The sequence below is a fragment of the Microcoleus sp. BROC3 genome (assembly GCF_036702515.1).
In the GTDB taxonomy this organism is placed as follows: domain Bacteria; phylum Cyanobacteriota; class Cyanobacteriia; order Cyanobacteriales; family Microcoleaceae; genus Microcoleus.
Genome location: NZ_JAUBTQ010000032.1, coordinates 1 through 89,474, shown reverse-complemented (window position 1 = coordinate 89,474; position 89,474 = coordinate 1). Strand labels below are relative to the sequence as shown.

The window sequence follows — 89,474 nt, the reverse complement described above, 5'->3', positions numbered from 1 at the left end:
TTACCCAAAAACTTCGGGGTGAAATAGAATGTAAAAGTGAGGTCGGAGTCGGCACCAAATTTATTATTAAGCTACCCGTCCAAATCGATTCACAACCGTAGTTTCCTAAATCTCAACATCAGTAACACAGAAAGGTGAGCAGCAATGGACAATAATATTTACGGTCTTTCAAAGGAAAAATCATCAGAAGAAGTGTTATTTGCGGAAGAAGTTAACTCAGATGAGGAGTTATTTTTTGCCGATGAAGTATCTGAAGATTCCCGGACTGAAAGCTGGAAAATTTTGATTGTCGATGATGAGGCTCAAGTTCATACAGCTACCGATATTGCCTTAAGAAAGTTTGTTTATGAAAATAAATCTTTAAAATTTTTTAGTGCTTATTCCGCTAAGGAAGCTAAACAGTTAATCCAAGAACATCCTGATGTGGCTATCATCCTGCTTGATGTAATCATGGAAACCGATGACGCTGGCTTGGAGTTTGTGAAATATGTCCGCGAAGTGTTAGGCAATCAGTTAGTGCGAATTATTTTACGCACGGGTCAACCCGGGCAAGTCCCCGAAAAAAGCGTTATTATCAATTACGATATTAATGACTATAAAACTAAAACTGAATTAACGACCTCAAAGCTATATACTACAGTGTTAACAGCTTTGAGAAGTTTTTGTCTAGGTCATAAATTGCAGTCAGAAATAGAGCGGCGCGAACAAGTAGAGAAAGCACTTCGTATCAGTGAAGAAAAAGAACACCAAAAAGCTCTTGCCTTAGAGCATTTTGTCAAAGAGCTGCAAGAAACACAACTCCAGCTAGTTCAAAGTGAAAAAATGTCTAGTCTCGGTCAATTAGTCGCAGGTGTCGCTCATGAAATTAACAATCCGGTTAACTTTATTTACGGCAATATCTCCTATGCGAAAGATTATATTAAAGAACTCATCTATATGTTGAATCTCTACCAACGCCATTACCCGCTACCAGAAGCAGAAATTCTCAATGCAATAGAAGATGGAGAGTTAGAATTTATCATGGACGATTTGCCAAAATTGCTGTCTTCCATGCAGTTAGGCATCGACCGCATTCGTCTGATTGTGCAGTCTCTACGCAATTTTTCGCGGTTGGATGAAACCGAAATCAAATCAGTAGATATCCACGAAGGGATTAATAGCAGTTTGATGATCTTACAGCACCGACTAAAAGCTAGGTCAGATCGCCCTGCTATTAATGTGATTAGAGAGTATGGTGAATTGCCGCTTGTAACCTGTTATGCAGGTCAGCTCAACCAGGTGTTTATGAACCTTTTAGCGAATGCTATAGATGCTTTGGAAGAGCGGGAAAGTAGAGAAAAGGGTACATCTTTTCAGCCCCAGATTTTGATTCGCAGTGAAGTCGTACCTGGCAATTCACATGACAACCGTAGCCAGGATTCAGGCATTCGGATAACAATTGCCGATAATGGCGCTGGCATGACTGAGAAAGTTCGTGCTAAACTTTTCACTCCCTTTTTTACTACTAAGCCAATAGGAAAAGGTACAGGCATGGGATTGTCAATCAGCCAAAAAATTATGCTAGAAAAACACTGCGGTCAATTGCAATGTATTTCTACGCCCGACCAGGGAACGCAGTTTATTATTGAGATGCCAACTATCTGTATATCAACCAATTTCGCGGTAGCTACGGTCTAGGAAACTCATCTGGCGGAATTCATCATGTAGCGGTTTTCAGTTACATCAGAACGGGGTAATTGCTAATTGCTAATTAATCTGAATTCTGACAGACTTTTTTCGCGCAGCAAGCCCACCCATTCAGGGGTTGGGATAGGCGCTGCGGATGCGGCCACATTCTTATAACTTAATTGTGTTGGTTTTCAATATATTTTTTAATTAACAATCTTTTCCGAGGCGTTACCCACTGTGCCGTAAAAATACGGCGTTGCATAATTGCGAGATGATTTTGATTGTTTTGTGAGATGGGCCCCTGAGCCTGAAGGCGTGTATTTTCACAGCAGGCGGGACACCCCACAAAAATCCTCCTCAAATTGTGCAACGCCAAAATAACACTCATTAAACGCATAGCTTATGCAATGTCCTGAATGTCAGTCAACTCATGTTAATAAAAATGCTAATAAAAAAGGTCAACAGAATTATATTTGTGTCGGTTGTTGCAAACAATTTATAGATTGCTATTAATAACCTCAGAAAGGTTACTCTGAATAGGTTAAATATGAATGTCTCAAAATCTATGTCAATGGTATGGGTTTTTGAGCAATTCAGCAAGTGAAAAATGTGCATCATACCACAATAATTAACTGGCTCAAAAAACTCGAAAAACTATGGCTAGATTTTGATAGCACAGAGACAAATCCACAAGTCTGTGAATTAGATGAGTTAAAAATAGTTGTCGAATAAAAAAAAAATGCCTCTGCTTATTGACAGCAGTAGACCACTTTAAAGCAGGTATTTTAGGATGGTATTAGGCGCTCATAGTGGCCAAACCTTTGAACCACTTTGGATTGTTTTTTATCAATGGAAGTGCTATTTTTATGTGACAGATGGCTGTAAATTTGACAGAAGTTTTATTGCTGATTCAGGTAAAATTCTTAGCAAAAACTAGAAGAAAAGACTTGACGGAAAAAATACAATATGAAGACATTATTTGGCTCAGTTGAAAGGAAAAACAATTGGCAATTCTAAATCTGAACAAAGGCTCAGACAATCCGTTGGATCGATTATTAATTCACCCTTCCCAAATTTGCCGATCTTCCAATTCCATATCAAAATCAAACAAATTATTTTGGTTTTATGCGATCGCCAGCGTTGCTTAGTGATACCCTAATTCAGCAACGCCTTTTTTGTAATATCATCAAGGCGCTCAACGATCTGCGTTTGGCGGCAATTTTCGCCCAATTTCCTGATGACATACGTGCCAAAAATACAGGGATAAATTCAGAAGAGCTAATAATTTAGTGCCATCTTCTAACATCGCGTGTACTCCTTGACTTGGCAAGTTTAACATATCCTCAAACCTGGAGATAGCGAACAAGAAAAATGCTGCGACTAATGGCAGGTAAGGAGTGGTTTTGATGTATCGCCAAAACTTTAATCCGTAAAGGAAAACAGCACTACCATAACACAAATAAATTAATTTCGTAGATATTCCCAACCGAGAAAGAATCAAAGTCATCCGAAACCTGTCATCCAGGAAAAATACTCCGAGTAGTAAAGCACTAAAAAATAAGAATATTCCCGATCGACTGCGTGGCTCTTTTTGGCGCAGCACTCCAAACGTAAATGCACAAATTGCGACTGGGATGCACCAGAGGACTTCGGAAACTCCGGTTAGAATGCCTTCGTAAGGGAACCAGAAATTAAAAGGATCGCTAAACAGGCGTTCAACTCCGTCTCCCTGGTTGTTGAGTTTGGCGTATACGCTCAGCCCGCCCAAAATCAGGACAGTCAGAGTGTTGAAAACAGCTAAAAACGGTACTGTAAAAAAATGTTTTTTGAGTCTTTGTAAAGAAATTGAAAACTTGGGAATTTTATCGAATAAAGGTAGATGCTTCATAAAAACTGTTTCCAAGCAATGGGGTTCGTTACTTATTCACCGGCAGCCAAACCACAAATGTAGTGCCGCGATCGGTTGGATATAAATGAGTTTCTGCCGATGGCAGCCATTCAGGATTGACTGGGGAAAATACTTCTATTTCTCCTTGCATTTGGCGGACTAAATCGCGGGCGATCGCCAAACCCAATCCTGTGCCGGGAATTTCTGTCTGCGCTTTTTCTCCCCGGTAGTGTCGCTCAAATAAATGCTCTAAATCCTGGGGAGGAATGCCGGAACCTGTGTCGCTAACTGCAACTGCTATGGCAGGCAATTGGCTGTATCCTGCCCGATCGCCATCCGCTGCTTTGTACCTGACTTTAATATAAATTTGGCGGCCGGCAGGAGTATATTTCAAAGCATTGTCAATTAAATTGCTCAAAACTTCGCGCAAAGCTCGATCGTTCGCTGAGACTGGCGGCAAATCAGCCGGAATGTCGGCTAGCAATTTCAGATGCCTTTCAGAAGCGATTGCCTCGGCGGAAATTAACAGCGGTTTTAAGACTTCTATAACAAAACAGGAGTCCTTCAAGTTTGTCGCAGGTGACAGCGACAGAGGAGAATGCCGGATTAATTCCAAAGATGTTGCTTTTTCTGAAGTGCCAGATGGCAGTCTCAGATTTGCTTCGCCAGTGTCAACAGTTCGATCGAACTGGCCCAGCAACTCTTGCAGCCGATCGCTCTCTCTGACAATACTAAAAGCCACATTGCGGTTTTTGTCTTCCGGTACCAGCCGCCGCGCTAACAACTTGCCAAAAGTTCGCAACGCTGTCAGCGGACTTTTGAACTGGTGCAGCAAATTGTGCATCGTGTCGTAAACCTGAGCCTGGATTTGCCGAGTTGCACCCAATTCCTGCTGCATCCACTGCGATCGCTGGTCTAAAATGCAGGCCAGGGCTAAGGTGCGAGCAATTTGTTGTATCTGAGCCTCCTCTGGCTCGTTCCAAGGCCTGTCTTGCCGACCGCTGACTAGGAGTCCCATTACAGCTCCCTCGTGTATCAGAGGCGTCACAATTTGCCTCCGTTGCTGCCACACATTCTCCGGGCCTTGGCACTGATTGGAACCGCGCTCATTACTCGGAAGCCGCTCGGGTGCGATCGCCCCTACGGTTGATTCTTCCACAGGAAGAACCGGCGGCGCTAGCAGTCGCGGCACTGGTTTCACTGTCGAGCTTTCGGAGGATGGCAACCTCAACCCCTGATTTTCTTCCGATTCGGCTGAGGTTTCTGGGTAAACCGCGATCGGCACCAACTTTGCTTGGCTGCCTTCTACCAGCTCTTGTGTCAGGTATACCGCGCTGAATTTAGCTCCCAAACTAACGGCGATCGCCACCTGCGATCGGCAAAGCTTGACAAATTCTGAACTGGCTGGCATTAACATGAGCGCCACATTAAGATATCTAACGGAATTCTAAGTAAATTACAAACGATCGGCCGCCGATTACAGATGAGAGACTTCTAGATTTCAGGTTTCTTGACTCCGATCGAAGGCAGCTATGTTGAAGGCATGGGACTTTCGTGAACCAAATTTGCCCCGCATCGCCGTCCGCGCAGCTTCCACAGCTCCCTAAGCTTGGCTGTGGCCGGAACTTGCGGCCCACCATACCACAACCACTACACTTTTGTCGATCGGCACGGATGTTAAGATTATGTCGATATATTAAAAACAGTTGAAGTTTTGAGCTAGAACGGATATACTGGCCTCGGATTTGGTAGCTATCATTACAACCTGTCTGCTCATACTGTCTGCTCACAGAGGAGGTAAAGAAATTGGCCAGGAGACGCAAACGCAAGAGTCGCCGCCGACAAGAAGGACGCAGAATTTTAGAGTGTGTGCCTCAATATAGCATCGAGAGCGGCGAAGATAAACCCGTAACAGCGGCTCGCAAGTTCATCCATGCCGAAGGCATTGCTCCCCCAGCTTTGCTGTTAGTCAAGCGTAACGAGCATACCACTGACAGATACTTCTGGGCTGAAAAAGGTTTATTTGGAGCCCAATACGTAGAAGAGAACCATTTCTTGTTTCCCAGCTTAAAGGTGATGTTGGAAGCTACCACAGAAAAAATTCCTGTGGTGTCAGCGGCCCGCGCATAGCTCAAAATGTTTAGCTCAAAACATTGACAGCAATGTTTTTCTAAGTCTTTTAACAAAAGCGCGAGAGTTCTCATTGTCTGGAGAGTGCCAACTGAAATTTATGCGAAAAGTCCTTAGGAATTAGGGTATAAGGAGCCATCGCAACAGGCTAGGTCGCTGCATGCAGCGAGCTATCGCCACAATTGGCACTTTCACGATAATGGTTTTTTTTTGACTGTTTTGTCGATCGAACCAGTGGATCAAAAAAACAGCCAACGAGAGAGCTGCTCTTGAGTCATCGGTTTGTCTGCTCGAAGTCTAACTACGGCATCTAGCATATCAAAAAACGTTCCGCACCAAACTTTTAATCGATCGGTTTCAAATCTAAAGCTTTTTGCATAGCTGCTAGTTCATCGCGGTGAGCTCTGACAGTAACAAAGCTCTTGGTTTGGCTTCCCGACTCAGCAACTGATTCGAGTTTGAGCGAGACTTGCTCAGAGCGTCCAGCTTTTTTCCAGTAAAATACCCCCGCCAGCGGCGACAGCAGTACCAAAGCTAGGAAAATTTGACCCTGCTGGGGAACTAGCATTCCCAAAACCAGTCCCAAGCACAGAGCGCCGCCTGCACTCAGCAGAGTTAAAAAAATAGCTAGAAACCAACTCGGCCTGACAAAACCCTCAAAGGTAACTTTATAGTTCGGGGCATCGACGGCTGCAACTCGGTAAGCTCTCTGGGCAAAATACTGTTGTAACTCGGTTAACAGTGACTCTTGAGCGCTCTCGGAAGCAAGCTTGACTTGTTCGATTCGATCTTTGACTGAAGCCTTGATGAAGAAAAACAAGCCAACAGCCAGCAGTAGCGTTAGCACAAATGTTGAAGGAAGAACAGCAGTATTCATCGGTAGAAGTTTGTGTAATTGAAATTATCTACTATTACTTTACAGAACTTGACATACGAAAGCGATCGAGGACTTACGCAGACACTTTTTTACCAAAATTCGCAGAAAGCTTCTTCTGCAAGGCGTTTTTCTCCCCATCACCAAATTCCCATATCTCCCCATCATCCCTAATTCTCAAGTGACCATGCGTAAGTCCTGACGTAGTGTAGCTGCTTTAATCGCTGTGCGGCGATCGAGCAAAGCGAAGGCAATCGGGCAAATCGCTTTGCAAGTAGCGCCAGCATCTCCAGGGTTTAGGCATCCGATTCAAACTCGGTTAACCCGTCTGACCAGTTTCTAAGGCGCGGGGCCGACGCCCTGACGCGCCGTTTCCCTGACCGATGTACTCGTGCCAGAGACGAGCGAGGTCTTGAGCTTGGTGCCGCCACTCAGGGAGGATTTGATACATCCGCCGGGGACGGCCGCGTCCTTCTACTTTTTTCCAGTAACCGGTGATTACGGCTTCATCTTCGAGGAATTTCAGAGCGCTGTAGAGTACGGTATCAGAAAGTCGGTAGATGGGGAATTCCCGTTCTAATTGTCCGATGAGTTCTGTACCGTAGGAATCTCCGCGCAATAACACCGAGAGAATGTAGCACACTGCTAGTTCCTTGTTTAGATAAACAGGAGGGGGGTCTTGAAAAAATTGATAGATATGTTCAAACTTCATCTTTCTTGTCCGCTGGAAACTCTCGTGATACCGTCAGGTTAACGGGAGAGGAAAGCGGGGCGGGGTGTGCCGCTTCCTAAGGATTAAGTGGGACACCGGGGAAACAGAGGTGCAGTATTTCCCCGGTATTTGTTGATGGCGGCAAAGCCTTGTCCTGCACTTCGGTAATGTTTGCCTGCGCCTTGGTTGAGCAGCGCTGACGTAACGCCGCTGACTAACTTCCTCTTCCAATCTATCGCAGCGACTATTGTCAAGTGTGCGATCGCCTGCAAGAGTTGGCAGTTAGTTCGGGAGTTGGTGTTTTAACTAAATTTGCCGTTGATGTTTGCGCTCTAGCGCAGGCTTTAAACCGAACTCAGGCCTAACATGGCGCGCAGTGTAAAAGTTAGAAAGACAAAAGTCGCTACAATCGAACTAATCAGGGCGATCGCAGTTGTCGGTCGATCGAGCAGGGGTTTGAGTCGCTCGAACAGGAAAAAGAAAATTCCCAGACATATCGTAATGAAAAAGCGGGGGTAGCGAGAGACGTTATTAATAAAATCTTGCATGAGCTTGGTGGGGTAAAGTGTCACAGCTCGATCTTTGACTGGTAACACTTGTGAGCGAGTTAGACAATTTTGGCACAGCCGGAGCTAAATCTGCCAATCGGGCGATCGGGCATTTTTCCCGGTTCGGCTGACATATATAAATTCTAACGAAAACTTTTCGCCGTTCGATCGGGGGATGTCTGTTTAGTGCCGGAATGCTAAGTCCGGTGACAACTTCTGAAGTATTTCTCTTGAGTTCTAGTTGTGATAAATATTATAGTGCCGTTATTTCTAGATAAATGTCTGCTTCCGCACCTTTTCAAGTCTTGCCGCGTCCCTTTCTGCAATGGCCTGGAGGCAAAACTAGGTTGAAGATATTAAAAACCCAGAGAATCACACTATGGGAATTTTAGTCGGGGATTTGGTTCCAAATCCAAGAAATCCAGCCTCGGACTGTAGAGTAACGCCTTTTTATAGTTGTATCATTAATATCGGGACGATTTTCTGAGATTATTTTACAGATTGCATCTTCTGGCGGAATTTCTCCATGTTTAAGGGTTAATTCAAATACTAAATAAAAAACTTTTTTTTCTAAGATTTTATTAATCAAATCTAGATATTTAAATTTATGTCTTTTATGTAAAATTGACCTTGCTTCACTTGTCAAGCGAAAGATGGGTTTTTTTCTGATAGAACTTTTATCTTTTTCTATCAGTCCAATATACAGACCAGCATTAGTATAATAGTCAGTTTGCCTGCGGTCAAATTTATAGTTTTCAGTAATATCATCGGTGGTTAAATCTCTTTCTAATAACAATGATAATAAATATACTATCCTCTCAAATTTATTAGCTTGTGGCAATGGAACCTTTTGCTCTTCAATTACTTTAATATTATTGAATACCCGATCGACATCACTCCGTTGTATTTCTTCGGGAGCGATCGTATAATTCTTTTGTGTTATCAGTTGGAGAGAGTTATAATCTTTATCATTGCTAAATTCATAAATAAAAAAGCTAAAAATGTCGTTAGAGTATGTCATCAATACGGGAATCACTTTTTTAGTTATTTTTTTTGACCACAATCTGTAAGGATAGTAAAGTTGTCGAATCAAAAAATCCTCAATCAAATATTTTTTAGATTCTATCAATACAAAATAATTTTCACTTTCAAATCCTGCATCTATTTCACACTGAGAATTTTCAACTTTGATTGAATATGGTTCGTTTGCGATGGAATTTATAATATTAAAATCAAAAGACTCTGTAGACATTTTCCCTGAAACAGTATAAGCGGTTTTTTCACCCACTAAATCATCTATAATACCGATATTAAATGCACAGTGCAATGCAGAACTCTCCGAATATAAATTTTTGTAATCTATACTCTCTATCTCTGCTGGAAATTCAAAAGGCGTCAATTCTGTTTCACTATCATATTCAACTTTCAAGTGTGTAGCAAACTTCCCAATAACGTATTTAGAACGAGAAATTGGCAATATGGATAGATGATTGTCTCGAAAGATATCTGGCAAATTAACCGAGTGATCGAACTTTGCCATCAGCCTGCTTTCTCTTTCTTGATTAATTTGACCAGATGCTATTTCAAAAAAACCATTTTTCTCTACCTCTTCTAATATCTTATGCCTTTCAAATAATATTTCCCAAGCTTTGTCATTGGCAGTTTTCTGGCTTTTAGTCATATTTATTTATCCTAAATTTCATAATTTAAAACTAATACTTCATCAACCATACCTCTTTTCAAGGCATTTGAGTTGATACTTCTCGTTGCCCTAACTTTTATGATTGTATCCTGATAATCCTTGTACAAATCCAGAATAAAATCCGTACAAGAATTACTCAGCATTACCTTGCAATCTTTTTTATGTAAAGCATCAAACTCTTCTTTTAGTCGTTCTTGTTCGTCTCTATTAAAGCCATTCACATCATAACCAGTAAAAGAAGCTGTTTCCGAAACGGGATCGTAAGGAGGATCTAAATAAACAAAATCTCCTCTCTTGGCATCTTTAACAGCCTCTGCAAAATCCTGATTTAACAGCGTGATATTATTGCTATTTAAGTATTTGTTCACAGCTCTTAAAACAGCGTCATCTAAAAAATTGGGATTTTTATATCTACCAAACGGAACATTAAACTGACCGTGGGAATTTACCCTAAATAAACCATTATAGCAGGTTTTATTTAGATAAATGATTCGTGCGGCTTTTTCCACTTCAGACAAAATTTCATATTTTTTCGTTGAACGATCTAAGTCTCTCATCTCATAATAAGACGTTTCGCTATTGCTATATTTATCCTTGCTTAATTCCTCCATCAGCTCATCTAATGAGTCTCTAATTACTTTATAGCAGTTAATCAGTTCTTTATTGGTATCATTGATAACAGCTTTTGGGGGTTGTAACTCAAACAAGAGTGCGCCTCCACCTATGAAAGGTTCATAGTATGTATGTTTGCTTATCCGCTTGGGAACATACTTAACAATTTCTGGCAATAACTGCCTTTTACCTCCTGCCCACTTTAAGAAAGGTCTTACTAACGGATTAAATTTCCCTCTTACTAACGTATCGCTTTTCACTCAGATGCCTCTAACGCTGAACAATTCATTGTAAGTTGAATTTTAGTTCAAGTCAAGAGGCAATGGTGATATCGATTCAAGGTGTAAGTCGCACTTAAATATAGCGACCAAAGCACCTTGACATAAATCTATTCATCTGATATGTCTGGGAAAACAATCTGAATTAAGCCGATCGCACTTCGATCGCTCCCCTGTCAAAAACCCGTTTGTCAGTACCGATTGAACTGACAAACATCCGGTCTTTATAGACATCAAACGTCGCAAAACTCAGGCGGCTAGCAGAATACTCCGTCCACTCAGAACGCCCAACCTCACGAGTGCCCCCGCCGGCACCGCAAATTAAATAAGTCGTACCGTTAATCGAGCGAGTGCGTTCGTAATTGTGCTCGTGTCCGTTGATATAAAGCTGCACGCCGTACTTTTGAAACAAAGGCGTCAAAGTCTTAATAAAAGATTGATTTAATCCGTACAGGCCAGAGGAATAAATCTGGTGGTGGCCGAACACAACTTTCCAAGGTGCGGTGCTCTGACTCAACTCTTTTTCCAGCCAAACAAGCTGATTTTTCCAATCCGCATTGTGATTTGTATCTAAAGCAAAAAACTGTACGATATCGCGCCGAAAAGTATAGTAGCGACCTTGCATATTAAAACCCGCATATTTAACTTGCGGATCGCCGTTAGCAGTGCGGATATCGTGATTTCCCAGACAAGCATAAAATTTTACGTTTTTCTGCAATAACGGCTGATAAGGCCGCTCGAAAACAGCATTAATTTTTTCAATTTCGCCGTTATTGTAGATATTGTCGCCGGCGAGAACAGCAACATTAAAAGGGTTTTCCCGGTGATATTGCGCCATCGCCTCAGCCACAGCATACTGACCTTCAGCGCCGGTACCGGTGTCGGCCACCGAAATAAAGCGTAAAATAGGCGGTGAGGCCGGCATTGGGACGATCGCCCTTTCTCCCTCAACGTTAGAAGGCAAAGCAGCGTTGGCGTCTGTACCCCAGGCAGTCCGAAGCTGAAACATTTTCCAGACTCCGGCAAAACCAAAGCTGCTGAGACTGCCTAAAATTAGAAAGTGACGGCGTTTGATGCTCATTTTGATTCGGTTACAACTAAGTTAAATGATAAATTAAGGTTGAGATGGCTCAACTAAAATTTATCTCGTTTAGATATATTTGCAACGCCCCAAGGCAGAGAAAATGTCAGAAGAAGAACTAAACCAGTCAACTCCAGAACCCTCTCAATCTCCGACACCGCAGGTTGATTCGGCTGCAAAGTCTGCCCCCACTGGCAGCAAAACTCAAAATGCCAGCAGCGCGGTTCCCAAAAATCAGAGAATCAAAGCTTTGATTGCCTCGATTGGGAATTTGGGAAAAAAAGGGAAAAAATTAGCAGCCGAACCCCCGTTGCAGCCCCAAAAGCCGATCGCGCCCACCGCTTCTGACTCAGCAACAGTAACTCCTCCCGCTGTTGCTGCGGAAGTTAACAGCGTGCCACCAAAAGTTGCTGTAAAAGTTGATAAAAAGCCTGTATCCCAACGCAAGGAAGGGAGTTTTTTAGAGAAAGTCGTTGTACTTTGGCAAAGTATTGTGCGGCTAGTGCGATCGCTGCTGCCACCATCTACGAACCAGAAGCTGTCCGATCCAATTTTAAACGCCGCCATAGCAGCAATTCTGATCGTTGCAGTCGGTTTAACTTTCAACAGTTTCTCGGCAAAACCGCCGGAAAAACTAGCAAAAGTGCCTCTCCCAGCAGCACAGCAGTCGCCGCCCACCTTTGGCGATTTTGTGGAACCGGGAACGCCGAAATCGCCAGAGGCGATCGCACCGTCAGCGCCAATCTCTACTAAATTCAAAAGCAAGTTGCCCGATTTAGTGGCTCCGGAAAAACCGCAACCAGTAGAAATGATCCCACCGCCGCCGCTGACGCCGGAACAGTCTCTGATTGCTGCGATTCAAAATCAAGTTACTGACATTAAGAATCGACTGGGCGGCAGTTTAGTTGAGTCTGTTCAAGCTAATTTTTCCAGCAGCATTTTGACAGTAAAAGTCGCTGAAGATTGGTACAAACTCAGCGAAATCGAGCAAAATCAACTAGCAACGAAGATGTGGAAGGAGGCTAACTCCCTCGATTTCAGCAAGTTAGAAATTGCTAATAAGGAAGGAATTTTAATAGCTAGAAGTCCAGTTGTTGGTTCCGAAATGATTATTTTGGATAGAGGGATTAATTAGTAGAATTTAAATTGTCTGTATCTGTCAATCATCAGACCAGGCTTACAGTCCAGGAAGCAAAACTTAATTATGCAGTGAGGTGCGGAATGCGCACCTTACTGCTATTGATTTTTTTAGGATATCGAACTTTTCCCAAATCCGACAGAATGCTACCATTAAATTAATTAACTTTGAGGAAAATTGAAAAATGACAATTTTAACTCAAGTCGAACAAGTAGAAATTGAATATCCCAGCAGCGACGGAGAGCCGATGGCTGAAAGCGACATCACGCGCGATTACATGACTTACAGCGTTGAAGCTGTCAACCTTTACTTTCAAGAGCGTTCTGATGTTTACGTGTCAGCTAATTCTTTCATTTATTATGAACAAGGGAACAACCAGGCAGTTGTTGCTCCGGATATTTATGTGGTGTTTGGAGTAGCCAAACGCAAAAGGGATAATTATAAAGTTTGGGAAGAAGGGGGAATTACTCCCGATTTTGTGTTAGAAATTACTTCGGAAACAACTCAGACCAAAGACCAAGAAACCAAACCGGAAATTTATCGGGCTTTGGGAGTTAGGGAATATTTTCAGTACGATCCGTCGGGAGATTATCTGAATCCGATTTTACAGGGAGTACGTTTGATAAACAATCAGTACGAGCCGATTGCAGCCAACAATATCGCTTTCGATACGCTGTGGTTGTTCAGTGAAGTGCTCGGACTGGAATTGCATCTAATTTCAGGAGAATTGAGGTTTAGAGTTCCTGAAACGGGTGAGTTTTTGAAGACTCACCAGGAAGAAAACCTGGGACGACTGGCCGAGCAACAAGCACGACTGGCAGCGGAGTCAACATTGCGATCGCTCGTAACTCAACTTTTAAATTCTGGGATGAGTCTGGAACAGGTGGCGCAAATGATGAATTTATCGACCGTGGAAGTGAGACGATTGGTAGGGGAAAACTTTTGATCGATCGCACTTTTCCCAGATATCAAGGATAGTGCGATCGAAGTATGGGACAAAATGTGAACAGTCAACAGTCAACAGTTAACAATTAACTAATTACTAGAGAGGCTTATTAGTAGGTTTAAAACCCTGCTTTTGAAAATAGGTTCTAAATACCTCTTGAGCAATTGGTGCCGCCGATACAGCACCATATCCTCCGCCTTCAACTATAACTGCGATCGCAACTTCCGGTTTGTCAGCCGGAGCAAAACCCACATACATAGAATTGTCAGGATGACCGGGCATTTCCACAGTCCCAGTTTTGCCAGCACTTAAAGGAATAGTACCGTCATTCATGGCGCGGCCTGTACCTTTTTTCACCACGTCAATCAATCCTTGTTTAACGACATTTAAAGTGGCAGGCTTAATACCTGTTTGAATTTTTTGAGTTATAGGAGTATTGGTTTGAGAAGCCAACAAATGCGGCTGCACTCGCCAACCGCCGTTGGCAATAGTTGACACCATCACAGCCAATTCTAGGGGAGTACAAAGTACCAAACCCTGACCGATCGCCATTGTTACCGTATCCCCAACGTACCAATCTTCACCATACATTTTATTTTTCTCTGCTGGTATCGGAACTTGACCGTGATTGGCGGATTCCAACCCCAAAAGATCTAAATTAATAGTACCGCCAATGCCCATTTTCTTAGCCCATTTCGCCATTTCTTCCGGCCCTGCTGCCATACCTACTTGATAGAAAAACGTATTGCTGCTGTAGGCTAAAGCATCGCGGAAACCGATCGTGCCGTAACCTGCGCCGTGTTCGTTAAAGGAAATTCCGCCGATGTTAATTGAAGCAGAACTTACCAAAGTCGAGTCAGGAGAAAACTTGCCAGACTCCATCCCAGCTACAGAAGTTACAATTTTAAAAGTGCTACCGACTGGATAACCTTGAACGGCTCGATTTAAAAACGGTTTTTCTGGCCCTTGCAGCCGATCCCATTCTTTTTGAGTTACCTTGCGAGTGAAAATATTGGGATCAAATGTCGGCCAACTAGCCATTGTTAAAAGAGCTCCGGTTTTCACGTCGATCGCCACAACGGCACCCAGGCGATCGCCCAAAGCTTTTTCCGCAGTTTTCTGCATATCTAAATCTAAAGTTAGCTGCACCGGTTTGCCGGGAATAGGGTCTTTTACACCTAAATCTTGGATTTCTTCGCCCTTAGCATTTACCTCGATTAAACGGTTTCCCCAAACGCCCTCTAAAGTTGAATTGGCTAATTTTTCCACTCCCATTTGACCGACGATCATCCCCATCGGATATGCCGGATTAGCTTTTAATTGCTCTAAACTAGCTTCGCCGACGTATCCCAAAAGGTGAGCTGCTAATTGCTGGTGGGGATTGTCTCGGCTCGATTCTACGCGAATTTCAACTCCCCGCAAAGCATTACTTTGTTCTCCCAAAGCGACGAAAGTACCGACATCAATATCCTTACTAATTCGCACTGGCAGGGCCGATCTGTAGCCTGCTCCATCGATTTTTTTGATAATTTCGGCTGCGGGAAGTTTGACGATCGGGCCCAGTGTAGCGGCGATCTCTTGCCACTCCTTGGCCGATCGCTCTTTTGGCCACACATAGACCGATCGAGATACGCGGCTGGCCACAAAAATTTTGCCGTTGCGGTCTAAAATTTGACCCCGAGTCGCTGGGACTGAAACAGGGCGAATGCGGTTATTTTCCGCCCGCTGTCGGTTGTAGGCTCCCTGTACCAGTTGCAGTTCGGCTAGACGAAATATCGGCAGCGTCACCAAGGTAGTGACTAGCAGCATAAACATCATAACTTGGAGCGATCGGCTGCGTTGCCGTGAAGCATTGTCCATGCCATTTTTGTCTAATCGGACTTGAGAGTTAAAAGAAAAATCGCCAGCCATATTAATTAATCTGCTATTTTTATTCAACTAACAGCTTGATCGGGTTGCCATCCGGATTATTTGGCGGAGGATACAGCCATGATAACTTCTAACTCTTTAGTGACAGACATAAATTCTGTCGATTGGTAGACGAATCAGCGGTTTTTTTTGATTAAGGTAGAGGTTAAATATCAGGTTTTATTGACAATTCAACTGTTAAGGAGGTAGGGGCGCTGTGGAACCGATCGATTTTTTGATTGCTTGGCTGGTGACGGGCAGCAGCTTGCTGCTAATTTCTCAACTGCCGATCGGCGTAGAAATTGACAGCACACCGAAAGCAGTAATTTCCGCTGCGGTTTTGGGAATGTTGAATGTTTTAATTTTGCCAATTCTGAAAGCAGTTTTTTTCGTGCCGAACCTACTGACGCTGGGATTGCTTTCCGGCGCGTTTGCTTTTGTCATGAATGTGATTGTTTTTGCCTCGGCTGCGAAGTTAGTTGAAGGATTTAGCTTGCGGATGGGCCTTTGGAGCGCGGTACTGGGGGCGATCGCCTTGGCTGTAGTTAGCAGCTTTATCAACGGCGCACTGATTTAGCAACTCCCCCAGAAAAAGGGCGATAGAAATCGCCCGATATTTCCACACCTTACCTTGCGCGTTTCGTTTGCCTAAAAGCGATTTCTATCGCCGAATATTTATGCTCCCTTCTTCCTTCTATCCGTTACATCCGTTACATCCGTTAAACAATCCGTTGCCGAACTTCCTTCTTACTTCCCCATCGCCGACTTATAGGCTGTCACCTTAATATCAATCCCAGTAATATCTGTGCCGACAACAACAGCCGTCGCTCCTAAATCCCAGGCTTTTTTAGCCATTTCCGGTCCCGCGATCCCGCCTTCGCAGATAACGGGAACCTTAAGCTTTTCTACCATTTCCGCAAGCAAATCAAATCCGGGCGGCGAGAAACTTTCCGTCTGGGCAGTGTAGCCAAAAAGAGTAGTTGCTACAGTATCTGCACCAGCTTGGGCCGCCGCGATCGCAGCTTCTATGGTATCTACATCCGCCATCACTAATTTGCCCAATTCGCTATGAATTTGTGCGATTAATGTCTTTAAATCTTCGCCGCCAGCAGGACGGTTTCTCTCAGTAGCGTCAACGGCGATAATATCGGCTCCAGAAGTGGCTATCGCCCGCGCGTCTTCAAACCGAGGAGTAATGTAAATCTCGCATCCCGGCAATTGCTGCTTCCAAATCCCAATTATGGGAGCGGATACCTGTTTTCGCACCGCTGCAATGTGAGCCGGAGTGTCAATCCGCACGCCCGAGGCACCTCGATTGATGGCGGTTCGAGCCATTGCCGCAATTACGATCGGATCGTGCAGCGGCGAATCAGCAGGTGCTTGACAAGAAACAATTAATCCTGTAGGAATTTGACAATTAATCATGGCGAATTGGGGATGGGGAATTGGTAATTGGGAATTACAAATTATACCAGTTCAAAAAAAAGAATGTAACTGTAGACCAGATCCCAACCCATATCCAATGAGTCATTCCAAAATCTAAAATCTAAAATCTAAAATCTAAAATTATATTACCCATTACCAATCCCCGCCATTAAAGAAATAATTTTGTCGAGCAAGTGTTCAGGGTGAATCGGTTTAGCCAAACAATCGTTAGCTCCGGCCGTCACGAAATATATCTGCTCTGCGGGAATTTCATTAGCGCTTAAAGCGATAATTTTGATATTTTCAGTAGCGGGTCTTTGGCGCAGTTGGTGAATTATTTCGCAGCCATTCATACCGGGCAAACGCATATCGACAATCACAGCATTCGGCTGCAAAAGTTCAATTTGTTCCACCGCCGCCGAACCTTCAATCATCCACACCACTTGCAGTCCTGCTGCGGTCAGGATATCGCAAATCAGCATGGCAGTTTCTTCATCTTCTTCGACGAGTACGAGGCTGCCCCACGAGGAAGAATGCAGCGGTAAAGATGAATTCGATTTTTCATATTTGAATTTTGTGGATTCATCTTTGCTTTGAGTTTGGATGGGTATAAAAACGGTAAAAGTAGACCCGACATCAACTGTAGAGCTGACTTCGATCGCGCCGCCGTGAAGCTCTACTAACTGTTTAGTTAAAGCCAATCCCAGGCCGGTGCCACCGTATTCGCGGCGGTAGGGGGAATCCAACTGCTGGAATTTTTGAAACAAAAGCGATCGCTGATTTTCGGGAATTCCAATGCCGGTATCTTTGATTTGAAAAACAGCGGTGCTGCCAGCAGGTGCAATACCGGGATGTCGCACTGCAGGCGTTAGATTTTTATCTTCTGTCACCCAGACTCGCAGGATGACTTGCCCGCCTTCGGGAGTGAATTTAATCGCATTTCCTAAAAGATTGAAGAGAATTTGTCTCAAGCGGCGCGGGTCAGCGGTGAAGCGATCGCACTCTTGTTTTATCCGCTGTTCTTGCACCAGTTTCACGCCTTTAGCCACAGCTTTTTCTTTCAGGGCGTGCAGGCTCTGAGAAGCTAATTTAGAAATAGAAAATTCACTAATTTTTAATACTGTTTTTCCCGCTTCTACTTGCGATAAATCTAAAATATCGTTAATTAATTCTAATAAGTGGTCGCCGCTATCCCGGATAGTTTGCAGGTACTGCCGTTGCTTTTGCAGCGGCACTTCTTTGCAGCCAACTTTGCCGTAAGACCATCGCAACAGCGTGTCGGAAATGCCGATGACACAGGTGAGGGGAGTCCGCAATTCGTGGCTCATAGCTGCCAAAAATTCGCTCTTGGCGAGGCTGGCAGACTGGGCAGCGACCAGTGCATCGCGCAGTTCTTGCGTGCGCTCTATTACGCGCTGTTCTGAGGTGCGCTTTTGTTGCTGGACTTCTGCATAAAGTTCGGCTTGGTAAATGGCGATCGCCAAATGTTCTGCTATGTGTCGCAAAAATGTTTTTTTGCTTTCTTCCCACTCCCGAAAAGTACACTGGTGGGCAATTAGCAGCCCCCACAATTCGTCTTGAACTACGATCGGCACTAGCAACTTCGCCCGCACCTTCGCCCGCCGCATCAACTCTAAAAAACAAGGATGCGAAGAGTAAGTTGTTTCCACATCCGCGACGCACAAAGCCAAACCTTTGCGATATTTCTCTCTGTCAATGACTCCATTGGTAAAACACTGCGCGCCTTCACTAAAATTCAGTACAGACGAGATAGCGTCGCTGGCTAAAGCTTCGTAGGTGACGCGACCTAAATAGAAGTAAGAGCCGGAATTTTTTGGGATTTCGCCAGACCCAGAAACCGCCGCAGGTATTTCTTTAGCTAACTCACCATTGTGCGGCGCTGGGACTTTTTCAAATTGATAAATTAACAGGCGATCTACTTCCAAAAACTCTCGCACTCGTTCGACTGCTTTTGACAAAATTACAGGCAATTCCAAACTCTGGCGGATTTGAGTTGTCACCTGATTCAAAAGTCGCTCTTGTTCGAGCTGCTGCTGCAAAGCATCTTCCACCGGCTGACAAAATGAAATGCAGGGACTGGCAATTTGTAAGTGATTGACGGCTTGGGAAATCTGGCGCTTTAGCGTTTCGGAATCTATCAGTTTGGGCGCGGATTTTCCCTGTATTTCTGTTTGGGTGTGTAGGGGCGGGCGACTGTTTTGGGTGTCATTGTCTGCGAGAATCTCCAACAAATTCAGGGTGAATTCGCTTTGAAGAACGGCCGAGTTTGGCTGTATATTTTTAATTGCTTGTTTCAGGGCGCGAAGGTCAATTTGCCGCGAGGGTGCGGGTGTTATTTCTGCGAGTTTGTCTGCGAGGGGAGAGAGGAAATTGGCGATCGCCCCGGGATCGAAAGTCAACTGCACATTCAATTGCGAATTGAGGTTTTTTTCGCTGTGCTTGTGTCCGTTTGTTGCGAACTCATCTAATAGATTGCCCCGCAGCAGCGCGCTAAACCGATCGGATACCACTGCTCCAAATCTTTCCGACGAGTTTTCCCGATTTTGAGAATCAGCGAGCGCATCGTCTGCCAGCCAAATCGCCCCGGAGATTTCAGCCATTTGCTGTAACAACTGGTAAGCAGCCTCAAACGTTGCTAGCGGCAAAGTCCGACTTAAGGTTTTTAGTTTCAATCTAGATATTTTCCCGGTTGTTTTAAAGAACAAAATATGAAGGCCCCTGTTTTGGGGAAGGAACCCGGGGCGCAGGAGGGGCGGCCGCTCCAACAGAGTTGAGCAGACTGGAGATAAAAGTAGTCAGAAGCCAGGGTCTCGTCAGGCCCAGGAGCCAGAAAGCTTATTTCTCCCTATAGTTGTCATTACTTTAAACAATCTTATTCCAGTATAATATTAATATATAATTTGTTAACTTCTACTTAACACTATCCGGGTAAATGAGCAATCCAACTCAACTCACCCCCGATTTCACGATCGGACATCTGCCGTGTCACCACTTCCAAGTGAGTGCTGCAACTCCAGGACAGGTAGTGGCTGAAAAATTCGAGCAAGAACCAGACCTGCCGGGAGTCATTATTACTCATGAATCACAGGTATTGGGCATGATTTCTCGCGTCAAATTTCGAGAGCAAATGAGTCTTCCCGAGCGCGTAGAACTTTACGGGACGCAGCCTATTCGAGCATTGTTAGATTTTATTAGAATTCCGCCTTTGCTGCTTTCGGAAAAGTGGAAAGTTGACGATGCCGTGCAAGCGTCTCTCAACAGGCACAAAGACTTGATCTATGAACCGATTATTGTGGTAATGGAAAACCGGACTTACCGCATTTTGGACGTTCATACTCTGGTGATTGCTCAGTCAAAAATTTTAGCGCAAGCTAACAAAATTATTCAAAAATACCGAGTAGAAAGACATAAATATCAGGCGATAATTCAACAAGAACAGGCAAAAGTTCAGGAATGCAATGAACTTTTAAAAGCCCAACAACGTCAAACAGAAAAATCGCAGAGTAATCCCAGTAACCAAGTAGCCCTGGTAAAACAAGCTGAAGAAATTGCTCACATGAATCAGCGATTTGTGAGGATTGCGAAACTGATTTCTTCAGAAGGTCGCCAAGCATTTCAAGCTACTTTTCAAGGTGCTAATTCTATTTGCAACAATACAGATAAAATTTTGGGCGTTGGCAAAGCAATAGCTAATGATTTAGAAACGGTTAACCGCACTTCCCGAACCATCCGGGAGGCGATCGAACAAGTCAGGCATTTAGCAGTACAGGTGGCTGTAGTTACCAATCAAATGGGAAGTCAGCCCAGCGGTCTGAGCCAAGTGAGTCTGGAAATTGGCAGACTGGCAAGTAAAACTTTTGAATTGGGAACTCAAATGGAGCAAATTGCCAGCCGGTTTAAACTTCGCGTTCACGAACTCACGGAGGCAGCAAGAGCGGGTGCGAATGTGGCTAAATCCGTGACCATCAAGATCGATCGCGCGGAAATGGCTCTGTTAGAGTTGGAGGAATTAATAGCGGAAAAAGATTTCAATTCACAGACCGCTATCAAACAACCTTTGGGAGTCAGGAAAAGTGTGACCGCTGATTCTTTAGTTAAAGAGATAAAAAACGCCGAAGTGGCGGTTTCGGAGTTGGAAAACTTAGTTAAGCATCAAGATTCATCGCAATATCTGATTCAAAAAATTCAGCAGGCGCTGAAGTCAAAAAAGCCATAAATTCCCCTGGAGAATTCGATGAAACATTGGGATAGGTAAAAAAAATCCAATAATAATTTACCATTACACTATATTCAAGAATACTATTTGTTAGACTGAGGGTGGGAAAAATTCAAATAAACCATGAAAAAGGTTATTTAAGTATCCCAATAATTCGACAACAAGTCAGTCACCAAAATAGATTAAACAACAGGTTACGCTTATGAAAATTCTGCTGGTAGAAGATGACACAATTACAGTCAGTTTGCTTACCCAAGCGCTGAACTCTCACAATTACAATGTGAATGCGGCAGCAGACGGTGAAACAGCCTTGCAGTTGGTGCAGGCATACGATTACGACCTGATTGTTTTGGATGTGCTGATTCCTAAACTCGACGGCATTAGTTTGTGTCGGAAACTGCGATCGTCCGGCTGCCAAATGCCGATTTTACTGCTAACAGCGCTAGATAGCAGCAACGATCGAGTCCAAGGTTTAGAAGCGGGTGCAGACGATTATGTGGTCAAACCCTTTAATCTTGAAGAATTAATCGCTAGAATTCGGGCTTTGCTGCGCCGGGGCAAGGCAACTTTGTCGAGTACAAATTTGACCTGGGAAAAACTGCAAGTCAACCCGGACACTACGGAAGTAACTTATGGGGAAAAAGTGCTGCACTTGACTCCCAAAGAGTACAATTTGCTAGAACTTTTCCTGAGAAATCCCCGGCGCATTTTCAGCCGCAGCGCCATCCTCGATCGCATTTGGTCTGCCGGCGAATTTCCTCAGGAAGAAGCCGTTACCGCTCACATCAAGGGGCTGCGGCAGAAGCTGAAAGCAGCCGGGATGACTGTAGATTTAGTGGAAACCGTGTATGGATTGGGCTATCGGCTCAAAAGTCTGCCGGAGGATATTGAGAACCAAAAAGTTGTGCAGGAAACGGCAAAAACTGCTAAAACTCCAGAGACTTTATCTGCTGAATCTAGCGGGTCTAGCGGGGAATCAAACAATGACGAACGCCGCCTCAAAGTCATGACTGTGGTTGCCCAAATGCGGGGGAATTTAAAAGCTAATTTTATAGAGAAAGTGGCGATATTCGACCGCGCGATCGCTCAACTGAAAAGCGGAACCTTGGAGGGCGAACTGCGCCAGGAAGCCCAGGCTCAAGCTCACAAATTAGTCGGTTCTTTGGGAACTTTAGGGCTGCCCAAAGGTTCGGAAGTTGCGCGCAAAATAGAACATTTGTTCAAGGCTGAAAACATCTTAAAACCGGAGACGGCTCAGCAAATTGAGGGATTTCTGGATAAGCTCAAACAAATATTCGATCGCCCGTCGCCCGAACCAGAAGGCGATTGGGTTCCTGCGGTTTCCCAAAAGCGCCGAATGCTGATTGTTGATGATGATACTTTGGGCAGCGATCGACTGAAAATAGTAGCATCCGGTTCCGACTTTCAGATAGAAGTCGCCAACTCTCCGCAAGCGGCAAGAAATGCGATTTCTCAACAGCCTCCCGACGCGATTTTACTGGATTTGACATTTTCCAGAACTCAGGAAAACGGACTTTCTCTCCTAGCCGAACTCCGCAGTGAAAAGCCCGAAATTCCGGTGATGGTTTTTAGCGGGCACAATCAATTGAGCGATCGAATAGAAGTTGCTCGTTTGGGAGCTTCGGGCTTTTTACACAAATCTATGCCCCCAGCAGATATACTCAAAGCAGTCGCCCAACTACTAGACCAGACGGGTCCTGCTGAAGCTAAAGTTATGGTGGTAGACGATGACGTGCATCTATTGGCTGCACTGCAAGTGATTCTAAAACCTTGGGGATTTCAAGTAACAACATTGGACGATCCCGAAAAGTTCTGGGAGGTACTCGAAATGACTTGTCCGGATTTGCTAATTTTAGATGTGGAGATGCCCGGTTACAGCGGTATCGAGCTGTGTTTGGCAGTGCGCAACGATTTGCGCTGGAGCAAGCTCCCCGTGCTATTTTTGACGGCTCATTCCGAGTCGGAAACAGTCCGCCAAATGTTTGTCGCAGGTGCTGACGACTACGTGAACAAGCCGATCGTCAAACCGGAATTAATTGCTCGCCTCCTGAATCGTTTGGAGCGAACTCAACTGAGAAATAGACTGGCTCAGGCACAGCGTTAATCCCATTTTACATTTAACAAATTAAATAATTAACAAATTGAAGCATTGGGAATGACTGATGAGATCTGGGTTTCGAGCACTGACTTACAGTTGTATTCTTGTTTTAAACTGGTATAACTAGGAGGAAATATGCAGTGCGTGTCCGAAATAGATCGGGAAGCCTTAGCCAAGACTTGGGATGGTTTGATTGTGTAATTCGGACTCGGTGGCGTTGATTGATGTTTGCCCGTCATCAAGAATATAGACTAATTTAGAGAAGTATTAATCAGATGAAAGCAATGGTATTGCCCTCAGACACAGGCACTCTCAATAACAGCGACTGCGAAATAATTTACGATCCGGCTTCGATTCAACCTCACGGCATGCTTTTGGTTCTGGAATCTCCTGTGTGGAAAATTTTGCAAGTTAGCAACAATACTTTTGAGGAACTCGGCATTTACCCCGAAGAACTTTTGGGCAAATTTTTACATGAATTTGTCGAGGCTGAGGAAATTGAGGCTATAGAAAAAGCTTTATTTGAAAACAGTCATCACTCTAACGATCTCAGATTATCCTTCAAAAGTCAAAACCGCCAGTCTTTTTTTCATGGAACGCTGCATCAATCTAGTTCAGCATTAATTGTTGAATTAGAGTCGGTTGTTTCCCCAACAGCTAGCGATAGTTTTAATTGCTATCATTTAGTCCAAGAGCCGATCGACAAAATCCACAAAACACCCAACCTGCAAGTGCTGTGTCAGACAGCAGTTGAAGAAGTGCGGAGGATGATCGGTTTCGATCGAGCGATCGTCTATCAATTTGATACCACCGGTGCGGGGGAAGTTGTCGCCGAAGACAAAGTAGAAAGTTTGGCTCCTTTATTGGGACTGCACTATCCGGCTACCGATATTCCTCCCCAGGCAAGAAAGCTGTTCAACATGAATTTAATTCGGTTTATTCCCGATATTAACTGTCAGCCGATAGAACTAATTCCTCACTGCAATCCGCTGACAGGTCGCCCCCTGAATCTGGGCTTCTCTTTGTTGAGAGCCGTTTCCCCTTGCCATGTTCAATATCTCAAGAACATGAACATTGGTGCTAGCATGACCCTGACATTAATCAAAGATCGAAAACTCTGGGGATTGATCGCCTGTCACCACCCAACACGAAAGTATGTCAACTACGAAACAAGAAAGGCTTGCGAACTGCTAGCAAAGTTTGTGAATCTAGAACTTAGCTACAAACAAGATAGCGAAAATTGGGAATATGCAATTTATTTAAAAGAAAATTGCCATAACTTTATCACCAAAATTCCTCAATCACACTGGTTTGTAGAAGGTTTACTTAAATCCGGAGATGAATTGCTGACCTTAGTGGGCGCTACCGGTGGAGTTGTGTGTACCAATGAAAGTTTAACAACCATCGGTAAAACCCCGGAATTGCTAGAAATCAAAAACTTAATTGCTTGGATAAAAACTCAAATAAATAATGATATTTTTCATACAGATTCTCTCTCAAAACTGTATCCGCCCTCCCAGAATTTTAAAGAATTTGCTAGCGGTTTGCTGGTACTTGCCCTGTCCGAAATGCAAAATTATTACATTTTGTGGTTCCGTCCAGAAACAATTCAAACTGTCAACTGGGCCGGCAAACCAGACGGGGAAATTGAAGTTAAACCGGATGGCAGCCGGCCGCTGTCTCCTCGCAATTCCTTTGACTTGTGGCAAGAAACTGTGAGGTTAAAATCTTTGCCTTGGCAGCGGTGCGAAATCGAAATAGCCCGAGAACTCCGAGTTGCTATTACTAGCATGGAGTTGCGGAAAACAAATCAGCAGCTTAACTTAGCTTTGTCCGCTACCAAAATTGGATTTTGGGACTGGGACTTGCAGAAAAATCGCATTGTTTGGTCGAGGGAACACGAAGAGTTATTTGGGTTGGACCCGGGGACTTTTGCCGGAACTTATCAAATGTTTGTAGCTTGCGTTCACCCAGAAGATTTAAACAGTATTCAGAATGCTATAAATCAGGCGATCGCCCAGCGATCAGATTACTATCACGAATACCGCGTGGTTTGGCCCGACGGCAGCATTCACTGGATTGAGGGGAAAGGTAAGTTTTTTTACAATGAAGCAGGCGATGCAGTGCGGATGGTGGGGACAGTTACAGAAATTACCGATCGCAAAGCTAGAGAATTACAGTTGCGCCTGTTGGAATCAGCAGTCACCACCACTAACGACGCCGTGTTAATTACCGAAGCTGAACCGATTAACGAACCGGGCCCGCGAATTCTTTATGTCAACCCAGCTTTCACGCGGATGACCGGCTATACGCTAGAAGAAGTTGTGGGTAAAACGCCGCGAATCTTGCAAGGACAAAAAACAGACCGCGCCAGTCTCGATCGAATTCGGACAGCTTTGGAAACCTGGCAGCCGCTGCGAGTTGACACGATCAATTACCGCAAAGACGGGACTGAATTTTGGGTAGAAATGAGCATTGTGCCTATAGCGGACAAAAATGGTGAGTTTACCCACTGGGTATCAGTGCACCGGGATATTAGCGATCGCAAACTTGCTGAAGCCACCCTCCAACAGCTCAACGAACGGTTAGAAATGCGAGTTTTGCAGCGAACCAGAGAACTAGAAAGCTCTCAAGCAGAACTGCGGGAAAGCGAAGCTTTATTTCGCTCTCTGAGCGAGAGTTCCCCCGTCGGCATTTTCAAAATCGATGCTGAGGGGAAATGTACCTATACAAATCCCCGCTGTCAAGCAATTGGCGGCTTCACACCGGCAGCCGCTTTAGGAAACGGCTGGATGCGGTTTGTTCACCGCGAAGACATCAAACTAATTCTATCTAAGTGGTCCCAATCGCAATCGCTAGATGAGAAATTTTCTTGCGAATTCCGCCACATCCAGCGAGACGGAACAATCCGGTTTTGCCGGCTTAAAACAGCTCCGATTTTTTCCGACAGAACTCAACTAATCGGTCACGTCGGCACAGTCACAGATATCACAGAAAGTCGGGCAATTGAAAAAATGAAAAATGAGTTTATTTCCATTGTCAGCCACGAACTGCGAACGCCGCTTGCCTCAATTCGCGGTTCTTTAGGTTTGCTGGCGGCTGGGGTACTGAAAAATCGACCGGAAACTGCCAAACAGATGTTAGAAATTGCGTCTAGCGATACCGAACGGCTAGTGCGTTTGGTCAACGATATTCTCGACTTAGAGCGGCTCGATTCGAGCCAAGTTACCCTCGTCAAGCAGTGGTGCGATGTACAGATTTTGATCCGGAAGTCTGCGGAAGCTTTGCTGTCCATGGCTGCTGAGAATAACATTAATTTGTCGATTTTGCCCGAAACGGCAAAAATTTGGGCTGACCCCGACAGGATCGTTCAACTGCTGGTAAATTTGTTGAGCAATGCGATTAAATTCTCGGCTCCGGGAGGTACAGTAACTGTCAGGGCCCAAGATTTGGGCGATCGGATTTTATTTGAAGTCAAAGATCGAGGCCGGGGGATTCCTGCTGATAAACTAGAAACTATCTTTGGACGGTTTCAACAGGTCGATGCTTCGGACTCCCGCCAAAAAGGAGGTACGGGTTTGGGTTTGGCTATCTGTCGCAGCATCGTGCAGCAGCACGGCGGTCGAATTTGGGCCGAAAGTGTTGTCTCAGAAGGCAGCAGTTTCTATTTCACAGTGCCTGCACCGTTGGAAGGCGAAGGGGGCCAAAGTTTGGAGTTTTGAGATTGCTTTCATTAAGAGAATGCGAAAGTTAACCTTCCTCGCAACGCAAGCCGGGAGTATGAGTTTGGGAGGATGATATTTCGATTTTTGTGTTCTCGATTTAAGTAGGTGAGCGGCAAAATATAGCAACCGTTCCCGACGATTATGACGTTTTTAATTGCTGAAACTCTTAATTTTCTTGCTTTTTCCTGCTGCTATATCTGTGAATAAAGCGGGTTGATGAGCCAGGGTGCATAAGTCCTTTTTCAGTTGACCATTATTAATTTAAAATTTGAGTTTTAATTATGACAGCAAAGCGCATTTTGGTAATCGATGATGAAAAAAACCTCTGCAGCGTGATTCAGGCCTGTCTGGAACATTTAGGCGGCTGGACGGTACTGAGCGCACTCAGCAGTAGCGAAGGAAAGCTTTTAGCTGAAACTCAACTCCCTGACGCTATTCTGCTAGATGTGATGATGCCGGATATGGACGGAGTTGCTCTGTTTAGTTTGCTGCAAAACAATGCGCCTACTCGGGGGATTCCGGTGATTTTCCTGACGGCTAAGGTGCAGGCGATGGATTTGAGCGAATTTGCTGATTTGGGGGTAGCAGGGGTGATTGCAAAGCCTTTCGATCCTTTGAGTTTGGCACAGCAAGTGGCGGAAATTCTGGGTTGGGAACCGTTGCTTTAAACTGGGATAAAATGCGATCGGGTGATTTGTTATACCACTTCAAAAAAGTTTGGCTGCAATTATCTCTCTTATACCAATTATTAAAAGTCCCATATCTCTCTAATGACAAGACATTACCGTTTGCCTACAGATGCTCGGTTACAATATATATGTAGCTCTCTTTTACCGAAGTGGTATTGCTTTAAACCCTGATTCCTTAGAAGTTCCAGATCTCGCCTCATGGACTCGGGGTTTTTTGTTTCTCGCAAAGTCGATCGGCTACTAACATATTTACACGCAGAATAAATGCTGTATAAGTTACGCAGACTTGCCTCAAGAAATCGGGTTTTTTAACCCGAGATCGGAGATGCAGCGAAGTTTTTGGTCAACAACCCGATTTGTGCTAATCCAGCAGTTACCCGCGCTTGTCTCAGAAACCGGGTTTTTTAACCCGCACTCGCGAATGCAGCCAAGTTTTTTAGTAAAAACCCCGCTTTCTGCGTAAGAGTTGCAGTTTGTGCTTCGGCCAAAGTATATTCATCAAAAAAAATGATTTTCTTCATAATTTCCTCATATTTTTTAGATAATCTTTACTTCAAGCTCTTGAGTTGAAAGTCGATCGCACTCTCAGCAGCAGCCCGCTGGCAAACAACAAACTTGTTGTCAGAGAGGTTCCGGTCAGTAACTGTACTTTCTATTAAGTGGTGCGACAGCACAACCAACCTGAATAAGTCAGGAGTTACGCACTGTATACCAAACAAACCGGGTTTTTTCACCTGGAAAAACCTGGTTTCTGTGCAATTAATTTAAGTGTTGGCAGGAGAAATAAATGATAAAAAAATCAATAACTGAGGATGTGATTTGCGCTCTCGAACAACACCACAAAAATAAGTCGCTCATTTTGTCAAGAGCCAAACTCGCAATTATTGCTAACAAGCCAAACCAAGTCTGAGTAAGTTTTTGAAAGAGTGTGGAGATTTTTCAAATGTCAGATCAGCTATCTTCTAAAGGTAACAACAAAATTCTGTGCTATTACGCAAATGTTACCAGCCTAACTCAGGTAGTTCGGATTGAAAACATTCCTAATTGGTACTTTGAAAGAGTGATGTTTCCGGGACAGCGACTGATGTTTGAAGCTGCTGCTGAAGCAGTATTAGAAATTCACACTGGTGCGGTGGCAAGTGCTATTTTATCGGACAAAATTCCCTGCTACGTGCTGCGGGTTATAGAAGAGGTAAGTTCCGAGAGCGAGCTGGTGATTCCCGAAGAACGATTTGCGCTATTAGCGCGCTAAGATTCAGCAGAAATCACATGAGATCGAGATCGGCAACAAAAATATTAGTTAACGAGTGTTGAGGGACGGGGAAAATGCAGAAAAATCTTGTCAATATTACCTTAGCTGTAGTCACAGAGGAAGTAGAAATTATCTTGGAGTCTTATCCGACGCATCCCTACCAACAAGCTTTTTCGCCCTCGGGCTTGCGGCAGGATTTAATTGCTTACGTGCTGAGCCGAGTTCCTAATAGATATACTGCGATCGACTCCGGCGAGTCGGTGTCACACCAAACAGTCCAGGTTCGCTGTTCTTCAGAGCAGTTGCTGCACATAGAAAATTTGATTCATTCTGGCATTCGCGACCTGCTGCACAGCTATCAGAAGATAGATTACCGCCTTCCTGAACAAGTTAAATTCGGTTCGAGAGTTGCTACTTGGTTTTGATAGTTTGTCGTAATTGAGGGAGATGGTGATGGCAGCATCTCACTTTTGTAAAAAGCGTTTTTTAGGAGTTTTCGCTGTCAGAGCACAGCACAGCCAGACATATAGGCTGTGCCGTGCTCGCAGCGAACACTCCTGTGAAAGATCGTTCAAGACTTTTGGTAATCGCAGCAGCGATCGCACGGGCCATTGGGATTGACAGCACAGCGCAGAATTTCCGATCGAGCATTAAAGCGGCAGCTAGCATCTCCGATAACCCAGATGCCGCTTACAAAAGTTCTTTCCCTCGGCGGTGCGGCAGACTGCACGTACAGGGCAATTTTTTGCAATCGGTAGCGGCCGGATTTGAGTTGATAGCGGTGGTGGCGTTCCAAGACAGCGTAGGTTTCTCCCTCTAAATCTAGATAGTTCCCCGGTTGTGGCGTCCAATCCAGCCGAATGCTACCTAAGGATTGACGGGGGTAAGAGAGAATCACCTCTACGGGTAAAATATTTTGTTCCATGTGGCGGTGCCGCAAGCGAGTACACGCTGATGGTATCGCATTGCGGGACTTGGGGTGGGTTTGGAGTGAGGACTAAAGTCCTGTGATTTTTATGAGGACTGAAGTCCTAACTACAAACCAAACCGCATTGTCGGTCATCAAAATTCCCAAAAATATGCCATTCCTTCCATGATTCCCCAAGCGCAAGCGGAACCAGCTAAATAATGATTTTTAGTGCCACATTCGCGGTGCCATTCTAAGAGTTCGGACAGAGCATTAGCGACGATTACTCCCCGGACATCCTGTTCAAACATATTGATATCATTACCAGAATCCCCGCAAACTAATGTTGCTTCCGATGAAATTTGCAGGCGCTTTTGTAAATAAGTAAGGGCATTGCCTTTATTGCTAGTCTGCGGTAAAATATCTACATCGCGATTGCTGCTAAAAATGATTTGAGCTGCCAGTCCAGATTCAGTTAACTTTTGCTGCAAGGCATCGAGAGTCGAGCTGTTTTCGGCTGCTGGTTCCAGACAATAACTGATTTTCCAAGGATTTTGTTCTTTTACGGATTGGGGTTTAAGCTGGGAAAACTGCTGAGCTAAAGAGGCGATCGCCATTTTATCCCAGTCTTGAGAAAGATATTCCGCCCAATCTAAATCGAGGGTTCCGTCTTGGTAAATTTCGCTGCCTACACCTGCGATCAAATAGTCGGGTTCTAGCAGTTGCTTTTGGGCAATTAATTCGGAAGTTGAAGCATGAGAACGGCCGGTAGCGTAAACCAAACAAATTTGCGATCGCTTTAATTGCAAGCGCTGGTTTATAACTTGAGTTGCTTCGTCATCTCCGACTAGCGTGTTGTCTAAATCTGTAACTAATAAAAACTTCATTTTGGGAATTAGTCAGTAGTCAGTAGTCATTAGTGATTGGAAATCGATCGCTTCGTAAAATAATTTTAACTATTTATAAGAATTTGTTAAACACAACACATTTATAAGCAAGCTTATCGTTTAAGATTGGCCAAATTTAATTTTCAACAAGTGGTGTGAGTGTTGTGGTGAAGAATTTAACCTCCGTTAAAGCTTTTTGGCTGTCTTTCTTGATGTCTGGTGCGGCGGTGCCTTTGGGGCCGATCGCAGCAACAGCTCAAGTTCAGGATACCTCAACTCCAGAAGTTGCGCTAGAAGGTAGTGCCGTCCCTGCGGCTACCTCAGACGCAGCGCTGGCTGCAGGTAAGATTGAGATACCGCAGTTAGCGGCGATAACCGCAGAGACTCACTCAGCAGTCGATCGCCCTTTACCCGAAACAGATATAGCATGGGTGAATCGTGCTTTACCCGAAACAGATACAGCAACAGTCGATCGCCCTTTACCCGAAACAGATACAGCATGGGTGAATCGCGCTTTACCGCAAACAGATATAGCAACAGTCGATCGCCCTTTACCCGAAACAGATAAAGCAACAGAGGATCTCGCAACAACAGCCCCAGAAATAACGGGGGCAATTCGCGAATTGCCCCCCCAGGAGTTAGAAATTGCAAACTCTCCTCAGTCTCAAAACGTTGCTGAAGCCAGCAAAATTGCCGATATCAGCAGCGAGACTGGCACCGCTGATGACCTCAGCATACAAGAAGACGCAGCACAAGTCACCTCTGTTTCTCAACTTTCCGACGTGCGGCCAACAGATTGGGCTTTTCAAGCACTACAATCTCTAGTAGAAAGATACGGCTGCATTGCGGGATATCCAGACGGCACATTCCGAGGCAATCGGGCAATGACTCGCTACGAATTTGCTGCCGGATTAAACGCTTGCTTGGATCAAATTACCAAACAACTTGGCGGTTCTACTGGTAATTTAGTCAGGCGAGAAGATCTACTTGCTTTGCAAAAGTTGCAAGAAGAATTTGCTGCCGAATTAGCTACATTGCGCGGTAGAGTAGACGCTTTAGAAGCTCGAACGGCTGAATTGGAAGCAAATCAATTTTCAACTACTACTAAACTAAACGCATTTGCTTGGTTTAACCTGACTGGAGCTTTTGCGGGCGATAAAGTCCGAGTTGAAGCTACAAGAAATGTGGCTCCGCTCGATCGGGTGGGCGGACGCGATCCGGTGACAAACAGACCAATTGTGCAGAGAGTGGACGACCCAGAAATCACTTTCAGCCAGTTAGTTTGGTTGACCCTCACTACTTCTTTTACAGGGAAAGACGAATTGATTACACAGCTAGCTGTAGGTAACGGCAATTCCCCAGCCAACCAGTTTACTTCGGCGGGTTTTTTCAATACATTCGGCACTCCTTTTCTCGACCAGACTGCGGGAGGAAATCCCAATGAAGTTACCCTGCGGGAACTTTCTTATCGGTTCCCGGTTAGTAACAGCTTGCAAGTAGTAATCGGCCCGAGAATTAATTTCTACCGCTACTTTGACAACAATAACTTTAACTTTTTCGTAGACGGTGCGAGCAGTTTTAATTCTAACAACAGCCCTTTGTTAAGCGCTACCAGACGCGGTGCCGGTGCTTTGGTTTTGTGGGATATCGGTCGCCGATTGAAACTGCGCTTTGGCTATTTGGGCGAGAGTACGGAATTTTTGCCCACTTCCGTGTTTAATTCCGCTTCCAATCCGTCTCAAGGCTTGTTTGGCGGCACAAATACGACTACAGCAGAATTAACATTCAGTCCGAGCGATCGGGCTAATTTGCGATTTCTGTACAGCCGTTCCAACATCCAGCAAATCGGCGGCTTAATTGGATCTCCTAACAGCAAGCCGTTGAACGGTGTGGCAGATGACGGTTTCGGCGGCCGCCTGGGAAATGCGACTGCGAATACTTATAGTTTCAATTTCGATTGGTCAGTCACTCGTCGCTTTGGTCTTTTCGGCCGCTACGGCTACGCCGAAACCAATATATTTCCCAAGACTAACCGACCTGACGGCACGATCAAAAATCAATCTTATCAGTTAGGAGTTGCATTTCCCGATTTGTTCAAACAAGGAGCTTTGCTTACGGTGTCATATTTAGTACCTTTTGACTTTACTGGCGGTCGGAGGTTTCTGGTTTCTGGCGGAGGGAATGGCGGCACGCAGTACGAAATTGAGGCAACTTATTATTTGCCTCTCACCGACCATATTTCGATCGTGCCGGCATTTTATGCGATCGGCAATGCCAATAATTTCGATAACAACCCGACAATTTTTGTGGGCAATTTGCGGACGCAGTTTAGTTTTTAATTCCACGCATGGGAACCCAGAAACCGGGTTTTTTGACGAAAAGATGCGTTAGAGCATCGCACCCAAGGTAAAAAACCCGGTTTCTAAGTATGGGCGGGGCCGGTTTATATAATTTGTCGATAATTCTCAAAAATATAGGCGAACCCGGCCCTACACAATTTAACATCATACAAGTCCGAATCAAACGGACATGACATGAATTGACACACACTCAATAGTTAATCCGTGTATTCGTGTTCATCCGTGTAGTGCCTTTCTGATTCCTTCTACTTAATTGGAATTTCGATGATAAATTCAGTGCCTTTACCTGGTTCCGAGTGACACTGCAATTTGCCGTTGTGTTTTTCAACGACAATTTGGTGCGAAATTGATAAACCTAAACCTGTGCCTTTACCTACGGGTTTGGTGGTAAAAAATGGGTCAAACAAACGCACGATCTGATCTTCGGGAATGCCCGGGCCGTTGTCTTTAATCCGAATACAAATGCTATTGCTATCCATCGTTTCAGTTTGAATCGTAATTGTAGGAAATAGAGGATCTGCTGTATCTTTTGCTTGGCTGCTGCTTTCTTCCAAGGCGTCGATCGCATTGGCCAATACATTCATAAAAACCTGATTTAACAGTCCGGGATGGCATTGTATTTGCGGCAGTTCTCCGTATTTTTTAATCACTTCAATGCCGTGCCAGTTTGCCTTGGCTTTCAGCCGACTGTTCAACATTAATAAGGTACTTTCTAAACCTTCGTGAATGTCGGCAGTCTTGATTTTCGCTTCGTCCGCCCGCGAAAAATTGCGCAGAGTTTGAATAATTTCTACAATTCGCTCGCATCCTATCTGCATCGAATTGAGTAATTTGGGCAGGTCTTCTGCGAGAAATTCTAAGTCTATATCCTCGGCTTGTTGCTGAATTCTGGCGGGGGGATTTGGGTACTCTTCTCGATACACTTGGACGATTTCTAACAAGTCGAGAACGTAGCCTCGGACGTGGCAGAGGTTGCCGGCGACAAAGCCAACAGGGTTGTTAATTTCGTGGGCAATTCCTGCTAGCACTTGTCCGAGGGAAGACATTTTTTCGGTTTGTACTAACTGCATTTGAGTTTGCTGCAATTCGCGCAAAGCTGTTTGCAATTCTTGGGATTTTTGGTGGTCGCGATCGGCAGCGGCGGCCCGTTCTTCCTCGACTCCGATCGCCCCGGCAATAATTCCGATCAGCTTGCAGTCGGCTTCTGTGGGCGCGATCGACTCAGTGTAGAGAACGCACATCGCACCCACGTAATTGTCGCCCAGCCGCACTGCTTGTCCCAGATAGCTGCGCAGTTGGTAGCGGATGACAGCGGGATCGGTTTGGCCGTAGATCGTGTTCTGCAAGTCAGGAATAGCCACAGCCCGATCGCTTCCTTTGCTGCATACGTCGGTGCAGATGTGCCCCTCGGCGCGATCGACCAGCGGGTAGTCGGGCGGCGCTTGCCAAGTCGCGATCGCGCGCAGCAGACCGCCACCGACGCGGCTGTAGATGGCGCAGCTTCCGCCCAAAAGCTCGCCGGCTAAAGATGCCAGCCGCTGGATGTTGTCAGCGGCGTCGGTGGTGAATCCCAAAAAGCACTCGTTAATTTTGCTGAGGCGGTACTCTGCTTGCCTGCGCGCCGTCATGTCGCGGGAGTTGATCACAATTCCGCTCACAGCGGGGTCTGCTAGCAAGTTGATGCCGACGGCTTCGAGAAAACACCAAGAACCGTCAGCGCGCCGGAACCGACCTTCTAGGGCGATCGGATCGCCTGGATTTGCGATCATTTTTTCGCCGTCGGACATCAGCGAGGGAAGGTCGTCAGGGTGGATGAAATCGACGGCAATTTGACGGGCGAGTTCCTCTGGTTCGTAGCCCAAAACTGTTTCTACAGAAGGGCTTGCGTAAACAATGCGACCGCTTTCGTCGAGAATAGTAATGATGTCGGAACTGTTGAGAATCAGCGATCGCCACTTAGCCTCATTTTGCAACAAAGCTGACTCGGCTTGTTTGCGATCGGTAATATCCTCTACCATTTGCAAAATAAACTGCGGCGTTCCCTGACTGCTGTCGATCGCAGAGGCGCTGAGGCGTCCCCACCGGATGCTGCCGTCTTGGCGGAGGTAGCGCTTTTCTATTTGGTAAGCTTCGCGCGACCCCGCGGCCAACTGTTGGCGCAACTCGCGCGAAGCTTGTACGTCTTCCGGGTGCGTGCATTCGTCGAGGCCGACACCCCGCAGTTGAGCTTCCGAGATCCCCAGCATAGCTTGAAATGCCGGATTAGTGGCGATCGCAACACCTTCGAGGGTAGCGACTACCATGCCGATCGCAGCGCGTTCAAAAATTGCCCGAAACCGCTGTTCGCTGTCTCGCAAAGCTGCATCCGCTGCCACTTCCTGGGTGATGTCCCGCCCCGCCACTGCCAAACCTTTGCGCGAACCGTCGGGGTTGAACAGCGGCACTTTCCGCACTTCAAACAAATTGCTGCCGCCTGTGGGCAAGGAGACAATTTGGCGGCTGGAGGTAAGAGTGCCTGCTTGCCAGGTGGTTTCGTCGGTTTCCTGCCAAGTTAGCAGGATTTCTCTGACTCTCGGATCGGCGGCGGCTGCGAGTTCGGCAGTAGTTTTGCCCTGGTAGTCTGCGGTTTCCCAGCCCAATAGTTGGAGGGCGCAGTCGTTGGCAATCAGCCAGCGCCCTTCGCTGTCTGTGAGGTTGATCGCGTCGGGCACGGCGTTAATCGCGGTTTTCAGCCAGTATTCTTGATTTCGCAGGGCTGCTTCGGCTTGTTTGCGATCGGCGATTTCGGCGACTGTTCCTTCGTAGTAAAGGATTTCGCCGCCTGCGCCGCGGACTTCGCGCACGTTTTCCGAGATCCAGGTAGTGCTGCCGTCCCGGCGGCGGACGCAGGACTCAAACTCTTTCAGGGAACCGTTTTTGCTGATTTCTGCCATGAAGGAAGCGCGGCGGGTGCGATCGGCGTAAAGGTTTTTTGCCGAACATTTGGCGATCAGTTCTGACGGGGAATCGTAGCCGTACATTCGGGCGAGTGCCTGGTTGGCGCTGAGGTAGCGCCCGTCTGGGGCGGTTTGAAATATGCCTTCGGTGGCGTTTTCAAAGATGCTGCGGTATTTTGCCTCGGCTTGTTTGAGGGCTTCTTCTGCTTGGAAGCGATCGGTGATATCAGCTTGCACGCCGATGAAGTGGGTGACGATCCCGCTGCTGTCGCGCACCGGCGAGATGGTGAGTTCGTTCCAGAAGGGGGTGCCGTCTTTGCGGTAGTTTTTCAGAACTACTTTGCAGTCATGCTGTTCTTTCAGGGCAGCGCGGATTCGATCGACGGCAGCGCGATCGGTATCCGGGCCTTGCAGGAAGCGGCAGTTCTTCCCGATTATTTCGGTGCGATCGTAGCCTGTAATCCGCTCGAAAGCCCGGTTGCAGTAGACTATGGGCTTGTCCGGCCGGGTAGCGTCCGCGATCGCGATGCCGTTGCTGGTAGCTGCCAGGGCGCGATCGTACAGCCGAAATACTTCTTCTATTAAATTCGGTGTGCCGCCAGTACGAGTCGGCGATAGCGTTTCAGAAGGAATGCTTATATCTATCTGCATGAGTTTCTATAAATTGAGTTTAGTTTATTGTCTATCCCGACTGGCAGCACACCCTAGAGTTTAATAGAATTGCCTATTTTCCGAATGCCCAAGTTAGAAGGCTATTATGCAGGATTTGGGCGGTAAATTCTACCTAAAAAAAATTGGCTTACCTCGTTTTTTTTCCTGCTTCCTTCTGCCTTCAAAGGAATCCTACTTGTTAATTTATAATAGCTTGTCCGGCGATAACTCTATCTTTGGTATGGTTTACTTGGCAGAGTTTATGCGGCTTGCAGGTTGGCAAATTTATTTTTTATAGTGAATAAAAAATCGAGCATCTGGCTAGAGTTAAATATTTTTTTAATTCTTTGTTATTTAAAAAATTTAACCTTTTATGAAAAAAGTCGAGGAAAACTTAATTGTGAACGAACACAGCAAGTTCCGAAATATCGTCGATCGCGAAAGTCGGTTCTAGGGCTAGACACTGAGCGCGATCGCCATATCCGTAAGCCGCCCAACAAACATCTATCCCAGCATTTTTAGCAAACAGCAAATCAATCGCTGTATCGCCAACCATTAAAATTTGACTGTTATCCAGCTCCGGAAACAGCGGTTTAATAATCGAGTGAAAAACAGCCGGGTTTGGTTTCATAATAATTTTTCCGTTGTCACCTACAATTAAATCAAAAAAACTGTAAACTTTCAATTTTTGCAGTAACAAATTCACAAAACTCACGTGTTTGTTGCTAAAAACTCCCATGCTCAATCCAGACTGGCGCGCCAACTGCAAGACTTGCTTAGTTCCGGGAAATAAATCTACCTGCTTTTCACCTTCTGTCCGATAATAAGAGCGGTAAGTTTCAACCCATTCGGGAATTTCGCTTTCCTCGATCGCCGGATGGAGGATTTTAAAACTATTTGGTAAATTGATGCCGATTGTACCTATAATAGTATCAGCAGTAGGCGGGCTAATATTGTTGTTTTCAAAAGTTTTGGTAAAGCAAAAGACAATAGCTTTGTGAGTGATTGCCAAAGTGCCGTCGAAGTCAAAAATAATTAAGTTGTACTGACTCATATTCCTTAAAATTTCTCTCTAGCAACCGCAGATTTCCCTAAAATAATAACATTATTAATCTGTAACTAACCAATTATAAGTATAATTTTTCAACATTCAAGAGGTCAACATGAGTGTCACCGACCAACCAGAAATTATAGCAACAGATTTCCCCGACCACACTCAATTACCAGACTCCGACGGTACTTTTGTGAAAAACTTCCTCAAAGCATACTGTTAACAAAATCAATTCGACCCATTTTAGACCAAATTTATCCCGACGGACAATACTGCATCGGTCAAGATTCCGGTATTTACTGGCGAGTGGCCCTGCCCCCGGAAGCGCCCGAAAGAGGAGCCGAAGCACCTGATTGGTTTTACGCGCCCGACGTGCCGCCAACTCTTGACGGAAATCTTCGCCGCTCCTATGTAATGTGGCAGGAATTAATGCCGCCTCTGATTGTACTTGAATTTGTTTCTGGCGATGGCAGTGAACAAAGAGATAAGACTCCTCGCCAGGGGAAATTCTGGATTTACGAGCGAATAATTCGACCTGCTTTTTACGGCATTTATGAAGTCACAAAAGCACAAGTTGAAGTGTATCATTTGGTAGAGGATCGCTTCGAGTTAGTCCCACAAAATCAGCGCGGACATTACCCGATCGCACAAATAGGAGTGGAATTAGGCATTTGGCAAGGGGTTGATCAGGGCGTAGAACTGCCTTGGCTCCGCTGGTGGGATGCTTCCGGGAATTTGCTGCCGGCCGCCGAGGAACGGGCAGAACAAGCCGAATTGGCTGCTGAAAGAGAACGACAAAGGCGCATAGAAGCTGAATTGCGAATTCAAGCTTTGGAAGCGCGTTTGCGAGAGTTAGAAGGACGGTAATTCGATTTGAGATTTGAGATTTGAGATTTGAGATGGGGGATCAGTGATGATTATCGGGATGGGGTTCTTCATAAGTTATTCCCAATTATTCAATCCTTCAATCAAAAATCTAAATTCCCATCAGTCGCCGATTTCGGTAGGGACACGGCATTGCCCTGTCCCTAGGAATATCATGTGTAAAAACCCGATCGCCTAGCAGCCTCCTCAGAAACGATATAAACATTCATCGGTTATTATCGAAAATTTGCGTATCATAAAACTTCATTAAGATTGTAAGCCTCAATAAACAATAGTAGTATAATAGAGTCAAGAAAGTTTAATAAAAAATTGTTGCGCTCGTTAAAAAATGGAGAGTCTGGATGCAACTAGCAGAGAGGCACATCATTAAATCTACGGAACACCGTTTCACTGAGATTGATGAATTAGCTTTTAAATCCAAGAATCTCTACAATGCCGCTAACTACGTCATTCGTCAGAGTTTTGTCTATGGATGGGGTTACATTAATTACAACGAGATGAACCGTTTAATGAAGTCTCATCAAGCCTACAAGGTTTTGCCAGCCAAGGTCAGTCAACAAATCTTGATGATATTGGACAAGAACTGGAAATCGTTTTTTGAAGCAGTCAAAGCTTACAAAGTTGATTCCTCTAATTTTACGGGTCGCCCGAAACTACCCAAGTACAAAGATAAAGTCAAGGGTAGAAATATTCTTGTCTATACGATTCAGGCGATTAGTAGCAAGCAATTGAAGAAAGGAATTATCAAGCTTTCTGGTACACAAATCTCAATAAGAACCAAAATAAAACCCGATCTAATTTGCCAAGTTAGGCTGGTTCCCAAATGTGATTCCTATGTAATTGAGGTGATTTATAATCAACCGGAGTCCACCGTCGAACAGATTCAAAAAGAAGCCGTAGCTAGTATCGATTTGGGACTAAATAATTTAGTGGCGTTAACTTCAAATCAGTCGGGTTTTACCCCTCTCCTGATTAACGGGCGCCCATTGAAATCGCTCAATCAGTTCTACAACAAGCGTAAGGCACAACTACAATCTGAATTGAAAGGAAGTAGCAAGACATCATCCCGTATTCAACGCCTAACTCGTTGTCGCAATCAAAAAGTCGATAATTACTTACACTCCTCCAGCCGGCTTATCATTAATCTTCTCGTCGCACGAAAGATTGGGACGCTAGTAATTGGAAAAAACATACAATGGAAGAGCGAGATTAGCTTAGGGAAGCAAACCAATCAGAACTTCGTAAGTGTTCCTCATGCCCGATTAATTGAAATGTTGGAATACAAAGCTGAATTGGTGGGAATAACGGTGATTGTGCAAGAAGAATCCTATACTTCTCAATCGAACTTTCTAGCTTTAGACCCAATCCCTGTTTATGAGAAGACTGGCGCTAATGATGTCGCATTTAGTGGCAAGCGAATTAAGAGAGGATTGTATAAAACATCAGTCGGTCAATTAATCAATGCGGATATTAACGGATATTACAATATTTTGAGAAAAGCAATCCCAAATGCGTTTAGCAATGGGATAGGGAGCTGCGTAGTTCAGCCAAGGCGGGTCAATCCGCTTAAAGTAGAAGTGAAAGGGGAGGGACTTAACGCCTCCCATGTCAATAAATGACTATACTTTTACCAGCTATTGCATCACTTTTTGTGTAAGTCCTATGGCACTAATTGTTCAGAAATATGGCGGAACCTCGGTTGGTACAGTCGATCGCATTTTGGAGGTAGCCAGACGAGTTGTAAAAACAGCACAGCTTGGCAACTCTCTGGTTGTCGTACTTTCAGCGATGGGCAAAACCACCGACGGTTTAGTTAAACTCGCCAAGGAAATTTCCGCAAATCCCAACAAGCGGGAAATGGATATGTTGCTTTCCACTGGGGAACAAGTCTCGATCGCACTTTTGAGCATGGCATTGCAGGAAATGGGACAGCCCGCAATTTCCCTCACCGGCGCCCAAGTCGGCATTGTCACCGAAGCCGCCCACACCCGCGCCCGGATTTTGCGAATTGACCCGAATCGGCTGGAGAGTCAGTTAAAAAGCGGTAAAGTCGTTGTGGTTGCCGGTTTTCAAGGCATAGCCGATGCCGGAGAATTGGAAATTACCACCTTGGGGCGCGGCGGTTCCGACACAACCGCAGTTGCCCTGGCGGCAGCGCTGCGGGCTGACAGGTGCGAAATTTATACTGACGTGCCCGGAATTCTGACTACTGATCCGCGCTTGGTTGCCGACGCGCAATTGATGGACGAAATCACCTGCGACGAAATGCTGGAATTGGCGAGTTTGGGCGCAAAAGTCCTCCACCCGCGCGCGGTAGAAATTGCCAAGAATTACGGCGTGCCGCTGGTAGTGCTTTCTAGCTGGAGTGACGCCCCCGGTACGCGGGTAGTGTCCCCGCCCGCGCAACCCCGGCCTTTGGAGGGCTTGGAACTCGCAAAAGCGGTGGATGCGGTGGAATTTGACTTAGATCAGGCGGGGGTGTCGCTGTTGCGTTTGCCCGATCGCCCCGGCGTAGCAGCGCGGTTGTTTGGTGCGATCGCGCAACAAAACCTCGATGTAGACTTAATTATCCAGTCAATTCACGAAGGAAATACTAACGATATTGCCTTTACAGTGAGGCGAAATTCCCTCAATCAAGCTGTCGCCGTTGCAGATGCGATCGTGCCCGCCCTCGGCAAGAATTCTCGCCCAGAATTGGGAGAACCGGAAGTGAAAGCAGAAGAAAAGCCGATCGCTAAAGTTAGCATTGCGGGTGCGGGAATGATCGGGCGTCCGAGGGTAGCGGCCCAGATGTTTAAGACTTTAGCGGATGCGGGAATTAACATTCAAATGATTTCCACTTCCGAGGTAAAAGTTAGTTGTGCGATCGATGCCGAAGATTGCGATCGGGCCGTTGCCGAACTCTGCAAAACATTTGATGTTGCCAACTCCCCTATTGGGCTGCGTTCATCCTCCCACAAACCGCCCGCAGTCCGCGCCGTTGCGTTGGATCTCAATCAAGCGCGTCTAGCAATTCGCCAATTGCCCGATCGACCCGGAGTAGCAGCAAAACTGTTCGGACTTTTAGCCGAGGAAAATATCAGCGTAGATACAATCATTCAGTCGCAGCGCTGTCACAATATTGACGGCATATTAACTCGCGACATTGCATTTACCGTAGCACAAATTGACGCCGAAGCTGCTAAAAACGCCCTCCAAAAAGCCGCCCCCGAATTTGGATGGGGCGAAGTAGCAGTCGATACACAAATAGCCAAAGTTAGCGTCGTCGGTTCCGGGATGGTAGCGCATCCGGGAGTAGCGGCAAAGATGTTTGAAGCGCTTTCCCGCCAGCAAATCAACATTCAAATGATTGCCACTTCCGAGATTAAAATTAGCTGCGTTGTGGATGAAGGACAAGGAGTAACTGCTTTGAAAGCAATTCACGCAGCCTTTGAACTTGCCGGCACCGAAAGAATCCAAGTTCCAGCTTAAGACAGGTTTGTAATCGGGAATTAAGATTGCGTCCGATCGGTGCTTGTATGGCGGTTTTCGGTAGGGACACGGCAGTGCCGTGTCCTTGCAAATATCGCGGACACAGCAGTGCTGTATCCCTACAAATATATTCGGATTTGGACACCGTACTGCCGTGTTCATACAGATATCGATCGACAGTCAACATCGGAGTTTTGAGTGCAATTTTCTCAGCATGAGGCTGTGTTAAAATGAAACTGGCGATCGAATTAAGGAATTTAATCTTACTCCTGTATTAGTAGAGTCCGTCAGAACCAAAATCCTCGATCGTCGCTCTCTACACCCGTCTGACGCACCTTACAAGTCGATGGGAGTGGCACACTTGCGTAAGTGCTGTTAGAAAAGAGCAACCTGTAAATATTCATTTATTTCTCTTGGCAATCCCTTCATTTCATCATACAATAAATTTTGACTTAATATTTCTTTCGCAATTGCCTCCACCACCAGTACACAAACCGAGTTCCCAATTTGCTTGTAACTTTCCCCTGCACTAGGATAACTCTTAAAATCTTCAGGAAAACCCATAAGACGGTAACATTCCTTCAGCGTCAACTTTCTCACCATATCTTGCTCAGGAATGTAGATAAAAAACCTGCCAGATGTTTCTTGCGAAGGAATGGTGGGATGCACTCCATCTACCGAATAAATGCGATTAGGCTGTCTGTGAACTCTCGATAAATGTTCTGTATTCGGCCTCACGCCAGTTTTCCAAGTACCTTTATTTCTGTAACCTACAAACAAAAGTCCCGAATCTTGCTTTCTCGGATAATCAATTAAAGTATACTCGGATTTATCCACTATTTCAAAATTACCTGTCTTGTCTAGAAATTCCCTGAGTTTTGGAGTCACCTGGGTTTTAAGCCGAGAAAAATTGAATGGTTTACCTTTAGTTGCAATAATAAATATTCTTTCACGATGTTGAGGAATTCCAAAGTCTTTAGCATTCAGCATTTTGTAATTCACGCTGTATCCCAAATCTTCAAGACTGGCAATAATTACTTGTAAGGTATTTCCCTTGTCGTGATGGATTAAGTGCTTGACATTTTCGAGAACGATAACTTTCGGCTGCTTGATTTTGATAATTTTACAAATCTCGAAAAACAGCGTGCCTCTAGTATCTTCAAAACCGAGCTTTTTGCCGCAGATGCTAAAAGGTTGGCACGGAAACCCGGCGACTAAAATATCAAAGTCTTCTAACTCGACGGGATTAACTTTACTGATATCTCCAAAAGGAACCTCACCGAAATTTTCCGTGTAAACTTGTCGGCATTTGCTGTTAATTTCGCAGGAAAAAACGCATTTAAAGCCGATTTTTTCAAACCCTTGTCTGAAACCTCCTATTCCTGAAAACAAATCTATAAATTTCATTTTGGCTCAGCTTTAACACAAACAAATCATCTATACAATAATAACCGATTTTGCATCCTAGATAAGTGAGCAATGGCTAAAAAAACAGAATTCCCCGATCCCAGACTTCTTGAAGAAGTCCGTGATATAACAGCGATCGCGTCTTAAGTTCACTCATCAATTTATCTGTCCAGTCCGATCGACTGTAGCATAGGAGCGATCGGCAAATTGCAGGAATTGTCGATCGCCCGAAAATTCCCCCCGCATTCAACCAACCAAGCTGCCAAACTTGTCCCGCAGCCGACTAAACTAGAAATAGCAAAAAAAATATAGCTATTGTTTACTTCCTTTCACCAACCATGAGTCAAACCTTGGAAAATCTCACCGCAATTGATGACAAGCTATCCAAACGCCACATCGACCTCGATCCGGGCGGCTACTTCATCATCTATCTCGATCGCGAAACCAGCTTAATTTGTGCCAAACATTTCACCAACATCATCGACGATCGAGGCCTCGCCGTCGATCCCGAAACTGGCAAACCCATCCCCGCCCGCGGCAAGGTAGAACGCACCCAATCCACAGTTTTTAGCGGCAGAACCGCCAAAGAACTTTGCGTCAAAATCCTAGAAGAAACCCGCCCCTGTCCGGTGACAATGTTAGATCACGCGGCTTATCTGGGACGGGAATTTGTACGGGCAGAAATTGCATTGTTGAGCGATCGAGAATACGTTCAAGATTAGTGCAGCCCTGCCATAATTTCTTGACAAAACGGCAACCGATCGAATTTATCAGCACCCGATCACGAAAAACCTTGATACCAGAAATAAGTCACCATCGGAATTACTGTCGCCAATACCAACAGCACAACCACAACAACTGTGGCATTGCCTTGGTCTGTTTCTTCAGCTTTTTTAAACGTGCCTTCAACTTGAATGTTGTCAACAACTTCAGGAGGACCCGGATCGGGTTCGCCCGACAAAACAGTTGCAATGCGCGTACTTGCAGCCGTAAATGCCTCGTTGTATTTATTGGCTTCCCGCAGCGGCACTTGCACGGTTTCCCCAGCCACACTCTGGGCAATTTCATCGGTTAGCAAGGACTTAACCCCTTCGCCGGTGCGAATTGCCGCGCTGTTGGTAACAGTGTCGAGAACGAGTAAAATTTGATTAGTCTGGTCTTCTTTTGCGGGAAACCACTGTTCAAACAGTTGGTCGGTGAAAGTGGCAGTCGTTTCGCCGTAGTCTAAGCGGTGGATGGTGACAAATCGGACTTGTTTCCCTGTTTTGTTTTCCAGGTTGTCGAGCACGCTGCTGATATTGCTTTCGCTGCTGCGGCTGAGCACGTCGCCTTTGTCGAACACCCAAGTTCGATCGCCCGCCGACAACACCGGTATTTCGTAAACGCCAGTCGCCAATGCCGGTAATACCGCCATCTGGGATGCGATTAGGGCGATCGCGATCGTCGCCGCCAAAGGTTGGAGATATTTTCTCCAGTTAAATAATTGCTTCAGGAGTCGGGTCATGAGGTTAACCGTAAAACTGACTTTTTTCCAAAAATACTATAGAAACCCCCGTAAAATTCATTTTATGCAGGGCAATATTTACAATTAGCTCGCCAGTGGAACTCCCCGCCCGATTATTTTAGGATTCTAACTATGGAACCAGCAGACACTTATAAAGGTTGGATTATTCAATCCCAGAAAGTCTTCTACGTCGAGGTTTGGGATAGTCGCGGCAACCGCCACGTCGCCGTCCAAAATGCCAAGACTGAGGAGGAAGCTTTGGAATTGGCCAAAAAGTGGATAGACAAATATGAGTCAAAACCCGGAAGAATGCCGAGCGACGTACCCCATCCTTTCGGAGACATGATCGATATGCCATTTTAATTCAGTTGACTGTTGGCTGTTAACAGTTAACATTACAGCTTGTCGGGTACTCTACTAGAGACAAAACCTCTTCAAATCGAGCAATTATTGCAACTGACGCATCCGAAGAATAGGCCAGTTGCGTCCCGGACTGCATTTGTCATCAGATAAAATTACGAAATTCCTCGCAATTTCCGCGTATTTTCTACTAAACTTCGAGCAAATTCGTCGAACCTTTCAGACAGTTTTTCATCCAACAATTTACCGTCGGGACTAAAAGCTTTCCAAGCTTGTCCGATCGCAATTTGTTCCGGAATTACCCAAGCGTGCACCCATCTCAAAATGGTTCGCAAATCGTTGAGTGCGTTGCTGTTAACTTGCCCTCCCAAAACGCTGATCGAACCCGCAACTTTCCCGTCCAAATGCTCAAAACTCATCAAATCCAGGGCATTCTTGAGAGCACCGCTGACGCTACCGTGATACTCCGGCGTTGCCAAAATCAAGCCGTCGGCTTGCTTAACCGCATTCTGCAGCTTTTCCACATCCGGGTAATCGAGATAATCATTCTCACCGTCGCAAAAGGGCAGCTTGAGCGATCGCAAATCCAATATTTCAACTTCCGCGCCCAGGGCCTGCGCCCGATCTGCTGCTACCTTCAACGCTAACTGGCTGTAGGAGCCAGCCCGCAAACTTCCACCAATGCCGACAATTTTTAGCATAAAACTCAAAAACAATAACTGCTCGACTAAAACGTACTCATTCCGACTATGATTAAGATAGCAAGTTCGATCGGCAACTGTCAAGTGAAGTTTCCGGTGTAGAAAATAGAAGGAAGAACAGAAGGTTATGGGTAACAGGGGTGAGTGCTCGTAAGCCCGGTCAGGGAAAACAGACTCGGATCGTTGACAACCGACTATTTTGAGGGGCCTCTTAAGATGCCAGCGAGAGATAAACCCATTCAACACCCGCCCTCTTGTTAAAATAAATAAACGTAGCAAACCAAAAGCGGTCAATCTTGGCATTCTTCAACCTTGGGCAAAGCAATATGAAAAATTCTTGGAAACACGCATGGCTGGGGCATCTCGCTGTAAACAAAGACAAATCGAGCCAGAATCCTAAAAAATCAATTCCAGGACGGAATCTTTGGCGCATCCTGGGCAGTTTGGTGATTTCTCAAGGAATATTGCTCTCGACCCCGGTTTTTGCCGAGAGCACCCCAACCAGCATGAGTTACAGCCAACTGATCGACAACATAGAAAAAGGGCAAGTCAGTAAAATCGAAGTAGACGAAACTCAAAGAACTGCCAAAGTTAGGCTAAAAGATCAAAAAAGCGATCAGGCCCAATCAGTTACCCTGTTCGACTACAACAACCGAGAACTGTACTCGCAAATCCGTGCCAAAAAGATTGACTTTGAAGTCAAACAAACACCCGACAACGCAGCTGCAGTCAGTTTAGTAGTAAACTTGCTAGTAATTTTTGCGGTGTTGGCAGTGTTGATGGCAATCATGCGCCGATCGACCCAATCTCAAGGAAATGCCATGAACTTCGGCAAATCCAGAGCCCGTTTCCAAATGGAAGCCAAAACCGGCGTGATGTTCGACGACGTAGCAGGCATCGAAGAAGCTAAGGAAGAACTGCAAGAAGTCGTAACTTTCCTCAAAAAACCCGAACGCTTCAACGCCATCGGCGCGAAAATTCCCAGAGGAGTTCTGTTAATCGGGCCTCCGGGAACCGGCAAAACAATGCTGGCCAAAGCCATCGCAGGCGAAGCAGGCGTCCCCTTCTTCAGCATCTCCGGTTCCGAATTTGTAGAAATGTTCGTCGGAGTCGGCGCTTCCCGCGTCCGCGACTTGTTCCGCAAAGCTAAAGAAAATTCCCCCTGCATCGTCTTCATCGACGAAATAGACGCCGTAGGAAGGCAGCGCGGCGCTGGTATCGGCGGCGGCAACGACGAACGCGAACAAACTCTCAACCAGTTGCTGACAGAAATGGACGGCTTTGAGGGTAACAGCGGCGTGATTATCATTGCAGCTACCAACCGCCCCGACGTGCTCGATACTGCGCTGCTGCGGCCCGGCAGGTTCGATCGGCAAGTAACGGTAGATTTACCCAGTTACAAAGGGCGTTTGGGGATTTTGCAAGTTCACGCCCGCAACAAAAAACTCGACCCAGAAGTTGCCCTAGATACGATCGCCCGCCGCACTCCCGGCTTTTCCGGCGCCGACTTGGCAAACTTGCTCAACGAAGCAGCAATTCTCACCGCGCGGCGTCGCAAAGACACTATTAGCAACTTAGAAGTTTACGACGCGCTCGACCGGATTACGATCGGACTCACCCTCAACCCCCTGCTAGACAGCAAGAAAAAGTGGATAGTAGCATACCACGAAGTCGGACACGCCCTAGTCGCGACAATGCTCAAAAATGCCGATCCACTTGAAAAAGTAACGATTATTCCGCGTTCCGGCGGCATCGCAGGCTTTGCTAAGTTTGCCCTGGACGACGAAATGCTCGATAGTGAAGGTTTGAGGAGTCGGGCTTGGCTGTTAAGCCAGATTACAGTAGCCTTGGGGGGACGGGCGACAGAGGCTGAAATTTACGGCGATGCTGAAGTAACTATGGGTGCCAGCGGCGATATCAAAGCAGTTAGCAGTCTCGCGAGGGAGATGGTAACGCTTTATGGAATGTCCGATTTGGGGCCTGTGGCTTTGGAAAGTCCGAACAATGAGGTCTTTTTGGGTCAGAGCTGGAATTCGCGAGCGGAGTATTCCGAAGAAATGGCAATCAAGATCGATCGCCAAGTCCGGGAAATTGCCTTTGACTGCTACGAAGAAGCTCGTCGGATTATCCGCGAAAACCGCGCTTTGGTAGACAAACTTGTCGAAGCGCTGTTGGATGAAGAAACCATCGACGGCGACGAATTCCGCCAAATTGTCGAGCGGTACACCGAGTTGACGAAGAAAGAGCTGGCACCAACGTAAAGAGTCATTAGTCATTAGTTATTCAAGTTTGTAGTGATGACTTTATTCCTCATTCTCGAAAAAATCAGGACTTTAGTTATTACTACAAACCAAAAAAATGACTGCTAACTAATGACTAATGGCTATAGCAATCCTCGCAGGAGTCGTAAATTTTTACCCCACCCCAACCCTCCCCTTACGAAGGGGAGGGAGTAAGAAATTCACCAATGATGCGAGGATTGCTATAACTACTAACTAATGACAAATTAAGATTGTTGCGCGTACATTTCCCGGAGTACCAAAGCCGGGTCTACCCAGCGGCCACCGTACTTCAATCCCCAGTGCAAGTGAGGCCCACTGGTGCGGCCCGTCATCCCAACTCTGGCAATTCTCGCACCCGCAGGCACTGTTTGACCTTGCCAAATTTGCACGGTACCTTCGCGATCGGTATAATAACGCCCGCCGTTAGCCGTTAGCACTCGGCCTCTGAGGTGACAGTAGATGTGTTCCCAATTTCCCGATCGCACCACCATACCAGTGCCGCATCGGCCATCTTCCCAAACTTCCACAACTTGCCCGCCCCACCAATTGCGGATATAGCTGCCTTCCGGGGCGGCCAAGTCCAAACCATAATGAAAATCCCCGCCACGGGGGCCGAAGGCGGAAGTGTAAGTTTCAAAGTTTTCGACTGGAAAAGAAGCTTCTTGCCACAAATTACCCGTCGCTACTCTGCTTGGTAAGCCTGACTGAGCTTTGACCACCTGCTGCTGCAAATAAGGGCCGATCAAAACAATGCCGATCGAAAGTGCCAGCAGCAGCATCTGTCTGAGACGAAAAAAGCGTTTTGCCGTCAGCGGGCCTCTAGAGTTTTGCAGGATTTTTTTCACGGCTCAAAGTTAAATGTGTGTGCGAGTTTGCGTTGTCTGTTAGGCTCACATCTTGCACCCTTGTCAATAAAGCTTTCAGGGGCGGGCTTTCCGGCCCCCCCCACAAAAAAATCATTCTTTGTGGAACGGGCATCTTGCCCGTTTCTCAGAAGGGTGCTAGATGTAAGTTATGCCAATTCGCTGCAAGATTGGCTTTGAGCTCTACCCGCGATCGCGAATCAGTTTATCAACAACGTGTATCTTACTCCATCCAAAACCCGTGTCAAGGCTTCCGGGTAAATGGCTAGGGGCGATCAAAAAAATTGGCCGAGGAATTCGTGCTGCGGTTGAATTCGATCGAGCTTTTGCTTGACACTATAGTTAGTTCCGGGATTTTGGATGTCATCCAAAATTTCAAATTCATAACACACATCAAGCAATGCTTACTGAAATTTTTCCTTTTAGTTTTGCGATAGATGCAACTGCGATCGCGGGTGCGTCCTTGTGGTCTTTAGCCCTGTACTGGGGTCTGTCGCCCCTCACTGAATGGGTAATTCTGCAACTCAACCGCTGGATGAATTTTGCGGAGAGATCCCTCTACACCTCGGAAGCCGAGTTTGAAAGAACCCGCCAAGCCAGAGAAGCTCAAAATGCTTTTTACGCTTCGCTGTTAAGCATTCTGCCCTTTTTGATTGTCGGCGGATTGTGCAATTGGGGCGTCGAATTGTCTCTGGGCACTGGTTGGGCGGTATCGATGGGTACGATCGCCTGTATTGGCGGCGGCGTGTACGAGCTCGGCCGCCGAGACGGTCAATCTTAGGGGATTTTAGATTTTGGATTTTGGATTTTGGATTTTGGATTGCTCAAGATATTCGGAGATTTGCCAGTCTCTAGAATTGCTAGTCATCTCAAATCCAAAACTCCAACTCTCAAATAAATATGACATTTCCCGTTTATTTATCGATCGCGCCTCAAACAAAATTAGCAATGTATTTTAACCGTAACCTGACTCAGGATGTTTACCCAAAAGTCGCAGTTGCCGTTCAGTAGCGGTAGCGATAATTTCGGGGTTAAACTGCCACGGCCAAGGCGAAAATTTCTGCGCGATGTTGCGGTGGGAATAATGCACTTGCAGTAAGTAGCGAGTTCCATCTGTCGTCGTATTTTTGCCGCCGGAGTGCCAAATTTCACTGCGGAAAAACAGCACATCTCCTGCTTTGCACAAAACTGGTTCTGGGGAGTGTCCGTTCCAAGTTTCTTCCCCGCGATCGGGTTTGCGACCAGATTTGTGACTGCCGGGAATAATATAGGTAGGACAGAGGTTTTCTGGGATGTCGCTGAGATAGAAATGGGCTGTACAAATCCATACTGGCAGTTGAAAAGTGCGATCTGCAAACACGCTTTCGGGCACGGGTACAAACACCTGATCGACGTGGACGCGCCAACCATCATAACCGGGCCCGCTTTTCCACGCAGTCATGCCGATAATGTGGCAATCGCTGCCCATTAATGCTTCTGCTAACTCAATTATTCCCGGTCGATCGGCATAGGAAAGCCACAGCCGATCGCGATTAAAAACGCACTTAAAATGCTGGTTCAATTCACTCCAACGGCTGCCATCGAGTCCGAAGGGTTGCAGGCGATCGAGTGCTTCCTTGGTTTGCGCCACTTCCGACGGACTGAGTACACCAGGAATCAGCGCAAAACCATCTTCATGCACCGCATCTACCGCCCCCGCGGTATCGAAAAGATCGCAAGTCTTTTGCCGATAGCTGAAAACTTCGCTTAACGTGCTTGCGTTCATAATTCAAAAAGTAAAATTATTAACTGTTATTAAATTAACACTTATTCTGCTCGATACTTGCATACCATGAAATGAGTCACCCGGTTTATTGGTACATCAGGACTTACACAAAATTTAATTATGTAGGGCACGCACTGCTCACATTACCTCTGATTTGGGGATAAATCAAATGAAATACCAACCAGAACCAATATCATTAAATCAAGCCCGCGCCGCCTTCCAAAAAATCTGGGGATACGACGACTTTCGACCACCCCAAGGAGAAATCGTCGGCAGTTTATTAGCCGGAAAAGATACAATTATAATTATGCCGACAGGTGGTGGCAAATCTATCTGCTTTCAACTGCCAGCTTTGTTGCAAACAGGCTTAACTTTAGTGGTTTCGCCGTTAGTCGCACTGATGGAAAATCAAGTACAAGAATTGCGATCTCGCAATCTGCCCGCTTCCCTCCTCCACAGTCAATTGCCAACACAGCAGCGCCGACAAACTATGCAATCGCTGCAACAAAACAAATTAAGATTGCTGTACCTGTCTCCCGAAACATTACTCAGCAAACCTGTTTGGGAAATTATCAGTCAGCCACAGATCCAAATCAACGGTTTAATATTAGATGAAGCTCACTGTTTAGTGCAGTGGGGTGATACTTTTCGACCAGCTTACCGTCGCTTGGGAACAGTGCGGTCAGCTTTGTTGAAAGCTAAACCAGCAAACAGTAAAATTGCGATCGCCGCTTTCACCGCTACCGCCAACCCCGACGCCCAGCAGACAATCAAAAATGTGTTGCAACTGCGCAAGCCAGAAGCATTTCTGCTAAGTCCCTACCGTTCTAACCTGCACCTGCAAGTGCAAACAGTTTGGACGCCCAGAGGACGCAAGCAGCAGTTATTAAATTTTATTAAAGCTCGACCAAAACAAGCAGGTTTAGTCTATGTCCGCACTCGAAAAGATAGCGAAAACTTGGCTGATTTGTTGAAAGAAGCAGGTTATGAAACAGCAGCATATCATGCAGGTTTAAGTCCAGAATCACGACGAAAAATAGAAACAGCTTGGCTGAACAATGACCTTAAATTTGTGACTTGTACCTCAGCATTCGGGATGGGAATTAACAAGCCAGATGTCCGGTGGGTTGTTCACTTTCAAGCACCTTTGCTGTTATCGGAATACATTCAGGAAATTGGTAGAGGCGGACGCGACGGCAAATCGGCGATCGCCCTGACATTGATTAGCGAACCTACGGGTTTGCTTTATCCCGAAGATAAACAAAGAGCACAATTTTTTCAAGATAAATTGCGATCGCAATACCGAGAAGCTCAGCAATTGGCCAAAAAACTGCCAGTTAAAGGCGATATAGAAGAAGTTTCCCGCGAATTTCCCGAAAGCGCGATCGCCCTTTCGATTCTCCACAGCAGCGGACAATTAACATGGCAAGATCCTTTTAATTATGCGATCGACAAATCCGCACAGCAAAAAGGCGAAAAATTAAATTTTACAGCGGCGGAAGAAATGGCAAAATATATCAAACATCGCGAGTGTAGGTGGCAATTTTTGCTGCAAGCTTTTGGCTTTACCAAGGAAGCTACATCAATGCGGTGCGGCCACTGTGACAATTGTCGATAGAATTGACAAGTATACTCAAACGACTTAAGCACTCCGACCCAAGAAACCGGGTTTTTTACCGAATCTGCCTGCCCAAACGAAGTATTGCTGTGAAAAAAACCGATTTCTCGCTACCCGTGCGCTCGCAAACTAATTCAAAGATGTTATGATCGACATATTTGCTTTACACACTTGGCAAAAAATAGTAAAAAGTAAATGATAGAAACAGACACTGCGGCACAGATTTACACAGTAGAAAATACAGAGGAATTAGATCGCAGTAATGTCAATCAGCGATTAGATATTTGGCTGTCAAACCAGATACCGGACTTATCCCGATCGCGAATCCAAAGCCTCATATCACAAGGCAATGTCAAAGTCAACGATGAAACCTGCACCTCGAAAAAAATATCAGTAAAAACGGGCGATCGCATCCACCTCACTTTACCGGAAGCCCAGCCCACAAAGTTGCAGCCCGAAGCAATTCCCCTCGACATTCTCTACGAAGACGACAGCCTAATTATCATCAACAAACCAGCCGGATTAGTCGTCCACCCAGCCGCCGGACACGCAGACGGTACATTAGTCAATGCTCTCTTAGCCCACTGTCCCCTAGCAGAAATAGGCGGAGTTCAGCGGCCGGGAATCGTACACAGATTAGACAAAGATACAACAGGTGCGATCGCGATCGCCAAAACCGACATCGCCCACCAACACCTGCAAGCCCAACTCAAAAGCAAAACCGCCCGCCGCGAGTATTTAGGCGTAGTTTACGGCACTCCCAGCACCGAAACAGGCACAATAGACCTACCCATAGGTCGGCATCCCACAGACCGCAAAAAAATGGCAGTAGTACCAGTAGAAAAAGGCGGTCGCCCCGCAGTTACTCACTGGACAATCAAAGAAAGAATTGGCAACTATTGCTTAATCCACTATCAATTAGAAACCGGCCGCACCCATCAAATTCGCGTGCATACAGCGGAGATAAAACATCCCATTGTCGGCGACCCGATGTACAGTTCCAACCGTTCTATCGGCGTCAATTTAACCGGACAAGCCCTCCACGCATGGCTGCTGACATTGCAGCATCCAATTTCAGGCAAATTCATAGAGGCGATCGCACCTTTGCCCGATCAATTCAACACCCTGCTAAAAATATTGCGCCTGCGAGCTAATATTTGATATTTCGGGCAGTTAACACTGGTAATTTCTATGTCTAAATTTGAGCAACTTTGCAAAGCTTACGCCGCATCCCGGCAAGCATATCGCGAATCCTGCGAAGCTTGTCAGGATTTTAGTGAAATTTTTATCAAGCAAATGAGCGATTATTTGGAATGCCAAATTGAAAAACAAAATCAGAAGTTTGACGAAGATGGCGTACTGCATTTTAATGGTCTTATAAATATCTGTGAAAATCCAGAAAATCCCGAAAATAGCGATCGCGAAACAGTCACAATATATTTGAGCGTTAACAAAGTTATTGACAATTTCATTGTGACTGTTTATCCTTGGGGTCACGACTTCAAGATTCTCGTCGATGAACCCAGACACTTTGAAGAAGCTTATGAATACATTTTTGATACACTCAAATCAGCTTATACGGGTGTAAGTCTGTTACCGTCAGAACCCGATCCTGTACCTTTTTAATCGCTAAAGTTCTTTGTATAAACATTTTTTGCCCTTGCTTTTTTATTCATTCAACTTCTTGCCTAAATCTTTGATGCAAGAGGGAAACCGCAGATGAAAGCAGAGGAACGCAGATGAACGCAGATACATTTAAAGATTGGAGAGCCAAGGGCTTCAATTCAAGTCTAATATTGAGCCGTTAAATCCGGTACATTGCTCGTTGCCGAACTTCTTTTCCAAAAAGTATGAGTCCTAAGTTTTGGATTCCAAGTTTAGCAAAAAACTCAAACCTCAAAACTCAAGACTCAAAACTCTCTCAGCCTAAAAGCCGATCGATTCAGTCGATCGCCCGACACACATAATCGCATCAGGACAGCATCAATTACCTGCGACGGGGAACCATCGTGTCGATATTGATATTAGCTAGAGGCACGCGCTGCGGCGGAGTAGCAGGCGTTGGCATATTGCGCGCCATACCCAAATAGTTCGACGGATCGCCAGCCTTCGCTTGCTGCTCTTGAGGAACAAAACGGCGCACAGTCGTCTGCCAGATGATTTGCGGGAAGCCTAGCTGCGAGCGGTGGTACTCACCGTAGCGAGGCGTCTTCAAGTTGAAAGGCGTTTCGCCTCCAACTCGCTGAGGCAACACCCGGCGCTGCTGGTAAGGCACTGTATCGTAGCCGAACTTTTCCAGGTACTCATCGCTATTGACCAACTCGTCAATAAAGCCTTGAGGCCCCTTAGTGGCTACTACGATCGACCAAGCAATCTTTTCGCGCTCGCTATAAACATCCCGACCCAAAATGCGCTGCACGCACATTTCCACAAATCGGTAGTTGCTGTTAGTTTGGTAATTCCGCTCCAAGAAAGGAGCCGAAGTCGCCAAACCGCGAATAAAATCCCGCACCGTAATTTGGCCGAACTTTAGTTGCGACTCCAAAAACTTTTGGCGGTTACTCTTGAGGATTTGGTGTTCGCTGTAAATCTGGCGATATCCAGCCCAAATCAAATTTTCCATGTCCCCTGACGAGAGCACATTTTCAGTTGTGAAAATTCTAGCCTGCTCGTCGCTCCCCACTTCATAACCAGCTACGCGCTGGTTTTGGCTCTTGGGGGCGTAGTTTATCAAAGGTAGCGCCACGTTAAAATCTCCGTTATCTCAAATTTCAGAAATAGTTGACACTGCGATCGGTCAGCGTGATGATACAACTAACCAACATACAGATTAGGGGATTCCCGCAATCTAAATCTGATTTTCCTGAATTTTTGCAACAATCTGTAACATTTGTTGATTTTGGGGAAGGAAGAAGGCTATAGCGGCGAAGCTGAGCGGGTGAAAAGAGCGAAGCAGGAAGAGGGCTATAGCGGCTTCGCCAGCAGGTAACAAGAAAGAAGAGGGAACAGGGCAATATCTGCCAAGCGCCGACTGCCAATTGCCAAGTTACCAACCCAAAGCTGAGTAAAACTCGGTGGTGACTGCCTTATCCTCTGCTGCTTGCTTCGCTGCATCCGAGTCTGGTTCCACCCGAATTTCCGTGCAAAAAGTCGAAGTGCTGAAACCCCCAAAGCGCTTTACCGTACTTGTGCGCATCCGCACGTTCGGATTAGCAAACCAAAAACGCTCGATCGAACTCATCGTCTCGTATTCCGTAATCAGCAGCAGCCCATCCTCATCATCCATCTCAAAACGGCCCGCTACTGGCACAATTTCCGCATAGCCGCGTTCCCGCAACATCAAACCCTGTCGCGGATTTTCAGGATCGGGGACGATCGCGAACACCGTAGACCCTTTATGATTCTCATCATCCTTATCCCACGCCATCGAGCCGTGCCAAGTCACAAAAGCCCCCCCAGCAGCCCGGCTCGGATCGACTTCGTGCATCTGGCAAATCTCGGCGATTCGCGCGTCATCTGCACCCAGCGCCGTTACCTGAATATTTGAATCCCCAATCTCCGCTTGACGAAAAGCGAGGTGGTGAGTGCTGCGCTGCGATCTCCACTCCCCTGCACTGCTTTGAAAAAACTCCATTGCATCCATACGAACTATCTCCTTTGGCTTATGCTTCCCGGTCTTGACGCTTTTTTATGATAGAGCTCCCCCCACTTAGATGTACTTTTGCTACACAAATTAGTCTCAAAATGTCTACTTTGGACATATTGTCAAGCGAATGTTATGATAGTTTACAATATAGGAGACACAACAAATCCTGCGAAACGTCATTCCGATCGATCTCGCATCGATCTCAGCAAACTGGAGGAGCTATTTATGGATATGCCTACAACCAGCCTCAGCATGGAACAGCAGTTCAAACTGCAAGTCCTGAGCGAACAAGTCAAAAGCTTAAGCCTAGACCAAGCTCAGGAATATTTGCTCGAAGTTATGCGGCAAAACATGGTGAAAGAAAACCTGTTAAAGTATTGGATGAAGAAAATGTGAACTCTTCAAGAACTTCTTCCAAAAAATCCGCGACTTGTATCTGCAAAAAGTGCGATCGAGCTATTAAACATAAAACCCAGAATCCCGCTTTCTTGGAGAAAGCGGGATTCTAAATTCACAAAAGTTTTACGCGGGTTTTGTTGTCGCTACCATACTCAGCAAATTAAATGTTTTTAGTCTCAAGCGAGAGAGACGATAGTTTGTGTAGCGAGAGGCTTCAACCTGTCGGGGACTCAACCGAAACGGCCACTCACATAATCTAAAGTAGACTCTTCCTTCGGACTTTGGAAAATTACCTCAGTCTTGTCACACTCCACAAGATAGCCAAACCGCTTCCCATCGTCAGAAAGTTTAGCATTGAAAAAAGCAGTCAGGTCAGAAACCCGAGAAGCCTGCTGCATATTGTGAGTAACGATCACAATCGTATACTTCTCCTTGAGTTCGCGCATCAACTCCTCAATCTTAATCGTAGAAATCGGGTCAAGAGAAGCGCAAGGTTCATCCATTAACACTACATCAGGATTAATCGCGATCGCCCTAGCAATACACAAACGCTGCTGCTGGCCACCCGAAAGAGAAAAACCGCTTTGCTTCAGCTTATCCTTCACCTCATCCCATAAATAAGCTTGGCGGAGCGACTTCTCCACCAGCTCATCCATATCCCCCTTATAATTGTTCACCCTCGCACCGTAAGCAATATTGTCATAAATCGACTTCGGGAAAGGATTCGGCTTTTGAAACACCATCCCAATCTTGCGGCGCACCTCTACAGCATCAATATCAGGAGCGTAAAGATTTTGACCGTAGTAATCAATTCTACCCTCTAAACGAAAACCGTTAACTAAATCGTTGAGGCGGTTAAAACAGCGCAGAATTGTACTTTTACCGCAGCCAGAGGGCCCAATCAAAGCAGTAATGCGATTTTTAGGAATCTCCATACAAACATTTTTAACCGCGTGAAAAGCGCCGTAAAAAATATTGATATTTTCGGTCCGTAAAATAGTTTCCGTTTGCTTGTCTAAATCCATCATCATACAGGTAACAATCCTCTGAAATTTTACTCAAAACCTGGGTTACATTCGACCTTCACCATAAGTGCATGAATGTCTTTTTAAAACTCACCCTTTAATACACTTTTTTGTGAGTAGCCCAGCGAGAAAGAATACTCGTCAGCAAAACCATAAGTACCAAAATCAAAGATGCAGCCCAAGCCAATTCTTTCTGTGCCTTAAAAGGAACCGTTGCAAAGTTGTAGACCAAAACCGAAAGACTCGGAGTTGGCTTATCAAATCCTGCCGGCCAAAAAGGCGAATTCAGCGCCGTGAAAATCAAAGGAGCAGTTTCTCCAGCAGCGCGAGCAATTGCCAGCGTCACACCCGTTAAAATAGCCGGAATGGCTGCAGGCAAAACCACCTGCAACACCGTCTGATAATTAGAAGCACCCACACCAACCGACGCCCATCTAATGTCTTGCGGGACGATTTGTAGAGCTTCGTCAGTAGTCCGCACAATCGTGGGCAACATCAGCACAGCCAGCGCCGCACCCCCTGCAATTGCCGAAAAACCTCCCATATTTACCACGAACAAACCGTAGGCAAATACCCCTGCAATAATCGAAGGAACGCCGCTGAGGACATTAGTAGCAAAGCGCACCCAGCGAGCTACTTCGCCGCTGCTGAATTCCGACAAATAAACGGCTGCCAATACACCAAAAGGAACAGCAATTAAAGAAGCAATTCCTACGGTCATCAATGTACCGACAATTGCATTCGCGATCCCGCCTCCCGACAGTCCGGGCGGCGGTGGGAGCTTGGTAAACAAGTCTAAATTCAGGCGATTGAAACCTTGTACCGTGACGTAGGAAAGCACTGCAAACAAAGGCAGCAGAGTGATTGCCAGACTAGCTCCAGCCAGTACAGTCATCGCAAGATTAAACAGCGCTTGCGGGCTGTTTTTAACCTTCTTCAAACTGCCTGTTTTCGATACCAAAGGATTCTCGTCGGAGACGCTATTTGACATAAACTAAAACTATGTAGGAAATGGCGGCAAACTTCTAGTTGTACTTTGCTCTTACTTGAGAAACAATCCACTCTGCCAAAATATTAACAATCAGTGTCATAATAAACAGAATTAGCCCAGTGTACATCAGAGCTGCTACTTGCAACCCCGAGGCTTCCGCAAACTGATTTGCCATCAAAGAAGCAATAGTATTTGCCGGAGCTAGCACAGAAAGACTTAACTGATTGGAATTGCCAATTAACAGAGTTGCAGCCATTGTTTCTCCCATCGCGCGACCGAGCCCGAGCATAATTCCGCCGACAATACCGGAAAAAGCCGCCGGTACGAGCACTCTAAAAATTGTTGTCCAGCGAGTAGCTCCTAAACCTAGAGATGCTTGTCGCAATTCGGGCGGGAGACTTGCCAAAGAGTCGCGGGAGATAGCAGTAATAATGGGCAAAGTCATGATTCCCAAAATTACTCCGGCTGGTAACATTCCCGGGCCCACTGGCGGAGTGCTAAAAATCGGCAGCCATCCGAAGTTACCGTTGAGAAACTTTCCGATGCTGCTAATAATGGGAATCAATACAGCAATTCCCCACAAACCGTAGACTACGCTAGGAATGGCGGCTAAAAGTTCTACTAAAAAAACCAAAGCTGTCCGCACTGGCAGCGGCAAAAAATCTTCGCTCAAGAAGATGGCAGTCCCTACTCCTAATGGTACTGCAATTAGGAGCGCGATCGCCGAACTGACGATCGTCCCGTAAATCATCGGCAGCGCACCGTACTCTTCTTTAACCGGATTCCAGCTACTGCCAAATAGAAATCCCAAACCGTACTGTTGAATCGCCGGTAAAGCCCGATAAGCAACGGTGAGCGCGATTACCAGCAAAATTACACCAACTCCTATGCCCAAAATCCGCGTCAGCCAGATAAAGCCTTGGTCTAAGGACTTTTCGGCCCCAGAGCGCGATCTGGTCTGCGATCGATCGCTGTTATTATCTGAAATCATAGAAAAAAAAACCAAATATATAGTAGCCGAAAATAGCCTGTTTCGGAAAAAGCTAGAACGAAGCAGAAAGAAAGACCATAAATAAAATCAAAGAGGGGCGGGTTGATTAATTCCCTGACTTTTCAACAAGTATTTCTGGTCAAACCCACCCCTACACAGATGCACCGATTGTTACATAGAAGAGGGGCGGATTTATTAATCCCCTGACTTTTTAACAAATATTTCTGGTAAAACCCGCCCCACAGAAATATCTCTCTTCGTTCTTCCTAATTTTTACCCGCACGCGCAATGCCGAAGGGCTTTTTTCCCTCTGACAACGGACAACAGTCAACAGTCAACAGTCAACAATTACTATTTGGCAACCTCAATCTTGTAATCTGGGCTGATGCCGTCCGCGGCCGCGGCTACTTTTTCTTTAACGTTTTGGGGCAGAGGAACGTAGCCCAATTCGGAACTAACTTTTTGACCTTCAGTTAAGCCGTATTCAACCATTGCCTCGATGGTTTTGGCTTTGTTGGGGTCAGCAACTGTTTTGGGGACGAGCATCCAAGTGTAGGTGACAATTGGATAGGATTGAGCGCCTTCGGGGTCTTCGATAAATGCTCGCAGGTTTTCCGGCATCGGCACAGTTGCTAAAGCTTGAGAAGCTGATTCGTCGGTAGGTGCGACAAAGCTGCCTGCTTTGTTTTCCAAAGATGCAAATTTGAGATTGTTGTTTTTGGCATAGCCGTATTCTATGTAGCCGAGGCTGCCTACGGTTTGCAGAATTTGGGCTGTGACGCCTTCGTTGCCTTTTGCGCCTACGCCTACGGGCCACTGTACTGTTTTGCCGTCGCCTACTGCCGTTTTCCAGTCGGGGCTGATGGCACTCAGGTGTTTGGTGAAGACGGCGGTGGTACCGCTACCGTCGGAACGGTGGACGATGGTGATGGCTTGGTCGGGCAATTTAGCGGTCGGGTTGGCGGCTGCAATTTTGGGATCGTTCCAGTTGGTAATTTTACCGGCGAAGATATCTGCGTAAACATCCCGTGGCAGTTTCAGTGGTTCGGTTAAGTCTGGCAGGTTGTAGCCGATGACGATGCTGCCGGCTGTCATGGGCAGCAAGATCACGCCTTTGTCTGCTGGAACTTTGGCGATTTCGTCGTCTTTCATGCCGGTGTCGCTGGCCCCAAAGTCTACTGTGCCTTTGGTAAATTGTTCGACTCCGGCGCCGCTGCCTACTGATTGATAGTTAATTTGTACTTTGGGGTTGATTTTGTTGAAGTCTTGAAACCAACGCTGGTACAGAGGGGCGGGGAATGAGGCGCCGGCTGCGGTGATGGCTACGTCTGAGGCTAGGGCGAGTTTGGTGTTTTCCGCTGTGCCCGTGGCTGCAACGGGGGATGCGCCGGGGGATGCTGCGGTGTCGCCGCCGGGGCTGGTAGTGCCGCCTGTGGGTGTGCTGGGACTGCTGCAAGCTGCTACACTGAGGGCGATCGCCGTAGCGGAAATTGCAGTAGTCAGACGGTTTGAATTAATCAAGTTGAGACGAAAAAGCATAGGTATACAAAAGTTTCGATCGTTATATGGGTGTCCCGCATCAGCATAGCGCGCAAAAGTAAAGGTTAGGTTAAGAATCTTTACACTTAATGGCAATTTAATATTAATTAATATTATTAATGTTATTTATGAGCTTGACAATTGTGAATTTATAAGGTAAAGGGCAGAGAAATAGCTACGGAAACAAGCAGTCGATCGCCCGATCGCGAAAAATTCCCGATTAAATTATCACAAGATCGAGGCTTGAGAACCAGATAACCATACAATGGTGGTTATTTTGACAGTAGTGCTAGTATTAAGAATTTAAAAGCTGCGGGCATTGAAGCTTGCATCTGACAAATACATCCTGACGAATGCTGTTTGATGATATGGCAACCGCCCTGACGGTTAGGACGTTCTTAAGTGCACAAACATAAACGGTCGATTGCAACTTCGGTCTTCCTTCTTTCTTCTGCTATAATGCCTGCTCCTATTGAACTAATCTGGGCTGTTATTGGTTTGCTTCTGACGATAGGAGGCACTTTTTTGCCTGCATCTGTCACAATTCCGATTGGGTTGTGGGACGATCGAGGACTTCAGGCGTACTCTTTAGGTGTTACCTATCAAATTGGAGCCGTCTTGCTAGTAGGCTGCATGGGGGGAAAAAATGCTGCGGCTCTCTCGCAAATTGCTTATTTGGCATTAGGATTAAGTTTGTGGCCAGTTTTTTCTCAAGGCGGCGGCATCGGCTATCTCAAAGAAGCGAGTTTTGGGTATTTGCTGGGTTTTGTGCCTGGTGCTTGGGTATGCGGCTGGGTGGCTTTTAAGGTGGCTTCGCGGCTGGAATCTATGGCTTTTAGCTGTTTGTGCGGTTTGTTCACTGTTCACGCGATCGGCTTAACTTATCTAATTTTTACTTACTGGCTGCCTCCGGCAAAAAAAACACCTTTATTCGATGAGATTCTTAAATATTCGGTTTATCCCCTGCCGGGACAATTGGCGGTAGTTTGTGCGATCGCAGTGCTGTCATTTACTTTACGCCGCTTGATGTTTTATTAATTGCGAAGGAAGTTCGGCAACGGATTATGTAACGGATGTAACGGATGTAACGGATTTCAGGAAGAAGGAAGGAGGAAGAAGGAAGAAGGAAGAGGTAACTGGTAAGTGTCCAAAATAAGGTTATACTATCATTGCCAAACGGGAGATTAATCTCGCTGCGGCTGGGATTGCTTTGCTGCACTGCATTCTGCTCGCAATGACAAGTGAGATTGGAGTAAATTCTCTCATGCCCGATGCCCCATTTTCTATTGCTTAATTCATGCGTTTTAAAAGAAATCCCTTGTTCTGGGTTGCTGCTGTTATCAGTTTAGTTTTAGACCACCTGACTAAGTTTTGGGTGGTACAAAATTTTGACTTGACGGTTCCTCCGCAGACGCAGCCGCTGTTACCCGGAGTGTTTCACTTCACTTATGTTGTTAATACCGGTGCGGCTTTTAGTCTTTTCAGCAATGGCGGGGCGATTTGGTTGCGCTGGCTGTCTTTGGGCGTTAGTGTGGGATTGATTGTGCTGGCTTGGTTCGGGCCGCGCATTAACCGCTGGGAACAAGCTGGCTACGGTTTGATTTTGGGGGGAGCACTGGGGAATGGGATCGATCGATTTGTTTCGGGCCATGTTGTAGATTTTATCGATTTTCGGCTGATTCGGTTCCCGGTATTTAATCTGGCCGATGTGTTTATTAATGCTGGGATTATCTGTTTGCTGATTGCAACTTTTCACAGTGCACCGCCGCCGAGAAGCCAAGACGATCGCAATTCTATTTCAGACTAACTTTAACAAGTTAATCGATTTTCTATTTTCTATTTTCTATTTTTGATTAACCACCCACGGGCTGTACCGTTTTCAGGTTTATCGGATGGCTAGCTTTTTTTGCCGATCCACTGATGAATCCGGCGGCCTGGCAACCAATTGCTTTCGGTCATTTGTCCGTTGTCTGTTACCAGAAAATCTAGGTTTCAACTTAAGGTTAGAGTCATTTATGAGCTATAATTAGATTTTTTATTGCTAAGGCTAAACTTCCCCGCGATCAAAAGCAATTTGGTCACAAACTCCCGGATTTATCCGTGGGCTAAATTCCCTAATCTAAAATCTAAAATCTAAAATCTAAAATCGGATGACTCCTAATCCCTTTGCTCAAGAACGCTTACTATTTGCCCCAGCAACCCCCGATGCTGATGCTATCCCCACTATTTTTGCTTTTCCCAACGAGTACACCGTGGGTATTACCAGTCTCGGCTATCAGATAGTGTGGGCAACTTTGGCTGTGCGATCGGATATTGAAGTGGGCCGTTTATTTACTGATATCCGGGAACAACTTCCCCGAAATCCAGAATTACTGGGATTTTCGCTTTCTTGGGAACTAGACTATGTAAATATTCTCAATTTATTGGAATCTCTAGAAATTCCGATTTGGGCGTCAAAACGGAGTGATAATCATCCGATCGTCTTCGGTGGTGGCCCGGTTTTTACTGCGAATCCAGAACCTTTTGCCGATTTTTTTGATGTGATTTTGCTGGGAGATGGCGAACATCTCATAGACAATTTTATTGATGCTTGTAAACAAGTCCGTACCGCCGACAGACAAACTAAATTGCGGCATTTAGCCCAAGTTCCGGGAGTTTACGTCCCCAGTTTGTACGAAGTAACTTATCTGGATGCGGCTGAGGGTATTAAATCGATTCAGCCTGTCGATTCGGGAATTCCCAGTATGGTTGAAAAACAGACTTATCGCGGCAATACTTTATCTGCTTCCACTGTGGTGACAGAAAAAGCGGCTTGGGAAAATATTTACATGGTGGAAGTGGTTCGGAGTTGTCCCGAAATGTGCCGTTTTTGTTTGGCAAGTTATCTGACTTTGCCGTTTAGAACTGCGAGTTTGGAGGGTTCCCTAATTCCGGCGATCGATCGCGGTTTAGCTGTGACTAATCGTTTGGGTTTGTTGGGTGCTTCGGTCACTCAGCACCCGGAATTTGAAGCGTTGCTGGATCATTTGAATCATCCGAAATACGAGGGCGTGCGGCTGAGTCTTTCTTCGGTACGGACGAATACGGTGACAGTTAAATTGGCAGAAATATTGACCAACCGAGACAGCAAATCTGTGACAATTGCGGTGGAAAGCGGGAGCGAACGCCTCCGCAAAATCGTTAACAAAAAACTCACAAATGACGAAATTATTCAAGCTGCTATCAATGCTAAGGCTGGCGGCTTAAAGGGAATTAAACTTTACGGGATGGCGGGAATTCCCGGCGAAGAAATGGAGGATTTAGAGGAGACGGTGGAGATGATGCGGGCGATTAGAAAAGCCGCTCCCGGTTTGCGGTTGACTCTGGGATGCAGCACTTTTGTCCCGAAATCTCACACTCCTTTTCAGTGGTTGGGAGTGAATAAAGATGCGGAGAAGAGGCTGAAGTTTTTAGATAAAGAATTGCGGAAGTTAGGTTTAGAATTTAGACCTGAAAGCTATAACTGGTCGGTGATTCAGGGTTTGTTGTCAAAGGGCGATCGGCGGTTGTCTCGGCTGTTGGAATTAGTGCGGCATTACGGCGATACTTTGGGCAGTTATCGGCGGGCATTTAAGGAGTTGCGGGGACAGTTGCCTGAGATGGATTTTTATGTTTTTCAAAAGTGGGAATTGGAGCAGGTTTTGCCTTGGAGTCATTTAAAAGGACCGCTACCGGAGGCCACTTTGAAAAAGCATTTAGCGGAGGCGATGAGTCATACAAAAGGATATGGGAATTCACTAATTCTCGTTTAGATACCAGACTTATTTAAGTAAGAAGTCTGCGATCTGGGTGTTCTGCTTTTTGAGAATATGATAAGGAAAACTGGAAAAATGACGACGGGTTGGAAAACTCCTAGTAGCTACTATATGGAGATAATCACAACTTTTCCACCGCGTCCCATTACTTGTGAAGCTGAGTTAATCGCTACACAAAATCGGATTGATTCTATTGTGAGTCGGAGCAATCTCACGCAGGACGATCGGGATTACTTAAACGTGTTGGGTACTCTTGTTTATGATTGCGAACAAAAACATGAGCCAATGCCAGTCTTGAAAGGTATCGCACTACTGAAAGCATTGATGGTTGAAGACAATATTCAAGAAAAAGATTTGGTTGATATTTTTGAATCCGAGTCTTGGGTATCTGAGGTGATGAATGGAAAGCGGGAACTGACGGCGGGTCAAATTCAAAAGTTAGCTAAGTTTTTCCATCTTTCCCCTGTGGCATTTCTTGAGTATAATTAATTGCCAGGATACTGGGATGAGTGACGCACTATAATATAATTATGCCCGAAGTCCAACCGAAAGAAATTCAGCGTTATACTACGCCAGATAACAAAGTGCCTTTCGATCAGTGGTTTGATTCGCTGAGAGATATCAATGCTCAAGCCAAGATTATATCTAGGCTTAACCGAATTGCTGATGGTAATTTAGGAGACTATCGCTCCGTGGGGGAAGGCGTATGCGAACTCAAAATCAATTATGGGCCTGGCTACCGAATCTATTTTGGACAAATAGGAATGACAATTGTGATTCTCATCTGCGGAGGCGAGAAAAGCACTCAAGACAGAGATATCCGCCAAGCTAAAGAATACTGGACAGATTATAGGAGTTAAGACAATGCCTAAAAGCCTACCTTATCATCCATTTTTGATTGAATCTCTCAGAAAAAAGCCCGAACTAGCAGCAGCCTATATAACGGTGACATTAGAGGAGGAAGAGCCGGAACCTGAACTGCTAAAACGAGCTCTCAGCGATGTAGCAGAAGGTCTCGGTCAACCAAAAATGACTCCAGAAGAATATGAATTGCACTTAAAAAAACTCGATGAATTGCTGTCGCAGCAAGGAAGTGATGCGATTTATAATCTGGGAACTTGGCTGAATGCTTTGGGATTGAAACTAACTGTTGCTGTTTGTACTGATACAGAGGATAATACTGCAAATGCTGAAACGCGATCGCACTTAACTGTCTAGCCCAACGATACAATGGCTAATTTTAAATATTCGTCGCTGATTAATGCCACCGTTGAAGCAGTCTGGAACTTTCACGAAAGGCCCGACATTCTGCAACTTTTGACTCCGCCTTGGCAACCGGTGAAAATTATTCGCCGCGAAGGGGGACTCGATGTGGGTGCTGTATCAGAATTTCGCCTGTTATTGGGGCCGATTCCTGTAAAATGGGTGGCGACTCACACTGAGTGCGAACAATATCGCTTGTTTGTTGATGAACAAACTGAGGGGCCCATGGCACGTTGGACTCACCGACACGAGTTTACCTCAGAAAATGGCAAGACTAGGTTGACAGATGCGATCGCATTTTCGATACCGGGCGGCCCGATTGTCGATTTGCTGTTAGGTTGGTGGGTGGAAATTCGGTTAACAGATATGTTTCGCTACCGGCACGAAGTCACAAAAATCGAGTGCGAAAAAAATGCAAACAACGGCTGAATATTACTGTGCTTTCTGTGGTGATGCGAGTACAATTTTTGTTTAGATATGCACCCGTATGGAGCAATCTTATATCGAAAATTGTCAATTTTACTTTCGCCAGAATGTTCTATATTTCAGAATAGATGAATATCCCTCGCGTGCATCTCTGTTTGGCAAATAAATCAAGTATGACCTGTGAGATCGGCACACCGAAGTGAAAGCATAAATGAAATACTCCTGATTGCACTGCGGGTCCGATAGTTTTAGCCCGATCCCAATCCTTTTAGCGTTGATTAACTGTTTCAGAACAAGAGTGAACTCAGGGATTTTTATTGATAGTATTGGTAGTCAAATATTGGGTTCCGATTCTAAATAATTGAAAAATGTTTTAACTTTTTTTTCAGGTGTTTAAATAAATTCATAACTTCATTAACTTTCCGTGCTCATAATAGACTTTATCCAAAAATAAATGGTTTACGGAGAGCGGCTAAATTATCATGTAATTTTACCCTCAAAAAATATGAGCCAACTCCAGGGATAGATAGAAAAACATCGATCCGAGACTCAAATTTTGCAAATATATTGAGAGTCGCACCTCGGAGATTTCATCAGCTAAAATTTAAAGCAGATTGAATAAGTAAATTATAACAGGTAGTCCTGACTATTCAGGACTACCGATTCGGTGAGGGGCAATTGTTATCGGGTACTCTAAAAATAAATGATGTTGGAAAGTTCATCGGAAAACAGCGATCGGATGATTGTTCGCGATCGCCAGGGGTGAGAGTACCGGCTGCAAGTAGACGGGGACGAAGGCTCATATTTTATTGCCAAACTCCTGTACCGCAACAGCGAAGTTGGTACATTTATATTTTTTTTCGCCTATCTAATTAGCCGCGGGATGTGGTATCATCAAAAATATAAAACTTAGAGAAAAGTGGTCATATATTTTAAAGTAATTCAGACATTTTTTATCTAATTAACGAAATTAAAAAAAAATCAGGGTTAAATCTTAAACAAAGAATGATAAATAGGTAGGCGCTGTAAAACACAATTATGTAAACGATTGTAAAGTATCCAAATTCCGTAAGCGTGGCTAAGTTCACCCTGTTTACATACTGTTACATAGCTCTGTTTAATCCCGCTTACCTACTTAGTTTTAGCGAAACTACCCCAACAATTTACTTTCGCACAGCGTCAAATACTATATTGTTAAGATAGGTACAATCTTTATGAATATTAAGGCCAATTATAAACTAATAGAAAAAATTAATGAGGGTTCAAAGACAGTAGTTTATCGCGCTGAGAGGAGGGAAGATCAGACTGCTGTGATTATCAAAACCCTTATCGCAGACTATCCTACTCTCGAAGAGATTATGCAATTGAGACATGAATATGAAATCTCTCGACATCTCAATATAGAAGGTATTGTCAAGCCCTATGGATTGGAAAATCATCATCATGGTCTAGCACTTATATTGGAAGATTCAAGAGGAGAAGCCCTCAAAAACTTTTTGAATGGTCGCCAACTTGAACTTAAAGAGTTTTTTAAAATTGCTATTCAGTTAGCAGATACTCTGGGTAAGTTGCACGATCACAAAATTATTCATAAAGATATTAAGCCGACAAATATCATCATCACTCCTGCTACGCTAAAAGTAAAAATTACTGACTTTAGCATTGCCACGCGCTTGTCTAAAGAAACCCAAACACTCAGCCATCCCACTTTACTAGAAGGCACAATCGCCTATATCTCGCCCGAGCAAACAGGGCGGATGAATCGCTCAATTGACTATCGGACAGACTTCTACTCTTTAGGTATCACATTCTATGAAATGCTGTGCGGTGAATTACCATTTAAGGCTACCGATCCGATGGAATTAATTCACTGCCATATCGCGAAACAGCCGCGATCCCTCGGGGAAATTATGGCAAAAAAGCAAAATAGCAGACTTGAAACTACGAGCGATAATCCCACATTTAAAATTCAAAATGATAAGATTATCAAAGCAATTTCTTACATAGTGATGAAATTATTAGCCAAGACTGCTGAGGATAGATATCAAAGTGGTTATGGTCTCAAAGCGGATCTAGAACAATGTCTCAATCAATTACAACAAACTGGCAAAAATTCTAACTTCATTCCGGGTGAGCGTGATAAGTCCGGTCAATTTCTGATCCCACAAAAATTGTACGGACGAGAAACGCAAGTAGCCAATCTAATGGATGCTTTTGACAGAGTTAGCGCTGGAACAGCCGAGCTCATGCTAGTTTCCGGTTACTCAGGAATAGGTAAATCTTGCTTAGTTTATGAAATTCACAAACCCATTGTTGGAGCAAGGGGTTATTTTATCGCAGGTAAGTTTGACCAATTTAAACGGAATATTCCCTATGGAGCCTTAATTGAAGCTTTTGAAGAACTAATTCGCCAAGTATTAACAGAAAGCCCGGAAAAAATCCACTTTTGGAAACAGAAAATTTTAAATGATTTAGGCAAAAATATTAGAGTTATAATTGACGTTATTCCAGAATTGGAATTGATCGTTGGTGAGCAACCTGAAGTTTCTAAATTAGGAGCAAGTGAATCACAAAACCGTTTCAATCTTGTTTTTAAACAATTTATTCATATTTTTACCCAAAAAGCACATCCGCTAGTTTTATTTTTAGATGATTTGCAGTGGGCAGATTCCGCTTCTTTGAAATTGGTTCATGTGCTGCTAACTGACCGAGATAGCCAATATTTATTGGTGATTGGAGCCTATCGAGATAACGAAGTCAGCCCAACTCATCCTTTAATGCAGACTTTAGATAGTATTTATTCATGCGGATCAATAATAAATAAGATAGTCCTCCAACCGTTGACACTTAGTACAGTAAATCAATTAGTTGCTGACACGTTGGGTGACAACTGCTCATCAGCAGTCCCCCTTGTTACTTGTTTTTCCGAGCAACACGGAGAAATTGAGCAAGAAAGTTTGCTTGCTAAAAACAATAACCATCAAATAGAAAAGTGTAAGTTATTAGCTGAGTTAGTTTACAATAAAACTCAAGGCAATCCGTTTTTTTTAACTCAATTTCTCACCTCCATTTACGCAGAAAAACAGTTGACCTTTGACTTCAGCATTGGCAGATGGCAGTGGGATATGGGGCAAATTCAAAGTCTTGCGATCGCAGATTATAATGTCGTAGATCTCATAGCCAGAAACATTCAAAAACTGCCTCCAGATACCCAGAAAGTTTTAAAGTTAGCTGCTTGCATTGGCAACCGATTTAATTTAGAAGTTTTAGCAATAGTAAGTGAAAAATCTATATCTGAAACGGCATCTGCTTTGTGGGACGGGCTTCAGGAAGCCCTAATTTTACCCATCGGGGAAAGTGCCTATAAACTTCCTTTACTCTTCAATAGTAATGAGTCATTGGTAATCGGTAGTGGTCAAGAAACCCAATCAGAAATTAATACTTACAACGTATCCTACAAATTTTTGCATGACCGCGTGCAGCAAGCAGCTTATTCTCTGATTCCTTCTGAGCAGCAAAAATCTACGCACCTAAAAATTGGTAAACTCCTGTTGCATAAGACACATCAAGATGCACTAGAAGAAAAGATATTTGAGATAGTTAATCAGCTAAATACCGGAGTAGAATTAATTACCGATAGAGACGAAAAATACAAGCTGGCTCAATTAAATTTAATAGCAGGTAAAAAAGCAAAAGCAGCGTCAGCTTATGAAGCGGCTGTCATGCAATTAAGACTAGGGTTAAAACTATTAACAGAAAACAGTTGGCAGACTAACTACGCTCTGACTCTAGCACTTTATGTAGAAGCCGTAGAAGCAGAATATCTTACTACGAATTACGAAAGGTCAGCGGCTCTTGCTGAAGTTGTTCTGAAACAAGCTAGCACCCTGCTAGAAAGAGTGAAAGTATACGAGCTACAAATCCAGTATTATATGGCTCAAAATCAGATGTTAAAAGCCATTGATACTGGGCTGCAAGTGCTGGATATGCTGGGTGTCTCCTTGTCAAATGAAGCGGATGGCAGCGGTGTTGCGATCGAGCTGCCTTCTGTTGAAAATTTAGAAAACATCCCAGAAATGACAGATCCGTATCAATTAGCAGCCTTGCGGATACTGATGAGCGTTATTTCTCCTGCTTACACAGTGAAGCCAGAGATTGTGCCTGTGCTTGTACTTGCCCAAACGAAGCTATGTGTTGAACACGGTCATTCAGCACAGGCGGCTTTTGTGTATGCTTTTTATGGCATTTTCATATATTCAATGACCGGAAACATAGATGCTGGATATCATTCTGGTCAGCTAGCTTTAAAGCTCTTGGATCAATTTAACGCTAGAGAACTTCAATGTAAAGTCTGCAATTTATTTCATGGTGTGATTAGACCCTGGAAAGTTCATGTTAAGAACACATTAACCTCACTACGCGAGGGGATTCAAAGTGGACTGGAAACTGGAGATATAGAATATGCTGGCTATAACGCTACTATTTATTGCGCTAGCGTCTTTTTAACTGGGGAGCAATTAGAGATTGTAGAGCAGCAACAAAGGCAATATGTTGATTTAGCGCTCAAACTAAAACAAGACTATTCTATCTATTACATTAAGATATTCCACCAAATGACGTTAAATTTTCAAAACGAAGTGGAAGATAAATGTGAATTGATTGGCGAGAGTTTTAATGAAACCAAAATATTACCTATTTTTATTCAAACTAATAATCGAATTTTGTTGTTTCTTACCTATTTGGCCAAGACGATTCTATTTTATTTGTTTAAAGAACCTCATGGAGCTGTGGCCAACGCCAGTTTAGCCGCAGAACACGGAATCACTGTGACGAGCATGGTAGTTTATGCTGTTCACAACTTTTATTATTCGCTCGCTCTCCTTGCTCAGTATGCCAAAGCTTCAAGCTCAGAGCAAGAACAATACCTGCATATTGTAGAAAAGAATCAGCAAAAAATGCGCCAATGGGCAGATTCTGCCCCATCAAACTTCAAGCATAAGTATGAGCTTGTGGAAGCAGAGAAAGCACGGGTTCAAGGGCAAATTGCAGAAGCAATGGAATATTATGACCTAGCTATCACGGGAGCTCAAGAACAAGGATATATTCAGGAAGAAGCACTAGCATCGGAACTAGCAGCCGAGTTTTATTTCTCCCTAGGCAGAGACAAGTTTGCTCGAATCTATCTGACACAAGCTTACTACGGGTATATTCGTTGGGGAGCTCAAACTAAAGTTAAAGATTTAGAGTCTAGATATCCTTTGGTATTTTCCCAGATGCTGATGCGAGAATCCATAGGCATAGAGATTAATAGAACAACAACATCGACCATGGGAGGAAGTTCGGCGGTTTTGGATTTGTCCACTGCGAACAAAGCATATCTGGCCTTGGCTGAAGAAATAGTTCTTGATAAGTTGCTAGATAAGTTACTTAAAATTGTGATGGAAAATGCTGGAGCTACAACAGGGTGCCTGATCTTAGAAAAAGATGGAAAGTTAGTTATAGAAGCTACAGGTGTTGTGGAGAGAGATGTGGTTGTATTGTGTTCAGAATCACCCGTCGAAAACAGTGATAATCTGCCCATTACTATAATTAATTATGTAGGCATAACTAAAGCAAATGTGGTTTTAAATGATGCCTCAGTGTCACAAAGATTCATAAACGATCCTTACATCCTAAAAACAAAACCCAAGTCAATATTATCTATGCCTATTATTAATCAAGGCAAGCTGATAGGTATTCTTTATTTGGAAAACAATATAACAACTGGTGCCTTTACAATGGAGAGGCTGGAATTATTAAAAATACTTTCTTCACAGATAGCTATATCCCTTAAAAATGCGATGCTCTATGGGAGATTGGAAACCGCTACTCAAAACTTGAAAACAGCTAACGAACAATTAGAAAATTACAACCAAACGCTCGAACAAAAAGTAGAAGAGAGGACTCACGAGTTAAAACAAAAAAATAGCCTGCTGAGAGAACAAGCAATTCAACTTGAACTTACCCTAAAAGAATTGCAAGCGACACAGACTCAGCTAATTCAAACTGAAAAAATGTCAAGCCTGGGGCAAATGGTTGCTGGTATCGCTCACGAAATTAACAACCCAATTAACTTTATTTACGGCAATCTTACTCCCGCTAGCGACTATTTTCATGACTTGCTGGGGTTGCTGAGTCTTTATCAGGATCAATTGCCTAATGCAACTCCTGAAATTCATACTTTTGCAGAAAATATCGATCTGGAATTCTTAATTTACGATTTTCCTAGACTGCTTGATTCGATGCAGCTAGGGGCAGAACGCATCCGCCAGATTGTCTTGTCGCTGCGGAATTTCTCGCGATTGGATGAGGCGGGAATAAAACGAGTAGATATCCATGAAGGGATCGATAGCACTCTGCTATTGTTGCAAAATCAGCTAAAAGCTAAGCCCGACCATTCTGGAATTGAAATTATTAAAGAGTATGGTCAGATACCTGAAATAGAATGTTACGCCGGCTTCCTGAACCAAGCATTTATGAATATACTCAGCAATGCGATTGATGCTATAGATAAATCATTAGTGACTTCTCCTATAGCATCAATCCACAAGAAAAAATCACAAGTTCGTATTCGTACCATACTCATAAATACTAACCAAGTAGAGATTCGGATTGCCGACAATGGAGCGGGGATGACAGAAGAAGTAAGGCAGAAGGTTTTTGACCCTTTCTTTACTACGAAACCTGTAGGATCTGGCACTGGTTTGGGGTTGGCTATTAGCTACCAAATTGTAGTAGAAAAACATCATGGTAGGCTGACTTGTATTTCCGCGCCTGGACAGGGAGCAGAATTCGTGATTGAGATTCCTCTCAAGCAGGGAACTGTGCAAAAGTGAGATTAGACCTCTGGCAAAAGTCCTTTTCATCAATTGCTCGGAAGGCATATCCGGCCCATCCCACAAGAAAAAATAACTCTTGTGGGATGGGCCGGATATGCCCTCCTAATTATTTTTGCAATAGGTCTATTGATTGAGCTTGTGCTCGCTGCCAGGAATTGACTTTCCTTGTGGCATTATAAAAGCCACGGGGCGGAGGGTAAAGATTTTCATCGAGCGCTTAAAAAGGTAGATTAAATAGTGACCGCGATCACAAAAACACTCCGCTTAACTTATATAATAAGGTGATTAGGGGAGCAAAGAAAAAGTCTACTGAAGCTAGCTTGATTGGGTCGTTGCTCAGCACTATCACCCCAATCTGACGGCAAATTTATTTAAATAATTTAAGTTTTTTCGCAAGGGCAAGATATTAAACTCGGCAACGCTTATGGGAACCGATAAAAAAACTCAGTATTGCGCGATCGAAGGAAGAATAAAATGCTAGGTAATTTTCAAAATAGGTGCATCCACCAGCTATTTGAGTTCCAAGTAAAGCGATCGCCTGAGGCTATTGCAGTAAGTTTGGAAGGGAAGCAGCTAACTTATCAGGAATTAAACTCCCAAGCTAACCAGTTGGCGCATTATCTGAAGACTCTCGGTGTCGGGCCAGAGGTATTGGTCGCAGCCTGTGTGGAGCGCTCTTTAGAGATGGTAGTAGGTCTGTTGGGTATTCTTAAATCTGGCGGTGCTTATGTACCACTAGATCCGCATTATCCGCAAAACAGACTGGCGTTCATGTTGGAACATTCCCAAACGCCAGTATTGCTTACACAACAGTATTTAGTCGAGTCTCTTCCCGAACACCAAGCACGTGTCATCTGTTTAGATGGGATTTCAGAAACAGTAGATCGCTTCAGCGAGGAAAACCCTGAAACAGAGGTGACAGCAGATAATTTAGCTTATGTAATTTATACATCCGGATCTACTGGTCAACCCAAGGGAGTAGCGATCGAGCATCGGGGTGCCGTTAACACACTCCTCGATATTAACCACCGCTTTCAAGTAGGAGCAGGCGATCGCGTCTTAGCTCTATCCTCCCTCAGCTTCGACCTATCTGTATACGACATTTTCGGCTTGCTGGCTGCGGGAGGAACAGTTGTTATCCCCCAACCGTCAGCATCGCCAGATCCAGCTCACTGGGTGGATACGATCGCCCAAACACAAGTCACCATCTGGAACTCCGCACCCGCCTTGATGCAGGTGCTTGTGGATTATGCCGCTAGTCATAGCAAAGATTTACACTCATCTATGCGATTAGTTCTTCTCAGCGGCGATTGGATACCGCTGACTTTGCCAGATCAAATCAAAGGTTTAATCAACAGTGCAGTGTCTGAAAATTTAGAGCAACCCTCAACCCCCGCTGTTATCGGCTTAGGAGGTGCAACCGAGGCTTCCATCTGGTCGATTCTATATCCCATCGAAACCGTTGACCCAGCATGGAAAAGCATCCCTTACGGTAGGTCGATGACCAACCAACATTTTTACGTGCTCAACGAAGCGATGGAGCCGTGTCAAGAGGGAGTAGTCGGGGAGCTTTATATTGGAGGAATCGGTTTAGCCAGATGCTATTGGCGAGATGAGGAAAAGACTAACAAGCGCTTCATCACTCATCCGCATACAGGCGATCGCCTTTACTGTACAGGCGATTTGGGCCGCTATCTACCCGATGGCAACATCGAATTTCAAGGTCGCATCGACCACCAAGTGAAAATTCGCGGCTTCCGCATCGAACTCGGCGAGATTGAAGCCGTGCTGGGACAACACCCAGAGGTGCAGGTAGCGGTGGTAGCAGCACAAGAGGATGTACCCGGACAGAAGCGCTTGGTAGCTTATGTGGTTTCCAAAGTCACCGCAGAACGCACACCATTCAAAAGCGAGTGTTTAGCGGAATTTGACGGCGATCGCTCAGTTAAACTACAAACAGAAGACATATCCATCGGTGGCATCGGCCTAGTAGGAGTTCCAGATAATTGCTCGAGAAGTCAGCGTGTTCGCCTGTGCCTCGTACTACCCGGAGATGCCCAAGAGCGCGATTTTGAGGGAACTGTCGCTTGGTGTCAGGGAAATCAAGCGGGGATTGAGTTATCTCTCACACCCACTGAAGAAGCTCTGATTCAGCAGAGTATAGACCATCTCTTAGAAACCCAAGGCTTCTTAAAATTTTTGCAACGCACTGCAGCAGGAAAATTGCGTAACTTCCTGAAAGATAAGTTGCCCGACTATATGGTTCCCTCCAGCTTTGTATTCCTGAAAACCTTGCCGCTAACACCCAACGGCAAAATAGACCGCCAGAAGCTACTAGCGCCTGCCGTTAAAATAATTTCCGAAGTAGGAGAAGATTATGTAGCACCTCAAACTCCTGTCGAAGAGGTAGTGGCAGGAATATGGGCCCAAGTGCTGGGACTAGAGCGGGTTGGTATCCGCGACAACTTCTTGGAATTGGGAGGTCACTCTCTCCTAGTCACGCAGATTGCCACTCGAATGCGAGACACTTTCCAGGTGGAATTACCGTTGCGTACCCTGTTTGAGTCTGCCACAGTAGCGGATCTTGCTCACAATCTGGAAATTGCCAGTCACAAAGCTCCCATACCCCAGGCTCCTCCCATTCAAGCAATTTCGCGGAATCAGAACTTGCCTCTGTCCTTTAGCCAGCAACAACTGTGGTTTCTATGTCAACTGGCTCCCGATACGCCCTTTTATAACGAACCGATTACCATTCGCCTGCCTGGTTCGGTCAACATCGCCGCACTAGAGCGCAGCATCAGCGAAATCATCAAGCGTCACGAAGTTTTGCGAACTACTTTTGCTTTGGTAGATGGGCAGCCAGTGATGGTGATTCAAGATGCCTTGAATTTCACCTTGCCTGTGGTGAATCTTGGGGAATTTCCAGAGGCAGAACGGGAGTCTGAAGCTTTACGGCTGGCAACTTTGGAAGCGAAGCAGCCTTTTGACCTGACCGCAGGGCCGCTGTTGCGAGGTACTCTTATGCAGTTGGGGGAGACAGATTACAGGTTGTTCCTGACCATACACCACATCGCGATCGATGCTGTTTCTCTTTACAGCGTCTTGTTCAAGGAACTCGCGGAACTCTACAGAGCATTTTCTTTAGGCTTGCGATCGCCGCTCCCAGAATTGCCGATTCAGTTTGCGGACTTTGCTTACTGGCAGCGACAATGGCTACGGGGAGAAGTGCTGGAAAACCAACTCAGGTACTGGAAACAGCAATTAGCTGATTTGCCAACACTACAACTACCCACAGACCGATCGCGATCGCCCATGCAAAGCTTTCGGGGTGCAAGGCAATGTCTGGCGCTACCTCTGAGCCTAACCGAGATGCTTAAGGAGCTGGGTCGTAGGGAGGGTGTCACCCTGTTTATGACTTTGATGGCAGCATTCCAAACCTTGCTCTACCGCTATACGGGGCATACTGACATTCCTGTAGGCACTGCAGCCAACATCCGCAACCGACAAGAGCTAGAGGGGTTGATTGGTTACTTCCTCAACACTTTAGTAATGCGTACCGATCTTTCTGGCAACCCGAGTTTTAAAGAACTGCTGGTTAGGGTGCGGGAAGCGACATTAGGAGCTTACGCTCACCAAGAATTGCCTTTCCAGAAGCTAGTGGAAGAACTGCAACCAGAGCGAAATCTCACTCATAACCCTTTATTTCAAGTTGCGTTTGTTCTCGAACCCCCGCTTGTCGAAATGGATGGGTGGACAATCAGCCAGCTAGATGTGGATACCGGCACGGCAAAGTCTGACCTGTACCTCGAACTTGACGAGAGACCATCGGGTGTAATTGGTCGCATTGAGTACAGCACAGATTTGTTTGATGCTGACACGATCGATCGGATGGTAGGGCATTTTCAGACTTTACTCGAAGGCATTGTCGCTAACCCAGACCAGAAAATTGCCGAGTTGCCCCTCTTAACCCAGTTTGAGCGGCAGCAATTAGCGGCGTGGAATGATACCGAAACCGATTACCCCAAAGATACGTGCATACACCAGTTGTTTGAAGAGCAGGTAGAGCTCACGCCCGATGCGATCGCATTAGTCTTTGAAGATGAGCAACTTACCTATCAAGAGCTGAACCAACGAGCGAATCAGCTAGCGCACCATCTCCGCAGTTTAGGTGTGGGGCCAGAGGTACTGGTTGGTATCTGTGTAGAGCGATCGCTAGAAATGGTAGTGGGACTGCTGGGCATTCTCAAAGCTGGTGGGACTTACGTGCCGCTGGACCCGACTTATCCCCCGGACCGTTTAGCTTTCATGCTAGAAGATGCCTCTGTACCAGTGCTGCTGACTCAGGCGCGGTTAGTTGAATCTCTACCCCAACATCAAGCGCGTATCGTTTGCCTAGACACAGACTGGGAAATCATTGAGCGACAGAGTGACGAAAACCCTGGATGCTGCTTAACGCCTGAGAACCTAGCCTATGTGATTTACACTTCGGGGTCTACAGGGAAGCCCAAGGGTGTTCTAGTGGCGCACTCTGGGCTAAGCAACCTAGCTACAGCACAGATCCGTATCTTCAATGTGCAACCGAACAGTCGTGTCCTCCAGTTTGCCTCTTTGAGCTTTGATGCTTCAGTCTCAGAGGTTGTCATGGCCTTGCTGGCGGGAGCGACCCTGGTAATGGGAACGCGGGACTCTCTGCTACCTGGAGCAACTCTAATTCAGCTATTGCGTGACTTTGCGATCGCGACTGTTACGCTACCACCATCAGTGCTAGCGGTACTGCCCGCGAATGAACTACCAGCGTTGCGGACAATAATAGTCGCTGGAGAAGCCTGCTCCCCCGACCTCATAGCCAAATGGTCATCAGGGCGTCGGTTCTTTAATGCTTATGGGCCGACCGAATCCACCGTCTGTGCCACCATCGCCGAATGTACCGATAGTAAAGAGCCACCTCCTATTGGTCGGCCCATTGCCAACACGCAGGTCTATATTCTAGATGCCCAAAAACAGCTTGTGCCGATCGGCATTCCGGGAGAATTGTATATTGGCGGTGCTGGTTTAGCACGCGGCTACCTCAACCGGCCCGAACTAACTGCCGATCGCTTTATTCCCAACCCCTTTAGCAACGAATCGGGTTCTCGCCTCTACAAAACTGGCGACTTAGCCCGCTACCTACCCGACGGCAATATCGAATTTCTCGGTCGCATCGACGACCAAGTTAAAATTCGCGGCTTCCGCATCGAATTAGGAGAAATTGAGGCCGTATTGAGCCAACACCCGGATATACAAGAGTCTCTAGTTATCAACCGCGAGGATGCCTCCGGCAACCAGCGCCTAGTCGCTTATATTACTTCTAACCTCAGACCAGAACGAGTGCCTTATCAGAGCCCATGTCTGGCTGAATTTGGCGGCAGTCCTGCGGTGAAACTCCGCACAGAAGACATTTCCATCGGTGGTGTCTGCATAGTAGGCGTACCAGATGCTTATCAGCCCAGCCAACCCCTCCGCCTGTACCTGCGTCTACCTGGTTTCAGTGAGGAGCAATGGTTGGAGGGCAGAATCGTTTGGCGACAAGGGGAGCAATGTGGGATTGTGTTCGCCCTCAGCCGGAATGAGCAGGCTCTAGTGCAACAAAGCATAGAGTATCTCATGGAAACTCAGGGCTTCTTGAAAGTTTTGCAACGCACAACAATCGGCAGCTTACGCGACTTTTTGAAGCAAAAACTGCCCGACTATATGGTGCCTTCCGGCTTTGTGTTTTTGAATCATTTGCCGCTCACACCAAACGGCAAAGTAGACCGTAAGGCACTGCCAGCTCCCGATGCTATTAACCCACAGTTGGAAACAACTTATATCGCACCTCAAACTGAGATTGAACAAGCGATCGCTACCGTTTGGCAACAGGTATTACACCTAGAGAAAGTCGGTGTCGATGATAATTTTTTCGATTTAGGCGGTCATTCATTACTGATGGCTCAAGCTCATAGTAAACTGAGAGAAGCGATCGACAGAGATGTTTCAATGATGGAGATGTTTAAATATCCAACCATTAGCTCTTTGGCTAAATATTTAAGTGAGGACCCAGAGGAAAAATCCTCTGTTGGGCAAACTCGAGAACACATTAAAAAACAAAAAGAAGCAATCAATCGCCAAAAGCAAAAACAGCGCTTGCAAGGAAAGCATAAAAATGGATAACTCTGAAACTTCCGAGTCTATAGAAGGTATCGCTATCATCGGCATGGCAGGTCGCTTTCCTGGTGCTAAAAATGTTGATGAGTTTTGGGATAATCTACGCGATGGTGTGGAATCTATTTCTTTCTTCTCTGAACAAGAACTAGAATCTTTAGGTATTGACCAATCAGTAGTGCGTGACCCCCGCTATGTAAAAGCCCGAGGTGTACTAGAAGATATTGAGTTGTTTGATGCTTCATTCTTTGGGTTTAATCCTAGAGAAGCTGAAATTACAGATCCGCAACACCGCTTTTTCTTGGAGTCTGCTTGGCAAGCTCTAGAAAATGCTGGCTACAACTCGGAAACTTACGAAGGTTCGATTGGGGTTTACGCAGGTGCCGGAAGTTTCAATACTTACTTTTTGAATAACCTTTATCCTAATCGTCAGTTAAGAGAATCACTTGGAGATTATCAGCTTGCGATTGCCAATGAAAAAGATTTCCTGTCAACTCGCGTTTCTTACAAATTAAACTTGAAAGGGCCGAGTATTACTGTCCAAACAGCCTGTTCTACTTCATTGGTTGCGATTAGCATGGCTTGCCAAAGCTTGCTGAATTACCAATGCGATATGGCTTTGGCTGGTGGCGTTTCTATTGGCGTTACCCAAAAGGCAGGATATTTTTATAAAGAGGGAATGATTCTTTCGCCAGACGGACACTGTAGAGCCTTTGATTCTAAGGCACAGGGAACTGTGAACGGTAGCGGTGTAGGAATTGTGGTTTTGAAAAGATTAGAGGAGGCGATCGCAGACGGAGATTATATTCATGCAGTAATCAAAGGCTGTGCTATTAATAATGATGGTGCTTTCAAAATTGGCTACACAGCTCCCAGTATAGATGGTCAGGCGCAGGCGATCGCAGATGCTCTGGCGATCGCAGAAATTCCCCCTGAAACCGTCAGCTATATAGAAACTCACGGAACCGGAACACCCCTGGGAGATCCGATCGAAATCGCTGCGCTGACGCAAGCTTTCTCACTCGAAACTAAGAAAAAAGGCTTTTGTGCGATCGGTTCGGCAAAAACCAATATCGGACATTTGGATACTGCTGCTGGTGTCACGGGGTTAATCAAAACTGTCCAGGCTCTCAAACACCAATTAATACCACCTAGCTTGCATTTTGAACAAGCTAATCCCAAGATTGATTTTGCCAACAGTCCCTTTTACGTTAATACTAAACTTTCCGAATGGAAAGCAGGTAAAACGCCCCGCCGTGCTGGAGTTAGTTCCTTTGGCATCGGTGGAACTAATGCTCATGTGGTGCTAGAAGAAGCACCTACTGTAGAAAAATCTGGAGAATCCCGACCCTCGCAACTGTTGGTTTTATCGGCAAAAACTAGCACGGCACTTGATTGTGCAGCGGTAAATTTGAGGGAATATTTAAAGCAGCATCCCGATGAAAATCTTGCTGATGTTGCTTATACGCTTCAAATTGGTAGAAGAGCTTTCAGCCATCGACGGATAGTAGTTTGTAATGACAGTGAAGAGGGCGCGATCGCTCTCGACAATCTAGATCCAAAACGAGTTTTTACCAGCTTCCAAGAGTCCAAAAATCGACCTGTCGTATTTATGTTTTCAGGACAGGGTTCGCAGTACATCAATATGAGCTTGGAACTCTACCAAGTTGAACCAACATTTCGCGAACAGATCGATCTATGTTCGGAAATTCTTACACCTCACTTGGGAATCGATCTGCGCGACGTACTTTATCCAACTGAAGCACAAGCAGAAGCAGCTACAAACCAACTAAAACAGACCGCGATTACACAGCCAGCACTGTTTGCGATCGAGTACGCTTTAGCTAAATTGTGGATGTCTTGGGGAGTGCATCCCAAAGCGATGATCGGTCATAGCATTGGTGAATATGTAGCAGCTTGTTTGGCTGGTGTTTTCTCTTTGGAAGAGGGCTTATCCTTGGTAGCTGCACGAGGTAAATTAATGCAACAACTGCCCAGTGGTTCCATGCTTGCAGTTCCACTGCCAGAACAGCAAATGCAACCATTTTTGGGCAATAAACTTGATTTGGCTGTGATTAATGGAGCATCTATGAGCGTGGTTTCAGGTGCTACTGATGCCGTAGATGAATTGGCACAGAAACTGCTCGCAAAAGGTGTAGAGTGTCGCCGGTTGCACACTTCTCATGCCTTCCATTCACAGATGATGGAGCCAATTTTAGAACCATTCACCGAACAGGTTAAAAAAGTTAAGCTGAACTCGCCTAAAATTCCCTACGTTTCCAATGTCACTGGTAATTGGATTACAGCGACAGAGGCGACAAATCCGAGTTATTATGCTCAACATCTGCGGCAAACAGTACGCTTTGCAGATGGGTTACAACAGCTATTAAAAGACCAAAATCAAATATTGCTCGAAGTGGGGCCAGGACGGACGTTGAACACGCTAGCAAAACAGCATCCTAATAAGGGGGCTGAGCAAATTGTACTTTCTTCATTGCGCCATCCACAAGATCAAAATTCAGATGTAGCTTTCTTACTTACTACATTGGGTAAACTCTGGTTAGGAGGAGTACAAATAGATTGGTCTAAATTTTATGCTGATGAGCAGCGTTATCGTCTCCCACTGCCAACATATCCGTTTGAGCGCCAACGTTACTGGATTGAAGCACCGGGAATTGAGCAACCAATTAAAATTGCATCTTTACCAGATGAAAATTCCCCAAAATTAGATTCAACACTACTTCATTCTAGACCAAATTTACACAGTACCTATGTTGCTCCTAGAGATGAAATTGAGCAAACTATTGCTAGGATATGGCAAAATTTTCTCGGGATCGAGCAAGTAGGAATTAATGATGACTTTTTTGATTTAGGCGGAGACTCATTATTAGCAGTTCAACTAATAACTAAATTAAACGAAACACTGCAAAAAGTCTTGTCTCCCCATAGCCTATTGCAATCATCGACTATTGCAGCTTTGGCTGCATTAATTAAAGACAATCCCGACTTATCTGATAATACTAACCAGCCACTCCAGCCAGCTTGTGAATCTTTGTTAGTAGAAATTCAGCGCGGGAGTTTTAAACAACCTTTGTTCTTAGTTCATCCGGTAGGCGGTCACGTTTACATTTATCGGGACTTAGCGCGTTATCTAGGTTCCGATCAGCCTATTTTTGGAATACAAGCGCACGTCTCAGATGGGGAAAGTGAGTCTTTTACTAAAGTTGAGGAGATGGCTGATCGGTATATTGAAGCAGTGCGGGTTAAACAACCAGAAGGCCCCTATTTTTTGGGTGGTTCTTCCTTTGGAGGCACTGTTGCTTTTGAGATGGCACAGCAACTCAATGCCCAAGGTGAAAAGATAGCGCTGCTAACTTTAATAGATACTCCTGGGCCCGATCAAATGCCCGTTTTAGCAACGGAAGATGATACAGCAATTTTGGTATATTTGCTAGGTGTTGGGTTCAATCTGTCTCTTTCTATGGAGGTTCTTCAAAAACTGGAACCAGAGGAGCAACTTCTCTACTTTTTGGAGCAAGTAAAGATTGCTAATAGGGTAGTTCCTCCAGATTTTGGATTACCTCAGATTCGCCAGTTTCTTCATCTGTTTAAAGTACACGCCCAAGCGATGCGAAATTATATACCCCAAAATTATCCGGGTCGAATCATCTTTTTCCGTGCTAACGAACAAAATGAAGTTAATCATAACAATCCAGAATTACCTTGGATTGAGGTTGCTAGTGGAGGTGTAGAGGTTCAAGAAGTGCCGGGAAATCATATCACTATGAATTATCCCCCTCATGTTCAGGTTATGGCTGAACAACTTAGAGTATACATTGATGAGGCAAGGCAGCTAATTTAGATGAGAGAGGTACTTTGTGGCGCTTGGGCGCACTTTTGACCTAACAGTTTTTTTGTTGAGTCAGTCTTGCTAAATGTGGAGACGACAGTAATCTCTATATTTCTGGATACGGCCTCTTTAATTCTTAAATAGATAACTTTCAAAGGAATTCCCATGAGTTTATACGCAGATCATACCGAATACGAAGGTGAAAGCTCATCCTCAGTGCTACTAGAAATGATGTATGGATATCAAAAATCTCAGGCACTTTTTGTGGCAGCTAAACTGGGAATTGCAGATATTTTGAGTAACGGCTCTAAGACTGCTGATGAACTTGCACAAGCTACTGGTGTAAATTCTAGGAGTATTTATCACTTGATGCGTATGCTGAGCAGCGTTGGTGTGTTTTCTACAGAAGATAATGACAAATTTCAATTAAATCCTATGGGTAAACACTTGTTGACTGGTACTTCTGATTCTTTACGGGGTACAGTTATGGCGATGGGTGATGAGATTTATCAGGCGTGGGGCAATTTATTCTACGGTATAAAGACGGGAAAAGCTGCATTTAATCATACTTTTAATAGGGATTTTTATAGTTATTTAAAGCAAGATTCGGAGGCGAGTGTAAATTTTAATGAGTGGATGAAGGAGACGACAAGAGAGTGGCTGCTTCCGGTTCTTGAAGCTTATGATTTTTCAGAAGTTAAGACACTTGTGGATGTGGGAGGGGGCATTGGAACTCTAACGGCTGTTATTTTGAATGCGAATCCTAAGATGCAAGCTATTTTGTTCGATCGCGAAGATGTTGTTGTTGGTGCTGATCTGGTTTTGGAAGGGGCGGGAGTTGCCGATAGGTGTCAAATAGTTGGAGGAAACTTTTTTGATTCGGTTCTCCCTCAGGGCGGCGATCTTTACTTAATTTCTCGCGTCCTCCTTAATTGGGATGATTCGGATGCTATTAAAATTCTTAGTAACTGTTATCAAGCTATGACTGTTAAAGACAAGCTTGTGGTTGTTGATTTTATGTTGCCTCAAGGTAAAATGTCGCCCTTTATTGGTTTGGGGAGTCTAAATTTGTTCATTCTGGGTGGTACTTTTATGCGTACAGAGGATGAATTTTATAATTTACTTTCATCGGCGGGATTTACTGTGACTAATACGATCAAAACAACGGGGCCAGTAAGTGCGATCGAGGCGAAACCGGCTTGACATTACCAGGTCTAAACGGAACTTCCCTCCAAAGGGGGTCGTTCCGACCGAGAGCGAGATCGTACAAGCTATAGGTTTTCCCGCTTTGATAGTGTCGTTCCGACCGAGAGCCAGAGCGTACTAGCTAATCCCTCTTTTGTCACTTCGGGGAGATCAAAAGGCTTTCGCCTTGCGCTGTTTGGATTTTAGCCATACTCAATAATTTTGGGGTAGCAACGCAAAAGCCTTACAAATCAACAGTTCCAAAAAAATTTCTACCGAAAGTGACAAAAGAGGGATAACCCCTCTTTTGTCACTCTGGGAAAATAAAAGTGAGAGCAAAATTTTAACTGTAGATAGAGCGGGGATTTGAGCGTTCATTTTCTAACAGAATGGCGGAAATCAAGATTTTTGATAAAAGTCTTATGCTCTAAGCATCCCGGATTATTTTCTGCCGAAAGTGACAGAAGAGGGTTAGAAGCAGTTTTATTCGAGCGGTGTCGAAAACTGTTAAATCTCAAACAGTTAATCAGTGGTTTGACTCATTTCTATTGGTGGCCGGAGGCAAAAGTTTAATCATGGTTAATCGACCGGACATGATATGACCGATAAAGTATTGCAGGGAAGGATTTTCCCGGAGCTGCTCTACAGTTTCACGCGGAGCTGACTCCGAGTTTTTCCTTAATAATTAATGCCCCTAAAGCTAGGCGAAAAGATTTAGCAGGTGGGCCAGCTTCTGTTTCAAAATTTTGAGAATACTCTTGTTCAAATTCGGCCCAAGGCATTAGTTGAGCGAGCATTACCCAACGGTTATCTTCTGCTAACTTTTCGCCGAATGGGAGTTCAAAGTCTTCGGTTAAGCGGGCGAGCTTGTTCAACTTTTCGGTACACGATCGCTGATGGAGATGCGCGGGTTTTGGGCCCTACCAGCTTTTCTGGCATTTGGCTATCCGCACTGCGCTTGCCCGCCCATACAGCAAAAGCTTTTTAGAGCCATTCAGCAAGCCCCAATTAGACATTTTATGGTTGGTCACTATAATATGAATCCAAAACACCTGCCACGATTTTAACTGGTAAGTTAATAACAAATTTCGGTATCTGCAAAAACTCTAGGAGAGAGGTTGCAGTCCCTTCCTTCCCCATCCATTTCTTTCTATGCCTTAAAACTATTTAAGTCTTTGACAAAGAGAGTGATGACAAACTCTGTACCGACACCCTGTTCAGAATTTACCTCAATTGTACCACCGTGTTTCTCAACCACTATTTGACGAGCGATCGCCAAACCTAATCCCGTGCCTTTACCCACACCTTTAGTTGTAAATAAGTGGTCAAAAATATGACCTTTTATCTCATCTGATATCCCGGGTCCGTTGTCAAAAATGCGAATCGCCACCCACTCCTTAGACTTCATTTCTGTCCGAATCGTGATGCAATTGGCTTGGGCTTTGATATTCTCTAAACTCTGTTGCCGATTAGATTCTTCGAGTGCATCAATAGCATTGGCAAAGATATTCATAAACACCTGATTTAATTGTCCGGGGAAGCAATCAACTGGTGGCAAGTTTCCGTACTCTTTTACTACTTTTATAGCAGGACGCTGTTCGTTGGCTTTTAATCGATGTTTAAGAATCAAAATTGTGCTCTCAATACCATCATGAATATTGAAAGGAACTTTGTAATCTTTGTCGGCTCTGGAGAAAGTGCGAAGGCTGGTGCTAATACCTTGGATGCGATCGCACCCGACTTGCATCGAGTGCAACATCTTGGGTAAATCTTCAACGAGATATTCGATGTCAAATTCTTCTGCTATTTGCTCGATTTCATCTCCTGGATTGGGAAATTTTTCTTGGTAGACTTGCAGGTATTTGGTAATATCTTTAACGGCGGATATCGCTTCATTAATATTGCCAGAGATAAAACCGACTGGATTATTAATTTCATGGGCTACCCCCGCTACTAAATTGCCCAATGCAGACATTTTTTCGCTCTGTACTAATTGCAGTTGAGATTGTTCAACCTGGTAGGCGTAGTCCTGCGCTTGCTGATACAATCGCGCATTTTCTAAGGAAATGGCAGCCTGAGTGCAGAGGAATTTGAGGACGAGGAGGCGCTCGCTCGTAAACACTCCTTTCGTCGATCGATGTTCGAGATAAAGTATCGCAACTAAGTTCCCCCGATCGAGAATCGGAGTACATAGCATACTCTGAGACTCATACTGGAGCGTACAGTCATTCATTAAACCCGGAATATCGGTTTTGCCGCCTTCAATAACGACAGTTTCCAGAGTATTTTTGACATAATAAATCAGCTTGAGCGGAATCCCCACAGAGTTATCCAGAGGTTGGCTTTGCAGCAGAGTTGTGGGTGGCTGATTATCGGAATTGATGTGAGTTATTGCCCGGATGTGCCATTCCTTCTGATGGGGAAGTAGCAAAGCACAAGTTTCTGCCCCAGAAGTTTTCAAAATAATTTGATTGAGAGTGTCGAGCAATTCATCAAGCTGAATTTTACTGGATAAAGCTTGAGCAGCTTGCACAATAGAGGCGAAATCAAGGGCATCGGAAATACTCGTGCTGCTGGTGCTGGAAGTGTGTGAAGACTGGCTAATCGTTCCCAGTGTCTCTAGAGGATTAAAGCGAAGTTTGGGCTGATTCAGGATGGGCCCAAGTAATTGGGGATAGCGTTGTTCTAGGTCTTCTATTTTGGCTTTAGCTCCCCAACGGGCATAACAGTAATATGCTTCCTGCATATAGCTGGCTGCAACTTTTTCTTTGCACCAGTCAAGGTAGAACTTGGCAGCTAATTCGTTGGCTAACCCTTCCTCTTGGATATAACCGTTTTCCTTGGCTCCTTTAATTGCTAGATCGTAAAATTCTAGAGCTTCTGTTTTGCAATTGAGCAGTTGATGCTTTTGGGCTTCAACTAAATGATATTTGTGCAAGTAATTCATGGGGCCATAATCGGCCCAGTCTTTTAGCTTGGCTTGATTTTCTAGCATTCGCTGCCATCGCGGTTCTGACTCCGACATCGATTCCGGCGGAGTCGCTAGCACATTGAGAGAATCATAGAAGTAGAAGATAGGTTCAACGATACTTCCCATCCCTCCGGCTAAATAATGTCGCGTTTGAGCGGCATCGTGTTCTGCTTTAGCAAAGTCTTCCAGCCAGTAATTCAAAGTGAAGCGATACAGGTAAAAGAAGGATAGTCGGTAAAAATCGACTTTGGCCTGGGCCAGGACTTGTTCTTCATAGGCATCCTGGCGTAAGGGAATTTCGTCCTCTGACTGACCCAAGAGAATTTGAGCCGCCTGCCAGTACGCCAACACACAGTTTGCTGCTGTGACTTGGTGGAGGTCGCACAACTGTTGGTAATAGGCGCGAATTTGCGGTTCGAGTTCAGCGAGCGGTTGACCGTACCAATAAGCATTGAAGCAGTACAACTGGGCGTCGTAGCCCATAAATTCTAGATTGCCTGTTTCTAATCCAGCTTGATAGCCATCGAGAAGAATGGGCAGCGTGTCTTGCAGATGGATCGTCCAAGAACCCACATATGCCCCCATTAACATGGCGGTTGCGGCTCGAATGTTTTTGGCATCGGGTTCTAAGGCAAGTTGGTATCCCAACTGCCCAAACTGAGGCACCAGTGTCATATCGCCCCACAGCATCCTCAGTTGAAAGGCGTAACCCACGTAGCAAAAAGCGGAAACCGGACTATTGCCAAATTGAATAGACAATTTGGCCTGGAGGGCCACGACCAGGAAATAGAGCTTTGTGCCTGACATATAACAGACGGGTGTCAGCCGAGCCGCATTTTGCATAATGGCTAATTGCTGAGGATCGGTCATTTTCGGCAGATGAAGGAATGACTCAATAGAGCGACCCTCAATTAAGGCATCAATTTCTTGCTTCAACTGCCGAATATCGTCTAGGGTTGGTTCATCTGGTAGGTTTACGCCCAACATTTGGAAGACGGATTGACCGATCGCGATCGCCTCTAAAAATTTATTGTGGGCTACCAATGCCTGGATTTTTACTTGATAAACTTGTACCTGTTCTAAAGGTGTTTTCGCATGATGAATCACCGCTTCAATCCACTGGTTCATCTGCTCAAAATCGCCGGCCAGAAACGCCACCTCGGCAGCCAAGTCGTGCAGAGATAGGGTCATTTCGTACTGCCGTTGCCAAGCGTCTGTTCCCAACAGTTTCAGACCGACTTTGGCATATTCGCGTGCGGCTTGATATGCGGTGGCCGCTCTGGCTTTGTGGCAAGCAGTGAGGTTGAGTTGGGCGAGTTCGTCCCGTTCCTGTTCTTGTACAACCAGTGTGGTTCCGTAGTTCAACTGATTGACTAATTCAAAAATGCGTTCTTCTCTGGCTTCTGATGAAATTTGTTGCAGGAGTAATTGCCCGATTTGATAATGAGCGATCGCGCGTTCTGCTTCTGGAATCAAAGAATAAGCGGCTTGCTGGACGCGATCGTGCAAGAAGCGATAGGCGACCGTTTGAGAAGTAGATTGAGAAATACTTTCTACTCCCAGATAAAATTTATAAACTTCACTCTGAGGTAAAACAAAACCTTCCTGTAAAGTTTTCCACAATGCGGTTGCCGTTTCCGTCTCCGAAATTTGCGAAACAATTGCTAATGTTGTCAGATCGAACTGATTGCCAATGCAAGCGGCTAATTTTAAAACATCCTGAGTTTCAACGGGCAATTTCTGTAACTGCTGCGCC

General features: G+C 45.2%; 62 protein-coding genes and 3 pseudogenes. 35 read left to right on the top strand and 30 right to left on the bottom strand.

Annotated features, from left to right (window positions below):
• Window positions 1-144 precede the first annotated feature (144 nt).
• Both QUB30_RS20635 and QUB30_RS20630 read left to right on the top strand, forming a co-directional pair.
• Window positions 145-1,677, top strand: coding sequence for an ATP-binding protein (locus QUB30_RS20635; protein ID WP_333336947.1), 1,533 nt, complete (start codon window positions 145-147; stop codon window positions 1,675-1,677).
• 393 nt (window positions 1,678-2,070) lie between these two features.
• A pseudogene (locus QUB30_RS20630) lies at window positions 2,071-2,787 on the top strand (IS1 family transposase); the annotation flags it as partial.
• A gap of 76 nt (window positions 2,788-2,863) precedes the next feature.
• On the opposite strand, the gene QUB30_RS20625 reads toward QUB30_RS20630, so the two are convergent.
• On the bottom strand, window positions 2,864-3,556 hold the full coding sequence (locus QUB30_RS20625; protein ID WP_333336945.1) for a hypothetical protein: 693 nt from the start codon (window positions 3,554-3,556) through the stop codon (window positions 2,864-2,866).
• A gap of 28 nt (window positions 3,557-3,584) precedes the next feature.
• Entirely contained in the window at window positions 3,585-4,967 is a 1,383-nt protein-coding gene (locus tag QUB30_RS20620; RefSeq protein ID WP_333336943.1) for an ATP-binding protein, read from the bottom strand.
• Window positions 4,968-5,362: 395 nt separating this feature from the next.
• Between QUB30_RS20620 and QUB30_RS20615 the strand changes: the two genes are divergently transcribed.
• Window positions 5,363-5,686, top strand: a complete 324-nt coding sequence (locus tag QUB30_RS20615; protein ID WP_333066452.1) for a DUF3155 domain-containing protein — start codon at window positions 5,363-5,365, stop codon at window positions 5,684-5,686.
• A gap of 343 nt (window positions 5,687-6,029) precedes the next feature.
• Here the strand turns inward: QUB30_RS20615 and QUB30_RS20610 are convergent, their stop codons facing one another.
• The 7 genes from QUB30_RS20610 to QUB30_RS20580 form a co-directional block, all read right to left on the bottom strand.
• Window positions 6,030-6,563 carry a cofactor assembly of complex C subunit B gene (locus tag QUB30_RS20610; RefSeq protein ID WP_333336940.1) on the bottom strand — a complete coding sequence of 178 codons (534 nt, stop codon included), beginning with the start codon at window positions 6,561-6,563 and terminating at the stop codon, window positions 6,030-6,032.
• Between the two features lie 316 nt (window positions 6,564-6,879).
• Window positions 6,880-7,272 (bottom strand): PadR family transcriptional regulator, encoded by a 393-nt coding sequence (locus tag QUB30_RS20605; RefSeq protein ID WP_190745100.1) that lies wholly within the window; start codon window positions 7,270-7,272, stop codon window positions 6,880-6,882.
• Window positions 7,273-7,355: 83 nt separating this feature from the next.
• Entirely contained in the window at window positions 7,356-7,526 is a 171-nt protein-coding gene (locus QUB30_RS20600; protein WP_333336938.1) for a hypothetical protein, read from the bottom strand.
• Between the two features lie 90 nt (window positions 7,527-7,616).
• Complete coding sequence (locus QUB30_RS20595) at window positions 7,617-7,820, bottom strand: DUF751 family protein (RefSeq protein WP_015176773.1); 204 nt, start codon at window positions 7,818-7,820, stop codon at window positions 7,617-7,619.
• A 388-nt stretch (window positions 7,821-8,208) separates the two neighbouring features.
• The gene (locus QUB30_RS20590) at window positions 8,209-9,501 is read right to left on the bottom strand and encodes a type II restriction enzyme (RefSeq protein ID WP_333336936.1); all 1,293 of its coding nucleotides are present in this window, start codon (window positions 9,499-9,501) and stop codon (window positions 8,209-8,211) included.
• Between the two features lie 11 nt (window positions 9,502-9,512).
• Window positions 9,513-10,394, bottom strand: coding sequence for a DNA adenine methylase (locus tag QUB30_RS20585; protein ID WP_333336934.1), 882 nt, complete (start codon window positions 10,392-10,394; stop codon window positions 9,513-9,515).
• A 163-nt stretch (window positions 10,395-10,557) separates the two neighbouring features.
• On the bottom strand, window positions 10,558-11,493 hold the full coding sequence (locus QUB30_RS20580) for a metallophosphoesterase (protein WP_333336932.1): 936 nt from the start codon (window positions 11,491-11,493) through the stop codon (window positions 10,558-10,560).
• Between the two features lie 103 nt (window positions 11,494-11,596).
• Between QUB30_RS20580 and QUB30_RS20575 the strand changes: the two genes are divergently transcribed.
• Together QUB30_RS20575 and QUB30_RS20570 are read left to right on the top strand one after the other, a co-directional pair.
• Window positions 11,597-12,628 (top strand): hypothetical protein, encoded by a 1,032-nt coding sequence (locus tag QUB30_RS20575; RefSeq protein WP_333336930.1) that lies wholly within the window; start codon window positions 11,597-11,599, stop codon window positions 12,626-12,628.
• Window positions 12,629-12,815: 187 nt separating this feature from the next.
• Window positions 12,816-13,577, top strand: coding sequence for a Uma2 family endonuclease (locus QUB30_RS20570; protein WP_333336927.1), 762 nt, complete (start codon window positions 12,816-12,818; stop codon window positions 13,575-13,577).
• A 96-nt stretch (window positions 13,578-13,673) separates the two neighbouring features.
• On the opposite strand, the gene mrdA is transcribed toward QUB30_RS20570, so the two are convergent.
• Window positions 13,674-15,488 (bottom strand): penicillin-binding protein 2, encoded by a 1,815-nt coding sequence (gene mrdA, locus QUB30_RS20565; protein ID WP_333336925.1) that lies wholly within the window; start codon window positions 15,486-15,488, stop codon window positions 13,674-13,676.
• Between the two features lie 214 nt (window positions 15,489-15,702).
• Here mrdA and QUB30_RS20560 point away from each other — a divergent pair, with 214 nt between their 5' ends.
• Window positions 15,703-16,062: a phage holin family protein gene (locus QUB30_RS20560; RefSeq protein WP_333052282.1), complete on the top strand. Its 360-nt coding sequence runs from the start codon at window positions 15,703-15,705 to the stop codon at window positions 16,060-16,062.
• Window positions 16,063-16,232: 170 nt separating this feature from the next.
• Here QUB30_RS20560 and QUB30_RS20555 read toward each other — a convergent pair whose 3' ends face one another.
• Together QUB30_RS20555 and QUB30_RS20550 are read right to left on the bottom strand one after the other, a co-directional pair.
• A complete protein-coding gene (locus tag QUB30_RS20555) occupies window positions 16,233-16,910 on the bottom strand; it encodes an N-acetylmannosamine-6-phosphate 2-epimerase (RefSeq protein ID WP_333336923.1) in 678 nt (225 codons plus the stop codon).
• Window positions 16,911-17,056: 146 nt separating this feature from the next.
• Window positions 17,057-19,603, bottom strand: coding sequence for an ATP-binding protein (locus QUB30_RS20550; protein ID WP_333336921.1), 2,547 nt, complete (start codon window positions 19,601-19,603; stop codon window positions 17,057-17,059).
• A 260-nt stretch (window positions 19,604-19,863) separates the two neighbouring features.
• Between QUB30_RS20550 and QUB30_RS20545 the strand changes: the two genes are divergently transcribed.
• From QUB30_RS20545 to QUB30_RS20530, 4 genes are all read left to right on the top strand, one after another.
• A complete protein-coding gene (locus QUB30_RS20545; protein ID WP_333336919.1) occupies window positions 19,864-21,147 on the top strand; it encodes a chemotaxis protein in 1,284 nt (427 codons plus the stop codon).
• A 202-nt stretch (window positions 21,148-21,349) separates the two neighbouring features.
• On the top strand, window positions 21,350-23,272 hold the full coding sequence (locus QUB30_RS20540) for a response regulator (protein ID WP_333336917.1): 1,923 nt from the start codon (window positions 21,350-21,352) through the stop codon (window positions 23,270-23,272).
• A gap of 269 nt (window positions 23,273-23,541) precedes the next feature.
• On the top strand, window positions 23,542-26,988 hold the full coding sequence (locus tag QUB30_RS20535; protein ID WP_333336915.1) for a PAS domain S-box protein: 3,447 nt from the start codon (window positions 23,542-23,544) through the stop codon (window positions 26,986-26,988).
• A 284-nt stretch (window positions 26,989-27,272) separates the two neighbouring features.
• Window positions 27,273-27,659 (top strand): response regulator, encoded by a 387-nt coding sequence (locus QUB30_RS20530; RefSeq protein ID WP_333336914.1) that lies wholly within the window; start codon window positions 27,273-27,275, stop codon window positions 27,657-27,659.
• Window positions 27,660-28,228: 569 nt separating this feature from the next.
• Here the strand turns inward: QUB30_RS20530 and QUB30_RS20525 are convergent.
• Complete coding sequence (locus tag QUB30_RS20525; RefSeq protein WP_333336912.1) at window positions 28,229-28,414, bottom strand: hypothetical protein; 186 nt, start codon at window positions 28,412-28,414, stop codon at window positions 28,229-28,231.
• Window positions 28,415-28,623: 209 nt separating this feature from the next.
• Between QUB30_RS20525 and QUB30_RS20520 the strand changes: the two genes are divergently transcribed.
• On the top strand, window positions 28,624-28,932 hold the full coding sequence (locus QUB30_RS20520; RefSeq protein WP_333336910.1) for a DUF1830 domain-containing protein: 309 nt from the start codon (window positions 28,624-28,626) through the stop codon (window positions 28,930-28,932).
• 74 nt (window positions 28,933-29,006) lie between these two features.
• The gene (locus QUB30_RS20515) at window positions 29,007-29,357 is read left to right on the top strand and encodes a late competence development ComFB family protein (protein WP_333336908.1); all 351 of its coding nucleotides are present in this window, start codon (window positions 29,007-29,009) and stop codon (window positions 29,355-29,357) included.
• A gap of 146 nt (window positions 29,358-29,503) precedes the next feature.
• Here QUB30_RS20515 and QUB30_RS20510 read toward each other — a convergent pair whose 3' ends face one another.
• Together QUB30_RS20510 and QUB30_RS20505 are read right to left on the bottom strand one after the other, a co-directional pair.
• A complete protein-coding gene (locus QUB30_RS20510) occupies window positions 29,504-29,857 on the bottom strand; it encodes a DUF6464 family protein (protein WP_333336907.1) in 354 nt (117 codons plus the stop codon).
• Window positions 29,858-29,994: 137 nt separating this feature from the next.
• On the bottom strand, window positions 29,995-30,726 hold the full coding sequence (locus QUB30_RS20505) for a sucrose-phosphate phosphatase (RefSeq protein ID WP_333336904.1): 732 nt from the start codon (window positions 30,724-30,726) through the stop codon (window positions 29,995-29,997).
• Window positions 30,727-30,890: 164 nt separating this feature from the next.
• On the opposite strand from QUB30_RS20505, the gene QUB30_RS20500 reads away from it, so the two are divergent.
• Window positions 30,891-33,065 carry an iron uptake porin gene (locus tag QUB30_RS20500; RefSeq protein ID WP_445300525.1) on the top strand — a complete coding sequence of 725 codons (2,175 nt, stop codon included), beginning with the start codon at window positions 30,891-30,893 and terminating at the stop codon, window positions 33,063-33,065.
• A 266-nt stretch (window positions 33,066-33,331) separates the two neighbouring features.
• On the opposite strand, the gene QUB30_RS20495 is transcribed toward QUB30_RS20500, so the two are convergent.
• Window positions 33,332-36,673: a PAS domain S-box protein gene (locus tag QUB30_RS20495; RefSeq protein ID WP_333336900.1), complete on the bottom strand. Its 3,342-nt coding sequence runs from the start codon at window positions 36,671-36,673 to the stop codon at window positions 33,332-33,334.
• Between the two features lie 394 nt (window positions 36,674-37,067).
• Window positions 37,068-37,727: an HAD family hydrolase gene (locus QUB30_RS20490; RefSeq protein WP_333336898.1), complete on the bottom strand. Its 660-nt coding sequence runs from the start codon at window positions 37,725-37,727 to the stop codon at window positions 37,068-37,070.
• A 109-nt stretch (window positions 37,728-37,836) separates the two neighbouring features.
• Here QUB30_RS20490 and QUB30_RS20485 point away from each other — a divergent pair.
• From QUB30_RS20485 to QUB30_RS20475, 3 genes and pseudogenes are all read left to right on the top strand, one after another.
• Window positions 37,837-38,591, top strand: a pseudogene (locus tag QUB30_RS20485) (Uma2 family endonuclease).
• 359 nt (window positions 38,592-38,950) lie between these two features.
• Window positions 38,951-40,228 carry a transposase gene (locus QUB30_RS20480; RefSeq protein WP_333336896.1) on the top strand — a complete coding sequence of 426 codons (1,278 nt, stop codon included), beginning with the start codon at window positions 38,951-38,953 and terminating at the stop codon, window positions 40,226-40,228.
• Between the two features lie 43 nt (window positions 40,229-40,271).
• On the top strand, window positions 40,272-42,080 hold the full coding sequence (locus QUB30_RS20475) for an aspartate kinase (RefSeq protein WP_333336894.1): 1,809 nt from the start codon (window positions 40,272-40,274) through the stop codon (window positions 42,078-42,080).
• A 375-nt stretch (window positions 42,081-42,455) separates the two neighbouring features.
• Here the strand turns inward: QUB30_RS20475 and QUB30_RS20470 are convergent, their stop codons facing one another.
• On the bottom strand, window positions 42,456-43,487 hold the full coding sequence (locus tag QUB30_RS20470; RefSeq protein ID WP_333336892.1) for a DNA (cytosine-5-)-methyltransferase: 1,032 nt from the start codon (window positions 43,485-43,487) through the stop codon (window positions 42,456-42,458).
• A gap of 338 nt (window positions 43,488-43,825) precedes the next feature.
• On the opposite strand from QUB30_RS20470, the gene QUB30_RS20465 reads away from it, so the two are divergent.
• Window positions 43,826-44,209 (top strand): DUF4346 domain-containing protein, encoded by a 384-nt coding sequence (locus QUB30_RS20465; RefSeq protein WP_333236131.1) that lies wholly within the window; start codon window positions 43,826-43,828, stop codon window positions 44,207-44,209.
• Window positions 44,210-44,268: 59 nt separating this feature from the next.
• Here the strand turns inward: QUB30_RS20465 and psb32 are convergent, their stop codons facing one another.
• Complete coding sequence (psb32, locus tag QUB30_RS20460; RefSeq protein ID WP_333336890.1) at window positions 44,269-44,991, bottom strand: photosystem II repair protein Psb32; 723 nt, start codon at window positions 44,989-44,991, stop codon at window positions 44,269-44,271.
• A gap of 132 nt (window positions 44,992-45,123) precedes the next feature.
• Here psb32 and QUB30_RS20455 point away from each other — a divergent pair, with 132 nt between their 5' ends.
• A complete protein-coding gene (locus QUB30_RS20455) occupies window positions 45,124-45,354 on the top strand; it encodes a hypothetical protein (protein WP_333032858.1) in 231 nt (76 codons plus the stop codon).
• A 152-nt stretch (window positions 45,355-45,506) separates the two neighbouring features.
• On the opposite strand, the gene QUB30_RS20450 is transcribed toward QUB30_RS20455, so the two are convergent.
• Complete coding sequence (locus tag QUB30_RS20450) at window positions 45,507-46,052, bottom strand: NADPH-dependent FMN reductase (RefSeq protein ID WP_333336952.1); 546 nt, start codon at window positions 46,050-46,052, stop codon at window positions 45,507-45,509.
• A gap of 326 nt (window positions 46,053-46,378) precedes the next feature.
• On the opposite strand from QUB30_RS20450, the gene ftsH reads away from it, so the two are divergent.
• On the top strand, window positions 46,379-48,313 hold the full coding sequence (gene ftsH / locus QUB30_RS20445) for an ATP-dependent zinc metalloprotease FtsH (protein ID WP_333336888.1): 1,935 nt from the start codon (window positions 46,379-46,381) through the stop codon (window positions 48,311-48,313).
• Between the two features lie 245 nt (window positions 48,314-48,558).
• Here ftsH and QUB30_RS20440 read toward each other — a convergent pair whose 3' ends face one another.
• Window positions 48,559-49,113: a M23 family metallopeptidase gene (locus tag QUB30_RS20440; protein WP_333336949.1), complete on the bottom strand. Its 555-nt coding sequence runs from the start codon at window positions 49,111-49,113 to the stop codon at window positions 48,559-48,561.
• Between the two features lie 484 nt (window positions 49,114-49,597).
• Here QUB30_RS20440 and QUB30_RS20435 point away from each other — a divergent pair, with 484 nt between their 5' ends.
• A complete protein-coding gene (locus tag QUB30_RS20435; RefSeq protein WP_333046563.1) occupies window positions 49,598-49,978 on the top strand; it encodes a hypothetical protein in 381 nt (126 codons plus the stop codon).
• Between the two features lie 174 nt (window positions 49,979-50,152).
• Here QUB30_RS20435 and QUB30_RS20430 read toward each other — a convergent pair whose 3' ends face one another.
• A complete protein-coding gene (locus QUB30_RS20430) occupies window positions 50,153-50,962 on the bottom strand; it encodes a phytanoyl-CoA dioxygenase family protein (protein WP_333336886.1) in 810 nt (269 codons plus the stop codon).
• Between the two features lie 169 nt (window positions 50,963-51,131).
• On the opposite strand from QUB30_RS20430, the gene QUB30_RS20425 reads away from it, so the two are divergent.
• The 3 genes from QUB30_RS20425 to QUB30_RS20415 all read left to right on the top strand — a co-directional run bounded on the left by QUB30_RS20425 (window position 51,132) and on the right by QUB30_RS20415 (window position 54,206).
• Window positions 51,132-52,580 carry a RecQ family ATP-dependent DNA helicase gene (locus QUB30_RS20425; protein ID WP_333336883.1) on the top strand — a complete coding sequence of 483 codons (1,449 nt, stop codon included), beginning with the start codon at window positions 51,132-51,134 and terminating at the stop codon, window positions 52,578-52,580.
• Between the two features lie 195 nt (window positions 52,581-52,775).
• Window positions 52,776-53,741, top strand: a complete 966-nt coding sequence (locus QUB30_RS20420; protein WP_333336881.1) for an RluA family pseudouridine synthase — start codon at window positions 52,776-52,778, stop codon at window positions 53,739-53,741.
• A gap of 30 nt (window positions 53,742-53,771) precedes the next feature.
• Window positions 53,772-54,206, top strand: a complete 435-nt coding sequence (locus QUB30_RS20415) for a hypothetical protein (protein WP_333336879.1) — start codon at window positions 53,772-53,774, stop codon at window positions 54,204-54,206.
• Between the two features lie 361 nt (window positions 54,207-54,567).
• Here QUB30_RS20415 and QUB30_RS20410 read toward each other — a convergent pair whose 3' ends face one another.
• Both QUB30_RS20410 and QUB30_RS20405 read right to left on the bottom strand, forming a co-directional pair.
• A complete protein-coding gene (locus tag QUB30_RS20410; protein WP_333336877.1) occupies window positions 54,568-55,326 on the bottom strand; it encodes a phycobilisome rod-core linker polypeptide in 759 nt (252 codons plus the stop codon).
• A 300-nt stretch (window positions 55,327-55,626) separates the two neighbouring features.
• Window positions 55,627-56,223 (bottom strand): phycobiliprotein lyase, encoded by a 597-nt coding sequence (locus tag QUB30_RS20405; RefSeq protein ID WP_333336875.1) that lies wholly within the window; start codon window positions 56,221-56,223, stop codon window positions 55,627-55,629.
• A 135-nt stretch (window positions 56,224-56,358) separates the two neighbouring features.
• Between QUB30_RS20405 and QUB30_RS33920 the strand changes: the two genes are divergently transcribed.
• Window positions 56,359-56,622 (top strand): NblA/ycf18 family protein, encoded by a 264-nt coding sequence (locus QUB30_RS33920; RefSeq protein ID WP_445300524.1) that lies wholly within the window; start codon window positions 56,359-56,361, stop codon window positions 56,620-56,622.
• Between the two features lie 233 nt (window positions 56,623-56,855).
• Here QUB30_RS33920 and pstB read toward each other — a convergent pair whose 3' ends face one another.
• The 4 genes from pstB to pstS form a co-directional block, all read right to left on the bottom strand.
• Entirely contained in the window at window positions 56,856-57,656 is an 801-nt protein-coding gene (gene pstB / locus QUB30_RS20395; RefSeq protein WP_015176818.1) for a phosphate ABC transporter ATP-binding protein PstB, read from the bottom strand.
• 91 nt (window positions 57,657-57,747) lie between these two features.
• Window positions 57,748-58,641, bottom strand: coding sequence for a phosphate ABC transporter permease PstA (pstA, locus tag QUB30_RS20390; RefSeq protein WP_333336873.1), 894 nt, complete (start codon window positions 58,639-58,641; stop codon window positions 57,748-57,750).
• A 34-nt stretch (window positions 58,642-58,675) separates the two neighbouring features.
• Window positions 58,676-59,632, bottom strand: coding sequence for a phosphate ABC transporter permease subunit PstC (gene pstC, locus QUB30_RS20385; RefSeq protein WP_333336871.1), 957 nt, complete (start codon window positions 59,630-59,632; stop codon window positions 58,676-58,678).
• Window positions 59,633-59,983: 351 nt separating this feature from the next.
• Complete coding sequence (gene pstS / locus QUB30_RS20380; RefSeq protein WP_333336870.1) at window positions 59,984-61,171, bottom strand: phosphate ABC transporter substrate-binding protein PstS; 1,188 nt, start codon at window positions 61,169-61,171, stop codon at window positions 59,984-59,986.
• A gap of 459 nt (window positions 61,172-61,630) precedes the next feature.
• Here pstS and QUB30_RS20375 point away from each other — a divergent pair, with 459 nt between their 5' ends.
• The 11 genes from QUB30_RS20375 (at window position 61,631) to QUB30_RS20325 (ending at window position 84,765) form a co-directional block, all read left to right on the top strand.
• A complete protein-coding gene (locus tag QUB30_RS20375; RefSeq protein WP_333336868.1) occupies window positions 61,631-62,209 on the top strand; it encodes a biotin transporter BioY in 579 nt (192 codons plus the stop codon).
• Between the two features lie 259 nt (window positions 62,210-62,468).
• Window positions 62,469-62,978: a signal peptidase II gene (gene lspA / locus QUB30_RS20370; RefSeq protein WP_333336865.1), complete on the top strand. Its 510-nt coding sequence runs from the start codon at window positions 62,469-62,471 to the stop codon at window positions 62,976-62,978.
• A gap of 343 nt (window positions 62,979-63,321) precedes the next feature.
• A complete protein-coding gene (locus QUB30_RS20365; RefSeq protein ID WP_333336863.1) occupies window positions 63,322-64,962 on the top strand; it encodes a radical SAM protein in 1,641 nt (546 codons plus the stop codon).
• A gap of 78 nt (window positions 64,963-65,040) precedes the next feature.
• On the top strand, window positions 65,041-65,454 hold the full coding sequence (locus QUB30_RS20360) for a transcriptional regulator (RefSeq protein ID WP_333336861.1): 414 nt from the start codon (window positions 65,041-65,043) through the stop codon (window positions 65,452-65,454).
• 41 nt (window positions 65,455-65,495) lie between these two features.
• A complete protein-coding gene (locus QUB30_RS20355; RefSeq protein ID WP_333336859.1) occupies window positions 65,496-65,825 on the top strand; it encodes a type II toxin-antitoxin system RelE/ParE family toxin in 330 nt (109 codons plus the stop codon).
• 4 nt (window positions 65,826-65,829) lie between these two features.
• Entirely contained in the window at window positions 65,830-66,183 is a 354-nt protein-coding gene (locus QUB30_RS20350) for a transcriptional regulator (RefSeq protein WP_333336857.1), read from the top strand.
• Between the two features lie 12 nt (window positions 66,184-66,195).
• Window positions 66,196-66,657 (top strand): SRPBCC family protein, encoded by a 462-nt coding sequence (locus tag QUB30_RS20345; protein WP_333336855.1) that lies wholly within the window; start codon window positions 66,196-66,198, stop codon window positions 66,655-66,657.
• 1,211 nt (window positions 66,658-67,868) lie between these two features.
• The gene (locus tag QUB30_RS20340) at window positions 67,869-73,529 is read left to right on the top strand and encodes an AAA family ATPase (protein ID WP_333336853.1); all 5,661 of its coding nucleotides are present in this window, start codon (window positions 67,869-67,871) and stop codon (window positions 73,527-73,529) included.
• A 477-nt stretch (window positions 73,530-74,006) separates the two neighbouring features.
• A complete protein-coding gene (locus QUB30_RS20335; RefSeq protein WP_333336851.1) occupies window positions 74,007-79,721 on the top strand; it encodes an amino acid adenylation domain-containing protein in 5,715 nt (1,904 codons plus the stop codon).
• Complete coding sequence (locus QUB30_RS20330; protein WP_333336849.1) at window positions 79,714-83,574, top strand: beta-ketoacyl synthase N-terminal-like domain-containing protein; 3,861 nt, start codon at window positions 79,714-79,716, stop codon at window positions 83,572-83,574. Before QUB30_RS20335 ends, QUB30_RS20330 begins: the two co-directional genes overlap by 8 nt.
• Window positions 83,575-83,727: 153 nt before the next feature.
• A complete protein-coding gene (locus QUB30_RS20325) occupies window positions 83,728-84,765 on the top strand; it encodes a methyltransferase (protein ID WP_333336847.1) in 1,038 nt (345 codons plus the stop codon).
• Between the two features lie 583 nt (window positions 84,766-85,348).
• Here the strand turns inward: QUB30_RS20325 and QUB30_RS20320 are convergent.
• Window positions 85,349-85,635, bottom strand: a pseudogene (locus tag QUB30_RS20320) (transposase); the annotation flags it as partial.
• A gap of 262 nt (window positions 85,636-85,897) precedes the next feature.
• Window positions 85,898-89,474: ATP-binding protein (locus QUB30_RS20315; protein WP_333336845.1), on the bottom strand; the 3,577-nt coding region annotated here is incomplete at its 5' end.

Bases quoted from the DNA above. Each gene is read 5' to 3' on its own strand.
- QUB30_RS20635 (WP_333336947.1), top strand. From the start codon at position 145: ATGGACAATAATATTTACGGTCTTTCAAAGGAAAAATCATCAGAAGAA.
- QUB30_RS20625 (WP_333336945.1), bottom strand. From the start codon at position 3,556: ATGAAGCATCTACCTTTATTCGATAAAATTCCCAAGTTTTCAATTTCT.
- QUB30_RS20620 (WP_333336943.1), bottom strand. From the start codon at position 4,967: ATGCCAGCCAGTTCAGAATTTGTCAAGCTTTGCCGATCGCAGGTGGCG.
- QUB30_RS20610 (WP_333336940.1), bottom strand. From the start codon at position 6,563: ATGAATACTGCTGTTCTTCCTTCAACATTTGTGCTAACGCTACTGCTG.
- QUB30_RS20605 (WP_190745100.1), bottom strand. From the start codon at position 7,272: ATGAAGTTTGAACATATCTATCAATTTTTTCAAGACCCCCCTCCTGTT.
- QUB30_RS20595 (WP_015176773.1), bottom strand. From the start codon at position 7,820: ATGCAAGATTTTATTAATAACGTCTCTCGCTACCCCCGCTTTTTCATT.
- QUB30_RS20590 (WP_333336936.1), bottom strand. From the start codon at position 9,501: ATGACTAAAAGCCAGAAAACTGCCAATGACAAAGCTTGGGAAATATTA.
- QUB30_RS20580 (WP_333336932.1), bottom strand. From the start codon at position 11,493: ATGAGCATCAAACGCCGTCACTTTCTAATTTTAGGCAGTCTCAGCAGC.
- QUB30_RS20575 (WP_333336930.1), top strand. From the start codon at position 11,597: ATGTCAGAAGAAGAACTAAACCAGTCAACTCCAGAACCCTCTCAATCT.
- QUB30_RS20570 (WP_333336927.1), top strand. From the start codon at position 12,816: ATGACAATTTTAACTCAAGTCGAACAAGTAGAAATTGAATATCCCAGC.
- mrdA (WP_333336925.1), bottom strand. From the start codon at position 15,488: ATGGCTGGCGATTTTTCTTTTAACTCTCAAGTCCGATTAGACAAAAAT.
- QUB30_RS20555 (WP_333336923.1), bottom strand. From the start codon at position 16,910: ATGATTAATTGTCAAATTCCTACAGGATTAATTGTTTCTTGTCAAGCA.
- QUB30_RS20545 (WP_333336919.1), top strand. From the start codon at position 19,864: ATGAGCAATCCAACTCAACTCACCCCCGATTTCACGATCGGACATCTG.
- QUB30_RS20540 (WP_333336917.1), top strand. From the start codon at position 21,350: ATGAAAATTCTGCTGGTAGAAGATGACACAATTACAGTCAGTTTGCTT.
- QUB30_RS20535 (WP_333336915.1), top strand. From the start codon at position 23,542: ATGAAAGCAATGGTATTGCCCTCAGACACAGGCACTCTCAATAACAGC.
- QUB30_RS20530 (WP_333336914.1), top strand. From the start codon at position 27,273: ATGACAGCAAAGCGCATTTTGGTAATCGATGATGAAAAAAACCTCTGC.
- QUB30_RS20520 (WP_333336910.1), top strand. From the start codon at position 28,624: ATGTCAGATCAGCTATCTTCTAAAGGTAACAACAAAATTCTGTGCTAT.
- QUB30_RS20515 (WP_333336908.1), top strand. From the start codon at position 29,007: ATGCAGAAAAATCTTGTCAATATTACCTTAGCTGTAGTCACAGAGGAA.
- QUB30_RS20510 (WP_333336907.1), bottom strand. From the start codon at position 29,857: ATGGAACAAAATATTTTACCCGTAGAGGTGATTCTCTCTTACCCCCGT.
- QUB30_RS20505 (WP_333336904.1), bottom strand. From the start codon at position 30,726: ATGAAGTTTTTATTAGTTACAGATTTAGACAACACGCTAGTCGGAGAT.
- QUB30_RS20495 (WP_333336900.1), bottom strand. From the start codon at position 36,673: ATGCAGATAGATATAAGCATTCCTTCTGAAACGCTATCGCCGACTCGT.
- QUB30_RS20490 (WP_333336898.1), bottom strand. From the start codon at position 37,727: ATGAGTCAGTACAACTTAATTATTTTTGACTTCGACGGCACTTTGGCA.
- QUB30_RS20480 (WP_333336896.1), top strand. From the start codon at position 38,951: ATGCAACTAGCAGAGAGGCACATCATTAAATCTACGGAACACCGTTTC.
- QUB30_RS20475 (WP_333336894.1), top strand. From the start codon at position 40,272: ATGGCACTAATTGTTCAGAAATATGGCGGAACCTCGGTTGGTACAGTC.
- QUB30_RS20470 (WP_333336892.1), bottom strand. From the start codon at position 43,487: ATGAAATTTATAGATTTGTTTTCAGGAATAGGAGGTTTCAGACAAGGG.
- QUB30_RS20465 (WP_333236131.1), top strand. From the start codon at position 43,826: ATGAGTCAAACCTTGGAAAATCTCACCGCAATTGATGACAAGCTATCC.
- psb32 (WP_333336890.1), bottom strand. From the start codon at position 44,991: ATGACCCGACTCCTGAAGCAATTATTTAACTGGAGAAAATATCTCCAA.
- QUB30_RS20455 (WP_333032858.1), top strand. From the start codon at position 45,124: ATGGAACCAGCAGACACTTATAAAGGTTGGATTATTCAATCCCAGAAA.
- QUB30_RS20450 (WP_333336952.1), bottom strand. From the start codon at position 46,052: ATGCTAAAAATTGTCGGCATTGGTGGAAGTTTGCGGGCTGGCTCCTAC.
- ftsH (WP_333336888.1), top strand. From the start codon at position 46,379: ATGAAAAATTCTTGGAAACACGCATGGCTGGGGCATCTCGCTGTAAAC.
- QUB30_RS20440 (WP_333336949.1), bottom strand. From the start codon at position 49,113: ATGCTGCTGCTGGCACTTTCGATCGGCATTGTTTTGATCGGCCCTTAT.
- QUB30_RS20435 (WP_333046563.1), top strand. From the start codon at position 49,598: ATGCTTACTGAAATTTTTCCTTTTAGTTTTGCGATAGATGCAACTGCG.
- QUB30_RS20430 (WP_333336886.1), bottom strand. From the start codon at position 50,962: ATGAACGCAAGCACGTTAAGCGAAGTTTTCAGCTATCGGCAAAAGACT.
- QUB30_RS20425 (WP_333336883.1), top strand. From the start codon at position 51,132: ATGAAATACCAACCAGAACCAATATCATTAAATCAAGCCCGCGCCGCC.
- QUB30_RS20420 (WP_333336881.1), top strand. From the start codon at position 52,776: ATGATAGAAACAGACACTGCGGCACAGATTTACACAGTAGAAAATACA.
- QUB30_RS20415 (WP_333336879.1), top strand. From the start codon at position 53,772: ATGTCTAAATTTGAGCAACTTTGCAAAGCTTACGCCGCATCCCGGCAA.
- QUB30_RS20405 (WP_333336875.1), bottom strand. From the start codon at position 56,223: ATGGATGCAATGGAGTTTTTTCAAAGCAGTGCAGGGGAGTGGAGATCG.
- QUB30_RS33920 (WP_445300524.1), top strand. From the start codon at position 56,359: ATGATAGTTTACAATATAGGAGACACAACAAATCCTGCGAAACGTCAT.
- pstB (WP_015176818.1), bottom strand. From the start codon at position 57,656: ATGATGATGGATTTAGACAAGCAAACGGAAACTATTTTACGGACCGAA.
- pstA (WP_333336873.1), bottom strand. From the start codon at position 58,641: ATGTCAAATAGCGTCTCCGACGAGAATCCTTTGGTATCGAAAACAGGC.
- pstC (WP_333336871.1), bottom strand. From the start codon at position 59,632: ATGATTTCAGATAATAACAGCGATCGATCGCAGACCAGATCGCGCTCT.
- pstS (WP_333336870.1), bottom strand. From the start codon at position 61,171: ATGCTTTTTCGTCTCAACTTGATTAATTCAAACCGTCTGACTACTGCA.
- QUB30_RS20375 (WP_333336868.1), top strand. From the start codon at position 61,631: ATGCCTGCTCCTATTGAACTAATCTGGGCTGTTATTGGTTTGCTTCTG.
- lspA (WP_333336865.1), top strand. From the start codon at position 62,469: ATGCGTTTTAAAAGAAATCCCTTGTTCTGGGTTGCTGCTGTTATCAGT.
- QUB30_RS20365 (WP_333336863.1), top strand. From the start codon at position 63,322: ATGACTCCTAATCCCTTTGCTCAAGAACGCTTACTATTTGCCCCAGCA.
- QUB30_RS20360 (WP_333336861.1), top strand. From the start codon at position 65,041: ATGACGACGGGTTGGAAAACTCCTAGTAGCTACTATATGGAGATAATC.
- QUB30_RS20355 (WP_333336859.1), top strand. From the start codon at position 65,496: ATGCCCGAAGTCCAACCGAAAGAAATTCAGCGTTATACTACGCCAGAT.
- QUB30_RS20350 (WP_333336857.1), top strand. From the start codon at position 65,830: ATGCCTAAAAGCCTACCTTATCATCCATTTTTGATTGAATCTCTCAGA.
- QUB30_RS20345 (WP_333336855.1), top strand. From the start codon at position 66,196: ATGGCTAATTTTAAATATTCGTCGCTGATTAATGCCACCGTTGAAGCA.
- QUB30_RS20340 (WP_333336853.1), top strand. From the start codon at position 67,869: ATGAATATTAAGGCCAATTATAAACTAATAGAAAAAATTAATGAGGGT.
- QUB30_RS20335 (WP_333336851.1), top strand. From the start codon at position 74,007: ATGCTAGGTAATTTTCAAAATAGGTGCATCCACCAGCTATTTGAGTTC.
- QUB30_RS20330 (WP_333336849.1), top strand. From the start codon at position 79,714: ATGGATAACTCTGAAACTTCCGAGTCTATAGAAGGTATCGCTATCATC.
- QUB30_RS20325 (WP_333336847.1), top strand. From the start codon at position 83,728: ATGAGTTTATACGCAGATCATACCGAATACGAAGGTGAAAGCTCATCC.